Origin of the sequence: Thioalkalivibrio sp. ALJ24 (genome assembly GCF_000377785.1) — a bacterium.
Classification (GTDB): domain Bacteria; phylum Pseudomonadota; class Gammaproteobacteria; order Ectothiorhodospirales; family Ectothiorhodospiraceae; genus Thioalkalivibrio.
In genome coordinates, this window is record NZ_KB898732.1 from 1 (window position 1) to 113,283 (window position 113,283).

Genomic DNA, 113,283 nt, shown 5'->3' on the forward strand with positions numbered 1-113,283 from the left:
CGGTTCTCCTCCTCCAGCTCCTTGAGGCGCTTGAGGTCCGAGGCGGCCATGCCGCCGTACTTCGACTTCCAGTTGTAGAACGTCGGCTGGCTGATCCCGTGCTTGCGGCAGATCTCCTTAACGGACTGCCCGGCATCCGCCTCCTTCAGGATCGACAGGATCTGGTTCTCGCTGAAGCGTGACTTCCGCATGGCTCCCCTCCCGGCGGCTCGACCTCGATTGTGCCAGAGCACTCTAATAACCACTGGTCCTCGTGGATGGGAAGCTTACGTTTTCAGCGCTGACACTCTGGCGTTTTCTGCTAATACTGGTTTTCCGGGGTGGGTCAGCAGTGACCTTCAATGCTGGAGACCTTGCAGATAACATGGCGGTGCTTCCCGTTGGGCTCGGGGGATATGACGTCCACCTCGTTCACATCGATCTCGACCGCCCCGCCCAGTGCCTCGGCGAAGCCCTGGCGCAGGTGTCGTTCAACATCGGCTGGCAAGGGCGCGGCGAGACTCAACAGGAGCTCCACCCGCTGGCGGTCGTGCTGGATGATCTTGTAGGCACGCAGGCCGTTCAGGTCGCGCAACATGTAGTTGAACCGACTGCCGTGAACCCAGGATCCATCAGCAGCAATCAACCCGTCGTTTGCCCGGCCCTCGATGTCGCGCAGTAGCGGAAGCCCACGCCCGCAGGGGCAGATCCCGGGATCCAGTGCTCCGCGATCGCCGGTGCGATAGCGAAGAAAGGGGAACTCCGGCCCCGCGAGGTTGGTGACGACAATGTTGCCAGTCGTTCCGTCCGGCACCGGCTGGTCGTTGTCGTCGAGGATCTCCACGATGAGTTCCTCCGCCGTAATGTGCAGCCCTCCCTCGGGGCACTCTCGCGCGATGAACCCGGCATCGCGGGCTCCATACTCGTTGGATACCCCGCACGCCATGACCTCGCCAATCACCTCGCGCCACTCCGGCCGCAACACCTCCGAAGTGGTGAACGCCACCCGGATTCCCAGGTCATCGAGGCGCTGGCCATTGTCCCGTGCGTGCCAGGCCAGACGCGCGATCGCGGACGGGTAACCGAACAGCATTCTCGGGCGGATCACACGCAGGCGCGCGATGATCTGGTCCAGCCGTTCCGGGTTCAGGTCACTGGCCGGGACCAGCGACGACCGGAACAGGCGATCGCGCCACGCCCGCGCGCGGTTCTGGTTCGCGGTCTCTACCGGGGATCCCCACAGCACGACTTCGGGATCCCCGATATCCACACTCCACCACCGGGTCGCACGCCACTTGGCAGCGATATCCATGCCAATGCGGTCTGCTCCCAGCCAGAAGGTCAGCGGCTCGCCAGACGACCCACTGGTGCGGTGTTCGGTCAGGCCAGCCGCGTCGTCCGCACGCCAGGATGTGCCCTGATTGCGGATCAATGACTTGTCGGTGACCGGCAAGTGGCGTAGATCCTCGATCCGGGAGAAATCGCTGATATGAAATCCGTGCTGCGCAAACCAGTCACGATAAAAGGGCACCTGAGCGGTCACGCGTTCGAGAAGCCGGCTCAGGCGTTCCTCCTGCAGCGTTCGCAGGGCCTCCGGCGCCCACCACTGGCTGGTTTCCAGCGCGCGCCGATACCGCACGGTCGGGTGTCCCTTGAGCCGCTCCTGCAAGGGAAACAGACCGCGCGACACCCACTGCGTATACAGACTCACCGCTCAGTCCGGAGGAGGGGAGCGGGGCGATGGTTCGGACTGTGCGGCCATGATCGCCTCGAATTCCGCGACGAGCCGGGGAATGCGCGCCTCCCAGGCATTGGCGCGGGCATGGGCCAGAATGGCGTCGTGGTCCCAGTCCCGCCGCAGGGCTTCGAGGAGCGCATCGCGCAACGCGTCGTGGTCCCCGAACGGTACCACCAGCCCGACCTGTTCCGAGTTGACCACTTCCGCATTACCCCCCACGCGGGTCGTGACGATCGGCAGGCCACAGGCAGATGCCTCGAGGAACACGTTTGCCCACCCTTCGAAGCTTGTCGCCAGCACGAAAAGATCGCCGGCCGAATAGACGAGGCGCAGTTCGTCCGGTGCGACTTGCCCCAGAAACCAGACCCTTCCTTCCAGTCCCAGCTCCTGCACCTGCTTGCGCAACTCGTGTTCGTTATTGCCTTCCGGTGTGGCGCCCCCCGCGATCACGAAGTGCAGGTCGGGGTGCTGCTGCAATAGCTGCGGCAATGTCGCAATCACGCGATGGAAGCCCTTGCGTTCGGTCAGCCCCCCCACCGAGATCAGCAGACGTGCCTGTTCGGGCAACCCCAGACGGCGGCGCGCCTGCGTCCGGTCTTCGGGGTAAAAGCGCGCGAGATCCGCCCCATTACCGATTACCTGAACATGATCGGGTGGCTGCCCCCACGCCGTTGCCTCCTGACGCAGTGCGTCCGCGACCGAAAACACCCGTGCCGCGTCATTCAGCGCCCGGTCGATCTGTCGTCGATGCAGGCGGCTGTCCGCAAACCGGGACAGCCCTCCGCGTAGGGTGATCGTGTACGGACGCCCCAGCCAGCGCGACAGCCAGCGAGCCGCCACACCATCCGGGTAGATGAAATGGGCATCGATCAGATCGAATCCGAATTCGCGCTTCAGGCGCCGCAGCAGGGGCAGGCTGCCGAGGGCCTGAAAGAAGCCATCGGTCCACTTGAGAACGCCGGGAAAACAGAAAAAGCGCGGGTGATAGACCGCGATACCGTCCTGTTCCTCGAATCGCGGAGGCATCGGGCGCGAATGAGGGCGCAGACGCCCCAGAAGTCCCTGTAACGGGAACCAGGGCGCGGGCGCGACCACCACCAGATCCAGATGCTCGGCCACGCGACGCATACGTTCACGCACGAACAGCCCGAGATTGGGTTGCGCGGCATTCGGGTACACCCGGGTAAACACGACCAGCCGTGGGCGGTGACTATCCGGCACGGGCCACCTCCGGGATCCCCTTCAGTCCCTCGTAAATTGGCCGATAACGGGCGACGCTGCGGACCCAGGTGCGTTCTTCTTCGACGAAGTGGCGTCCGGCGGCCCGCACCTGCGGCCATTCGGACTCGCGGGCCAGGGTGTCGAGAACCGTGCGGGCCAGCGATTCCACATCGTCGGCCCGGAACAGCCAGCCGGTTTCGCCATGGCGAATCAGCTCCCGGTGACCACCAACGTCGGACGCGACGAGAAGGCGCCCCTGAGCCATCGCCTCCAGCGGTTTGAGCGGCGTGACCAGCTCGGTCAGACGCATTGAATGGCGCGGGTACACAAGCAGATCGACCAGATCGTAGTAGCGTTGCACCCGGTCATGCGCAACCCGACCGGTGAACACGACCCGACCGGCCACGCCGAGACGTCGCGCCTGCTCCTCCAGGCGTTCGGCCTGAGGGCCGCCTCCCACGAGCAGGATGCGAACATTCGGGGCCTGCTCGAGGATGTGCGGGAAGGCTTCCAGCAGCAGATCGAGGCCCTCGTAGGCGTAGAACGATCCGATGAATCCGAGCACCCGTGCGTCGTCCAGTCCCAGCTCGGTCTTGAGATCGGCATCCGGCTCCCCGCCAAGCCGGAACGCCTCGGCATCGACCGCATTCGGGATGACCGTGACACGGTCGCCCGGAATACCCCGAGCAATGATGTCTTCGCGCAGCCCGTTGCAGATCGTCGTGACGTGATCCACCCGCCGCAGGATGTATGACTCGAAGGCGCGTGTCGCACGGTAGCGCAGCCCGTTCTCACGGCTCGTACCGTGATCCACCGCCGCGTCTTCCCAGAACGCACGAACCTCGTAGACCACCGGAATCCCCAGTCGGCGCCCCACCCGCAGTGCGGGCAGCGCGTTCAGGGCCGGGGAGTGGGCATGCAGCACGTCCGGCCTCAGCTCCCGCGCAACTGCCTCCAGGCGCCGCGTGAGGGCCTGCATCAGCCCCCACTCTCCCAGCCCGGGGCTTTTGCGGGGTCGGTAGCGCGTGCGATGGAAATGCAGACCATCGACATCCTCTTCGTCGCCCTCAACCTCGCCCTGTTTGGGGCTGGTCAGGTGAAATGTCTCCCAGCCCAGGCGGTGCTGCTCGCGCAGGATGGCCGCGGTGCGGAAGGTGTACCCGCTGTGCAGCGGTATGGAGTGGTCGAGGATGTGCAGGATCTTCATCATCGCTCCCGCATCAGTTGGCGGATCGGGCCAGAAAGCCCTCGAACATCAGGAGAGACCACAGCGCCGGGCTGTGATCGCGGGCGCCACTGACATGCTGCTTCACCAGGGTATTCAGGTAGTCCATGTTGAAGATGCCGGAGTCGGCCATGCGGGGACCGAGGACCTGGGCTTGCATGCGTTCGCGCAGGGGGCCGCGGAACCATTCGGCCACCGGTATGGAAAAGCCTTTCTTGCGGCGGTACAGGATTTCGTCCGGCAGGTAGGGCTCCATGGCCTTTTTGAATACATATTTGCCTTCGCTGCCGCGCAGTTTGAGATCCGGTGGCAGCCCCGAGATCCACTCGACCAGCTTGTGGTCGAGGATGGGGACGCGCACTTCCAGCGCGTGCGCCATGCTCGCCCGGTCGACCTTGGTCAGGATGTCGCCCGGCAGGTAGGTCTTCATGTCGAGGTACTGGACCAGCGACAGCGGGTGGTCGGTGGGGGCCCGTTCCGCATGCCCGCGCAGCACCTCGACCGCACCGTAGCCCTGCAGCGAGCGGCGGAACTCGGGCGAGAACAGATGGGCGCGCAGGTCGTCACGCAGGATCGACACGCCCTGGAAATAGCCTTCGATCGAATCCCGCGCCAGGGCCTGGAACGTGGCCTTGGCGCGCAACGGGCGCGGGGCCCAGTCGGCCTTGGGGTAGAGGCGTGCCAGGGCCCCGAACAGCCCGCGCCGCAGGCTCAGTGGCAGCGGACTCCGCAGGCGTTCTTCCGAGAGGTGATGACGGTAGCGCCGGTAGCCGGCGAGGTTTTCGTCGCCGCCGTCGCCCGACAGTGCGACAACCACCTGCTCACGCGCCTGCTCGCAGACCCGGTAGGTCGGCAGGGCGGAGCTGTCGGCAAAGGGTTCGTCGTAGATTCCCGCGAGCCGGTCCAGCAGCGAGAAGTCGTTCGGGTCGACCTCGCGCACGCTGTGACGGGTGTGGTAGCGGTCGGCCACCATTTGCGCATAGCGGGATTCGTCGAACGCGGCGTCGGCAAAGCCGATGGCGGAGGTCCGCACCGGGTCATCGGACAGCCCCGCCATCATGGCGACCACGGCGCTGGAGTCCACACCGCCGGAGAGGAAGGCGCCCAGCGGGACCTCGGCGACCATGCGAATGTCCACGGCCTCGTTCAGACGCGCGGTCAGCTCTTCGGCCGCGGTGGCGACATCCGCGACCCCGCTGTCGGCAAACGGGACATCCCAGTACTCCCGTGGCTCGCCGGGCGTGCCCTGGCCCCGTCGGACGGTGAGCGTGTGCCCGGGGGGCAGCTTGTGGACGCCCTGGAAGATACTGCGCGGTTCGGGTACATAGCCGAAGGCGAAGTAGTCCTCGACCGCAAACGCGTCCATGCGCCGCGGCAGGTCGGGATGCGCCGTCAGGGCCTTGAGTTCGGAGCCGAAGATCAGGTGGCCGTCCGGCAGCGTGCTGTAATAAAGCGGCTTGATGCCCATCCGGTCACGGGCCATGAACAGGGTGTCGCGATTGCGATCCCAGACGGCGAACGCGAACATCCCGCGAAAGCGTTCCACGCAGGCCTCGCCCCATTCCTCCCAGGCATGCACGATGACTTCGGTGTCGCTGTGCGTGCGGAACTGATGTCCTGCCCGCTGCAGCTCGGTGGTGAGCTCCGGGAAGTTGTAGATCTCGCCGTTGTAGGTGACGACGACGGTCTCGTCCTCGTTGAACAGCGGCTGCTGTCCGCTGGAGAGGTCGATGATGGAAAGGCGTCGGTGGGCGAGCCCCACACCCGGTTCCAGATGCGTTCCCCCTTCATCCGGCCCGCGGTGAAACTGCGTTGCGTTCATCGTTTCCAGCAACGAGCGGTTGATGGGGCGCTGCTCTCTGAGGTCGAAGATGCCGGTGATGCCGCACATGTCAGGATTCCAGGCTCCGTCCGGGGACAGGTTAGGGGGCTGCCGCGTCGCTGCGCGGATCCATTGTGACGGAACTGCATGGCCCCGCGCCACGTGGGGGTGTGGCTCGTTCAGCGCCGGTCCTGCAGCACCCGGTCATAGACATCGAGGTAGCCGGCGACCATCGCCTCCATGCTGAACGCTTGTTCGGCGCGGGCGCGGGCACCGGCCCCCTCGCGGGCCCGTCGCTGCGGGTCCTCCGCATAAGCGGCGATGGCGTCGGCGAGGTCCGGTGGCTGCCCTGCCGGTACCAGGATGCCGCTCTTCCCGGGCTCGACCAGATCGGGATTGCCGCCCACATCCGTGGCAATCACCGGGAGGCCGCTGGCCATGGCCTCCAGAACGGTGTTGCACACGCCCTCCGCGAGCGAGGGCAGGACGAACACGTCCATCGCCCGCATGCAGTCCGCCACGTCGTTACGCGCGCCCGCGAGCCATGCCTGCTCCGCCACGCCCGCCTGTTCGAGGGCCGAACGTGCGGACTCCAGCAGGGGGCCGTCGCCGACCAGTACCAGACGCAGGCGCGGGAAGGTCTCCGGCATGCGTTCGCGCAGCAGCACGAAGGCCTCGACCAGATCGAGCGGGGCCTTGACCGCCTGCATGCGCATGACGCCGCCGATCACGAGGCTTTGCGCGTCGACGAACCCGGGGGGCAGCGGGGAGTGGGTCTCGCCCGTGGCGGGGGCGAAGTGTCCGGTATCCACCCCGTTGTAGATATGTGACAGCCGGTGTTCCGGGACGCCGATCGCCTGTTGCAGATAGTCGCGCTGGTGCCGGGACAGGGCGATGTAATGGCCGACCAGCGGACGGGCGGCCCGGCGCAGCCGGCGGTTCTTGACCCGGGAGCCGTCGAGGTCACCGACATCCCAGCCGTGTTCTCCGTGGACGCGGGCACGCACCCCGGCGAGCCACGCGGTGACCTGCGCCTCCAGCGTGCCCAGGTTGCGGGTGTGGACGATATCCGGGCGCAGTCTGCGCAGTTCCCGCCACAGTCGAACGTGGACGCCGAGGTCCTTGCCCTCGCGCTTGTTCAGGGCGTGCAGCGTGACGTCCGACCGGCGAATGCGCTGGCGGAAGTCCGTGAAGTCGGCCATGCAGATGATCGAGTGGCGGAAACGCTCCGCCGGCATGTGGTTGATGAGATTGACCAGGCCGTTTTCCATGCCGCCCACGTCCAGGCGGTGGATGATGTGCGCGATGCGCGGACGCGGGTCGCCATCGCGGGTTGCCATCGGCGTCTCGCTCACCTCTGGTTCACTTCGGCAAGCCGGTCCAGGACGTCGGGCAGGACCGCCTCTGCATAGTCGCGCAGCCGCTCCTCCGCGGGATCGGGATCAAAGCCGTACGGCGCATACAGAACGATCAGCGCGGCGTCGTCGCGCTGGCCCAGCAGGCGATTGAGGGCCTCGCGCGCCTTGACCTCATGCGGCGAGGTCGTCAGGCGGCCATCGACCCAGTACCAGCGCCAGACCACCAGCTGCTGCTGCCCGGGGCCTTCCAGCAGGAACCGCTGGGCATCGGGGAACTCGTCGAATGCGGTGCGGCCCCGCCGGGTTTGCGACCAGTCCTCGGCGCGATCGCGACCGGCCAGGGTGTTGGCCCAGCCGACCATGCTCCCGTGCCGGGCCTGACCGCGGTAGAACAGCACGTGCGCGCCCACCGGGTCGTTGCCCCCCTCCGGCTGTACGAGGCCGCCGCGTCCGTCCCTGGCAAACCGGTATCCGGGCGTCCAGGCGAGGTCCTGCTCCTCGGCGGCATGCCAGCCGTCGGGGGCCAGCGGGCCCTCGCCCAGTCCGGTGACCGGCCCCAGGTCGCGCTGATTCATCCAGGCCGCGTAGAGCGGCGCCGCGCTTGCCAGGGCGCCGGCGAATACCGCGGCGGTCACGAACCGGCGGATCGCGGGGTGCGTCCGGGCGGCGGGCCGGGCCGGTTTCCGTTGCGTTTGGTCGTCGAGGTGGTCTTCTCGCCAGATCGCTCCAATGAGGAACATCAGGAAGATGATCACGCCAAAAAACACCCATCCGTACACCAGATGGTCGACACCGGCCGCCAGCCGCATGTCGCTCAGGTGGCCGATCATCACGATGCCGTAGGCGCGCATCCAGTTGGCGACAATGGGCACCAGGATGGCGACCCCGACGAACGCCACCCGGCGCCAGGGGCTGCGATAGATCAGGAATGCATACAGGGTTCCCACCGCTACCGAGGCCATCAGGTAGCGGACCCCGGAGCAGGCCTCCACGACCGACCATCTGCCCGTTGGCAGCTCGAAGTTCAGGCCATCGCGATAGATGGGGATGCCCGACCACTGCACCGCCGCAACCGTGAAATCGGCGGTCCAGATCATCATGGGTTCGACCATGAATTCGCCGAAGGGGACCGCGAACAGCAGGTAGGCCAGCGGGAACTGCAGTCGCCAGGTGATCGCGCTGCCCAGCACCAGCCAGAAGAGCGCGGGAATCATCAGCACCGCCGCGAACTGGCGCACCGAGATCACGTCCACCAGCTCGCCGGCGACCCAGACCAGCGAAAGCCCCAGCAGCGGCACCATGGCCCACCAGGTCGGCTCCGGTGCCAGGTGCCGGACCTCGTCGCGCTTGAGGTAGAGCAGAAACAGAACGATCGGGACGATCAGGAAGCCGTGCGCGAAGGTATCGGAGCGCTGCCAGATGGCGACCATGGAGGCGAACGTCGGGTAGTACGCGACGCCCAGGATGACCAGGCCCAGCCCGAGTGCGGCGGCTGCCAGCCACCAGCGCATCTGCAGTGCGTCCGGCATGGATTGGGTGCGGGATTCAGAGGCCATCGGCTGACTCCGATACGACGCCCGCGTCGTGCGCGGGGGACAGGGGTTTCGCCTGGAGCATCTCCTCCAGGCGGGACAGGTTGCGCTCCCAGTCATAATCCCGGAGGACCCTTTCCCGGGCGGCGGCGCCCAGTTCCGGGGTGGGGTCGTGCAGCTCCCCGGAAACCGCCGCGAGGAACGCATCCGGCGTTGCGGGCGCGCGGATCACCTCGGTGTCCGGCTCGGCCGTCAGTCCCTCGAGGGCCTGGGGGGTGGCGACAACCGGCCGGGCCAGGGCCATCGCCTCCAGCACCTTGTTCTGTACACCCCGGGCAATCCGTAGCGGTGCCACCGCGAGGCGGGCATGCGCGATCCAGACCCGGATGTCGTCCACGAACCCGGTCACGGTCACCCCGGGGCGCTCCGCCAGCGCGAGTACCTCCGCGGCCGGTCGACTGCCCACGATGAAGAACTCCACATCCGGACAGGACTCGCGCAGGGAGGGCAGCACGTGATCGGCAAACCAGAGCACGGCATCCACGTTCGGCCAGTAGTCCATGGCCCCGGTAAAAACGATGGGCCGGCAACCGTCGGGGTACGGGCTTGCGCCCGCCACGGCCGCGGGCGAAAAGTAATCGGCGTCGACCCCGTTATTCAGGGCATGTACGCGGCTTGCGACGCCCGGGGCGCGCTCGCGAAAGGCCCGGGCCTCATCGGGCGAGACGAACACACTGGCATGCGCGGATTCGGCCATGCGGCGCTCGCTGGCCAGAAGGCGCTGTCCCTCGCGGCGGTAGACGGCGCTCATCGGCCAGTTCCTGGTTGGGGCGTACTGGGTCCACTTGTCGGAGTCGACGTCGACGAAATCGATGACGCGCGTGAGGTCTCCGCTGGTCGGCAGGTACTGCGCCATCGCGGAGGAAAAGGCCAGCGCGCGGGAGATGTCGTGGCTTCGAAGGGTGTGGTCAACCCAGCGCTGCAGGGTGCGGTCCCGGTACCAGGGCAGGGTCAGGGGTTCGCCGGTGATCAGGCCGCTCAGGGCGCGCAGCTGCGCCCGGCGCCGTGGCAGGGGGCGGGCGCAGACGCTGGTGCATATTTCCTCGAGTTCGGCGACGTACGCGTGATCGGCGGGGTCATCGATGAACGTCCCCAGGTGGACCCGATAGCGCTGCGTCAGGTAGCGGAGGATGTGGTGTGAGCGGATCTTGTCGCCCTTGTTCGGCGGCCATGGGATCCGGTGGACGAGATAAAGAAGGTCTTCCATCGCTCTGCACCCGTTAGCCAAGTGAACGCGAAAGTTTGGGGCCGAGCCAGTTGGCGACCGGCAGCGGCAGCCGCTGCCACGCAGCGATGAAATAGCGGTATTTCGGGTTGAGCGGATTGACGTTGGGGATCTCGCTCGCCCGCACGAGATGGTATTCGTAGTACAGCGGCTGAGGCTCGAAGCCCCAGTTTTTCTTGAAGCTGAACGAGCCTGTGTCGCGCTTGCTGCGGCCGAAGTCAAACACGCGATAGCCATCCTCGCAGGCGCGGCGCATCAGCTCCCAGTAGAGGAAATCGTAGCCCGCCACCTGACGTGCCTCGGGCGTGCCGGCACCGTAATAGGGCAGCACCTCGTCGCGGAAGTAGAAGGTCACCACGCTGGCCACGGGCTGCCCGTCCTGCGCGGCCGTCAGCACCCGGCAGTCGTCCCCGAAGACCTCGATCAGCGTCTCGAAGTAGCGACGGCTGAAGACGGGGGTGCCCAGACGGCGCACGTTGGCGGCGAAGATCGGATAAAAGCGCTCGATATCCGGCTCGAATTCGCTGGCAAGACCGGCCTTGATCCCCTTGCGCACCATCCGGCGCTGCTTGCGGGGGATCGCGTTCATGTTGGCCTCGACCTCCGGTTCCAGGGTCTTGCGGAAGGTCACGTACAGGTCCTTGGTGGGCCTCCCGGGGTGCTGTTGCCGCAGATTGCGATACTCGAGATGGTCCACCTGCAGGTCTTCGGCCAGTTTGCAGGCCGCGTTGTCGAGCGCCGCACGGGCGGCGGGGGTGTCGGCAAGAATGCCGCCATAAACCCCGAACGGGATGGACATCAGGGCATTGCCGAACAGCCGGGACCGGATGTGCACCAGTGGCAGCACGCCCTGAATCGTGCCGCCGGCTTCGGCCAGCAGGTAATGCGTGGGGTGCCCGAACGCGCGCTGCATCACGGTACTCCACCCGGCGCGGTGGAAGAACGTGGCTTCGGGGTGTCCGTCGACGTAGGTGTCCCAGCGTTCATGCGAGTCCCCGTCGAGGACGCGCACCTGCAGTTCGTTTTCCATGCCTCAGGTCACCGGGATTCGGCTGCTTTCCCCGCTACGGGCCGCCGGCATGCCTGTCGGACCCAGATGATCGGCAAACACCGTGTCCATGCGGCCCCACGAGAAATCCTGCAGCAGGCGTTCCAGACGGCTTTCCATCCGGTGCAGGTTCACGTAGTGACGGAATCGGGATTTGGCGCTGATGCCGGGTACGCGCGGCTGGTCCGGATCGATTTCCCACGGGTGGAAATAGAACACGGCGGGCATCCGGTCGACCTGTTCGATGCGACGCAGCGCGCGCCGTGACATGGCGTAAGGCAGCAGCCGGAAATAGCCCCCGCCGGCGGCCGGCAGGTTCCGGCCCCGCAGCCGCAAAGTGGCGGGGGGGAGTTCGAGGATCCCGCCTTCCAGCGGGTAATGGGGCTCCCGCGGGGCCTCGTGCATGCCGTAGTGGTCATGCCGGATGGGGTAGATGCTGGAGCTGTACTGGTGGCCGGTTTCGGCCAGGATCTCCAGGGCCCAAAGGTTGCTGCGACCGATCGAGAAACTTGGCGCCCGGTATCCGCGAATCGGCTGACCCGACAGGTCTTCCAGCAGGGAACGGGCGCGTTCCACATCGGCACGAAACGCCTTCGCGTCCAGCTCGGTGACACGCTGGTGTCCGTAACCGTGGCTGGCCAGCTCGTGTCCGGCTTCGACGATGCGGCGCACCGCGTGCGGGTAACGCTCGGCAATCCACCCCAGGGTAAAGAACGTGGCGGAAACACCAAAGCGGTCGAACAGCGCGAGAATCCGGTCGAGGTTGCGCTCGATCCGGCACTCGCGCGAGTCCCAGGTGTCGCGCGGGATCTGCGGGGCCAGTGCCGCAACCTGAAAATAATCCTCGACGTCGACCGTCAGGGCATTTCTCACCGAGTGTGTTCCGTGGCTGGCCATGGTCGCTCCTGTTCAGCGTGGCTCCTTGCCGGTTTCCGTCGAACGCTCGCAGGCAAACTCTTCGTGCAGGATTTTCAGCACCTTCTGCGACAGGCCGAAGTTGATCGAGGTGTTTTGTTCGAGCCGCCGCAGGCGCTCGTGCAGCCCCTCGATTTCCAGCTCGATACGCGCCAGGGCCAGGTGATTCGCGGGCCCGGTCTCGACTGAATCATCCGCGAATTCCGGCTCGGGGCCTTGTGCGAGTGTCGGCGCCTCGGCCGGTGCGCTTTCTTCCGTCGAGTCCTGCCCGAGGTCTTCGGTGATCTCGTCGATGACCACCTGGGCGTGGGCGGCATCCAGCCACGTGCGTTCTTCCAGATAGCCCATCAGCAGCAGCCGGTCGCAGAACGTATTGACCTGGCGCGGGATACCCCCGGTATAGGAGTGAATGCGTTCCCAGATGTCATCGGAGAACTGGGGACGGCCTTGCCAGCCGGCGCGTTTCAGGCGGTGTTCGATGTATGCCCGGGTGTCGTCCGTATCCATCGGCCCGAGGTGGTAGGTGGCGATCACCCGCTGGCGCAGCTGCTGCATGTTTTCACTGCGAAGAAGCTTGCGGAACTCGGGCTGACCCAGCAGGAAGCTCTGCAGCAGCGGGCCTTCGGCCCCCTGAAAGTTCGAGAGCATTCGGAGTTCTTCGACCGCCTGGGGCCCGAGGTTCTGGGCTTCGTCGACCACCAGCAGGGCCCGCTGACCGCGCGCCCGCGTGTCGTGGAGGAAGCGTTCAAGCCGGCGCAGCTGACCGGCCTTGTGGCTGGGGGCGTCTTCCAGCCCGAAGGCGAGACATACGGAGCGCAGAAGATCCGCAGCGTCCAGCTGGGTGCTCACCAGCTGGGCGGCCACCAGCGGCTTGTCGTCCAGCATCTGGAACAGGCTGCGGACCAGGGTGGTCTTGCCGGCGCCGACTTCCCCGGTGATGACGATGAAGCCCTCTTCGAGCTGCACGCCGTATTCGAGGTAGGCCATGGCACGGCTGTGGCCCTTGCTCGCGTAGTAGAAGCGCGGATCCGGACTCAGCGCGAAGGGGCGCGATTCCAGGCCGTAGAACTCTTCGTACATGACTCAGAATTCCTTGGTCAGGGTGCCCATGATCGAGTTTTCCCGGTACTCGTTCTCCGGAGCATCGGCGCCGCGCCGCTGATGACGATAGGACAGCCCGGCCGTCAGATCCGGTGTCAGATCCCGCGTGACGCCTGCGCGCAGGAACCAGCGGTCGTCCTCGCGCTCGTCGTCCAGGTACTCGGTCAGGGAATACCCGACCGCCAGCTCCGTGGTGGTGCCCGGCCCGTATCGCCACTGCCAGGAGGCGTTGACGCCGGTGTTGCGGCGGTTGTCCTCGAACAGCCCGATGCCGGACCGGGTCTCGGATTCGCGCTCGGTCTGGAAGGCGTTGACGTTGAAGACGCTGCGGCCGGTGTCGTAGCTCCACCCTGCGCGCCAGGTCTGCGTGAAGAAATAGTCCTCGACCAGCGCCTCCTCGGTGAGACCGGAAAGCGCAAGGAGCACCGAGATTTGGTCCAGCGTGAACTCATCAAACAGCTCGTCGACCGAGCGGTTAAGCTGGGTGGCCAGTTCGTCGAACTGCGCGCCGCGCCGCTGGCGGGTCGAATTGATGCCCTCGCTGAAACTCAGGCGGTACGTTGCGTTCCGGCTGCGGTGGTCCACCGACAACGAGCGGGTCTTGCCGAAAAAGCGTTCGCCGTAGCGTGCCTCGATATTGGTGACGCGCGTCGGCGCCCAGCCCGCACCCACTTCCCAGAAGCTTCCGTCATCGTCGTCGCGGGTGGTGGCGAAATCGTTGAATTCTCGTCCGATCACCCCGAAGAGTCGGGCGGACCGTCCGAATTCATAGCCGAGGGTTCCGCTGACTTCGCCGAATTCGCCGTCCACGTCATCTTCGAAATTCTCGCGTTCGTGAAACGCCGCGATCTGCCAGAACGGGCGGTTGAACGCAGGGCCGCTGTCCAGGGTGAAGTCGATCCGGTGGGCGTCGTTGTTGGGACGGTCGCTGCGGTGGTAGCGGATCTCGTCGTAGGTGTAGCGGATCTCCTGGCTGGCAAAACTGCCGTACCGCGTGCGCAGTACCGGGGAGATGCTGTAGCGCGTGGTTTCCTGCAGATTGTCCCGGGGCGTGCTGCCGCCGATGCCGATCGGATCGAGCAGCGATGCGGCCTCCTCGGTCCGGGTCGCCCGGGTTTCGAGGAAAAAGGTATCCTCGACGATCTCCCAGTCGTTGCGGGCCCGCAGTGAGTGCGTGGTCCGGTCCTCGCGCGATTCGCTGGCGTGAAACCGAGCGTTCAGGTTGTAGTCGATCTGCGTGTCCATGCGCGGCCCTTCCTGACGGAAGGAGATGCCCGGACGCAGGGTCCCGATGAAATCGGACGTCTCCTCGCCGCGCGGGGCGAGGGTGACGTTGTCGGTCCATTCGAGCGAGGTCGAGACCCGCGGAGTGATGTCCCAGTCGCTTGCCGCAAGCGGGCCGGCGGCCAGCGCGACTATGCCCGCCAGACCCCAGTGCAGGCTGCCCCGGCCGGGCGATCCTCGACGTGTCCCGTCAGGAGGGTTCACGCGCGTCTTCCCCATAGGTTCGCCCCCCGGAGTAGTAACCGCCCCCGTAACCCAGACCGGGGGCCGGCGCCGCGCGGTTGAGCATGGAAAGGACGACATCACAGGACTGCAGCTGCTCCATCGCGCGCTCAACCGAGGAGGCCGGCGTGGTGTCGGCGTCCACCACCATCACCACCTGCCCCATGTGATGCGCCAGCACGCCCGGTTCGCTGGTCGCCAGAAGCGGCGGCGAATCGAACAGGATGACCCGGTCGTCATAGCGCTCGTAGAGGTCGTCGAGCAGTTGCATCATGGCCTGGCTGGCCAGGAGCTCGGTCGAGCGCCCGTGCGGCCGACCCGCCGGAAGCACGCTCAACCCTTCGACGTTGGTTCGCAGCAGCACGTCGGGGATATCGAGATCCGGCTCGGTGAGGACGTCCATCAGGCCGCGGTCGGCCTGGAACCCGAGGGTGTCCGGAACCGCCGGCCGCGCCACATCCGCATCCACCAGCAGAACGGTTCGATCCACCTCCATCGCGATGCTGAGGGCGAGGTTGGTGGTGGTGAAGGTCTTGCCTTCCCTCGGCAGCGAGCTGGTCACCATGATCAGCCGACCCCGCCGGACCTGCATCGCGGAGTGCCGGCCAAAGGCGTTGTTCAGCAGCGGGCGCTTCATCATGCGGAACTCTTCCGCGACCGAGGAGCGCGCTTCGCCCGGAACCACGATGCCCTGCTTGCGCAGCCAGCCGAAGTCGATCTGCACCTCGCGTGAGCGTACGGGCGCCTGCGCAGCGGCCGGAGCGGGCGTCGCTTCGGCCGCATCCTCGGCCGGCGTCTCCTGGGTCTCCGGCGGCGCCGGCTTGCGTGTCCGGTTCTTGTCGAGGGCCTTCTCGATAATGCTCATTCGCCGCGTCTCCGGCCGGGCCGCGGCGTGTATCCCCCGCAGCCGGTGAAATGTAGGCAGTGGAGCGCCGTCTGCTCGGCATCCCGCCGCGACGACGGTTTTGTCTGGCCCGGAATGGCGGTCATGTCACCAACCGGAGCAGTTCATCCAGTACCCCGGCGGAGCCGGTCAGGTAGAGGGCCATGACGACGAGGAAGACCGCCAGCAGTGTACCCAGGCCCAGCACGAAGAAGACCAGTTCCGAGAACCTGCGACGCTTGTGCATGGGGGTCCGCACCCGCGAAACGCTGCCCAGCACCGGACGCCCGGTGATCTCCGCCAGCTGCCGGCTGTCGCCGACCGTACGTCGCATCTGAGACAGCAGGAAGGCGAATCCGGTGCCGGCCCCGAGCCCCAGGATCAGCACGGCGGTGGCCAGCATCGGGCGGTCCGGCGAGGCCGGTGAGGTCGGGCGTTGCGGCGGCTCCAGCACGCGGAAGTCCACCGAGTCGGTCTGCATCTCCACCTCGCCGGACATGACCGCCTGTTCGCGGCGATCCTGCAGCTGACGGAAGGATTCCCGCAATACGTCGTAATTCCGGGTCAGCGAGGTCAGTTCGGATTCGACCGCCGGGGCCCGGTCGACGTCGCCCTCGAGCGTGTCCACGCGCTCCTCGAAATCCTCGATTCGGGTCCGAAGGGAAGCCAGCTCGCTCTCGGTTTCGGCGATGGCCGCCTGCAGCGGATCGTTGCTGTCGAAGGAAGCGAAGGTCTGCGGATCGCGAGCGTGTTCCTCGGCTTCGCGTTCACGTCGCTCCTCGAGATCGGTCAGCGTCCGCTGCGCCGCGACGACGTCCGGGTGCTCGTCGGTGAAGCGCTGGCGCAGGTTGTCGATGTTTTCCTGAAGCTCGTTGATTCGCCGATCCAGCTCCGGGTTCTGGTACCCGGAGCCTGCGTGTGCGGAACGTTCCTGGGCGGTTTGCCGCAGGGTCTCGAGTCGGCTCTGGGCCTCGCGTTCCTGCAGCCGCGCTTGCCTCAGCTGCTCGCGGGCGCGCTCCAGCCGGCTGTAGAAGTTGCCGTCCCCGCTGAGGAAGCGGGCGTTTTCGCGCCTGAACTGTTCGATCTCCTGTTCCTTTTCCTGCAGCTGCTCTTCGTAGCTTTCCAGCTGCCGCTCGATGAACTGCTGGGAGGTGGTCAGGTCCAGGCGGGAATCGCCCATGCCCCTCTCCATGAAGAGGTCGACGGTTTCGCGCACCACGCGATGGGCAACCTCGGGATCGTTGTGGCGGAAGCTTACGCTGTAGATGTTGTCGCGCTGTCCCCCTGACAGATCGATCCCCGAGCGCAGCATCGAGACTTGGGCATCCAGGCTGGAGGTGCCGGTCAGCACGTCGAGCTCGCTCTCGCGCGCGATCTGTTCGAGGTTTTCGCGGCTGAGCAGGGTGCTGGTGACCATGCGCAGGCGCTGCTCGGTGTCGGGCCGCACGGTCATGCCGCTCAGAAGGGGGTCAAGAACCGACTGGGTATTGACGAACACACGCGAGTCGGACTCATAGACATCCGGGAGGCTGTGCACGTAAGCCCAGCCAACCAGGCAGACCAGCCATGCAATCGGCAGGATCCACCAGCGCCGACGCCAGGTGGCGCGTGTGTGTTGCAGAAGCTCGTGTACGATCTTTTCCATACTGCCCGGATTCCAGTCAACCGCCTGTGTGCGGCATCGATACGTCGCCTCTGGCCGATCGAATCGGGAGTCCCATCGCGAGACGGCCTGTCATCAAGATTGACGACAAGTCCATTGAAAAGCCTTTTCGCAGTGGTGTCCAGAATTGTCGAGGGTCTTTACGGTACCCGCAACAGGGTTGCCCGGCGTGAAGGGCGCGTCCGTCAACGGAGATGACGCCAGTCCTTCAGTTGTTCGACTAGCGGCCGAGGGTCCTCGGAGCCGCGGCGCAGGTGTTCTTCCAGGGCCTGCTGGGAGCCGAATCGCTCCGAGGCAAAACGGTGCACCGGTGCCTGCGGCGCGACAGTCGGGCGCGACTCGGCGATGCCGGCACCCAGCGGGGGCGGTGTCGGTTCCTCGTGCAGAGGGGGCTGGTCCAGAGGGGGCTGGTCGGTGTCTTCGACCCGGCTCGCTGTTTCCCTGGTGTCGAGAAGGCGGCGGATTCCGCGCAGGGCCGAGGCCGAAGTCTCGGGGTGCTCCAGTAACCACTCGACGGTCGTCTCGGGATCAACCGCCGGTATCCCGAAACGTTCGCGATAATCCGCCTCCAGTGCCTGGATCCATTCGGCGATCCGGCACGGGTCACCGGAATCCGCCACCCGCTGGAACGATTCGCGCAGATCCGCGAGGGCATCGTCCCCGGGGGGCGGAACGGGCTCGGACTCCGGCTCCCGGGTCTGGAGGATGTCTGCTTCGACATCATCATCCGGTGGCTCTTCGGCTTCTTCCCGGGAGACCGCTGCGTCTCCGACCAGCTGTCTCATCCAGAAACGGCTGAGGCTGTGGCCCCTGGCCGGATTGAAGCTGTCGGTCGCCAGGGAGCGGGCCAGTCGTCGGAAAGGTCGCGCCGACGGATCCTCCTCGCCGAACAGGGCCACCGGGTGCTGCAGGGTCACCGCGGAACGCAGGCTTTCGTCTCTCTGGATGAATCCGAGAAACTGGACCCTGCTCTTCAGGTACTTTTCCACGGCCGCGCTGAACCGCTGGAACACGGTTCGCGCCTCATCGATGCCGCTGACCATGTTCACGACCACCCCGCAGTCGACCTGTTGCCGTCGCAGCAGGAGCTTGAGCAGGGAAAAGGCATCCGTCAGCGAGGTGGGTTCGGGGGTGATGACCAGCAGGATCCGGTCCCCGGCCGCCAGGAAATCCAGGGTCGTGTCTCCGATGCCGGCTGCGGTATCCACGATCAGATCATCGAACCGGCGCTCGATGCGCGCCAGTTCCGTTACCAGGCGTCGCTGGCGTGCCGGCGAAAGCTCCACGAATTCGCGGATCCCGCTGGCGCCCGGAATGATCTTCAGGCCGTGCGGCCCCTCCAGCAGGATCTCCTCGATCGAGCATTCCTCGGCGAGGACTTCGGCGAGCCCCTTTTCCGGTCGCAAGCCGAGCAGGATGTTCACGTTGGCCAGGCCGGTATCGGCATCGAGGACACACACCCGGCGCCCCTGGCGCGCCAGGGTGATGCCGAGGTTCACCGCGATGCTGGACTTGCCCACACCTCCCTTGCCGCTGGCGACAGGCAGCACGCGCGGACGCGATACGGATTCGCGCCGGTCGGGCGATTCCGTGCCTGCGTTCGCGGCAGGGGCCGGCGTGGGGATTCCTGGTTCACGCAACGCTCTGTTTCCCATTACCGGATACACTGGCGCAGGACAATTCCGGGAAGTATAGTAGGAAATCGGGCGCCGAATCGCGACAGATTCCGGATGCGGTCTCGCGCGCGCCGCCGGGGGCGCCCGGCCACCATCAGCAGGGGCCGTTATTCAGGGCTCCGGGGAGCGGCATGGTCAGGGTCAGTGCATCAACGGAAAGTGTTCCCAGCCTGCCTCAGACGCTGGTGGCGATCCTCGATGCATCGGATCCGGCTGACGCCGATTTCGCGGCTCTGGGACACGCCATCCTGCAGGACGGTGGGATGGCGACTCGTCTGGTGGCCGCCGCCAATTCGCCGGCCTTCTACCGCAGCTCGCCCTGCCGCACCGTCGATCGCGCCCTGCTCACCCTCGGCCTCGATACCGTACGCGACCTGGCCCTGACCGCGGCCATTCAGCAGCTGTTTGGTCAGTACCGACCGCGACATCGGGAGTATCTCCGCGAGATCTGGCGACGGGCCTTGACGACCGCCCACATGGGCCAGGTTCTGGCGACCCTCACGCGCTACCCGCGACCGGAGGAGGCCTACCTTGCCGGCCTTCTCGTCGATCTGGGGCGTTTGATTCGCCTGAGCGAGGACGAGGGGCATTACTGGCCCCTCTTGCAGGGGGCCGGCGATGATCATGAGCTTCTGGAGCTCGAGCGTGCGCATTATGATCGCAGTCATGCCGAACTGGCTGCGGATCATCTGGAATCCTGGGGTCTGGGAACGTGGATCGCCGACGCAGTCCGCTACCACCTCGCCCCGGCGGAACAGGTTCGCGATGCCCACCAGCTCGTCAAGCTGGTGAACCTCGCCAGCGCCCTCGGCCCGGTGCCCGGGGGCAGCGAATCATCCGTTACGGATGCCGCTCTGGTTGCGGCGCACACCCTGTTTGATCTCAACGAAGGGCTGACCCGCGAACTGCGTGGGCGGATCGACAAGGATGTGGCGCGCATTGCCGGGTCGCTCGGGATCGAACTCGGCGATGGCCCCGGTCTGGGCGGCGATGAGCACACTGAAGACAGCCTGGAACGCCGGGCCGAGGCCGCTCTGGGCGAGCGCGTGCGGGATCTCACCGAAATCGATCGCCTGAACGGCGTGCTGGCCCGCAGCGACTCGGTGCAGGCGTGCTCCGATGCCGTCCGGCGTTCCCTGTTTCTGACCCTGGGGGTGGAGCAGAGTCTGCTCTTTTTGCGCGACGCGGGGGGCGCGAGTCTGTCCGCATGGATGGAGGACGATGAAGCCCCCGAGTTCACCCTGCCCCTGCTGCCCGGGCGCAGTCTCGTTACCGATACCCTGCTGGACCGTGAAAGCCGGCGCCACGAGCGCACCGCTGACGGGGTGATCCCCGTGGTGGATCAACAGCTCTTCCGCGTGTGTGGCAGCGAGGTTCTCTGGGCCTTTCCGTTGGTCGACGCGAACGAAGAACCGGTCGGCGTGCTGATTCTGGGGCTGGAGCGGAACCAGGCCGACGCCCTGGAGGCCCGTAGCGGCTTTATCCGTGCGCTGTCACGCGAGATCGCCCGCGCGCTGAGTGCCATTCAGCCGGAGCCGCCACGCGCTCCCGCTCCCGCCACCGAACCCGGCGTTTCCGGCGAGATGATTCGCGAGACGCTGCATGAGGCCGGCACCCCCCTCAGCATCATCCAGAACTACCTGGGTGCCCTTCGAATGAAGCTCTCGGAAGATCCTGAAGCGCAACACGAGCTCGGTCTGATACGCGAGGAGATCGATCGTGTCGGGCGGATCCTGATGCGTCTGCGTGACCCCGAATCCGGCGACCGGTCGACCCCGACCGATCTGAATGCCACCGTCCAGCGGGTTGCGCAGGTGTTTGAGGGTTCGCTTGGCGAGGCGCACGACATCCGGTTACAGCTCGAGCTGGCCCCGGAGTCGCCGGTCGTCGACGTGCCTCCGGACCACCTGCGTCAAATCCTGACGAATCTGCTGACGAATGCGGTGGAGGCAATCGAGTCCGGGGGCAGGATCGGGGTCCGGACCATGGTCCCGAACGGGCTTGAGGGCCGCCGTACGGCGCTGCTCAGCATTGAGGACGACGGCCCCGGGATCCCGGCCGAGGTGCTCGACGCAGGTTTCGAGCCGGTGCCCTCGACCAAGGGCGGAGGCCACGCGGGGGTCGGCCTGAGTATCGTGAAACGCCTGGCCGATGAAGCGGGAGCCAGGATCGAGGTGCAAAGCAACGAGCAAGGAACGCGTTTCGAGCTCTGGCTACCCTGTACACCCGACACCTGATCCGACAGGAACAGGGTTGACCGAGCAGCCGCACGAGCTGCAGGGAGAATTCCCGAATGAGCGAAGGGGCCACCCGAGACGATTCAGACCGAGCTCGCCGTCTGCTGCTGGTCGACGACGATCCGGCCCTTCTGCGCAGTCTGGAAAACCTCCTGACGCCGCAGGGTTTCGAGGTGAATACGGCGAACGGCGGAAGGGCTGCGATCGAACGCCTGCGTGAAACGCACTACGACCTTCTGCTGCTCGATCTGGGCATGCCGGATCTGGGCGGTCGCGAGGTCCTGCGTTTCATGCAGACACACGATCGGGTCGTGCCGACCGTAGTGATCAGCGGCAACGCTTCAGCGGATGACGTCGCGGGTGCGATACGCGACGGCGCAGACGACTATCTGAAAAAGCCGTACCAGCCCGAGGAGCTGATCGCGACGGTCCGCAATGTTCTGCACAGGAAGGATCTGGAAGCGGCCAACCGGAACATGCGCCGGCGCCTGGAGCAGTCCGAGCGTCTGCACCGGCTGATCGTGAACAACTCTCCGGACATCGTCTTCGTGCTGGACAGCGCCGGACACTTCCGCTTTGTGAATGCACGGGCTCACGAACTGCTGGGTTACGCCCGTCAGGATCTGCTGGGGCGCTCCGTCCTCGATCTGGTCGGCGCCGAGGACCGGGACAAGGCGGCCTATTTCTTCAATCAGGCCGGGCACGGCGGGACCCATCTGCGCTCGGTGGAACTGGTGTTGAAACCGAAGGAGGGGGGCGACTGGGCCCAGCGTTACTTCGAGGTCGCCGTGTGTCCCACCCCGGTGGAGGGGGGCGATACGGAGAATCTCATCTACGGCACCGCCCGCGATGTCACGGAGCGCAAGGAATCCGAGGCCTTCATCAATTTCCAGGCCTATCATGATCTGCTCACCCGCCTGCCGAACCGGGCCCTCTTCCGTGACCGCGTGGAAGTGGCGATCGCCCATGCCGAACGCTACCAGTCACGCCTGGCGGTGATCTTCATCGACCTCAACCGGTTCAAGGTCATCAACGACTCCCTCGGGCATACGCTCGGTGACCGCCTGCTGCAGGCCGTGGCCCAGCGCCTGCAGGGCTGTATCCGCGAGAGCGATACCCTCTGCCGCTTCGGCGGCGACGAGTTCACCCTTCTGCTCCCGGGGATTGCGGACAGTCAGGCTGCGGTCCAGGTCGGCGAGAAGCTTGTGGAGAGCCTGCAGACGCCGTTTTATCTGGGGGGCGATCAGGAGCTTCACGTGGGCGCCAGCCTCGGGATTGCGGTGTATCCCGAAGGCGGGGATTCGCTGGAGGCGCTGATCCGGCATGCCGACATCGCGATGTACCGGGAAAAAAGCACCGGCAAGAACGGTGTCTGTCTTTTCGAGCCGGAGATGGAGGGCGCAACGCCCAATCGGCTGGAACTCGAGCAGGACCTGCGCAGGGCGCTGGAGCGCGACGAATTCTGCGTGCTGTATCAGCCGCAGGTCAGTGGCGAGGACGGGCGTCTTCTGGGGGTCGAGGCCCTGGTCCGCTGGAGCCACCCGAAGCGGGGCGAGCTGGGCCCCACGGAGTTCATCCCCCTTGCGGAGGAGACGCGCCTGATTGTCGAACTGGATCGGCTTACCCTGCGCCAGGCGATACGCGGTCTCAATAAAGTGAACGGGCAATGCCCGGATTTGCGCCTGTCCGTGAACCTGTCGCCCGCTCTTTTCGAAGGGGACGGCTTTGTTGATGAGCTGCTGGAGTTCCTTCACAGCGAGGGTTTCCCGGCCGAGAGGCTGGAAATCGAGATCACCGAAAGCCTGTTGCTGAATGATGCCGAGGACACCATTGCCAAGCTGAATCGCCTCAGCGCTGCCGGTGTCCGGATTGCGGTGGATGACTTCGGGACCGGCTACTCGTCACTCAGCTATCTGCAGAAATTCCCGCTGCATACCCTCAAGATTGACCGCAGTTTCGTTCGCGCCGTCTGCAACGACGGGGAGGCCTGCATCGTGAACGCCATTGTTTCCATGGCGCGCGGCCTGCAGATGGATATCGTGGCGGAAGGGGTCGAAACCACGGCCGAGCGCGATTATCTCCGCCGTCTGGGCTGTCCGGTGCTGCAGGGCTTCCTGTTCGGGCGGCCCGCGCCGCTGGAGCACGTACTGACCAGCTGCGCCACGCCTGCCCGGTCTGACCGTTTACCCTACGACGCTTGAGGGGTGGTAGTTGCCTTTGGTCGAGCTCGGCAAAGGCATACTTAAACTAGGCGTAAGGATGGCTTGATCCGAGTGTCGTAATATGGCAGGGCCAGACGGGTTGTTCACACGTTTCGTCGCGTGAGGAGGCCGTCGATCTTCTGTCGAGACCTGCATATGTACCAAGACTCTCCGCTTCAGATCTGCCGTGTGCGTTCCGAATCCCTGAAGCGCATCCACTTTCGGATTCGCTATCAGACGTATTGCGTGAAGAAGAATTATGAACCGCGCGATGCGTATCCGGACGGGCTCGAACGCGACGAGCATGATGCCTATGCGGAGCATTTTCTGGTGCGCTCCAACGCATGCAGCAAGCCCGGACAGTGGGTCGGGACCATGCGGCTCATCCCGCCGCGGAAGGAACGATCCTCGACGGCATTGGACGCTTCGACCATCGAGGTGTCCCGGCTGATCGTGAGTGACCCGGAAGCGCGTGGCAGTTCCCGGGTCCTGTATCTTCTGTGCCAGGCAGCGCAGGCGTACGCCGTGGAGCAGGCTTACACGCATCTCTCGTTTCTGGTTCGACCGGGACTTGCCCGTATTCTCAAACGCCACGGATTGCCCATCGAGCAGGCCGGCGAGGCCTGCGACCACCGGGGAGTGCGTATTCCGTACCGGATCCACGCCGAAAAGGCGCGTGAAGGACTTGAACGCTGGCGTGCGCGGCTGGGGTTGCCCGCGTCCGCCAGTTCGTCCGCATTGCACTACACTTCGTGCAGTAGTGCGCATTGTCCGCTCGGCTACTCCGACGGCCATCATCCAGCAGGCAAAAATCCAGAGGCGGAACTGTCCTTGTAGGCGGTACGACGTTTGAGGCCGCCGGGGTTTCGACCATTCGAAGACGAATCCGTAACCAAATCCGCGAGAAGGAGCATGCCTTCGCGCTGATGGGGCCGGCCCTGACCGGCATCCTGCCCGGAGCGGGGGTGCCTGCCACAGGCGGATGTGGCCATGCCATGACCGGGGCAGCCCCGGGTCGAAGCACTTCGCGACATGGCCCCGGACTGCTCCATTTTGCCCCCGAGGGCATGAGTTTTGACCGGTATTTCGACCTGCACGAGGTGAACACATGATCCGAGCCATCCCGCCGCTCGCTCTCACCGGACTGCTGGCCTTCGGGCTTGCAGCCCCCGTGATGGCCAGCGGGTACTCCGACGGTGAGGCCCTGGCCGAGGCCATCTACGAACGTCCGGACGGGAATGACGCCGTCACTCGCGGCCAGATGACCCTGACCGGCGAGGGGCGCAGACGCGATCGAGTGCGCGAGAGCTACCAATACCGGCTTGACGGCGACGAGGGGGAAAGCTGGAACCTGATCCGTTTCACTTCGCCGAGCAATATTGCGGAAACCGCCCTTCTGGTGCACAACCATCCCGGCGGCGATGTGGATCAGTGGCTGTTCCTTCCGGCGGTCCAGCGCGAGCGCCGTATCAGCAGCGAAAACCGTGGCGGAAGTTTCGTTCAGTCCGAGCTCTACTTCGAAGATCTCGAGGATCGCGAACCGCACAAGGACGACCACCGGATCGTCGGGACCGACACCTTCGAGGATGTTGAAGTGACCCTGCTCGAAAGTACTCCGGTGGATCCGGACAATTCGGTGTACAGCAAGCGGCTGAGCTGGGTGCACGAAGAGACCCTGATCCCCTTGCGTATGGACCTCTTCGAAGGCGGGGAGGAGCCGTCCAGGCGCATGGAAGTCCAGGAGATTCAGGAGGTCCAGGGATACTGGACCATCATGCGCAGCACCATGACCGATCTGGAGAGCGGCCGCCAGACCGTGCTCAATGTCGACGAGGTCGTCTACGACACCGACCTGCCCCGCGACCTCTTTTCCACCCGCAGTCTGTCGGACCCCGAGCGTGCACGCCCCCATCGTCCATGAGCCGTCCCGGGCCGGAGGCCTGAAACCGTCGGCCGTGGCGCTGGTGGTGGTCTGTGCGTTCGGGGTTGCCGGCACCGCCCATGCAGGTGAGGCCGACGCCGAGTCCTACACGGTGGGCAGCGAGGACACCCTCTGGAGCATCGCCGAACGTCTGCGGCCCGACTCCGGAACCAGCGTGCAGCAGATGATGCTGGCGCTGTTCGAACGCAACCCGCAGGCCTTTGACGGGGCCATGGATCGCATGCGCAGCGGCGCGACGCTGATGGTCCCGGACGCCGAGCAGGTGCAGAGACATGATGCCAAAGACGCCCGCGATCAGGTCGAAGCGACCGGCCCTGATGTCCGGGTCAATGGTGGCAACGACGGGCATCGCGTGCAGGGCGACGAGACTCTGTGGAGCATCGCCAGGCAGCTGCGCCCCAGTGCGGAAGTCCCGATAGACGCGATGGCGCAGGCATTGTTCGAGCACAACCCTCATGCCTTCGATGGCGCCCGGGACCGCATGCTGGCCGGGGCGTTGCTCCGCATCCCGCCGGAATACGCCTCGGAGGAACGCCGCCAGGCCGACGCGTCCGCGAATGTCCCGGCGGAAGTCGCACAGGCCGCACAGGATGACGACTCTTCCGTCTCCGGCGAGGAACGGGAATCCCCGCGCGGCTTCACGTTTGGCGAAGAGCAGCCCGATGCGGACGACGACGCCGATGAACCGTCCGAATGGGATGTGCGCCTGAGAGACGTCCTGGTTGAGGGCGGCGTCCTCGGCACGTCCGACCGGCCGGTGCACACTACCCAGTACGGGCGAGCGATCCTCACTGCCGCGCGGCCGCTGGGTGAAGGCTGGGAACTGCGGCTCGGCGCCCGTGCCGATCTGCAGGCGCAACACGGCAGAGAAGCGCCCAACGACACCCGGCTACGTGCGGATTACCACGAGAACTACCTGCGCTACCGCGGCGATAACACGCGCCTGACTCTCGGTACCCAGCGCATCCTGTGGGGGCAGGTGGATGAGATCCCCCCGACGGATCGCCTGAGTACCAGGGACCTGACCCGCTTCGGACTGGACCCCTACGCGGAGCGGCGCAGGGCCAACCCCGCGATCCGCGCCGAGTGGTTCCAGGGGCCGTGGCAGGCCGATCTGGTATGGCTGCCCGTTTTCCGGCCGGCCGAGATGCCCGATCGTGACAGTCTGTGGCATCCAGTGGACCGTAACCGTGGCCGCCTGCTGGGACTGCCGGAGGATCCCGCGCTGGCGCCGGTCATCCGCGAGGCCGGTCTGGATGACGATGTCTCCGGGGACGGGGGCGGTGGGGTGCGCCTGAGCCGTTCCGGTCGCGGCGCCGATCTGGCTGTCACGGTCCAGCGCGCGCGCCATTCCGAGCCGTACTACCGGTTCGATGACGAGACGCGCGAGGCCCTCCTTGCGGGAACGCCTCCGCAAGACCCCATGCTGGAGAGTGTCCACCCGCGTACCTGGGTCGTAGGCGGCGATGTGGTCTTCGTGGCCGGGGCATGGACCTGGCGGGCGGAGGCTGCCTGGCTGAGCGACGTACCCGTGACGCAGAGCGAGGATCTCCGTCAGACCACGAAAGAGGGCGTTGACTGGGTGGTGGGTGTTGAGGGGTTCCCCGGGGGCGGAGACTTCCGCATGACCACGCAGCTGGCGGGGCAGCACCTGCTCGACGCGAGCGGTGTGCTGGACGTGCGTGAAAGTTATTTCCTCACCGGTGAACTGGAAGCCCCGTTCTCGGCGCACGAATGGCGGGCGCGCATGCGTTATTCTCTGGGGCTGAACCAGCGCGACGCGTACCTGAATCCGGAGATCGCCTGGGTTGCAAACGAGCCCCACGAGCTGTTTGTGGGGGCGCATTGGCTGGACGGCGCCGAGGATACGCCCGGCGGTTTTTACCGGGATAACCGCATGCTGGTTCTGGGCTGGCGAGGGGAGTTCTGATCCTCCTCGGCCATCCTGCCGCCGTTGCTCACGGCGCTGACGGTGGCCTGACCCCCGTCGCGGTCCACGTTTCCGCTATTAACGGCCGTGCGGGTCCTCGATGCGGACGATGTCATCCTCGCCAAGGTAGCTGCCGGACTGGACCTCGATGACTTCCAGCGGGATGTTGCCGGGGTTTTCAAGGCAGTGTTCCCGCCCGATGGGGATGAACGTCGACTCGTTTTCGGTGACCAGGTAGCTTTGCTCACCGTTGGTCACCCGGGCGGTACCGCGCACCACGACCCAGTGTTCGGCTCGATGATGGTGGAGCTGACGGGAGAGTCGCGCCCCGGGTTTCACGGTGATGCGCTTGACCTGGTAGCGGTGACCGCTGTCGATCGCATCGAAACAGCCCCAGGGGCGGTAGACCTCGCGGTGCTGATCGGATTCCGGGCGCCCGCGCGCCTTGAGCTCGTCCACCAGGCGCCGGATCTCCTGAACACGATTGCGGTCGGCGACCAGCACCGCGTCCGCTGTGGCGACAACGATCAGGTTGTCGACCCCGAGACAGGCGACCAGATGGTGGCCGGCATCGACCAGGGTATTGCTCACCTCGTCCAGCAGCACGTCGCCCCGGGTGACATTGCCGGCGGCGTCGTGTTCGCCCGCCTCCCACAGGGCCGACCATGAACCGACGTCACTCCATCCGGCACCAAGCGGCACCACGGCCGCTCGGTGGGTGTTTTCCATGACGGCATAGTCCACGGAGATGTCCGGGCTTCGTTTGAAGGCCTCGCCATCAAGCCGGATGAACGGGTACAGGGCATCGGCTTCGGGCTCGGCCGGTGAAAGGGCTTCGCGGCAGGCGGTCAGGACATCCGGGGCGTGGCGCTCCAGTTCCTCGAGATAGGCGGATGCGCGGAACAGAAACATGCCGCTGTTCCAGAGGTAGTCTCCGCGCGCCAGATACTCGCTGGCGGTCGTGGCATCCGGCTTTTCGACAAAGCGCCGTACGGCATGGCCAACGAGGCGGTCACCCGCGTCGTTCAGCGGGTCGCCCCGCTGGATGTAGCCGTAGCCCGTCTCCGGTTGCGTAGGGACGATGCCGAAGGTCACCAGGTGCCCGCCTTGCGCGAGGGCCACGGCGTCCATGACGGCCGCCTGGAACGCAGGGGTATCGGCGATGGAGTGATCGGCCGCCTGTACCAGCAGCAGGGGGTCGTCGGCATCGCGACTCGCGTGCAGGGCGGCCAGCGCGATGGCTGGGGCCGTATTGCGCCCCTCGGGTTCCAGAATCAGCGGAGCCGCTTCCAGACCGCACTGGCGCATTTGTTCGGCGGCCAGGAAGCGGTGTTCCTCGTTGCAGATCAGCAGCGGCACGGCGTGGTCCAGCCCGGCAAGGCGCCGAACCGTCTGCTGCAGGAGGCTTTCCTCTCCCAGCAGTGGAAGGAACTGCTTCGGGTGCAGGCGGCGCGAAGCCGGCCACAGACGGGTGCCCGAGCCGCCGGCCATGATCACGGGCTGAAGGCGTTCCGGATTCATTGCGACGACTCCCGGATCAGTTGGCTCAGGTTTTCGGTCAGGGTGTGCAGCATCGCGGGATCGCCACGGGTTTCGACGTTCAGGCGCAGGACCGGCTCGGTGTTGGATCCGCGCAGGTTGAAACGCCAGTCGGCGAATTCGACGCTGACGCCGTCGGTGTAGTCGATTGCCGGGGCTGCGTCTGCCCCGTCGCGATAGACCGCCAGGATCCGTTCGATGGTGCCCCCGACGTCGTTGACCGTGAAATTGATTTCGCCGCTGCACGGGAAGGTGGCGATGCGTTCATCGACCAGGCTGGACAATGGCGCGTTGCTGGCGCTGAGGCGTTCGGCGACCAGCAGCCACGGCAGCATGCCGCTGTCGCAGTAGGCAAAGTCCCGAAAATAATGGTGTGCCGACATCTCGCCCCCGTAGAGAGCATTTTCGGCCCGCATCCGTTCTTTCATGAAGGCGTGGCCGGTCTTGTTCTGGATCGGGGTGCCGCCTGCTTCCCGGGTCATCGTGATGGTGTTCCAGGTCAACCGCGGGTCATGGATGATCTTTTCGCCCGGATGATGTTCCAGCAGCTGGGCGGCCAGCAGGCCTACGATGTAGTAGCCTTCGATGAACCGCCCCTGCTCGTCAAAAAGGAAACAGCGGTCAAAATCGCCGTCCCAGGCGACCCCGAAATCGGCCCCGTGTTTGCGTACGGCCTCCGACGTGATCGAGCGCATTTCCGGCAGCAGCGGATTGGGCACGCCGTGCGGGAAGTTGCCGTCCGGTTCCCCCTGGATGGTGATCCATTCGAACGGCAGCTCGGGCTCCAGGGCATCGAGCACCGGGCCGGCGGCTCCGTTGCCGGGGTTGGCGACGATCTTCAGTGGTCGCAGCCGGGAACGGTCAATCGCCTCAAGGAGGCTGGCGATATACGCGCTTTTGTCGGTGTTCCGGGTGTAACGGCCGGGTGCTGCGCCAGTCGGGGGCCGGCTTTCGGGGTCCACTACGGCATCCCGGATGGTGTGCAGGCCGCTGTCGCCACTGATGGGCTCGCTGCCCCGCCCCACCAGCTTCATGCCGTTCCACCCCTTGGGATTATGACTGGCCGTAATCATGATGCCGCCGTCAGTTTCGTGGTGGACGGTGCCGAAATACACCTCTTCAGTGCCGCACAGGCCGATATCGATGACGTCGGCGCCGGCCTCGGTCAGGCCGTGCGCGAGGGCTTCGGACAGCTCCGGGCTCTCCAGCCTCATGTCATGCCCGATCAGGACCGTGCGAGCGTTCCGGGTGGCGACAAAGGCATGGCCGATCCGGCGGGCCATGCCGGCATTCAGATCCTCCGGCACCCGCCCGCGGATGTCGTAGGCCTTGAATGCGGCGGCAGTGTTCTCGGGGCGGGCCGTCATGGAGGTCAGAAATTCACCGATTCGGCAGCGGGATGTATAACGAAGAATAGCAGCTCGGACGGGGCCTGCGGCATCCCTCCCGGGCCCATCCTGCATCCGCCAGGGGCGGGTGGGTCGTGTCCCGCTCAGGGCCCCTGTTGTAGCGCTGACCGTGTTCACCGATGATGGACCCGGAGACGGTGGCGTACCCGTGCCGGCCCGTGGGTTGCCCGCCTGCCTGCGGGCCGCAGGCCGCCATGGCATCGCATGAGGACTCGTGTTGGAATCGATATCGCTTCGTCCGCTGGCCGACTGGCTCTTGCCCCCGGCCGGTCCGCTTCTGCTGCTCCTGGCGGGCCTGCTCCTGGTGCGTTACCGGTTGGGTCGCTGGCTTGCCGTCACCGGCGGGATCCTCCTGTACGCCTTCGCCACTCCGCTGGTCAGTCACGCCATCATCGCGCCTTTGCAGGATCCCTTTGCTCCGCCGTCCGAGGAAGATCTGGAAGCGGCCGAATTCATCGTGGTCCTGGGGGCGGGTTATCGCGCCGGGGCGGTCGAGTTCGGCGGCGAGACGGTCAACGACCTGGCGCTGGAGCGCCTGCGTTATGCCGCGTCCCTGCATCACCGGACCGGGCTCCCGGTGATGGCGACCGGCGGTGCGGCCGAGGATCGGGAGCCCGAAGCCCGATGGATGGCGGAGGTCCTCGAGGAACTGGGCGTGCGTCAGATCGTGCGTGAGTCCCGCGCGCGCGATACGCGGGGGAATGCGCTGTACTCCGCAGAACTTCTGCAGGAGATGGGCGTAGGGGAAGTGTTGCTGGTGACTCATGCCCATCACCTCAGGCGCGCCGTTCCTGCATTCGAGAACACGGGCCTGCGTGTCACGGCCGCCCCCACGGGCGCGTTCGTGCCCTCCAGCGACGGGGTCGGGATCGGTACGCTCCGGCCCACCGCGAGTGCGCTGCGCGTCAGCTGGCTCGCCATGCACGAATACCTCGGTATTTTGTGGTATTTTATGCGGGGCGACCTGGAGCCACCGGGCCACGTGTCGGGGGAGCGGTCGGCCACTTACGACGGAGCGGCTGGAGAATAACGGATGAAGCTCCTGGTGACCGGCGGAGCCGGATATATCGGCAGCCACGCGACGCGCCACCTGGTGGAAGCCGGGCACACCGTGACCGTGTACGACAACCTCAGTACCGGCCATGCCTGGGCGGTCGGTGATGCCGAGCTGGTTGAAGCCGACCTTGCGGACACCCGGACGCTGCGGGCCACGCTGGCGTCCGGCTACGACGGGGTCCTGCATTTTGCCGCGCACACCGTTGTGCCGGAATCCGTGAGCGACCCGCTCAAGTATTACCGCAACAACACCTCCAGTACTCTGGGTCTGCTGCAGGCCTGCGTGGAAACGGGGGTGCGCAATTTCGTGTTCTCCTCCACGGCTGCGGTCTACGGGGTCCCGGCGACGATGTCCGTTGCCGAGGATGCCCCGCTGCAGCCGATCAACCCCTATGGCGCCTCCAAGATGATGTCCGAACGGATGTTGATGGACCTGGGGGCGGCGTCTTCCTTGCGTTACGTCAGCCTGCGTTATTTCAACGTGGCCGGGGCGGCCCCCGACGCGCGGCTGGGGCAGGCGACGCCGGAAGCCACGCACCTGATCAAGGTTGCCTGTCAGGCGGCCACCGGTCAGCGCGACGGGATGGAGGTGTTCGGCACCGATTACGACACCCGCGACGGAACCTGTGAACGGGACTATATTCACGTGGAGGATCTTGCGGCTGCGCACGTCCGTGCAGTGGAACATCTGGCAGGAGCAGGGCGCTCGCAGGTGCTCAACTGTGGTTACGGGCGTGCCTACAGCGTTCTGGAGGTGATCGATGCCGTGAAACGGATCAGCGGCGTGGACTTTCCGGTCACCGTGGGCTCGCGTCGCGAGGGTGACCCGCCGGCTCTGATGGCCGATGCCCGCCGTATCCGCGAGACCCTCTCCTGGGAGCCGCGGTTCGACGATCTCGACGAGATCGTTCGCCACGCACTGGCCTGGGAAGAAAAAGTGGTCGGGGGCCAGCAGGGATGAAGCCTTCCGCACCGCTTGCGGTCGCATGTTTCCGGAATCGTCCGGATCGCGTGGACGCGATGCGCCGTTCAGCGGTACCGTTGCAGGAAAGGGGAAAAGGCCGATGCGGGCGAGAGAGCTTCGTTTCGGGGGCGATCCGCGGTGCAGTCCGGCCTTCTGTCGGTTAACGTATAACGATCTCGACCAGACTCCGGGGGAACCGCGATGTCCTTCTTGTTGCATGCTCCGAAAGCCGGAATCGGCCTGGTGGTGTTCGTCTCCCTGCTGCTGGGAGGCTGCGCCATGACCGATTATCCGGATGCACCTTCCACCGTTGAACGCACGGTTCTCGAGCAATACGTCATCGGCCCGGGCGACTCTCTCCAGGTGGCGGTGCGCAACAATCCGGACTTGTCCACCAGTGTGGGCGTTCGTCCCGACGGGCAGATCACGACACCGCTGGTGGAAGATGTGCAGGCCAGCGGCCTCACCCCGACGGAGCTGGCTCGCGCGATGGAGGAGGAGCTCTCGCGTTATCTGCGTGATCCGATCGTCACGGTCATGGTTACCGGGTTCAGCGGGCCGTACGATCGCCAGGTCCGTGTGATCGGCCAGGCGGCCGAACCCCAGGCCCTGCAGTACCGTGAAGACATGACGGTCATGGATGTGATGATCGCCGTCGGAGGCATTACGGATTTTGCCGCCGGCAACCGCGCCGTGATTGCGCGTCAGGAGGACGGAGAGACCGAGCAGTATCGCGTGCGGCTGGATGACCTGATCAACGGGGGAGATATCTCGGCCAACGTGGATATGCAGCCGGGTGACACGCTGGTGATCCCGGAACGGCGATTCTGACGGCCCGGGCGCGCTGCCATGGTTTTGCAGCTCAGGTGCCGGCCCCGACCATCGAGTAATCGGGGCTGACAGCGCGATGCGACTCTTCGGCCATTACGTGAAGCGGCATGTGCTGCTCGTGGGGTTGACCGAATTGGCCGTCGTTTACCTGTCCCTGAGTCTGCTCCTGCAGTTGCCGCCTTTCCGGCCGGAGGCCTCGAGTGTTCTGGCCTTCGAGCCGGTGGCCGCGTCCGCGGTCTTTCTCCTGGCCCTCCTGCTTGCCGGCCATTACGAGGAAGATCGTCTGGTCACCCGCCATCCCGGGCGGTGTGCGCTCCAGGTGTTCCCGGTGCTGGTGGTCGCGGGGGGTGCCCTCCTGCTCTATGCCATGTTCGTTCCTGCATCCGCATTTACCGTGTTCTATGTGGGGGCCGGAATCCTGACCATCCTGTTGGGGCTGGTGGTCGAACGAACCCTCTGGGCCAGCCTCTCCAGTGCCGATGCGTTCAAGCGCAAGATACTGGTCCTGGGGGTGGGCAGCCGCGCGCGCGAAATCGAACACGTGCATCCCGAGAAAAGCCCCGCGGCGCTGCCGTATCGCCTGCTTGGCTATATCGCCACGCCGGAAGAGAAGGACGACACTTCCGCTAGCCGACTCCCGACACTGCGGCTTGAGGGGGATATCACCCTGCTCGAAATGGCGCGTGACCAGGGTGCGCACGAGATCGTTGTGGCGATCCGCGACAGACGCGGCAACCTGCCGATCAAGCAGTTGCTGGATTGCAAATTGCACGGCATCCGGGTCATGGACCTGACGGCCTTTTTCGAACGGGAGCAGCAGAAGCTTCAGCTCGGTTCCCTGAACGCCAGCTGGCTCGTGTTTGGCGAGGGGTTTCGTCAGGACGGGTTGCGTCAGACGGTGAAACGCAGCTTTGATGTGCTGGCCAGCGGCCTTTTGTTGCTGGTGACGTTGCCGGTGATGCTTCTCACGGCCATTGCCATCAAGCTTGAAAGCCGCGGCCCGGTATTCTACTGGCAGACGCGCGTCGGGCTGGCCAATGAGCCGTTCGAGGTGTGCAAGTTTCGCAGCATGCGCGAGGACGCCGAGGTCGATGGCGTCGCCCGCTGGGCGGCGCAGGACGATGACCGCATTACCCGGGTCGGTCGCATCATCCGGAAGCTGCGCATTGACGAGCTGCCGCAGGTGATCAACGTCTTTCAGGGCACCATGTCGTTCGTCGGCCCCCGACCGGAGCGCCCGATCTTTGTCCGGGAGCTCTCCAGGGAGATTCCGTATTTCGAGGCGCGCCACTCCCTGCGGCCGGGGATCACTGGCTGGGCGCAGGTTCGCTATCCTTACGGTGCGTCCGTCGAGGATGCCCGGGAGAAGCTGCAGTACGACCTGTACTACGTGAAGAACCACACCCTGTTTCTGGACATCGTGATCCTGGTCGAGACCGTCAAGGTCGTGCTGTTTGGTCGTGGGGCCCGATAACACGTTGTTTCCCCTGGCCGCCGCCAGTTACTTCGCCGCGGCCGTTGCCTTCCTGGTGCTCGCGTTTCTTGCCCTGGTGCCCTGGCGCAAGCGGCCGGGCAGCCTGTGGGTGGCGGGTGCATCCACGCTGTCGGTGGCCTGGGCGGTGCACTTCGGCCTGCTTGCGCTGCAGACCGATATCACCCCCATGGCCGGTGGTGCCTTTGAAGTCCTGCGCAATGCGGGCTGGTTCGCACTCCTGCTTGCCCTTCTCGCCGGACGTACCGATTCGGCCGGCCAGTCCTTCGGGCCGTTGCGCACCATCGCCCTGATCACCGCAGCGGTTCTGGTCGTTGCGCTGGTGCTGCTGGTGTTGCCCGAAATGGCGGCACTGGGCCCGTGGCCCGCGATTGCCGTCCTGGCGATGGTGGTTCTGGGACTGGTCCTGGTCGAACAGGTCTACCGCAACACTCCCCCGCAGCGCCGCTGGGAGATCAAGTTCCTGGCTCTGGGGCTGGGGGCGATATTCGCGTTCGATCTGTTCCTGTTTGCGGACCTCGCGCTCTTCCAGGCGGTGGAGAGCCCGGTCTGGCAGGCGCGTGGCCTGGTCAACGCGATCGTGGTTCCGCTGATCGCGATCGCTCTGGCGCGGCGCCCGGTCCGGGATGAGGCACCCACGGTTTCGCGACAGCTGCTGTTTCACGGCGCCGCACTGACCGGTGCCGGCGTGTACCTGCTGGCCGTGGGGGCCGCCGGGTATTACCTGCATAATTTGGGAGGCGAGCTGGGCGCCGTGCTGACCGTGGCATTCCTGTTCGGCGCCGTGGTCCTGCTGGTCGTGATCTTCACCTCGGGCAGTGCCCGCGCAAGGCTGCGCGTGTTCCTGTCCAAGCATTTCTTTCGCGATTCATTCGACTATCGACAGGAGTGGCTGCGTTTCACGGGCACGCTCTCGGCAGAAGACGGCGACATGCCGCTGCGGCAGTGCGCGATCCAGGCGATCGGGGAGCTGGTGGAAAGTCCCGGCGGACTGCTCTGGGTGCGCGAGCGCGACGGGGGATACCGTCTGGACGGTGTGCTCAATCTGGGGGAGCCGGACTATGCGCCGGAAACGGACGAAAGCCCTCTGGTGGAATTTCTCGCCCGGACCGGCTGGGTCATCGATCTCGATGAATTCCGGCGGAATCCGGAAGCCTATCGCTCACTGGAGCTGCCCCGCTGGCTCCGGGACAACCCCCGCCACTGGCTGGTCGTCCCGCTCCTCAAGGGCGATTTGCTGCAGGGCTTCGTGGTGCTGGCGCGCCCTCGCGCGCCGCGCAAGATCGACTGGGAAGAACGGGATCTGCTGAAGACCGCCGGGCGCCAGCTGGCGGTCTATGTGGCACTGGTGCAGACGGACGAGGCGCTGCTCGAGGCGCGCCAGTTCGAGGCGTTCCATCGGCTGTCGGCGTATCTGGTTCATGACCTGAAAAACATCTCGGCCCAGCTGTCGCTGGTGTGTTCCAACGCGGAGCGCCACGCGGACAATCCTGAGTTCGTGCGGGACGCGTTCCGCACCGTGGCCAGCGCCCGCGAGCGCCTGGAGCGGACGCTGCTCCAGCTGCGTCAGCCCCACTCCGCCACGGTCGCCACTCCGCGTACCGTGGATCTGGGACAACTGGCCCGCGAGGTCGTCGATGCCGTGGGTGACCTGAAACCGGAGCCGTCGCTGGAAGTCGAGGGATCCCTGATGGTCCGGGCAGATGAGGAAATCCTGCGCAATGTCTTCATGCATCTGGTCCGGAACGCCCAGGAGGCCACCCCGGATAACGGGCGTATCACGCTGCAGTTGCATGCCGAAGGTCCTTGGGCCAAGGTTCTGGTAGAGGATGACGGTCGCGGGATGGATCAGGATTTTCTGAAGCATCGCCTGTTTCGTCCCTTCCAGACGACCAAGGGCAACGCCGGCATGGGTATCGGACTGTACGAGGCACGCGACCGGATCGTGGCCATGGGTGGTCGCATCGATGTGGAAAGCGAATCGGGCGTGGGGACGCGTTTCACTCTGCGCCTGCCGCTCCAGAGAACCGCGGAGGGGTCGTGAGTTCGTTGCCGAAACTGCTGATCGTGGAAGATGACCCGGGGCTGCGCAGTCAGCTCCGCTGGTGCTTCGATGGTTATGAAGTCCTCGAGGCGGAGGACCGGGCCAGCGCCATTTCTCAGGTCCGTCGCCATGACCCCGGCCTTGTGACGCTGGATCTGGGACTCCCGCCGGATCCGGCAAATGCCTCCGAGGGCCTCGCGCTGCTGGAGGAGATCCTGGTCGAGGCCCCGCAGACCAAGGTCATCGTGGTGACCGGTAACGATGATCGAGACAACGCGCTCAAGGCCGTGTCGCTGGGTGCCTATGACTTCTACATCAAGCCGGTCGATTCGGAACTGCTGCGTCTGATCGTGGACCGGGCGGCCAGGCTCTACGAGCTGGAGGCGGAGAACCGCTCGCTGACCCGCAATTCCCGGAGCCCGCTGGCAGGCCTGATCACCGCCGACCCCGGCATGCTCGAGGTGTGCCGGATGGTGGAACGGGTCGCGCCTTCGGATGCCACGGTGCTCCTGCTGGGTGACAGCGGGACCGGAAAGGAAGTCCTGGCCCGCGCCATCCACGACCTCAGCGACCGATCCGGCGAGCGCTTCGTGGCGATCAACTGCGCGGCCATTCCCGAGAACCTGCTGGAAAGCGAACTGTTCGGTTACGAGAAGGGGGCCTTCACCGGCGCGACCCGACAGACGATCGGCAAGATCGAACACGCCAACAACGGCACCCTGTTCCTGGACGAGATCGGCGACCTGCCGCAAAGCCTGCAGGCCAAACTCCTGCGCTTTCTGCAGGAGCGCAAGATCGAGCGTCTGGGCGGGCGCAGCGAAATCCCGGTGAACGTGCGCATCGTCGGGGCGACCAACCAGGACCTGCAGGCCCGGATCCGCGAGGGCCATTTCCGCGAAGACCTCTACTACCGTATCTCCGAGATCTCGATTGACATCCCGCCCCTGAAAGAGCGCCAGGGTGATCCGAGCCTGATCGCCCACGCCCTGGTGGAGCGGTTTGCGCGCGAGCAGCGCAAGTCTCTGCGCGGGTTCACCCGGGATGCCGCCGACGCGATCGAATCGTATGAATGGCCGGGGAACGTCCGCGAGATGGAGAACGTGATTCGGCGCGCAGTGATCATGGCGGACGGTCCACGCCTCACCGCGCGCGATCTTGGCCTGGAGCGCCTGACCGAGGAGGCGCCTTCTCCTCGCCTGAGGGAGGTACGGGACAACGCCGAACGGGAGGCCGTCCTGCGCGCGATGGCACGCTGCAACCACAACGTTTCACAGGCGGCCGACCTGTTGGGGATTACCCGGCCAACGCTGTACAACCTGATGGACAAGTTTGGGCTTAAATGATTTCGGATGGGTCTGCTACCCGGAGAGGGTGGCAGCCGAGTGAGGTAGACCATGAAACGCTTCAGGGTAAGGAACGGGTTCCCAATTCGGCGCGGAGTGCGGGCTCTGTCCGTGGGCGTTGTCGCGCTGATGGTCGGGGGCTGCGACGGCCTGTTATCCACCGATGAACAGGAGTATATGGCACGCGGCGTCGACTACTACCAAGACGGGCGGCTGAACGAGAGCATCATCGAATTCCGTAATGCGCTGCAGGAAAACCCCGACAATGCCCGGGCCCGCTTTTACCTCGGCATTGCGCGAATCGATGCGGGTGACTACCCGACTGCCCGCCGCGACCTGGAGCGAGCGAAGAGTCTGGGCTACAGCCACGACGAGCTTGCGCTGCCCCTGGCGCAGGCGCGCTGGATGGGAGGGGAGGACGAAGGTGTCCTGGCCATCGAGCTGCCGCAAGAACTTGGTCAGACGGAGACGGCCGAATTGCATGCGCTGCGGGGCCGGGCCGCGCTACGCAAGGGGGATATGGAGCTTGCGCGGGAAGAATACCGCAAGGCACTTGCGGCCGACCCCGGGGCGGCCAATGCCCGGTTTGGCCAGGTGTTGCTGGCCCGCGCGGATAACGACGCCGAGCGCATGCGCGAATGGGTGGAGCGGACGCTATCAGCCGACGAGAACCACGCCGAGGCCTGGCGCACGCGCGCGATGCTCGACCACACGCAGGGGCGAAATGACGATGCCGAGGAGGCGCTCACGCATGCGATCGAGGCATTAGCGACGCCGGCGCCAAGGGACCTTTATCGCCGGGCCATGTTGCGACTGCAGCGCGATGCCGTGGATGAGGCGCGAGAGGATGCTGAGCGCCTGGCCCGTTTGGCGCCCGACTTTGCGGGCGGGCATTACGCCCTCGGGCTGGCGTACATGCACGAAGGCGACGCACGCTCGGCGCAGGCCGCCATGGAAGACGCGGTTGCCCGTGATGACCGCTTCTCGCCCGCGCGGTTGATGCTGGGCGTGATCCACGGCGATGCGGGGCGCCACGACCAGGCGCGCCATCAGCTCGAACGTTACCGCGTGCTGGAGCCGGAGGAGGCTGTCGGCTCACTCATGCTGGCTGTGCTGGAAATGCGAGCCGGCAACCATGACTCCGCTAAAGAAAAGCTGGACGCCCATGTGCCGCGCTTTCCAGCGGATCGCCTTGCGGTTTCTCTCCGTGAGTCCTTGGACCGTGGTGATGAAGCCACACCAGAGATGACTCGCGTCGCCTTCTCCATGATGCGAGATGACGATGGGTCCCCCATGGCCGCCGCGATCAGTGACGAGAGCCTCGTCTTGGAGGCAACTGAACATGATGCCGAGCCGAGCGAAGAGGAACTCGGAGCGGTGCGCTCTGCCTTGGCGGAGGGGCAGTATCATGACGCATTGCAGCTGGCGAAAGCGCTGATCGACGAATATCCCGATTCGGGCGCGCTATACAACCTTAAGGCGGGGGCACATATCGCACTCGGTGATACACGGGACGGGATTCAAGCGCTTGTGCGCGGGATTGATTTGGATCCTGGCTACGTTCCAGCGGTTCATTACCTCGCCCAGCTGCTCATTCGCGAGGGGCGAGAGGACTCCGCCCTGGCTGTGTACCGGCGTGCGCACGATGCCAATCCGGAGGAATTGGGGGTCACCTTGCGACTCGCTCGGCTTGAGGAGAGCGTCGGCAACAGCAGCGAGTCCAGGCGTCTCGTGCGTGAAGCCATGGAGCAACACCCGGACGCGCTCCCGCCGCGGCTAATACATGCACGCCTCATGGTGGCGGAGGGCAATCCGGAGGACGCTCTGGCGACGCTCGAGTCGATACTGGACGCGCATGCCGATAACCCGGATGTGCTCCTCGTCCAGGCCGCGGCGCTTGAATCCTTGGGCGAGCACGCGCAGGCGCGGACACCTTGGGAGAGGCTCGTAGAACTCCAGCCCGACGACGCCCGACTGCGAATGCGGCTCGCAGAGAACCAGGTACGGCTGGAGGATTATGCATCGGCGCGGGAAACCCTGCGCCGCGCATCCGAACTCGAACCTCAGGCGCTTGAACCGCGCATCTTACTGGTGCGCGCCTACCGGCTGGAGCAGGAATATGAGTCCGCCATGGCAGAATACCGCACGCTGCTGGAGGACTTCGAGCCCAGGCGGGACGTGCTCAATGAGGGGGCTAATCTCGCCCTGGCACAAGGGAATCTCGACGACGCCATCGAGCGACTGCGAGAGGCGCAGCGCGTCGACCCCTCGGAGCGCGGCGCACTTGCTCTGGCGGAGGTACACCGGCGCGCCGATAGCGATGCGGATGCCCTTGCAGTACTTGAAGAGTGGTATGGGGGCGCAGATGAGCCCATGAGTTATGCCGGCCGGCACACCTTGGCGGCGCTGCACATCGCTGAAGGCAACGACGCCGAAGCGGTGTCACTGTACGAGCACATGCTCCAAGACAACCCCGATGATGTCTTGATGCTTAACAACCTGGCATGGCTGCTACGGGAGACGAGCCCCAGGCGAGCCGTCAGCCTGGCTGAGCGTGCTCGCGACCAGGCACCTGCCTCCGCGGACGTCCAGCATACGCTGGGTACCGCTCTGGCCAATGCTGGCGAGCACGCCCGAGCCCTGGAGGCCATGGAGAAGGCTGTCGAACTGAATCCCAGGCCGGAGTTTCGTCTCGCGCTCGCCGAGGCGCACATACAGGTAGATCAGACCGAGGAGGCGCGCTCAATCCTGACGGAACTGAGCGATTTGGACGACTTCGTCGACGTCGATCGGGCACGGGGTCTAATGGAGGAATTGTCACAGGAGTAAAGGCCTCTGGTCCCGTCGTTCGTGTACTTGGTTGCGGGCGGACGTGGTCGCGGGTCGGGGCAACGTCGGGAAACTTTACATCGGCAGTCTCGTGACCCAGCGCACAGAAGAATTAACCGTTTGGCCGATACCGCGCCTGTCAGGCCTAGCCAGGCTACTAGGCCTGACAAGCCAGCCCGCGTGATGGACGTTATTTGCCAACTGTCTGCCGCCCTGTCCCCATAAGAAGCCGCTACCTTGGAGCCGGAGGCCAAGCACCGTCATGACCTCCCGGTTAATGCACCGACCCTGCTGCTACCCAGTCTGGGAGCTTGACGCCGCCGAAAACCCTGTATTTGCCGTTGGCGTTGGCCATCGGCGCTGATGTCTCCTCCCGCCCCGTGACCGACGAAGAAGCCGTTGTGGACTGTCAGGGGACTTTACACGTGCGCATCTCCCGACTCGGGGGGGGGCACGGACGGCCGGGGTCTTCTCTCTCCTAGTCAATGGCTTACAACTATTATTGCGGGATTGGCAAGGTGTTTGCTAATCCACTCATACAGGTAGGACGTACAGTCTTCACCCACAGATCTGGGAGGATCAAGAGATGACCAAGAAGATGACAATGGCCGCCACCGGGGTGGCTCTACTTTTGGGGCTTTCTGCATCTAATGCGCTCGCCGGAAGCAAAGAGTTTGACGTGGATGCGAACCTGCTAGGTGAAGATGTTCAGTTCACGGCCGACGAAATCACCGGAAGTTGGAGCACGGACCTCGACCAAACCTTTGATGGCGCGGGCGTTACCACGCAGGGCTCGGGCTGGCTCAACTTCGGCACATTTAAACTCGCCGATACCGAGCTTGATTTTGACGTCACCAAACTCGCGTCTCGGGCCTCAGACACCACCTACGACCTCTGGGTGGAATATAGTTACACTGCATCCGGTGATCTTGACGGTCAAACTATTGATGAGTTGTCGTACTCGATGTGGGGGTTCAATCGGCCAGATGATGGGTCTGGGGAGCGACTGGAAACCACGTCCGCTGACCTTGACAATGGCACGTTGATAGGAGCGACGACCAACTCAGACGACCTCGACTCAGGCCGCCTCTTTGAACTCGCCTTTGGCGGAATTGGTGGGCCTGAAGAGTTCTCTGGCTTTGGGAACCTTTTCGGTGGGTTGGATGATGCGTTTTTGTCGGCAACCGCCGAGTTCATCCTCACCGAGTATGGCGAACAGTTCTTCGTCTCGCCACGCCCGTTCTTCGACTTTGCGTTCGTCACCGAGAGTGCGCAAGACCCGGAGTTTAACGGCGAAATCGGCGAAGATCGGCAGGGTTTCGTCGGTGGCAGTGGTGAGTTCAGCTACACGGCCGTGCCAGAGCCTGCGACTCTGGCGCTGATGGGCTTCGGGCTTCTTGGCCTGGGTCTGATGATCGCGCGTCGCCGCGTGGGCTAGCACTAGCCGACGCCAGGGGTTTAGGACCTCTGGCATCGAGGCACCACAAGGTGGGTCACTGGAACGGACGGTGACCCACCTTTTTTCGTGCCATTCCCCTCTCGCTACCAAAGTACCTTCGAAGACAGCCGCATGACGACGCGTCAAGGCTAGTCAGAGGTCGCTATTCCCAAGGAACACCCCAATCAATAAGCAGCCAACGTCATCAACCACCCTGTTGCGCCCGAGATCAGCGTTCAATTGATCGTTGGCACCACGGACATCCCGGTGAACCGATGGGCACGCCTGATCAAGGCAGGTTATAACGACCTGGCGCAATGAGGTTATCCGGATCAAGTTCATTCTTGAGTTGCCGGATCTTCTGCCAGTAGCCATCGCCCGGATCCACGATCCGGCGCATCATGTCGCTTCGTGCTCGGTAGGGCGAGAGGCGCTCTCCCATGACATCGTCCAGCAGTGCGTCGGCACAGGCATGCGCCCGCTCCACCTCATCGGCGTGAGCCCGGTCAAACAAGAGTCGGCGGCAACCTTCGACGCAATGCGCAACAGCTTGTCCACCGTTTTGGGCAAGGTCGGCTTTTTGTGATCTCGGATGCCCGTCAATTCTGCGCTTGTGTGAGTCTCGCGCGGAACCAAGCCATCCGAAGGCGATCCCAGACAACAAACATCGCGGGCAGCACCAGGAGGTCGAAGACCAGGGCGACCACCAGGCCAAAGGCGGTCAGCCACCCGAATGCGGCTGTCGGGTGGAAATCCGACAGCGTCAGCAGTAAAAACTGGCCGACCAGCACAAGGGTGGTCGCGGTGACGGCACGCCCGGTACGCCTAAAGGTCCGCGCCAATGCCCAGGTCACCGGGCTACCCGCCCGACGGCGGCGCAGATAGTCGTGCAGGATGTGGATGGTGTCATCCACGGCGATGCCGATCGCGACACTCGCGATCATGGCGGTTGCCATGTCCAGCCAGATGCCGAGCACGCCCATCATGGCGAAGATCATCGCCACCGGCGCCACGTTCGGGATAATGCTCAGGGCGGCGACCGGGACCGAACGCCACATCAGCAGCATCAGCACGGACAAGAGCGCTACTACAACCAGCAGGCTGTGGAGCTGGCCCTGAATCAGCAACCGTTCCTGGTCGGCGAAGAGTCGCCCCATCCCCGCGATATCCCACTTCAGGTCGGCGGGGGGCTCCGCCCGCAGGTGCTCCCTCAGGTCGGCCATCAGGGCATTGAGCTCGGCTGCGCCGGTGACGTTCAGGTTGAGTAGCAATCGACTGCGGCTGAAATCCCGATCCACGACGTCCCACAGATCCTGCCCGTCATAGATGAACAGGTATTGCGCGATCAGCGGCTCGCTGTCGGGCAAGGTTCGGTAATCCGGATCCTCCTCGTTGAAGGCCCAGTGCATCTCCGCGACCAGGTCGGGCAACGAAAGGCTGTGGTCCACCTCGGGCCGGGAATCGGCCCAGTCCTGCACCGCGTGGATCGCCTGCAGCCGCTCGGGGGCCGTCAGGCTGTCCCAGTCGGGGCCGTCAAAGACCACCTCCATGGCCATCACGCCGGCGAGGTGCGACTCGACCTGCCGGGTGGCCTGGATGATCTCGTGCTTTTCGTCGAAGAAGGCGTAAAGATCGGTTTCCACTTCGACGTGGCGGATCTGCGGGATGGCCAGGGCGAACAGCAGCACCGCCGCGGCGACCACCCACCCTGCCCGGCGCATCGCCAGGTGGGCGGAGAACCGCAGGGCCCGGTCCAGTTGCCGCATGCCACGGCGCTGGCCCGTCCACGGCCCGCGGTCGTAGTGGGCCAGGAGCGTCGGCAACAACACCAGTACACAGACCGCTGCGAGCAGGACGCCGACTGCGGACACCTGACCAAATGTCTCGATGGGGCGGATCGGGCTGACGCTCAGCGAGGCAAGGCCGGCTGCGGTCGTCAGGGCCATGAACAGGGTGGGGCGCGCCACTGCCTGCAGCGCGGCCTCCACTCGGGCACGCCCGTGGCAACCGCGTTGTGCGGCGTGCAGGACGGCATTGAAGAAATGCATCATCATCGCCACCGTCAGCGCGGTCAGCAGCGGCGGCATGATCGCGGTGACCAGGGTAAACGGCTTGCCGGTGAGCACCAGCAGGGCCAGGGCGGAACCGGTCACGGCACTGATGGTGGCGGCCGCCAGACCCACGACCAGCCAGCGGCGGAACAGCCACCACAGCAGCAACAAGCCAATACCCATGGTGCCCGGCACCAGCAGGGCGAGATCGCCGATCATCGCGCGCAGTTGGGCTACGTCCAGGGCCACGTGCCCGGCCACGGCGGTCAGTTCGCCTTCCAGTCCGTGGTCCGCGATGGAGTGGCGGAGGAGGCGTTCCAGCTCCAGGCGCTGCAGGCTGTCTTCCAGCACATGAGGGCGCACCACCAGCGCGGTGGCGTCTCCGGTCTCGGAGACGATGAGCCCCGGGGCGAAGGTATCGCCCAGGGCCCGCTCCCGCCAGCCCGAGGCGTCCAGCCGCTTGAGGTCGCCGGCGTCGACCAGCGGCTCCACCGCAAAACCGTCGTGCGTGGCGCGGATATGGTCCGTGCTGGTCAGGCCCAGCACCCGCTCCACTCGATCGTCACCCTCCAGGGCCTCGGTCAGCGCGTTGAGCCGGGTCAGAAAGTCGGCCTCGAAGACCTGCTCGCCCTCGAACAAGGCCACCAGCACCTCGTCCTGAGGGAAGGTCTCGCGCAGTTCGTTCTCCAGCAAGACCGCCGGAGCATCCTCGGGTACATAGGTCTCGGGGGCGTTGTCCAGGTTGATCTGGAGCAGTACGGGCCCGGGAAGCAGGATCAGGAGCGCAAGAAGCGCCAGGGCAAGCCGCGGATGCCGCAGCATCCAGCGCATCAGAACTGCCCTCGCCAGCCGAAAACCAGCATGCGCTTGCCCTGATGAAACCCGCCGGGCCTGGTATCGGCGCCATGCACCCAGTGAACGCCCGCGTAGAGTTCATGGGGCTCGCTGGCGATCCAGGCCATTCCGAGATTTAGGTTGCCCACGGGTGGTCTCTGGCCTACAGCGGGCTGTAACGGCCGGGCGCAATGATATTGTCCGGGTCCACCACGCCTTTTATGCTCCGGACGTTATTCCAGTACGGGTCGTCTGCGGATATCAGTTGATTCATCATATCCGCGCGTGCCCGATACGGCGACAAGCCAGCTTGGATCATGTGCTCGAGAAGTGCGTCTGCGCACGCATGCGCCCGCTCAACCTCCTCCGCATTGGTGCGGTCAAACAGTAGATTGATGACAGCCACCATGGATGTCGGTGTTTCAATATTCAGGGTCATGTAAATGACGTGGTCGTATTCGCGGGCGACCGCTTCCATGCCGGCTACCGTTTTGGCTGCCAGCGCACCATCGAGCGGCAGTGCAGGATTCACGAACAGCAGGCCGCAGCGGGATGCATCAAGTTCCTGCGCCCGTCGGTTGGGGTGGCCGAATTTCCACAGCAGATTCTGGATTGGCACGTCGGTCGGCTCGCCCAAAGCCAGACGGTGGAGTGGCCTCATGGCGTGGATTGCAGCCGCGCTCGCGCGAGCCTTTGGGAGGAACCGTAACGGCTTTAGCACTGCCTGCCCGAGGCTTAACATTCCCTCCGTCAGGACGACGAGCCGTGCCAGGCGATTTGTTCTGCGCCGAATCTCCCGCACGGCGGCCCGCACCTGACCCCGGTTGCCGGTCACCGCGGCGAGACTGGACCATTCATAGGGGGCAAGCATGTCCAGGGCGTGTTCCGCTTCCGTCCGCGCCTTCTCGGGTGTCAGGGCACAAGATTCGATCAGATAGTCGGTGATGCCGTGCATCAGTGTCGATTGATTGCGCGCCTTGTTCCCGATATGCGTCACGGAGGTCAGCAGACCGTCGCGCTTCAGACGCGCGAGAACATTGATCAGCTCCCCCAGATCCTCGGTACGGCGAAGAGACAGTGATACCGCGACCTCCCTGGGGCGCCTCGGACGCAACTGAAGACAGGCGCTGGTGACAATGCCCGCATTGCCCTGAAAAAATAATCCGTCGAGTATGGGGCCCAGGCCGTGAGGATGGGCGTGGGCGAGAGGAGATTGTTCCCCGAGCCTGCGGAACCCGGTTTTCAGGACCTCCCCCGTGCCGAGTACCGCTTCCAGGCCGAATACATCCTCGTAGCGCGGGCCAAAATAGCCGACACCACGGTCCAGGGCGCAGCCCAGGAGGCTTGTATCCTTGCCTGACCCTGTGACGTTGAAACTGAGTTCAGGGCAATGCTCCTGCAGAAATCGGAACAGCTGAGCCTGTGTCACGCCCGGCTCGATGACCGCGACGGGATTATCCACTGAAATCTCGTCCGCGTTGAGTATACGGTTCATGCCACTGAGGTCGACGACCCGGTTGTCGTCGGTGACCGGGGCTCGTGAGCCGTATCCCCAGTTCAAACCCGTGGATATGGGGTACAACGGGACGCCATCCCGGCGCGCCTGCAGCACGATGTCGCGGACTTCCTGCACGGAGGTCGGCTTGACCACGCCACGGGTCTGCCGCTGGACGCCGGTTACGTTCGCGGTAATGTCATTGTTCATGATGGTCAAGGTCCTCCGCCTGGCCCGGGATGTCGGTGTCGAAGCCCCTGTGCAGTTGCTGCAGCGCAGCCGGATGAAGCCGGGTCATATGGCGGATTTGTTCGATTGGATCAGGAAGTCATTCAGGGAAACAGTGACTAATGAACACGCCGGTGTTCGGGTCGCCTTAGTGCAGGAACAAGGCGCGGTGACTGATTCATGCCCCGTGTTGTCCGGAACGGTGGCGCCAGTCACGGGCCTGGCGAGGCCGCCGGCGCTGAGGATTCGGTTCCGCCGTCCAGCGAGGATGCCAGGCGTGTGCATAACGGACCGAGGGACTCCGACCGCATCAGACTCGCGTGGGCCTCACCTGAATCGATGTAGAACGCGGCCCGTTCGCCATGATAGTCCACTTTGGACCCGATCTGAGTGAATTCGAGCCCGGTGCGGCGGAGGATCCGCGCGAGTGCGGGCTCCATCATGGCGAAGGCGTGGCGCTTGTTCTCACGGACGCAGACAACGGTCGCCGCAACGAACAGGCTTACCGCCAGAATCGGAAACACGCGAGTCTGTTCGGGCGTCAAATCCAGTGCTGCGGGGTCGCCGATCGGGCTGACCTGTTCACCCGCACGGCGCCGGAACAGGCCATGCACAGCCAGTCGCGAGACCTCACAGATGCTGCCCCGGTCGAGCCGGTCCGGCCGTTGGGGCACGTCGAAAAAGCTATCCCGGCAATTCCGCTCCATTGGAAGGTCCGGGATGGGATCATCGGCATCGACATGGACCACGCGCACGCTACCTGCCGCGAATGCGCTAGGGATATGTCGGAGCAGACAATGCCAGGACTGGTCATCGTAGGCGTCGGCCTCCCGCTGGCCCGGACAATCCTCTTCACGTTCGAACTGGAATTCGCGGCAGTAGACCTCGTAGCGCAGTCGATATGCCGCCTCCCGTTCCTCCGGCGTCCTCGGCTCGGTCAGAGAAAAATACCGATTGAAGCTGTCCGTGATCGGTTCATCGTTCAAGGTCGTTGTTCCTGTCGGCCGTAGTGCAACACCGGATGCTCACAAGCGAAACGCTGAGGAGCGCAGCTTTAACTTCTGCTGGGTCCATACAAGCAGGAGTGTAGTGCGATTCGGGAAGAATTGCCGGCGTAAGCGGGCCCGTCAAGCGGACCATCCATTCCTGGAGTCCTCGGGCGTCCAACGGAGCCCGGCGCAGACCACCGGCGGCAGATCACCGGGTGCGTCATGCGCCCGCTTTCCGTGGGAGTCGAGCACCCACCAGTGGGTGATCTCCTGGATCTCGTCACGCTCACTGGCGTTGAAGCGCCCGATGAGCGCGCTCCGGTTCGGCACACGGTTTCCCGCCTGTCGGTCGGATCATGGCTCCGGATCGATGAGAGTCTTTCTCACCATGCTCTCGAGCGAGGGGTCACTTCAGTGCAGCCTGATATGCCCGCCCCGTGGCGAGCCCGGTGCAGGCTCCGCATCCCCTCGGTACCTTGTGTTTCCGTGTGAGGGCTGCGGGGCCTGTCCGGGGACGGTGGTCCGTCTTTGACGGTTGCCAGGGGCGGGTCTAGCGTCAAAGGCAAGGGGCAGGGAAAGGCTCCGCAAAACCCGTTGCAACCTCGCGGAATCGCGAAGGAGGCACACCATGCGCAGCGCAGACAACATGCCGGTCCTGGACTGGGAGAACGGCAAGAACGCCATGCGGGCGAAGTTCCAGGTGATGCACGAGGAACCGGTGGTGCTGAAGATGCCCGCCGACATGGACTGGTCGGTGAACGGGGGCGAGTTCGGCTGCACGCCGGACGACGGCGGCATGCCGCGTGACTGCGAGGGCGGCAGCCTGCTGCATCGTCTGGCGGAGCTCAATGACATGCCGGCGCTGGAGGACATCGCGAAGGCCTGCGACTACTCCGGTTCCCGCGTGGACATCGACGCCGCCGGCTCCCGCATCATCGTGCACGACTGACGGGGCTCGTGCCGCCGGTCCGGCCGGCTCCCGGCCTGCATCCGGCAGGGGGGCGCGATGTCGGTGATCCGCCACGAGATCGAGATCGATGCTGCTCCGGAGGCGGTGTTCGATCTGATGGCCCGGGTGGAGGCGTTCGCTGAGTACAGCGAGGCCATCGAGTCCATCACCTGCGTCGGGCCCGGGCGCTACCGCTGGCGTGTGCGCGTGGCCGGGGTGCCGCTGTCTTTTGACGTGGAGGTGCTGGTGGCCGTCCCGCCGCGCCTGCTCGGCTGGCGCGCGCTGGCCGGGTTGTCCTGCGAGGGCTGCTACCGGCTGTCGGCGAGCGGGCGCGGCACGCATCTGCAGCTGGCCGTGCGCTGCGGCGGCGAGAATCCCCTGACCGACGGCCTGCTCGGCCTGGCCGCCCACCCGTTGCTGGACGAGCTGGGGGCCGAGGTGGTGCGTAATGCCCGGCCGGCCCTGCATCGGTCGTGAGCCCTATGCTTCTGCGTGGAATTCGCGGTATTCCTCGAGGAAGGCGAGACGGGTGGTGTCGGTCACCCGGTCGATGAACAGGGTGCCGTCGAGGTGGTCGATCTCGTGCTGGAACACGGTGGCCAGGAAGCCTTCGGGTTCCAGACGACGGGCGGTACCGTCGGGCTCGCGGTAGTCAACGGCGATGTGGCGCGGCCGGGCGACTTCGCCGCGCAGGCCGGGTACGGACAGGCAGCCTTCCCAGTAGCATTGCGGCGTCGAATCCAGCACGGTGACCACCGGGTTTACCAGCACCAGTCGGCCGGTGGGTACGGCATCGGGGTAGCGCGTGTTGCCCGGCCGGATCTCGATCACGGCCACGCGCCGCGAGTCACCGATCTGGGCGGCGGCGAGGCCGAGCCCTTCGCTGGCGTGCATGGTGTCGACCAGGTCGTCCACCAGCGCCCGCAGCCCGGGGCTGCCGAAGTCGCCATCGGCCACCGGGTCGCAGACGCGACGCAGGTCGGGGTGGCCCATACGCAGGATACGACGAACGCTCATGGCATTGATGGTGCCACAGCGAAAAAGAACGCTCGCGGCCTGGCGCGTTCGAAGCCGGCCAAAGGAGACCGCATGGGGCAGTGGATCGTGGGGGTGGATCTGTCCGGGCCCGGGAGTGCCGGGCAGACGTCCGTCGCCGTTTTCGCCGAGCGCGGCGGGGCGCTCCGGCTGCAGGAGCTGCTTGCGGGGGCGGATGATCAGGCGATCCTGGACCGTGTGCCGGCTGCGGCGGTGGTGGGGCTGGATGCACCCCTGTCGTATTCGCCCGCCGGGGGGAGCCGCACCTCCGACCGGTCGCTGCGCCAACTGGCGGTGGAATGGGGCCTGCCGGCCGGCACCGTGATGGCGCCTTCCGCGCCGCGGATGAGCTACCTGACGCTCCGCGGTGTTGCGGTCAGCCGCATGCTCGCCACCGAGCGCCCGGATGCACGCGTGGCGGAGGTGCACCCCACGGTCGCCATGGCGCTGGGCGGGGCTTCGGTCGAGACCCTGAAGGCGATGAAGCACGCGGCGGACGCGCGACGGCAACTACTGGCCTGGCTGGATCGACAGGGTCTGGACGGGGTGCGCGATCTCGCCGAGGCCAGCGACCATTCAGTGGCGGCCTGCGCCGCGGCATGGGCCGCCTGGCAGTGGAGCCGGGGCCGCTCCGCCTGGATCCACCCGGCCGAGCCACCGCAACACCCGTACGATTTCGCCTGCTGAACGGCGCGAAGGCGCAGCGGCACCCACCAAGCGGAGGATGTCTCCGAGAGTCGTGTGCGCGATGCGGAACGGGACGGAAATTGTGGCCGGGGGCGTTGTGTGGAGCCGTCAAGGCCTTGATTTTTCATTAAGAATTTTCGTTTTGGTTCGATCAATGTCTGCAGAAAAACCTGAGATGAACCTGTCACGCGCGCCTATCGCGCCCGCGGAGCTGCGTTTTTGACACTTCAACCCGGGGCAGCAGTCGTGCCGTGCTGCTGCACCCGCTGTTTGACCGCCTTATGCATACCGCCGTCGCCGAACGGACAGCCCTTCTCGCTACGCGTTGCGGCTCGCTTGCGATGACTACATAGGCTGCCATCGCACCCACACGGGACTTGCGTAGCAACAAGTGACCGGACGCCGGTAAGGGGGTGCAGGTAGCGCACGCCGCAGCTTACGGCGGGCGGATTTTCAATCCTTTGTGGGGGTCGCCGGGACACGTTCCCCACGGGTCAGTGCGGCAGTGCGCAAAACGGCTAACGCACATGACGGGCGCGTCAACGGCGGAGGAACCGACGCCATACGGCGTGGCCAAGTGGTTCGCGCTGTTCGCTTTCTGACAGGAAGCCGGGCATCCGGGCCCAAAGAAGGAAGGAGTGCCCCTGGATGTCTGCTGTTGGGTCTGGAGGCTCCAGCTCCGGGAGTGAACGGGACGGCGAAGACCAGGGCGGCATCAGGTCCAGATCGTGAATCCACAGCGGAGCGTCCGTTAGCCCGCCCGCCTGGCAGTAGACGAAAAGCCCGGACGGGGCCTCCGGCAAGCCCGGAAATACGCCACGCACCGGCCTTCGACGGCGGATGACCTACCAGTAAAACGGGAGCTTGTGTATCGCGCTCGGCCAGTGGGGGCATCTCGAAGGTCACCTCAAGACGGCGCTCCGCCGTGCTTCAGGTTACGAACAACACGCGCTGTCGATCGAATTTACAGTGCAATCTGCTCCGACGGAAGGACCAGTGCGACACCCGACAAAACATGGCGTAAGTTGCTGGCTGGGAGAGCCATTAAAGAATTTGGCCTGAAGTTTGCTTGAAACGTTACGCTGTGCAAAGCACGTTAATTCGAGGAGGTTGTATGATCGAAAAATACCGATTTGCCCCCATGGTTGCCCGGCTCGCCACCGCGTCGGCTCTCGCCATGTTCTGGATGCACACAGCAGCCGCCGCTCCGATAACCTCTCTGGAAGATGATCCTACATGGTCCGTGGACGGAACCGGAGAGATCGTGGATGACGCACCGGGTGACCGCGGGGCGGCGTTCATCGAGGGCGGATCTACCCTTGTAGGCGATGAGTTTGATATTTCGTCACCGGAGTTGTTCGACGGAGACCCCGTGACGGCGAGCTTCACTGTTTTCGGTCAGGCCGGAGGAGATCTTGATCTGGAGCTAGAGGCTCCGAACGATAGAGTAAGCGGAGATGAAACCTTGTCGACCGATGAGGACGGCTGGACCGATATCACGGCCACTTTTAACATCCCTTGGTTTCTCATTGGATCGGAATCTATCGCTCCAGATTTCGCCAATATCGACTTTCAGGCGGACGACGACATGTACATTGACTCGTTCGCTCTGACGGCTGAGTCATCAGATTTTGAAGGCCGGGAGTTCACTCTTGGCGAAGCGGATTTCGGTGAGGTTGCCGAGGTTCCGGTACCTGCCACATGGATCTTGATGGCTGCCGGGGTCGCTGGCTTGGGTCTGATTCGCCGTAAAAGGTTGCGCGGACAAGCGGCGGAGTAAAGGCAAGGGGCATGGACGCCCCTCCCGGTTGGGAAAGTGCTGTTCAATAGCCCTGTATCCGGCTCCATGTATCCTCCCAAAGCGTCTTGGGGAAGGAAATTGGGGCAATCCGCCTATGTAGGGCATCACCATGCAGGGTGTCTTCCTCGCCGTGAAGCCACTCCGGCACCTGGGAGACACTCGAGACCTTTGCAGCCGTCCCCTTCACGGTGTGACCAGGCCGGTCACGATGTCCACTCGGTGGCGGCCTGTGCCGCGGCATGGGCCGCCTGGCAGTGGAGCCGGGGCCGCTCCGCCTGGATCCACCCGGCCGAGCCACCGCAACACCCGTACGATTTCGCCTGTTGAGTTTGTGACTCAGCGCATTGTGGACGGATGTCGCTGGATTACTACAACAGCCTGATGGAGACCGTGCATCTTCTGCGTTCCCCGGCGAATGCCGAGCATCTCAACAAGTCCATTGCGCAATACAAGGCAGGAAAGGCCACCGAGCGTGAGCTGGTAGGCGGGGATGAGTAGTCGGCTTCTTTGCTGGACCGACGAAGCATGGAACGACTACATCTGCTGGCAAGCCCAGGATCGGAAGCCCCTCGGGCGGATCAACAAGTTGATCGCGGATGTGAAGCGGTCACCACTGGAAGGTATTGGCACGCCGGAACCTCTCAAGGAGAACCTGGCTGGTTTCTGGTCGCACCGTATTGATGACACCCATCGCCTGGTCTGTGCCGTGGACGGTTCGTCCATCACCATCATCTCCCGCCGATACCACCATTGAGCGCGATTGACGGGGCCGCTGGCCCTCGGCGAAAGGGGCCGGACCTCAGGCCGTGAGCATCCGGTACAGCTCATCCTTCAGTGCGAGGCGTTCTTTCTTCTTTTCCTCGAACGTGATGTCGGAGACGGGCACGCCTTCCTTTTCCAGGCGTTCGATTTCCTTGGTGAGGCTGCCGTAGCGTTCGAACTGCTTGCGGAAGTGGTCGTCCTGCGTTTTCAGCTCGTGAATCCGTTCTTTCAGTTCGGGAAATTCATGGGCCAGATCGTGATGTTCGATATCCATGGTCGCGCTCCGTTTGGGGGATTGAAAGGCGTCTGACAGCTGCAACGTAACAGCCGTACGGGGACGTGTTCGAGGGGCATGCCCGGGAGGCGCCTGCAAGGGAGGTTCAGCAGCCTGCGCGGGATGCGGATGCGAGAGGACGACTGCGGAAGGGGAAATGGTGGCCGGGGACGGAATCGAACCGCCGACACGGGGATTTTCAATCCCCTGCTCTACCGACTGAGCTACCCGGCCAGTACTGGCTTGCTGCGAGGTTCGCCGTGAGGCGAAGGGCGATATTAAAGCGGGCCGGGGCGCTCACGTCAAGGGTGGGCCCCGGCGCCGGCTTCAGGACTGGTTGGGGTCGACGAAGCCTTCGGGCTTTTCCGAGCCTTCGCCGAACAGGAACTTCTCCATTTCCTCTTCGAGGAACTTGCGGGCCTTGGGGTCCACCGGGGTCAGGCGATACTCGTTGATGAGCATGGTCTGGTGGCTCAGCCAGGCATTCCAGGCCTCCTTGGAGACGTTGAGGTAGATCTTCTTGCCCATCTCGCCCGGGTAGGGCGGGAAATCCAGGCCTTCGGCCTCTTTGCCGAGTTTTACGCAGTTAACGGTTCGTGCCATGGCCGGAATCCTTTTCGCTTTGCAGTAAGCCTTGTATGGGGGCCGGGATGCCTGCCGGCCGCGACTGGCCCGGTTTATACCAGATCACCCCCGGGGCATCCATGATCCCGCACTCGCCCGACGGGAGGCGGTAGCGCTGCACGCGCAGGTCGAGCTGGTAGTGGCTGAAGCCGTGGCTCAGCGCATCGCCATCCAGCGCCTCGGCGCGCGGCCAGTGGCTGCGCACCCAGGCCTCCAGCCGTTCCGGGTCTTCGGCCTCGGGCAGGGTGTACAGTCCGCCCCAGATCCCGCTGGGCGGGCGCTGTTCGAGGTAGATGCCCTCGGGCGCGTGCAGCAGGGCGGCCCAGCGCGTACGTGTCGGGCGCTCGCGTTTCGGCCGCGGGTGCGGCAGTTCGGCGGTGCGGTCCTGCAGGCGGGCGCCGCAGTCTTCGGCCACCGGGCAGGCGGCGCAGTCGGGGCGGCTGCGGGTGCACACCAGTGCGCCCAGATCCATGATCGCCTGGGTATAGTCGGCGCAGCGGCTGGCGGGGGTGCGGGCCTCGGCCTCGCGCCACAGGGTCTTCTGGCTGGCGGTGCTGCCGGGCCAGCCGTCCACCGCAGCGTGGCGGGCGAGCACGCGTTTGGCGTTGCCGTCGAGGATGGCCTCGGGGGCATCGTGTGCCTGGGCGAGGATGGCGGCGGCGGTGGAGCGCCCGATGCCGGGCAGGGCTTCCAGCGCTGCGCGTTCGCGCGGGAAATGGCCGTCGTGGTCTTCCACCACCACGCGGGCACAGCGGTGCAGGTTGCGGGCGCGGGCGTAGTAGCCGAGGCCCGCCCACAGGGCGAGGACGTCGTCCACGGGGGCGGCGGCCAGGCTCTGCACGTCCGGGAAGCGCGCGGTGAAGCGCTCGAAATACGGGATGACGGTCTCGACCCGGGTCTGCTGCAGCATGATCTCGGACACCCACACGCGGTAAGGGGTGCGCGGGTGCTGCCAGGGGAGGTCGTGGCGGCCGTGGTGGTCGAACCAGTCCAGCAGGCGTTCGGCGAAGGGTTGCATGCAGACAGGGCGGGAAGGCGTGCGCCCCGGGGCATGGGGCCCCGGGGGTGCGGTGGGTCGAGGCGTCAGTTGAAGAGGTCGCGCAGCCGTTCCTCGGCTTCTTCCTCGAGGGTGCGCTCTGCTTCTTCCTCGTCTTCGTCCGTGTCGGGTTCTTCCCCGTTATCGTCCTCTTCCTCCTCCTCGCGGGAGACGCCGAGGCGTTCCAGCAGGCGCCGGCTGGCCTCGTCGCGCAGCTCGTCCTCGTCCACACCCAGTTCCTCAGCGGCGCGTGCGCGGACGATGGATTCGAGATCGAGGCGGAAGCTCGGATCGGAGAAAGTCCCGCGGATGCGAATCGGCAGGCGGACCCCTTCAAGGTCTTCCAGCTTGCGCCCTCCCTGGCCTTCCAGGGTGTCTACCAGCGTGGCGTTCACGCGGTAGTCGAGGGACTCGTCGTTGAGGTCCGCGCTGCCCTCGCCGGTCACGCGCAGCAGGGGCGAGCTGCCCTCGAGGTCGTCATTGGAGACGACGCCGTCGTTGATGCGGAAGCTGCCGGCGATCTCGCTGAAGTCGGTCTCGCGCGGTTCGTCCGATTCGTACTCTTCGCCACGCAGGCGGGCCTCGGCGCGACGGATGATGTCGGCGATGTTGATGCCGCGCACCGCGCCGTCCTCGAAGCGCATGTTGCCGTCGCCATTGAGGTTGGCCTTGAGGTCGGACAGGGCCTCGCCGCGGGTGTTGATGTCCAGGCTCAGGTTGCCGATGCCCAGCAGCCGTGCGTCGTCGTCCTGCAGGTCTTCGAGCAGGGCGCCGATGTCGAGGCGCGTCAGGTCGGCCTGCAGGCCGTAACGTGGTTGGTCTCCGGAGGCGTCGAGCTGGATGCGGCTGGTGATGCGGCCGTCATCGTCGCCGGCGTCGTCGGGCGCGTAGGCATCGCCGCTCAGCGGGTCGATGACCCAGTCGCCTTCACGGGCCCGGACCTCGAGCTCGATGTTGCGCAGCTCCAGACCGAGGAGCTGGAGGCGCTCGTCCAGCATCAGTTGCCCGTCCACGTCCAGCGCGCGCAGGGCCTCCATCGGCAGCTCGATGCGCAGTTCTTCGGCCTCGGCTTCGTCCTCGTCGTTGCGGTCACCCTCGGTCCGCGCTTCTTCCACCTCTGGCGGGAGGTAGCGGTCGAGGTTGATCTGGTTGCCGCGCAGCTCGAAGCCGAAGTGTGGCCGGTCCCCGGTGTTGTTCAGGGTGGCGCTGCCGCTGAGGGTGGTGTCGTCCAGCGTGAACAGGAAGCGGGAGAGTTCCAGTTCGGCCGGCGTGCCCCCGCCTTCGAGCTCGAAGGCGACCCGCTGCATGGCCTCGGGATCGGTGGTGGCCGGTGCCTCCAGACCCAGCTCCTCGAACACGTGGCGCGGGTTGAAGGTGCTGGAGCGCAGTTCGCCGCGCAGTTCCGGGGTGTCGCCGGTCAGGTTGCCGACCTGCGCGCGCCCGGTGACGGTCACGTCGAGCATGCCCAGGATCAGGCGGTCCATGCGCAGGCGGGCGTCGTCTTCGTCGACCTCCACCGCCACGTCACTGTCGAAGCTCATGTCCATGGCCCGCGGCAGCGGCCCGCCCTCGGCGTTCAGCAGCATCGACATGCGGCGCACCGCATAGCGGTTGTTCAGCAGGTCGAGGTTCAGCAGGCCGTCGAGCTGGAGCCGCGTCGACAGGGCCTCTTCCAGCGGGCCGCCGTCCGCCTCCAGCTCGGCGGTGATCTCCAGCGGGGTCTCCATCCCGGGCTGGAACCGGCCGACGTTCAGGTTGAATGGGTCGAGTACCGCCCGCAGCCCGCTCTGGGCGTCGTCCCACACCACCCGGGCCCCGCGCAGGGTGATGCCGGCGATGTCGATGCGCTCCATGGCCAGACGCGATTCGGTGGGGGTGCGTTCCTCTTCGCCGTTGCCGGCCACCGCCTCGTCGCGCGCCTCGTCCGCACGCGCGGCCAGGTCGTCCCAGTTGTTGCGGCCGTCCTCGTCACGCGCGAGGTTCAGGTGCACGCCCTCGCCCACAACCTGACGGACATCCAGCTCGCGCCGCAGCAGCGGCACCACCGCCACCGCCACGTCGACCACGTCCAGGGTGGCAAAGGGTTCGTCGCCGAAGCCCTCGGCGTTGCCGAAGCGCACGTCCTCGAGACGCAGGCCGAGATTGGGGAACAGCGTCAGACTGACGTCCCCGGCCAGCTCGAGTTCGCGGCCGGTCTGCTCGTGCACCTCGGCCTCGATGCGCTCCTTGTAGTCGTTGGCGTCGAACGTCACCAGCAGATACGCGGCGACCACGATCACCACGAGGATCAGGATGCCGATCAGGCCAAACAGGCGCTTGATCCATTTCATGTTCAGGAATCTCCTTGCCGGTCGGGGGCCGTCCACGACCCGCTGCGACCGCCGTGTTTCTCCAGAAGCCGGACCCCTTCCAGCGCCATGCCCCGGTCCACGGCCTTGCACATGTCGTAGATGGTGAGCAGGGCGGTGGAGACGGCGGTCAGGGCCTCCATCTCCACGCCGGTAACGGCGTGCACCTCGCAGGTGGCGCGGGCCACCACGGCGTCATCCTCCAGTTCGAACTCCACCGCCGCGCGGCTGAGTCCGATGGGGTGGCACAACGGGATCAGGTCTCCGGTACGCTTGGCCCCCATGATACCGGCAATGCGGGCAATGCCGAGAACATCCCCTTTGGAATGATTGCCTTCGCGGACCTTCTGCAGGGTCTCCGGCTGCATGCGGATGCGGCCCTCGGCAACGGCCACGCGGTGGCTGACGGCCTTCTCGCCGACATCCACCATGTGGGCATGGCCCCGGGCGTCAAAATGGGTGAATTCGTTCATCCCGAGTATAATGCTTGTTTGGAAGCCATACGTGTAGGGTCTGCATGGCGGTAAAAGTGCTGTATTTCGCGCGTCTGCGCGAGGAACTGGGGCGTGAGGGCGACCAGCCGGAACTTCCCGGCGATGAGGTCACCGTGGCCGGGCTGTGGGAATACCTGCACGGCGAACCGCCGCCTCCGCGCCTGATGAGCGCGGTGAATCAGCACCGCGCCGGTCTGGATGCCCCGGTGCGCGACGGCGACGAGGTCGCCTTCTTCCCGCCGGTCACCGGGGGCTGAACATGACGGTCGCGATCCACCACGAGGACTTCGATCCGTGGGCGCTGCTGCGCGAGGCGGAGCAGGCGATCCCGGCCGAGGCGCGTGGCGCGGCCAGCGTGTTCGTCGGGCGCATGCGCGACTTCAACGAGGACGACGCGGTGACCGGCCTGTTCCTGGAGCACTATCCGGGCATGACCGAGCAGGAACTGGAGCGCATCGTGGAGGCTGCCCGCGCGCGCTGGCCGCTGCTGGGCGTGCATGTCGCGCATCGGGTGGGTGAAGTGAGCCCGGGCGATGCGCTGGTGCTGGTGGCGACCTGGTCGGCGCACCGCGGCGCCGCCCGCGATGCCTGCAGCGAGATCCTGGAACGGCTCAAGCACGAGGCCCCGTTCTGGAAGCGCGAGCGTCTGGCCGACGGCAGCAGCCGGTGGGTGGAACGTAACACCCCGGCCTGACCGGCACTGACCGGCCGTCCGGGCCAGTGCCCGCTCAGCCTTCGAGCAGCTCGCGCGGGTTGAAGCTCGACGACCTGGCCATCTTCTCGTACCACTCGCCGGCCTCGTCCTCCGGCGGGACATGGATCATCAGCCGCAGGTACAGGTCGCCCGGGGTCTTGCCGGGCAGACCCCTGCCCTTGAGCCGCACCTGCTTGCCCGACTGCGAACCCTTCGGCACCTTCAGGTTGACCGGTCCGTGTGGGGTCGGGGCCTCGATGGTGGCGCCCAGTGCGGCCTCCCACGGGGTGATCGGAATGTCGCGGTAGAGATCCCGTCCGTCTACCCGGTAGTGCGGGTCGGGCTTGATGCGGATCTCCAGCAGCAGGTCGCCCGGGGCACCGTTGCCGACGCCGGGGTCGCCCTGGCCGCGTACCCGTACGCGCGAGCCGTCCTTGGCGCCGGCGGGGATGCGCACCCGCTGCGGGCGTCCGCGCGGGTCGGTCACCGACAGCTCCGCGCCGTGCAGGGCCTGGTCGAGGGTGACCTCCACCACGCCCTCGCGGTCCGCCCCGCGCACGTCGAAGCCGCGCCGGCGCCCGCCGGCCGCCCCGCCGCCACCGAAGATCGATTCGAAGAAATCGGAGAAGCCGCCGAAATCGGCGCTGCCGCTGCGCGCACGCCCGCCGGCCCCGGCACCGGCTCCGGTCCAGCCGTCCCAGCCCGGCGGCGGCCGGAAGTCCTGCCCCTGGCGCCAGTTGGCGCCCAGCTGGTCGTAGGCCTTGCGCTTCTCCGGGTCCCCGAGGGCCTCGTAGGCCTCGTTGACCTCCTTGATGCGCGTCTCGGCCTGCGGATCCTTGCTGACGTCGGGGTGGTACTTGCGCGCCAGCTTGCGGTAGGCCTTCTTGATCTCGTCCTGGCTGGCGTTACGGTCCACGCCCAGGATCTTGTAGTAATCCTTGTATTCCATCTCCTGCCTCGAGTCGGAACCCCTTCGGCGGCCGGCAAGGCCGGCGGGTATGCATTCGCGTTCGGGTACCACCCGAATCCCGGGCCATCATACCCGGGATTCGGGTGCCACCGGCACCAACCAAAAGGCGCTGCCCGCTCGCGCCGGCAGCGCCCGCTGGAAGGCCCGCGCCCCGGCCGCGGCCGGGGACGCAGCCGAATGCGGATCAGCTGTCGATCTCGATCCGGCGCGGCTGCACCTTGGCCTGCTTGGGAATGCGCACTTCGAGCACGCCGTTCTGGCTGCGCGCGGAAATGTTCTCCGCATCGGCAGTATCCGGCAGCGAGAACCGACGGAAGAAGGTGCCACGCATGCGCTCCACGCGCTTGTAGCCTTCCTTCTCTTCCTCGTTCTCGTACTTGCGCTCGCCGCGCAGGGTCAGCACGCCGTTTTCCATGTGCAGTTCGATATCCTTCGGGTCCACGCCGGGTACGTCGGCATGCAGCACGTAGGCATCGGCCTCCTCGCGGATATCCACTGCGGGGCTCCAGTCGGCCGCGCTCACCGAGTCATCCCCGCCGGGTACCTCGGGCAGGCGGCCGAGTTCGCGCGAGAGCTGGTTGAGCAGGCTCCAGGGTTCGTAACGCATCATGTTCATGGCAATCCCCTCCTTCTTCGGGTGTCTTGTTGACTCATAAACCGAGATGGGGGGCGGCCCGGAGAATTCAAGGGCCCAGCCGGCGGAAATCCTGCAGGCGGAATTCGCCGTCGGTGATCAGCTCGAACAGGCCGTGGATGCCCTCGTGGGTCATGTACGGGCGCAGCAGCCGCGCCGGGAACTGGACGCTGACGCCGCCCTCGGAGATCGCGAATACGGTGGTGGAGCGCCCGGCGTAGTACTCCTCCATCATGTCCGGGGAGATGTCCAGGCGGATGCGAAAGCGCTGCATGCGGGCGGGTCCGGTGGTTCGGGGCGGTGGGCGCCGCACGGGGTCGGAGCGGGCGGGGCTGGCGCCGCGCCCCCCGGTCTCCCGTATACTGCGCGCCCGACAAATTTAGCAAGGAATCGCCATGCGCCCCAGCGGCCGACAGCCCGACGAGATGCGCCCGGTCCGTTTTACCCGGCACTTCACCCGCCATGCCGAAGGCTCGGTGCTGGTGGAATTCGGCGACACCCGGGTGCTGTGCAACGCCACCATCGAGCCCCGCGTGCCGCCCTGGCTCAAGGGCAAGGGCAAGGGCTGGGTCACCGCCGAGTACAGCATGCTGCCGCGCTCCACCCATGACCGCATGGCGCGCGAGGCGGCACGCGGCAAGCTGGGCGGACGCACCATGGAGATCCAGCGCCTGATCGGACGCGCCCTGCGCGCGGTGGTGGACCAGGAGGCGCTGGGCGAGCGCCAGATCATCGTCGACTGTGACGTGATCCAGGCCGACGGCGGGACCCGCACCGCGTCCATCTCGGGTGCCTGCGTGGCCCTGCGTGACGCGGTAGCCCACGGGCGCGAGATCGGCCTGCTGAAGAAGGATCCGCTGCATGGCCAGCTGGCCGCGGTGTCGGTTGGGATCTTCCACGGCACGCCGGTGCTGGATCTCGACTACGACGAAGACTCCGCCGCCGAGACCGACCTGAACCTGGTGATGAACGAGGCCGGCGGGGTGATCGAGATCCAGGGCACCGCCGAGGGCCACGCGTTCCGCCGCGACGAGCTGGACCGCATGCTGGATCTGGGCGAGAAGGGCATCCGTACCATCATCGACGCGCAGCGCGCGGTCCTGGGCGAGGGCTGAGGGCGTGACGGCGCAGCGCGTGGTCCTGGCGACCGGCAACCCGGGCAAGCGGCGCGAGCTGGCGGCGCTGCTGGAGCCGCTGGGCATGGACGTGGTCACGCAGACCGAACTGGGCGTGCCCGAGGCCGACGAGACCGGCCTGACCTTCGTCGAGAACGCGCTGCTGAAGGCGCGCAACGCGGCCCGGCATACCGGGCTGGCGGCGGTGGCCGACGACTCGGGGCTGGAGGTGGATGCCCTGGGTGGTGCACCGGGGATCTACTCCTCGCGCTATGCCGGGGAGAGCGGCGACGGCGCCGATGCCGCCAACAACGCGAAGCTGCTGGATGCGCTGGCGGACGTGCCGCCGGAGCGTCGCGGCGCCGGCTTCCGCGCGGTGGTGGTGTTCCTGCGCCACGCCGACGACCCCGCCCCGCTGATCGCCGAGGGTGTGTGGCGCGGGCGCATCGCCACGGCACCGTCCGGCGGAGGCGGGTTCGGCTACGATCCGCTGTTCGAGCTGCCGGAACACGGCTGCACCTCGGCCGAGCTGGCGCCGGAGGAGAAGAACCGGCTCAGTCATCGGGCCCGCGCGCTGCAGAAACTGGGCGAGGCCCTGCGGGAACGTGCCGGGAGCTGAGCCGGGGGCTATGCTCCCGGCATGACCCCGAGTTTCGATACCCCGATTCCGCTGGCGCTGTACGTGCACCTGCCGTGGTGCGTGCGCAAGTGCCCGTACTGTGATTTCAACTCCCACGAACCCCGCGGCGGCGAGCCCCCGTTCGATGCCTATGTGGCCGCCCTGCTGCGCGATCTGGAGGCGCAGCTGCCCGAGGTCTGGGGGCGGCGCATCGAGAGCGTGTTCATCGGCGGCGGGACGCCCAGCCTGTTCCCGCCCGAGGCGATGGCGGAGCTGATGTCCGGGCTGCGTGCCCTGCTGCCGCTGCGCCCGGATGTGGAGATTACGCTGGAGGCCAACCCCGGTACCGCCGACCGCGATTTCTTCCGTGGCTACCGCGAGGCGGGGATCAACCGGCTGTCGCTGGGGGTGCAGAGCTTCGACGGCGCGATGCTGCAGCGTCTCGGTCGCATCCACGGGCCCGAAGAGGCGGCCGCGGCGGTGGAACATGCCCGGGCGGCGGGTTTCGAACGGATCAACCTGGATCTGATGTTCGGTCTGCCGGGGCAGTCGGTGGCGCAGGGTATGGCGGATCTGGAAGCGGCGATCGCGCAGCGGCCCGAGCACATCTCCTGGTACCAGCTCACGCTGGAGCCCAACACCCTTTTCGCCGCCCGGCCACCGGAACTCCCGGAGGACGATGCGATTGCGGAATTGTTTGCCGCCGGCAGATCGCGTCTCGTGGAGGCCGACTATACTCGCTACGAGGTGTCCGCTTACGCGAGGGTGGGTGAGACATGCCGGCACAATCTCAATTACTGGACCTTTGGCGACTATCTCGGCATTGGTGCCGGTGCCCACGGCAAGCTTACGCAGATGCACGACGGGGCGATCATCCGCCGCGCGCGGCCGCGCCAGCCGCAGGCCTACATGGCCGATCCGGCCGGAGGGCAGGACACGCCGGTAGCGCCGCGCGAACGGCCGTTCGAGTTCATGCTGAACGCCCTGCGGCTGGTGGAGGGGGTGCCCGAGGCGCTGTTTCGCGAGCGTACCGGGCTGCCCCTGACGGCTCTGGAGCCCGGGCTGGGGCGTGCGCGCCAGCGCGGCCTGATGGATCCCGCCGGAAGCGGTGTGCTGCGTGCCACGGAGGAGGGGCTGCAGTTTCTGAATGATGTGCTGGAAAGCTTTCTGCCGGAGGCGGCCGATACCGCCTGGGAGGTGTCCCGATGACCCGACTGATCGAATTCGTGGCGTTTGTGTGTCCCTGGTGCGGGGAACCGGGCGAGATCACGGTGGATATGGTCAGCGAGGAGCAGTCCTGGGTGGAGGATTGCGGCGTGTGCTGTTCGCCCATCGTGTTCCGCCGCCTGTCCGGAGGCGATGACGAACCACCGGTCGTGGAGGCGCAGCGGGAGAGTTGATGTGATGGCGCCGGACTACGTGCCCATTTCCTGCGAGCGGTACTCCGAGCTGGAGCTGTGCATCATGCACGGGCGGTCGCTGCGGATCCGCTGGCAGTGGCACGGGATGGACCGGGTGGTGCGGGTGCGGCCGCTGGATCTGCGCACCCGGCACGGCGCGGAGTACCTGATCCTGAGCGACGCCGACGGACGGCGTCAGTGGCGGCGGCTCGACCGGTTGCGCGATTTCGAGCCGCTGGACTCCGGGGCGTCCGACTGAAGGCCCCCGCACCCGGACGCGACGTCAGGAGCGCTTCATCTGATCGAAGAACTCGGAGTTGGTCTTGGACGACTGCATGCGGCCGAGCAGGAATTCCATCGCCTCGATGTCGTCCATGCCGTGGAGGAACTTGCGCAGGATCCACAGCTTCTGCAGTTCTTCCGGGTCGGTCAGCAGTTCCTCGCGGCGGGTGCCGGAGCGGTTGACGTTGATCGCCGGGTAGATCCGCTTCTCGGCGATGCGCCGCTCCAGGTGCACCTCCATGTTGCCGGTACCCTTGAATTCCTCGTAGATCACCTCGTCCATCTTGGAGCCGGTCTCGACCAGCGCCGTGGCGAGGATGGTCAGGCTGCCGCCCTCCTCGACGTTGCGCGCGGCGCCGAAGAAGCGCTTCGGGCGGTGCAGGGCGTTGGCGTCCACGCCGCCGGTGAGCACTTTGCCGGAACTGGGCGCCACGGTGTTGTAGGCACGTGCCAGGCGGGTGATGGAGTCCAGCAGGATCACGACGTCGCGCTTGTGCTCGACCAGACGCTTGGCCTTCTCGATGACCATCTCGGCCACCTGAACATGGCGCTGCGCGGGTTCGTCGAAGGTGGAGGAGACCACCTCGCCCTGAACCATGCGGTCCATCTCGGTGACTTCCTCGGGGCGCTCGTCCACCAGCAGGACGATCAGGTAGCACTCGGGGTAGTTGGTCGCGATGCTCTGGGCGATGTTCTGCAGCATCAGCGTCTTGCCTGCCTTGGGCGGCGAGACCACCAGGCCGCGCTGGCCCTTGCCGAACGGCGCGACGATGTCGATGACGCGCGCGGTGATGTCCTCGGTGGAGCCGTTACCGCGCTCCATGCGCATGCGGTGATTGGCATGCAGCGGCGTGAGGTTCTCGAACAGGACCTTGTGCTTGGCGTTTTCCGGCGGCTCGAAGTTGATCTCCGAGACCTTCAGCAGCGCAAAGTAGCGTTCGTTGTCCTTGGGCGGGCGGATCTTGCCGGCGACCGTGTCCCCGGTGCGAAGGCCGAAGCGGCGGATCTGGCTGGGCGAGACGTACACGTCGTCGGGGCCGGCCTGGTACGAGGCATCCGGGCTGCGCAAAAAGCCGAAGCCGTCGGACAGGATCTCGAGTACGCCGTCACCGTAAATGGCCTCGCCGCTTTTTGCATGGGACTTGAGCAGGGCGAAGATGATGTCCTGCTTGCGCGCGCGGGACATGTTCTCGATGCCCTGCTTTTCGGCGAGGCCAACGATGTCGGCGGCGGTCATCCGCTTCAGTTCGGTCAGATTCATGCGTGGGGCGCTGTGCTCAACGTGGATGATCGGCGGCCGGGGGTGGCCGCTGGATTGCAAAGATGGACGGGGCAGGGGACGACTCCGGGAGAGGCCCGGGATCGACGAAACGCTGGAATGTTAAGCGGGGCGGGCGGCGGTTGCAAGCCCGCCCCGCGCGGGACCGGATTTGGCCGTGCGGCCGATCAGGTGTGCTGATCGAGGAAGGCGGTCAGCTGCGACTTGGACAGCGCCCCCACCTTGGTGGCTTCCACGTCGCCGTTCTTGAACAGCATCAGCGTCGGGATTCCGCGGATGCCGAACTTCGGCGGCGTCGACGGGTTGTCGTCGATGTTCAGTTTGGCAACCTTGACCTTGCCGGCGTATTCTTCGGCGATTTCGTCCAGAATCGGCGCGATCATCTTGCAGGGACCGCACCACTCCGCCCAGTAGTCCACCAGGACCGGCTGGTCGGACTTCAGGACATCCTCGTCGAAACTGGCGTCCGATGTATAAATGATCTTGTCGCTCACTCCGCGTCCTCATGACGTTGGTATGGCACGGTCAACCGGAGCAGCGGAACACCGTCTGTCCCGGGACCACGTAAGCCGTACTATCGACGAAGATGACGGGAAAGTTCAAGTAAAACAGTGAAGCCCGCCCGGGAGCCCCATGACTGACGCTGCGCAAGAGTCCGCCGAGCCCGCATTTGACCGTTTCGATCTGCCCGAGGCGGTGCGCGCGGGCCTGCGACGGGCCGGGTTCGACACCTGCACCCCCATCCAGGCGAAGGCGCTGCCGGTGGCTCTCGCGGGCCGGGATGTGGCGGGGCAGGCGCAGACCGGCACCGGCAAGACCGCCGCCTTCCTGATCGCGACCTTTGATCGCCTGCTGCGCCAGGCCCCTGCTGAGCAGCGCCGCCCCACCGACGTGCGCGCCCTGATCCTGGCCCCGACCCGCGAGCTGGCGATCCAGATCCACCGCGACGCCGAGCTGCTGGGCGGCGACACCGGCCTGAAGCTGGCGCTGGCCTACGGCGGTACCGACTACGATCGTCAGCGGGAGGCGCTCGCCGCCGGCGCCGATATCCTGATCGGCACGCCGGGCCGCATCATCGACTACTTCCGGCAGAAGGTCTTCGGCCTCAAGCACACGGAGGTGGTGGTGCTGGACGAGGCCGACCGCATGTTCGATCTGGGCTTCATCAAGGACGTGCGCTTCCTGATGCGCCGCTGTGCCCCGCCGAAGGAGCGGCTGTCCATGCTGTTCTCGGCGACGCTGTCGTTCCGGGTGATGGAGCTGGCCTACGAGCACATGAACAACCCGGAGAAGGTCCAGGTCGAGGCCGAGACCCTGACCGCCGACCGCGTGCGCCAGGTGGTCTACTACCCGGCCAACGAGGAAAAAATCCCGTTGCTGTTGGGGCTGGCCCGCGACCTTGGGCCGGAACGCGCGATCGTGTTCTCCAACACCAAACACGGCGCGGAGAAGGTAGCCGACTGGCTGAATGCCAACGGCCATGCGGCGGCACTGCTGTCGGGCGACGTGCCGCAGAAGAAGCGCCAGAAGCTCCTGCAGGGCTTTGCCGCCGGCGAATACACCTTCCTGGTCGCCACCGACGTGGCCGCCCGCGGGCTGCACATCCCCGAGGTCACGCATGTCTTCAACTTCGACCTGCCGCAGTCCGGGGAGGACTACGTGCACCGCATCGGGCGTACCGCGCGCGCCGGTGCCGAGGGCGATGCGATCAGTTTCGGCTGCGAGGACTCGGCCTTCTACCTGCCGGACATCGAGAGCTATCTCGGCGAACGCATCCCCACCGCCGATATCGATCGCGCTGCCCTGCCGCAGGACCTGACCCGGCCGCAGCCGCGCGAGCGCAAGCCGCGGGGCGGGCCCGGCGGCGGCCGTGGCGGGCCCCGGCGCGGCGGGTCCTCGGGGCGTTCCCGCGGCAACGGCCGCGGCCACTGAGTCCGGCGCGCCACCCGCGATGGAGACCCTTGACCTGCAGGTCGGCGATTCCTTCCGCCTGGGTGCGGATATCGAGGTCGTCGTGGTGCAGGCCGGCTGCGACGGGCAGATCCGCCTGGTCGCCAACGCGCCGGGTCACCGCGTGCAGTGGGTCGACAACGAACTGCTGATCGACCGCCACATCCGCGTGCGCTTCGACGAAAGCCGGCCCGGCCGGGTTGTGGTCGAGTCCGCCACGCCCGTGACCGTGATCCGCGGCGACACGCGCTGAGCGCCCCTTACCCCGCCTGTCGTTTCCTCTCCGGCGCGGCGGTTCCATCAGGGATTCCGGTCCGATGTCCGCGCGCTAGTTGACAACGATTCAATAGTCGTTGAACCATTGAAACATGGACAAGCTCACCGCCACCTCCATGTTCGAGTCGCTGGCCTCCGGTGTCCGTCTGGACATCGTGCGCCTGCTGGTTGGCCACGGACGCGAGGGGCTGGTCGCCGGGGAGATCGCCGAGAAACTGGAGCTGCCACGTAGCAACCTTTCGTTCCACCTCAAGACCCTGACCCGGGCCGGCCTCGTCACCGTGACCCAGGAGGGGCGTTACCAGCGTTACCGGGCGGACCTGGCCGCGATGCAGGATCTCGTGGCCTACCTGACCGCGCACTGCTGTGCGGCCGAGGAGGGCGAGTGCGAGCTTTCCGGGGTGGAGACCTCCTGCTGACATGAACGATCGCAACCAGTCCGCCGAGGAGATCTCGGCGAAAGAAGGCATGGGCCTGTTCGAGCGCTTCCTGAGTGTGTGGGTGGCGCTGTGCATCGTGGCGGGCGTTGCGCTGGGGCAGTTCTTCCCCGCGGTGCCGGAGACGCTGTCGCAATGGGAGTACGCGCAGGTCTCCATCCCGGTGGCCATCCTGATCTGGGCGATGATCTACCCGATGATGGTGCAGATCGATTTCTCCGCCATCCTCGGCGTGCGCCGCGAGCCGAAGGGCCTGACCGTCACCACCTCGGTGAACTGGCTGATCAAGCCGTTCACCATGTTCGCGATCGCCTGGTTCTTCTTCATGGTGGTCTACGCCGCGTGGATCCCGGAGGATCTGGGCCGCGAGTACCTGGCCGGGGCGATCCTGCTGGGGGCTGCGCCGTGTACCGCGATGGTGTTCGTCTGGAGCTATCTCACGCGCGGCGATGCGGCCTACACCCTGGTGCAGGTGGCGGTGAACGACATCATCCTGCTGTTCGCCTTCGCGCCCATCGTGGTCCTGCTGCTGGGGATCTCCGATATCCATGTGCCGTGGGACACGGTCGCGCTGTCGGTGCTGCTGTACATCGTGATCCCGTTCGCGGCCGGCTACCTGTCGCGCATCTGGCTGATCCGCAGAAAGGGCATCGAGTGGTTCGACAACGTCTTCATGAAACGCATCGGCCCGGTCACGCCCATCGGGTTGCTGGTGACGCTGGTCCTGCTGTTCGCGTTCCAGGGCGAGCGCATCCTGGCCAATCCGGGGCATATCCTCCTGATCGCCATCCCGCTGATCATCCAGACCTTTCTGGTGTTCTACATTGCGTATTACTGGGCGAAGGCGTGGCGTGTGCGCCACGCGGTGGCGGCCCCCGGTGCGATGATCGGCGCCAGTAACTTCTTCGAGCTGGCCGTGGCGGCCGCGATCGCGATGTTCGGCCTGCAGTCCGGTGCGGCGCTGGTGACGGTCGTTGGCGTGCTGGTGGAGGTGCCGCTGATGCTGGCGCTGGTGCGCATCGCGAATCGCACGCGCCACTGGTTCCCGACCAACAACGAGGCGCCGGGTACGTGACCACCGTGTCCCTCAGTGACGCGGCACGCGACTGGCTCGGCGGCCGGGGCGGCGAGATGACGCTGAGACTGTCCGCCCGCCACGGCTGCTGCGGTGGCCAGGCGGGCGTGCCGGTGGCCGAGCCGGGCGCGCCGCGCTCAAAGGACGGGTACGCAAGGACGCAGATCCAGGGCATCCACGTGTACGTGGCCGACGACATGGGTCCGGGTCCGTACCGGGTCGACCTCGAGGGCTTCTTCCGCTGGCGGCGTCTGGTGGTGGAAGGCGCGATTGGCCATGCGCATGAGTAGACGATGCTGGAGTGAGCCATGAGTGAAGTGCAGCGCAGCCTGAAGATTCCGGAGCTGGAGCAGGCCTTCATGAACGACGATCACCACGAAGCCGCCCGGTTGCTGGAAGCCGTGGGCCGGGCCCGCGAGGAGGGCGACGACAACGCCGTGCGGGAGGCGTTTGCGGCCTTCGTCGAGTTCAATCGGGAGCATTTCGCGCGCGAGGACGAGCTGATGGAGCGGGTCGGTTTTCCGCAGAAGGACTACAACCGGCAGGCACATGCGGCCCATCTGGCGCATTGGGAAGCCCTGCCGGCGGGAACCCGCTGAACGAAACTGGAACGAAAAAGGGCCGGCACACGCAGTGCCGGCCCTTTTCAATGGTCTGGTGCCGGCGAGAGGAGTCGAACCTCCGACCTATCGATTACGAATCGATTGCTCTACCAACTGAGCTACACCGGCTGAACGCGGCATCATAGCGGAGCCGGGCGAGTCCAACAATCCCCCGGCGGGGCGGCCGGGGTGGCGGGTCAGTGCGCGTCGCCGTCCCGTTCCGAGCCGACGCGGATGATCACGTCGACGCTCAGCACGCTGGTGCCCTCCGGCAGCGCGGGCAGGTCCTGTACGTCCACATGAGTGGGGGCGACGTCCTCGAGTTCGCCGGTTTCCACATGGAACAGGTGGTGGTGCGGCTCGAGGTTGGAGTCGTAGAACAGCCGGGACGGGTCGACCACGACCTCGCGTACCAGGCCCTTCTCGGCGAACAGCTTGAGGGTGTTGTAGACCGTGGCCTTGGAGACCCGGGATTCCTGCCGCGTCAGGCGGGCGAGGATGTGCTCCGCGCTCAGGTGCTGGTTGCGCGCGAACATCAGGCGCGCGATCTCCACCCGCTGCTCGGTCGGGGAGATCCGGTATTCATGGAGCAGCGCCCGCGCGTCGGCGGGGTCCAGCAGCTCGGTCTGGTGGGTTCCGGTCTTCATGATTAAGACGTTACAACAGCGAATTGGACCCAGTCCAGTTCCGGTTCGTGATGCGGGGCTGCGCGGATACCGTAGAATGCGCGACCGCCGGGCTGTTCGGCGGGAGGAACATTCGGCATCCGTGCGGAAAAGATGGAGCGGGTGATGGGAATCGAACCCACGTTCTCAGCTTGGGAAGCTGATGTTCTACCATTGAACTACACCCGCCTGGCCCGAAATTGTATGCGTGCCGGCGCGCCGGCTCAATGCCCGGATCACAACGGGCCCGATTCACAACGACCCCGAATCACCAATGGTGTGCCCCATGCAGATCAAGTTGAATGGAGAAGCCTGTGAAATCCCGGTGCAGCAGGAGCCGCCGACAGTGGCCGACCTGATCGAGCTGCGCGGACTGACCGGCCGCCGCCTGGCCGTCGAGGTCAACGAGACCCTGGTGCCCCGCAGCGAGCATGCCGAGCGGCGTCTGCAGGAGGGGGATCGGGTCGAGGTCGTTCAGGCAATCGGCGGGGGCTGATATTCTTGTGGGCTTGCCGCGGTCGTTGCCGCATCCCGCAATCCATAACCGAGGAGCATGCATGAGCCAGGTGGCCGCCGGATCCGCCGACGATCCGTTTCACGTCGGCGAGCGCCGTTTCCAGTCCCGTCTGCTGGTGGGCACGGGCAAGTACCGTGACCTGGAGCAGACCCGCGAGGCGATCGAGGCCAGCGGGGCCGAGATCGTGACCGTGGCGATCCGCCGCACCAACATCGGCCAGAACCCCGACGAGCCGAACCTGCTGGACGTGGTCCCGCCGGATCGCTACACCCTGCTGCCGAACACCGCCGGCTGCTACTCCGCCGAGGATGCGGTGCGCACCTGCCGGCTGGCGCGCGAGCTGCTCGACGGGCACAACCTGGTCAAGCTGGAGGTGCTGGGCGACGAGAAGACCCTGTACCCCGACGTGTTCGAGACGGTGAAGGCCGCCGAGACCCTGGTGAACGAGGGCTTCGAGGTGATGGTGTACACCACCGACGATCCGCTGCTGGCGAAGCGTCTGGAGGACATCGGTTGCCAGGCCATCATGCCGCTGGCCGCACCCATCGGCTCGGGTCTGGGGATCCAGAACCGCTACAACATCCGCGAGATCGTGGAGAACGCGTCGGTGCCGGTGCTGGTGGATGCCGGGGTGGGCACCGCGTCGGATGCGGCCATCGCGATGGAGCTGGGCTGCGACGGCGTATTGATGAACACCGCCATCGCCGCGGCCGACGATCCGGTGCGCATGGCCCATGCGATGCGTCACGCGATTGTGGCGGGCCGCGAGGCATGGCGCGCCGGGCGCATGCCGGCGCGGCGCTATGCCTCGGCCTCCTCGCCCGAGACCGGGCTGTTCTTCGCCGGCTCATGACGGTCCCGCACGAATCGCATGACAGTCGGCCCGCTGGCGGGGACGGGGGGCGCCCGGCCCACCATCGGCGCGTGCGCTCCTTCGTGCGCCGCGAGGGCCGGCTGACCACCGGTCAGCAGCGGGCGCTGGATGAATTGTGGCCGCGCTTCGGCCTGGATCCGGCGCCGGACGCCGGAGTGCTGGATCTGGCGGCGGTCTTCGGTCGCGAGGCGCCGGTGACCCTGGAGATCGGTTTCGGCGACGGCGACAGCCTCGCCGAACAGGCGGCCGCGGCGCCGGAGCGCGATTTCATCGGCACCGAGGTGCATCGCCCCGGGGTCGGGCACCTGCTGGGCGAGATCGAGCGTCGGGGGCTGACCAACCTGCGGGTCTCGGATCGCGATGCGGTGGAGCTGCTGGAGGCGCATTTCGCGCCGGGCAGCCTCGACACCGTGCAGATCTTCTTCCCCGATCCCTGGCACAAGAAGCGCCATCACAAGCGCCGCCTGGTTCAGCCGGGGTTCGTGCGCGCGCTGGCGGGCTGGATCCGGCCGGGCGGCTGGCTGCATCTGGCCACCGACTGGGCGGAGTACGCCGAGCACATGCAGGAGGTGATGGCCGGGGCGACCGAGTGGTTCGCGCCGGAGGGGCCCGTGCCACGCCCGGAGCGCCCGGCCTGGCGCCCCGAGACCAAGTTCGAGCGGCGCGGCCTGCAGCGCGGGCATGTGGTGGCGGATCTGGTGTATCGCCGTACCGGGGCCGCCGCGCCCGCCGGCTGAAGCCGCGTCGCAGGGAGGAAGGGCGGGTCAGCTCTTCTTCTTGACCACCAGCACCGCGCAGTGCGCCTGGCCGACCACGCGCTCGGAGACGGAGCCCATCAGCAGCCGCCGCAGGCCGGTCCGACCATGGCTGCCGACCACGATCAGGTCGCGGTGCAGGCGCTCCGCGACCTCGACCAGGGTGACTTCGGGACGGCCCTCCTCGAAGACCGCGTCGGTCTCCACGCCGGCCTCGCGTGCCTCGACCTGCAGGCGCTGGATCGCCTGTACGCCCTCCTGGCGGCGCTCCTCACTCTGTCCGGGCACGGCCACCGAGGCCACCGTCAGCGGAAGGCTGCAGTACTGCGCCAGTTCCATGGCCGCGAGTGCCGCGGCATCGCCCCGTTCGGAGCCGTCGGTGCCCACCAGCAGGCCGCGGTGCGGGGCCTCGGTGTCGCGCGGGACCACCATCACGTTGCAGGGCGCCAGCCCGATCACCTTGGCCGTGGCGTCGCCGACCATCAGGCGGGCCATCTCGCCGCGGGTGCGCCGACCGATCACGATCAGGCTGGCGTCGTATTCCTCGGCCACGGAGACGATCTCCTGGTGACGGTCCACGCCGTGGCGCAGGATCGCCGAGACTTCCAGACCCGCCTCGCGGGCGCGTTTTTCCAGTACGTCGAGATCGCCCTGAGCCGCCACGCTGACGTCGTGACTGCGCCGCGGCGAGAGTGCGTCGTGCTGCGTGTCCGTAGGGATGATGCGGACGATCAGCAGTCGTGCCCCGCAGCGCCCGGCGAGCTCCAGCGCCACGTTCTCGGCGGCGGTGCTGTATTCCGAGCCGTCGGTGGCGACAACGATGGTACGGAACTGGGGCTCGATCTCCCCGGACGTCGCTTCGGCCATCACGCGTTACTCCTCCTCGGTCGATCCGATCAGCATACCGGACCGGGCGCTGCCCGCGCACGCCCCGCCTCGCGTCGCGCTCCCGCAGGGTCCGGGGAGGTCCCTTCTTTGCGTCCGGCTCGCCGGGATGGAATAATCGCGCGCTCCTAATGGGTGTAGTCTGCGGGGTTCCGCGTGGCCGTCGAGGCCCGGAGCGCCGCCCCGTGTTCGTGACGCGGCATGCCCGTTCTTTATCTCGTGGCGCCGGCGCAAGGGCTCGCCGGCCTCGCTCCTTCAGGACTGGCGGTTCATGGAAAATCTGACGCTGACCACCGAAATGATCGTGGTGCTGGGGCTGCTCGCCTTCACCATCTTCCTGTTCGTCTCCGAGATCGTGCGGGTCGACATGGCCGCGATCCTGGTCATGGTCCTGATCGGGCTGCTGCCGCTGGTGTTCGGCGTGGTGCCGCTGCTGCCCGAGCTGGGCGAGCTGGTAGCGCAGGACGAGCTGTTCAGCGGTTTTGCCTCCAATGCCGTGATCTCGATCATCGCGGTGATGATCATCGGCGCCGGTCTGGACAAGACCGGGGTGATGCACAAGGTCGCCAGCTTCATCATGCGCGTGGGCGGCACCGGGGAGAAACGCATCATCCCCACGGTGTCCGGTACGGTCGGCGTGATCTCCAGCTTCATGCAGAACATCGGCGCGGCGGCGCTGTTCATGCCGGTGATGAGCCGCATCTCCAGCCGTCTGGGCATCCCGCTTTCGCGCCTGCTGATGCCGATGGGCTTCGCCGCGATCGTCGGCGGCACCATCACCCTGGTCGGTTCCAGTCCGTTGATCCTGCTGAACGACCTGCTGCCGGACGACATGGAGCGTTTCGAGCTGTTCGATGTCACGCCGATCGGTCTGGCCCTGCTGGCCACGGTGATCGTCTATTTCGTGCTGCTGGGGCGCTACGTACTGCCGTCGGCCGGCGCGCAGCCGACCGCGACCGAGGGTACGCGCGACTATTTCCAGCGGGTCTACGGCCTGTCCTACGAGATCCACGAGGTGCGTGTCGCCGAGGATGACCCGCTGGTGGGCCGTACGGTGGCCGATGTCGAGCGCGAGACCGGCGTGGCGATCGTCGGCTCCCACGCGCGCGACGAGCTGCGCATGGCGCCCTGGACCGGCTACGAGATCCAGCCCAATTCGCGTCTGGCGGTGCTGGCCAGCCCGCGCCGGATGGAAGAACTGAGCCAGAATCTGAAGCACCAGCCCTCCAGCGACCTGGAGGTGTTCGCCAGCGCCCTGGATTCCTCCCAGTCCGGGGTCGCCGAGGTCGCGATCTCGCCGGGTTCCAACCTGGCCGGCAAGACGGTCACCGAGGTCGCGATGCGGCAGACCTACGGGCTGTCGGTGATGCGCCTGCAGCGCGGCGGCGAGGTCTACCGCGAGGGTCTGCGCGACATCCCGCTGGAGCCGGGTGACATCCTGGTTGCGCACACCACCTGGACTTCGCTGGCGCGTCTGGAGAAGGACCGCGATTTCGTCGTGATCACCTCCGACTACCCGCGCGAGGAACTGCGTCCGAGCAAGGTCCCGCACGCGCTGACCTTCCTCGCGGTGTCGGTGTCGCTGATCCTGTTCACCGACCTCCAGCTGTCGATCGCGCTGCTGACCGGGGCGATCGGGATGATCCTCACCGGGGTGCTGAGCCTGGATGACGCGTACAACTCCATCAGCTGGAAGACCGTATTCCTGCTGGCCTCGCTGATCCCGCTGGGGATGGCAGTGGAGAACACCGGCACCGCGGCCTGGATCGCACAGAACACCCTGGACATGCTGGGAACCGTGCCACCCTGGGTCCTGCAGGCCACGATCTTTGCGCTGGCCACGTTCTTTACCCTGGTCATGTCCAATGTGGGCGCGACCGTGCTGCTGGTGCCGCTGGCGATCAGTTTCGCGACCGCCGCCCAGGCCGCGGGCATGGACGCCGATCCGCGCGTGTTCGCGATCACCGTGGCCATCGCCACCTCCAACTCCTTCCTGATCCCGACCCACCAGGTGAATGCCCTGATCATGGGCCCCGGCGGCTACCGGGTGAAGGACTTCATGAAGGCCGGTGGCATCATGACCATTCTGTTCGGTGTGGTCGCCATGTTCATGATCAACCTGGTCTTCTGACCCCGATTCGCTGACGTTTAACGCTTGATTGCGTAAGGAGAGACCCTCATGTCCCAGAAACATCCCGTGATCGCCGTCACCGGTTCCTCGGGTGCCGGCACCTCCACCGTGAAGCGCTCGTTCGAGTCGATCTTCCGCCGCGAGCAGATCAACCCCGTGGTGATCGAGGGCGACAGCTTCCATCGCTATGACCGCAAGGCGATGAAGGCGGCCATGCAGAAAGCGGCCGACGAGGGCAACCCGCACTTCTCCCACTTTGGCCCCGAGGCCAACCTGTTCGATCGCATCGAGGATCTGTTCAAGACCTACGGCGAGACCGGTCAGGGCGAGAAGCGCTACTACCTGCACTCGGACGAAGAGGCGGAGCACCACAACCAGCGTCTCGGTACCAGCCTGGGCCCGGGCGAGTTCACCCCGTGGGAAGAGATCGAGCCGGGTTCCGACCTGATGTTCTACGAAGGCCTGCACGGGCTGGTGACGGACGGCAGCATCGATGCCTCCCAGCATGTCGATCTGGGCATCGGCGTGGTGCCGATCGTCAATCTGGAGTGGATCCAGAAGATCTTCCGCGACAACCTCGAGCGCGGTTACTCCGCCGAGGCGACCGTGGACACCATCCTGCGGCGCATGCCGGACTACGTGAACTACATCACCCCGCAGTTCTCGCGTACCGACATCAACTTCCAGCGCGTGCCGACGGTGGACACCTCCAACCCGTTCATCGCCCGCGACATCCCCACCCCGGACGAGAGCATGGTGGTGATCCGCTTCAAGGAACCCGCCCGGTTCGGCGTGGACTTCCCCTACCTGCTGAACATGATCCCGGACTCGTTCATGTCCCGGCGCAACACCATCGTGGTGCCCGGCGGCAAGATGGCCCTCGCGATGGAAGTCATCCTCGGTCCGATCATCCACGACATGCTGGCGCGCCGCGGCTGATCGCCGCGTTCGGCAGGGTCGGGTGGCGGATGACCGCCGCCCGGCGGGCCCGGGTCCACTACGGGCCGCTACGGGGCCACAGCAGGGCCGCGACCTTCGGGTGGCGGCCCTTCTTTTTGGCCGGCGTTTTTTCACTGCCCTGCCGGTTTCGGATAGGATTGCCGGCCTGTTCCCGAGATTACGGAGTCGTCGTGTTCGGATTGTTCGGTCCGCGACCGGCCCAGCAGATGGAGCGCTTCCGGGCCCGCTATACCGGGCGTTCGCTGATCGTGCACGAGGGTTTTTCCGGTGACTGGCTGGAAGAACTGCTCAAGCAGCCCGGGGGCGGCGGGCACTTCCGCATCGACAGCCGGCGCCTGCCGGCCGGGCGTCAGGCGACCCCCGTCGAGTGGCTGGTGCAGACGCACGTCCTGCCGCTCGCGTTGCCGCAGCCGCTGTTCCTCGATGTCCGCGAGGACGCGGTGCTGGCGCGCCATCTGATGCGCGGCGAGCGGGCGGTCCACCCCTCCGAGATCGCCTGGTTCCTGGAGGAGCTGGACTCGCGGCACCATGCCCGTCTGGAATTCGCCGGGAACGAACACATGCGCGTCGAGGTCGGTATCCCGGTCGAGGACAACGAGGCCCTCAGCATGCTGGAGCATCTCGGACTATGAGCGTGACCCAACCGTTTCTCTGTGCCAGCGCCACCGGCGAGGAGCCGCGCGCGCTGGCCGCCGAACTGGCCGAACAGCTGGGGGAACTGGCCCCGGCGGCGGATGGCCGGGTGCGCGTGGGCTTCGTCTACGTCGCCGACGATATCGCCCGCAACGCGCGGTTGCTGCTGCGTGAGCTGGGACGCCTGCGGCCGATCGATCATTTCGTCGGCGGCATGGGCATCGCAGTGATGGGCCGCCAGCACGAGTTCTACGACCAGCCGGCCGTGACCCTGATGGTGGGCGAGTTTCCGGCACATTCCGTGCGCCTGATCCGGAATCCGGTGCGGTCGTTCGAGGAACTGACGCGGGCCCTGGAAGGGTTCGTCGATCCCGACACGCCGGCCCGGCTGATCCTCAGCGCCGATCCACGGCTGGCGGACGTGGAAGCGATCCTCACGCGGATCGACGAGGAGACCTCGTGGTTCGCCACCGGCGGGATCAACTCCGGCGAGGACGACGCGGTGCAGATCGCCGACGGCGTGGTCAGTTCGGGGATCACCGGCATCGCCCTGCGTGACGACGTGCCTCTGGTGGCCCGCCACACCCAGGGTTGCACCCCGCTGCCCGGGCAGCATGAGCTGACCGAGACCTGGCGCAACATCGTGGTGCGTCTGAATGGGGAGCCGGCCCTGCCGGCGTTCCGGCGCATCATCGGCGACGTGCTCTCGCGCGATCTGGAACGCGCCCTGAGGTATATCCAGATCGGGTTCCCGATCCCGGGGTCGGACACAGGGGACTACCGCGTGCGCAACATCATCGGCATCGATCTGGACCAGGAACTGCTGGCGGTGGGCGAGCCCCTGGAGCAGGGTTCGCGGGTATTGTTCGTGCGTCGCGACGGGCAGTCGGCGCACGAGGACCTCGAGCGCATGCTGGCGCAGATCCGCGAGCAGTGCCCGGACGGGATCCGTGGCGCGGTCTACGTGTCCTGTCTGGGCCGCGGGCGCCATCAGTTCGTGCACGAGGACGTGGAGCTGGGGACCGTGCAGCGGGTCCTGGGCGACGTGCCGCTGGTCGGTTTCTTTGCCAATGGCGAGATCTTTTCCAATCGCCTGTACGGTTATACCGGCGTGCTGACGCTGTTCACCTGACGACGCCCCGCCGGGGCAGGGGAGAGGCATGGAATATCGCAAGCTGGGTCGCACCGGCATCGACGTGAGCCTGATCGGCCTGGGCACCATGACCTGGGGCGAACAGAACACCGAGGCCGAGGCCTTCGAGCAGCTGGATTATGCGCTGGAGCGCGGTATCAACCTGATTGATGCGGCGGAGATGTACCCGGTGCCGCCGCGCGCCGAGACCCAGGGGCTGACCGAACGCTACATCGGCAACTGGCTGCGCTCGCGCGGCTGCCGCGACCGCGTGGTGCTGGCCTCCAAGGTCGCCGGGCCGGGTATGGACTATCTGCGCGGCGGCACGCAGCTGACCCGCGAGCACGTCGAACAGGCCGTGGATGCCAGCCTGGAACGCCTGCAGACCGACTGCATCGACCTCTATCAGGTGCACTGGCCGGCACGTTCGACCAACTTCTTCGGCAAGCTGGGCTATAACCACGATCCGGACGACCGCGCCACGCCGATCGAGGAGACCGCCGCCGCGCTGAAGGACGTGGTCGCCAGCGGGCGCGTGCGCTACATCGGCATCTCCAACGAGACGCCCTGGGGCTTCATGGAATGGCTGCGCCAGCACGAGCGCGGGCTGGCCGAGCGCATCGTCTCCATCCAGAATCCCTACAGCCTGCTGAACCGCAGCTTCGAGGCCGGTCTCGCCGAGATGGCGATCCGCGAGGATGCGGGTCTGCTGGCCTATTCGCCGCTGGCCTTCGGCATGCTCTCCGGCAAGTATCGTGACGGACGCAAGCCCGAGGGGGCGCGGCTGACGCTGTACGAGCGCTTCCAGCGCTACAGCAATCCGCAGGCGCTGGCGGCCACCGAAGAATACGCGCGCCTGGCCGAGGACCACGGGCTGACGCCGACGCAGCTGGCGCTGGCCTTCGTCAACCGGCAGCCGTTCGTGACCAGCAACCTGATCGGGGCGACCACCATGGAACAGCTGCGCGAGAACATCGACTCGGTGAACGTGGCGCTGTCGGACGAGATCCTGCAGGCCATCGAGGACATCCACGCCCGCTATACCTACCCCAGCCCGTAACCCGGGGCCGCGACGTGGAGCTGTTCGACACCCACGTCCATCTCGATCTGGATCCGTTCGATCCGGACCGCCCGGCGGTGCTGGATCGCGCCCGCGCCGCCGGGGTCACGCAGATGGTCCTGCCCGGCGTGAACCGCGATCGCTGGGCGGACATGGATGCCCTGGCCCGGCGCGAGCCGGGGCTGTACGTGGCTCGCGGCCTGCATCCGGTGTTTCTCGAACAGCACGCCGACGCGGATCTGGACGCCCTGGACGCCGCCCTGGATGCCGATCCGCAGGCGGTGGCGGTGGGCGAGACCGGGCTCGACGGCTTCGTGGCGGGGCTCGACTTCGATACCCAGTGGCGGTTCTACACCGCGCAGCTGGCGATCGCGCATAACCACGACCTGCCGGTGATCCTGCACTGCCGGCGCGCGGTGGACGCGATCCTCAAGGGGCTGCGCCAGTACCCGGGCGTGACCGCCATCCTGCACAGCTTCTCCGGCAGCGAACAGCAGGCGCGACAGGCGGTGGATCGGGGCTGCGTGCTGGGGTTCGGCGGACCGGTGACCTATGAGCGTGCGCGACGCCTGCAGAGGATCGTGCGCGACCTGCCCGAGGAGGCCCTGGTGCTGGAGACCGACGCCCCGGACCAGCCGCTGGCCGGGCATCGCGGCGAGCGCAACGAACCGGCGATGATCGCCCGGGTCAACGAGGCCGTGGCGCGATTGCGCAACACGGACCCGTCCAGCACCGCTATACTCACAACCCGGAATGCACGCCGGGTCTTCCGGCTGGACATGGTCCGGACCGATGAGCAGCACTGACGATCTGCCACACGACGCCTATACCGAACGCACCGATCTCCTGCTGGGGGCGGATGTCACGGCGGGACTGCGGGACCGGCACGTATGCATTGCCGGGCTGGGCGGGGTGGGCAGTTATGCCGCCGAGGCCATCGCCCGCGCCGGGGTCGGCCGCCTGACCCTGGTCGATCACGACGTGGTCGCGCCTTCCAACCTCAACCGCCAGCTGGTGGCGCTGCGGTCCACCGTGCAGCACCCCAAGACCGACGTGATGGCCGAGCGGATCCGCGACATCGATCCGGCGATCGCGGTCACCGTCCGGCGCGAGTTCCTCAACCCGGATACGGTCGCCGACCTGATCCCGGAGGACACCGACTACGTGCTGGATGCGATCGACTCCATCGCCTGCAAGGCGGCGCTGGTAGCCGGCGCGCAGGCCCGCAGGGTGCCGGTGATCTCGGCCATGGGTGCCGGCGGGCGGATCGATCCGCGGGCGGTCCGGGTCGGGCCGCTGGACGGTACCCGGGTGTGTCCGCTGGCGCGGCAGATGCGCAAGCGCCTGCGGCGGCTGGATGCGCGGCTGGACTATCCCGTGGTGTTCTCCATCGAGAATCCGCGCAAGGGCACCGAGCATCGGCCGGTGGACGGACCACTGGGCGGGCGGCCGCGCTCGGTCAACGGCACCATCTCCTATCTGCCGGCGCTGTTCGGCCTGACCGCGGCCGGCGAGGTGATCCGCAGCCTGATCGACCGCTGAGCCGGCCTCGTTCGCCTGCAAGCAGGCGCCTGTGCGAACCGTCAGGGCCCGGGGCGTTCAGCCCTTGCGCCGCTTGCGGCTCTCCTCGGCGTGCTTGAGCACCAGGGCCAGGTTCTGTTTCTCGATCTCGGTGACCTGCGGGTCCTGATTCACCGCCTGGCGCAGGTGGCCGATCAGCCGATCCAGTTCCTCGCGGCTGATCTGCTGGAAGTTGAAGCCGCCGCCGTAACGGGATTCCAGTTCGTCCCAGTAGTCGGCCAGCGGCGGACGGTAGTCGTCGGTCATGCGTGTCTCCCGGTCGGGCCGGCGTGTGTGTGCGCCGCAGTGTAGCGGCTCGGCGAGCGGCTGTCGGCCCACCGGCGGCCGGCGAGTTTCCCTCCGGCTGCGGGTTGCGGTGTAATGGCGCCCCCGAACCGGACTGTCTGCGAGCCGCATGCCGATTACCGCCATCTATCCCGGCACCTTCGACCCCGTAACCCATGGGCATACCGACATCGTACGTCGCGGGGCCTGCCTGTTCGACCGGGTGGTGGTGGCGGTGGCCGCGAACCCCGGCAAGAGCCCGGCGTTCCCGCTGGAGACCCGCGTGGAGCTGACCCGCGAGGCCCTGAAGGATGTTCCGCGGGTGGAGGTGATCGGCTTCGATTCCCTGCTGGCTCACTTCGTGCGCGACCAGCAGGCCACGGTGATCCTGCGCGGCCTGCGTGCGGTCTCCGACTTCGAGCACGAATTCCAGCTGGCCGCCATGAACCGCCAGCTCGCACCCGAGGTCGAAACCCTGTTCCTGACGCCGGCGGAAGAATACAGCTTTGTCTCGTCCAGTCTGGTACGGGAAATCGCGCGTCTGGGCGGCGATGTCTCAAAATTCGTGAGTCCCGGGGTGGCGCGCATGCTGGCCCGGGATCCCGGGGTGGCCGACTGACCGGTTGCACCCGTTCCTGGCCCGAGGAGGAAAAGCCATGGCCCTGATGATCACCGACGAATGCATCAACTGTGACGTTTGCGAACCGGAGTGCCCGAACGAGGCCATCTACCCGGGCGACGAGATCTACGAGATCGATCCCAACCTGTGCACCGAGTGCGTGGGGCACTACGACGAGCCGCAGTGCCAGCAGGTCTGCCCGGTGGACTGCATCCCCCTGGATCCGGATCACAAGGAGACCCGCGAGCAGCTGATGGCCAAATACGAAGCCCTGATGGCGGCGAAGTAAGCGGGGCGGTCCGTCATGCGCCGCCACCTCCTGACCGTCACGCTGTTCGGCCTGCTCGCGGCCCCGCTTGCCTCCCCGGTCGTGGCCGGGCCCGCCGAGACGCCTGCCGATACGCCCGGCGAACACGCCGTCGCCACCGCCCACCCCGAGGCCACCGCGGCTGGCGAGGCGATCCTCGCCGACGGCGGCAATGCCTTCGACGCGGCGGTGGCGATCACCGCGGCGCTGGGTGTCGCGGAGCCCTACGGCTCCGGGCTGGGCGGCGGGGGCTTCTTTCTGCTGTATGAGGCGGACCGCGACCGCACGCTGATGCTCGATGCGCGCGAGACCGCGCCCGCCGCGGCCGATCGTGACATGTACCTGGACGACGACGGCGAGGTCATCGACGGGCTGTCGCTGGACGGGGTGCTGGCGGCGGGTATCCCGGGGATGCCGGCGGGGATGGATCATCTGGCGACGGAATACGGCGCGCTGTCGCTGGAACGCAGCCTGGCCCCGGCGATCCGCCTGGCGGAGGAAGGCGTGACCGTCGGGCCGCGTTATCAGCAGATGGCCGAGTTCCGGCACCAGGCGCTGCGCGACGGCGCCGATGCCGCTGGGATCTTCCTGCGCGATGGCGGGCCGCCGGAGGCCGGCGCGGAGCTGGTGCAGCCGGATCTGGCCGACACCCTGCGGCGCCTCGCGGACCAGGGCCGTGACGGCTTCTACACCGGCGAGCTGGCGCAGACCCTGGTGGAGGGCGTGCGCGAGGCCGGGGGGATCTGGAGTACCGAAGATCTGGCGGGCTACGAGGTCGTGGAGCGCGATCCGGTGCGCCTGGAGTGGAACGGCGCCGAGATCGTGACCGCCGCGCCGCCGTCCTCCGGGGGCGTGGCCATCGGCCAGATCCTCAATATCCTGTCCTTCCACGACCTGGACGCGATGGAGGAGGATGCCCGCGTCCACCTGATCCTGGAAGCGATGCGCCGGGCCTACCGTGACCGCGCCGAGTACCTGGGCGATCCGGATCATGTCGACATGCCGCTGCAGCGGCTGCTGTCACGCGACTATGCCGCCGGCCTGCGCGCCGGTATCCACCCCGATCAGGCGACCCCCAGCGACAGCCTGCCGCCGGTGGTGGAGCCGGAGAACCGTCCCGGGACCGATGGCGCGGCGGAGAGCCCGCAGACCACGCATTTCTCGGTGATGGACGCCGACGGCAACCGCGTGGCCGCGACCCTGACGCTGAACTATCCGTTCGGCTCCGGCTACGTGGTCCCGGGGACCGGCGTCCTGCTGAACAACGAAATGGACGACTTCTCCGCCAAGCCGGGCGAGCCCAACGCCTACGGCCTGATCGGCTTCGAGGCCAATGCCATCGCCCCGCAGCGGCGGCCGCTGTCGTCCATGAGCCCCACGTTCGTGGACACCGGCGATCGCGTGGCGATCCTCGGCACGCCGGGGGGCAGCCGCATCATCACCATGGTGCTGCACGGCATCCTCGGTGTGGTCGACGGCCAGTCGATCGACGAGGTGGTGGAGGCGCCGCGCTGGCACCACCAGTACCTGCCCGACCGGGTCGAATTCGAGACCGGGGCCTTCGACACCGAGCTGCGCGGCAAGCTGGTGCAGCGCGGCCATCGTCTGACCCCGCAGGTGCGCCCGTTCGGCGACATGCAGGCGGTGCTGTGGGAGCGTGAGGCCGGGCGGCTGGAGGCGGCCTCGGATCCGCGCGGCGAGGGCGAGGCGCGCGTCTTCGGCCGCTAAACGGAAATACGCGTCAGCGCTGGCAGCTCGGGCAGTAGGCGCTGGCCCGCTGACCCACGCTGCGGGTGCGGATCGACGTACCGCAGACCCGGCAGGGTTCCCCGGCGCGCCCGTAGATCCGCAGTTCCTGACGGAAGTAGCCGTGGCTGCCGTCCTCGCGCAGGAAATCGCGCAGGGTCGTGCCGCCGCGTTCGATGGCGGCCGCCAGCACCGTCTTTACGTGCCCGGCCAGGCGGCGGTATTCGGTGCGGGTTACGCGGCCCGCCGCGCGCCCCGGCCGGATGCCCGCGAGGAACAGCGCCTCGGTCGCGTAGATGTTGCCGACGCCGACCACCGTCGCCTGATCCATCAGGAAGGCCTTGACCGGTCCGCGCCGGCCGCGACTGCGCCGGAACAGGTAGTCGCCGTCCATGTCCGCGTCCAGCGGTTCGGGCCCCAGGCGCTCGAGCAGCGGATGGGTGTCGGGGCCGCCGTCGGGCGCGGGGTCCAGTGGCAGACAGCAGCCGAAGCGTCGCGGATCGTGCAGACGGATCTCGTGGCCGTTGTCGAGCATCAGGCGCAGGTGATCGTGGCGCCGCAGCGGCGTATCCGGGGCGCAGTGGCGCAGGCTGCCGGACATCCCCAGATGCAGCAGCAGCCCGGTAGCATCGGTATCCAGCAGCAGGTACTTGGCCCGCCGCCGCAGGCCGCGCACGGTGGCGCCGGCGATCCGCGCCGGGAGGTCCGCCGGGACCGGCCAGCGCAGCCGCGCGTCACGCACCTCCAGGTGCAGTATGCGGCGTTCGCGAAGCAGGGGTTCGAGGCCGCGCCGGGTGGTCTCCACCTCCGGCAGTTCAGGCATGCACGCCCTCGATCTCGATCAGCAGCTCCTGGCGGCAGACGTCACCGCGCACCCATTGCACCGGCGGGGTCCGTTCACCGTAGTGCTCGCGCAGGATCGCCTCCACGGTGTCGCGATGTTCCGGGTGGCGCAGATAGACCCGCAGCCAGCGCAGTCCGGGCAAATCGGCGCCGCCCTCGGCCTGCAGCGTGTCCAGGTTGGCGAGGGTCTCGCGGGCCTGCCCGGCGATATCGCCGGGGTGCCGGCTCTCGTGCCCGGTGATGCTGGCGGTGCCGGAGATCAGCAGCATCGGGCCCCGCGGCGTCTCGATGCGGGTCGCGCGGGCGAAGCTGGGGCTCTTCGGGCTGTAGCGCTCCGGATAGTGGTAGGCGCTGACCTGGCGGGGGTTTTCCACCGGCGCGCCGGGTTCGCGCGCGGCAATCGCATGCACGAACAGTCCGGCGTGGTCGGAACCGATGGCGGTGGCCGCAGGCATGCTGCCGAGCGGGATGTCCAGGGCCTCCAGGGCCTCGGCACGGCCGATGCAGAAGGCCTGATAGCGTTCCAGGCCATCTTCGGGTTCGTGGATCCGACCGAAGAAGTTCCACATGCGCAGCAGGTAGGGGTAGCCGGCTTCGCGGCAGGCGGACACCAGGTCGCGGTACACCGTGCGGGTGCGCGTGCGGAGGTCATCGTCCGGTTCCGCGCGGGCGATGAACAGCACGTCGCCATGGGGCACCCGGTGAAAGCCGCCCTCCGTGGTCGCCGGCGCGGCAGCCGGTCCGGCGAACCACTGCTCCTCCGGGACCGCGGTGCCCAGTGGCGCCAGTCCGGGATCCACTTGCAGGCCCTGTCCGTCGGTTCCGGCCGTCTGAACCCCGGGGGTGCCTGCCGGATGCAGGCGGAGCCCCGGCGGATGCGTGACCGCCCCTGCGGCTGCCTGCCGGGCCCGTGGGTCGTGCAGTCTCGTGTCCAGGTCGACGGTCATGCGCTGCTCTCCCCCTGCATCTCCGCGAGCATGCCCTCCGTCCAGCGAACGGCCTCCAGGTACAGGCGCCCGGCGACCTGGGGCGAGATCGGCGAGACCTCGAACGGGAAGCGCCGGTCCGGATCCTCGAAAGATTCGATGATGCGGGGGACGGCCCCAAGCTCCCCGCTTTGTTCCAGCAGGGCCTCCTCCACCGCCGGGCTCAGGTTCAGCTCGTTGAGGACCCGGTGCAGCGGTATCCCCAGCACCCGGTCCAGCCCGGACAACAGGCCGAGGGTGAAGTAGCGCTCGGCCTCGTTGGGCACACCCGAAGGCGCGGCCAGCAGTGCGGCCATGCGGGCGCGGATCATCACCTGCTCCAGACCCTGGCGTTGCGGGGTGCTGGTGTGCAGGGCCGCGATCATCGCCAGCGAGCGAATCCGGGCGGTCCCCAGGAGCACGATTGCCTCGCGCAGGGTCTCGATCGGGCGCCGCCGCCGCAGCATCGGGCTGTTCGCCTGGCGCAGCACATGGATGGCCAGATCCGGATGGGCGGTGATCTCCTCGGCCAGGGCATCCACGGTTATGTCCGGATCCTGCAGCCGTTCGATCAGATGCAGCAGCCCGACCTCGAGTTGCTCCAGGCGCTGGCCCTCGACCACGTTGGGATAGGACAGGAAAAAGCCCTGGTAATAGAGGAAGCCCAGTTTCCGGCAGGTCTCGTACGTCGCGGAGTCCTCGACCTTCTCCGCGAGGAGTTCCACGTTGAAGGGCCGCAGGCGTTCGATCTCTGCACGCAGGCCGTCGCCGTCGAAGGCCAGCAGGTCCAGTTTCACGATGTCGGCCAGTTCGATCAGCGGCGAATCCTGTTCGCGGAACTGGTAGTCGTCCAGGGCGATGCGAAAGCCGCGTTCCTTCAGGCGCCGGACCGCCGCGATCACCTCGTCGTCAACCACAATGTCCTCGAGGATCTCGAGGACCACCTGCTCGGGTGGCAGGCTCTGCAGGACCTCGTGTTCCAGGAAGCCGCGCGGCAGGTTCACGAACGCCAGGTGTTCCCCCACCAGGTTCTCCATGCCGATGTCGATGAAGGCGCTGTGCAGCAGGTCGGAGGTGGCGAGATCGCCGTCCACCACGTTGGCCCGGCTGTCGCTGGCACCGGCCCGGAACAGCAGTTCGAATCCGATGATGCTTTCATCCCCATCAAAAATGGGTTGCCGTCCGACGAAAATTGGCTGCATTCTTGTGTTCTGCGAACGAAGTGGATCGGTCCTGCCTGCGTGACACGGGCCGGCAACAAGAGGAAACGCGACATGGATTCCATCAACGCGCCGTTCGGGGAAATCGTGGAGCTGCGGCAGATCCTGCACGACTCCGGGGTGCCCCTGCTGCGGGTCATTATCCGCGATGGCGAACGTTACACCAAGATCGAACTGGACCCGGCCACGGCCCATCGCTGGGGCAAGCTGATGACCCGCTGGGCCGAGGACGTCGCGCAGACCCGGGGCAGCGAAGCCTGACCCCGCGGAAGCGTTCCCCGCCCCGGCTCCGGCCACAAAAAAGCCCGGCATCGCCGGGCTTCTTCATGCGAGCGCGACACGACAGGTCGCGCTTACTTGATCTTGGCTTCCTTGTACATCACGTGCTTGCGGATGACGGGATCGAACTTCTTGATCTCCATCTTTTCGGGCATGTTCCGCTTGTTCTTCGTGGTGGTGTAGAAGTGCCCGGTGCCGGCGGAGGACACCAGACGGATCTTGTCGCGTGCGGTCTTGGCAGCCATCGTGACGTCTCCTTAAACCTTTTCGCCGCGGGCCCGGCAGTCGGCGAGGACCGCGTCGATGCCGCGCTTGTCGATGATGCGCATGCCCTTGCTGCTCAGGCGCAGCTTGACGAACCGCTTTTCGCTTTCCACCCAGAAACGATGGGTGTGCAGGTTCGGCAGGAAGCGACGCCGCGTCTTCCGCTGGGAATGCGAGACATTGTTACCGGTAGCCGGGCGCTTGCCCGTCACCTGACATACTCGGGACATCGGGGCTACTCCAGATGTTCGGGTCGGGACGAAAGACCGCGGATCCTAGCCGATTACGGGGGGCGTTGCAAGCGTCTTGACGCTTCGTCATGGCGCGATGGACGGCGAAGGCCGCCCGCCGCGTCTATCTTCCGACACAGCACAAATAATGACAGCCGGTAACGGAGGGGACGGGAATGAGAGCAGTGACGATGACACGCGGCATCGCCGGGATGGTCCTGGCCGGGATGATGGCCGGGCCACTGGCGGCGGACGAGGCGCAGACCGGCGACGGACAGTGGTGGTGGGACGACGACTGGTGGGAAGAGGGGCAGCTGAACCCCGATATCGAAAACCACGAGGTCGAGGTGGAACGCCTGGAATACGAGCGTGATGACGTGTTCGTTCCGGCCATGGTCGCGCGCCCGGCGGACGGAGAGGACTATCCGGCCATCCTGTGGTCGCACGGGCGGCGCGGGCTGGACCATCTGGCCGAATTGCACGTGAAGCGGCTGGCGGCACGCGGATTCGTGGTGCTGGCGCCGGATCTGTATACCGGTCGTTTCATCGAATCCCACCCGCTGGATCACGACTACGAGCTGGAAGGGGATCTCGACCGCGGGCTGGACGTCCTGCTGGAACGCGACGACATCCTCGGAGACCGCGCCTGCCTGGTGTCCATTACCCGCGGCGGATACAAGACCCTCAAGGTCGCGGTGACTTATGAACGCCAGGTTCAAGACGTGGCCTGCTGGGCCGGGTACTACCCGCACGTGCAGGACCCGAACCTGGGCGAACCGCATCAGGTGTATCGCTACGCCAACGAGTTCAATCAGCTGGAGATCCCGGTGATGATCCTGATCGGCGACGAGGAGCAGTACCAGCGCCACCGTACGGCGAAGATGGCCGCCGACGGGCTGAAGGATCGGGGCGGTGATGTCACCTGGATCGAGTACCCCGGCGTGGGTCGGGGGTTCGACTTCCGCAACGGCAACAACCGCACCTTCGCCGATGACCTCGCGGCGCGCGATGCGATGATGCGTGTCACCCGCTTCGCCAACCAGCACCTGCGGGACGACTGAACGCCGCGGCCCTCCGGGGTGTCAGCTTCCGAAGCGGGGACACGTGTGATCGAGGAGACGGTGCAATGAAAAAGAGCGTGGTGTGGGTGGCGGCCACTACGGCAATGCTGGCGGGGCCGGTGCAGGCCGACCCGGCCGGTGTCGCGCACGGTCTGGATGCCCGCGATCGAGCCCTGGTGCATGCCGACGGGATGCGGGCCGAGGATGCGTTCATGGCGCTCGGGGCCCTGGCGGTCAAGGGTCGCCTGATGCGCGACAGTGAACTGAGCCACGAGGCCTACCGCCCTGAGCTGGGGGAGGAGCCGATGCGGCGGGTCGGCGAGACCTGGCTCGGCCTGCTGGAGGCGGTGGATCGTGACCTGCTGGAAGAGGGGCGTCTGCGTGCGCGGGTCGGTGGTGATGCGGAGGCCGAACCGGCGGCCTATGCCGAGGCGGCGTACCTCTACCACATGCATCACAGTGGCGGGCGCTTCGAGCATCTCGATCTGTACGATGCGATCACCCATGACCCGCCGCCGGTGATGGCGGCGCTGACCTCTCACCTGGTGAACGAGCGTTACGCCGACGGCGAGGTGGCCACTGCCGGGGATTCGGAAGCGGATGCCCTGGCCTACGGCCTGGATGCCCTGCACGCACCGGCCTATGCATGGGTGCGCCAGCAAAAACCGGGTGGCGAGGACGACATGGGCCGGCTCGAGCGCGAGACCCTCGCGGGCTGGCTCGGCCACACGCGCGACGACATGGTCGCGATCGCCCGCTCCATGGCGGACACCGCCGAGGCCGCCTGGGACGAAGACGCCGGGATGTTCGTGCGCGACGGCGGCGCGCGCTGGTCGGTGGATCAGATCGGAGCCCTGCTGCGAGGGCTCAAGGGGACCTACGAGACGCTCTACCTGTTCGGGGATGCGGACGACCGGGAACGGGCCGGGGTCCTTGCGGATCGCACCGCGTCGGTGACCCGGGCCCTGGTGGCCGAAGACGGTCCCGTGCGCGACTGGGGCCTGCCGGCCGAGGTGGAATTCGTGGACGGCGAGGCGCGTGCTGCCTCGGATCACGTGGATGTCGCGGCACAATGGCGGTTCGTCCACCAGGTCACCGGTGGATTTTCCCTGCTGCGCGAGCGCGAAGGGACCGCAAGGCTGCTGGGCGAGCGCGCACCGGAGCTGGAAGCCGAGCTGGGCGCGGCCATCGACCGGCTGCTGCAGGGGGCACTGGAACACCAGCCGGATACCGGTATCGTGCCCGCCCGGCTCGCCTACGCGGACGGATCGGTGACCGACCCCTCGGTGACCCTGCCGTCGGTGGCCGGCTTCATGATGGCCGTGGCCAACGGCTACCGCACGGGCGAGGCCTTCGACCACCCGGCGGCGTGGGAGGATGACGCTGCGCTGGCCGAGCGCAGCCGGGCGCTGTACGACACCTTCGTCGAGCACGGAGAGCTCCTGAGTCGCAAGCTGATCATCCGGGAGTGAGTCGCCATGTCGGTAGTCGGTCCGCACCCGAACACCCGGACTTCCACGGCGCCCGTCGCGCTGCTCGCGCCCGCCCTGGCAGTGTCCGCTCTGGCGGTTCCGGCGGGCGCGTCCGGCGACGACACCCCGGTGCTGGATCCGGTGGAGGTCACGGCGCCGCGGCTGACGACACCGCTGGCCGAGCTGCCGGCATCGGTCAGCCGGGTGGACGGGCGTCAGGCCACCGAGGCGCGCCAGGGGCTGCAGCTGGACGAGGCGCTCAACCGGGTGCCCGGGCTGTATGCGCAGAACCGCCACAACTTCGCCCAGGACGTGCGCATCTCCATCCGTGGCTTCGGCTCGCGGGCGCCGTTCGGAGTGCGCGGGCTGCGCATCCTGCAGGACGGCATCCCCGAGACCACGCCCGACGGGCAGTCGCAGGTGGATGCGATCGACCTGCTGAACATCCGTGACATCGAGGTGCTGCGCGGGCCCAGTGCGGCGCTGTACGGAAACGCCTCGGGCGGGGTGATATCGATCCGCACCCGCGACGGCAGCGAGCCCCGCGGGCATGGGGGCGGAGTGCTGGCGGGCTCGCACGGGTTCCGCCGGCTGGAGGCGACCAGCGAGGCGGATCTCGGCGAGCACCGCTACTCGCTGACCGCGCACGACTTCCGCATGGATGGCTACCGTGACCAGTCGCGGGCGGAAAAGCGCTATCTGCGTCTGCATACGGCAAGCGAACTGGGCGCGGGCACGCTGCGCACCCACCTGCGCTACCTCGATGCCCCGCGTACCGACGACCCGGGCGGGCTGACCCGCGACGAGCTGCGCGAGGATCGGCGCCAGGCGGCTCCGAACGCCGAGTTGCTGGACTCGACTCAGGAGGCCGAACAGCTGACCGCCGGGCTGCGCTGGGAACAGCCGGTGGGGGACGCCGAACTGCGCGTCGGCGGATTCTGGACGCAGCGCGACTACGCCCAGCAGCTGCCGTTTCCGGGGGACAGCCGGGTGGCCTACGAGCGCGACTTCTACGGGCTGAATGCGCAGCTGGAGGGCGATCTCGGGCCAACGCGCTGGCTGGCGGGCGTGGATCTGGAGGAGCAGCGCGACGAGCGGACGCGCCGCTGCACTTCGGGCACGTTCGTGCCCGGTCAGGTGGATTGTGACCCGGACGCCGTGATCGGCGATCTCGCTCTGGAGCAGACCGAACGCGCCCGCACTCGCGGCGCCTTCCTGCATACCGACACCCTGCTGGGCGAGGACTGGAACCTGGTGCTGGGGGCGCGTCACGATCGTATCCGTTTCCGCATCGACGATGACTTCGCCGAGTCCGAGGAGATCGACGAGCCGGACCGTTCCGACAGCCGGACCTATCGCGAGGAGAGCCTAATGGCCGGGCTGGTGTGGCATTTCCGCCCGGGACAGCGGGCCTGGGTCAACGTGGCCACCAATTTCGAGACCCCGACCTTCACCGAATTCGCCAATCCCGAAGGGGACGGTTCCAGGGGCGGTTTCAACCCGGACCTGGAACCGCAGAGGGCACGCAGCCTGGAGCTGGGCTGGCGCGGCGAACAGGGTGCGTTCGGCTGGGAGGCGGTGGTCTGGAGTACACGGGTGCGCGATGAGATCACGCCGTTTCAGCTCGAAGACGCGGGCGATCGGGATTTCTACACCAATGCCGGGCGCACCGCGCGCGACGGGCTGGAACTGGCGCTGGACTGGCAGGCGACGCCGCAATGGACCCTGAGCGGGGCCTTCACCCTCAATGATTTCCGCTTTCGCGAATACGAAGACGTCGAAGGCGTGCGCCACGACGGCAATCGGCTGCCCGGACTCCCGCGCGAGCAGCTGTTCCTGGAGGCCGACTGGCGCGAGGCCCCGTGGTTCGTCACCGTGGATGCCCTGCACGCCGGGGCGCGCTACGCCGACGACGCCAACGACGAGCGCGTCGGCTCGCAGACCACGGTCAACCTGCGCGCCGGGCGCGAGTGGAGCCGCAACGGGGCGAACATCGAAACCTTCGTCGGTGCGGACAATCTGCTGGATGCGGACAACATCGACAACGTGCGCATCAATGCCAACTTCGGACGGCATTACGAACCCGCTCCGGGCCTGACCCTGCGCGCGGGCCTGCGGGTGACCTTCGGGGATTAACCCCGGCGGTCGGGCGGATCGTCGGGGCCATCGGGGCCGCCGGGGCCGTGCTCGTCGCGGTGGCGGGGCGGTTCGATCTCGTCGAGGCGACCCTGCTCGATCTTGCGCAGGGTCTCGGCGTCGGTGGGGTCGTCGGGGTCTTCTTCCCATTCGTAGCGGTGCGCCACCGGGAAGGGGTCGCGGCGGTACAGGAACCAGCCGCAGACCGCGCCCACGGTCGCGCCGAACAGATGTGCCTCGAACGAGACCCTCGGTGCGGTCGGAAACACGCCCCACATCATGCTGCCGTAGAGGAACAGCACGATGATCGTCAGGGCGATCGACAGCGCATCGCGGCGGCGGATGCCGATGACCACGGCAAAGAACATCAGGCCATGGGTCAGGCCGCTGGCGCCGATGTGCAGACCTTCGCGGGCGAACAGCCAGACCCCGAGGCCACCCATCACCCAGATCAGCGGGACCGCGGTGCGCGTGGCCTGCGGAAAGCCGTAGAGCGTCAGGATGCCCAGCACCCACAGGGTGGGGGCGTTGGACATCAGGTGTCCCCAGGAACCGTGGATCAGGGGCGAGGTGAAGATCCCCAGCGCGCCGACACCGTCGCGCGGCAGGATGCCCAGGCGCGAGAAGTCCGCGCCCAGCAGTTCCTGCAGGGCGTGGATCAGGACCAGGGCCATCACCCCGAAGAAGGGCCACAGCAGCGCTCGCCGGAAGCGTTCGCGATCGGCCGCGGGGTCCGTCGGGGGTGCCGGACGTCGCAGATTCAGCATCGAACCAGACTGCCACGGGGGCGTGGCGGGGAACAATGCACCGCCCGGGGCGACGGTTTCGTGCCCGCACGGGCAGCCCCGGCGGCGGACCCGGCCGCGGATCTGGCTAATCCGGGGCCGGCGTTCAGAGGCGGAACTGGGCCAGGGCGCGCTGGATCTCGCTTTCCACCTGCTTGAGCTCGTCGGTGGCCGCGCTGACGCGGTCGGCAGTCTCGGCCGACTGGTCGGCCCCGTCGGAGATCTGCACGATGGTGCGGTTGATGTCCTCGACCACCGTGGTCTGCTGGCGCGCCGCGACGGCGATCTGATCCGTCATCTCCGAGATGGTGTCGACCGACTGGCGGATCTGCTGCAGTGCGCCGTTGACCTCCGCGGTGTGCTCCATCGTGGTCTCGGCCTCTTCCTGGCCCTTCTTCATCACCGAGACGGCGTCATTGGTGGCGTTCTGCAGCCGCGAGATCATGCCCTCGATCTCGTCGGTGGACTCCTGGGTGCGGGTGGCGAGCTTGCGCACCTCGTCGGCGACCACCGCGAAGCCGCGGCCATGCTCGCCGGCGCGGGCCGCCTCGATCGCGGCGTTCAGCGCCAGCAGGTTGGTCTGCTCCGCCACCCCGCGGATCACCTCGAGGATGGTGCCGATCTGACGCGAATCCTCGCCCAGGTTCGACACCGTATCGGCGGCCTGTTCCACCGTGCCCAGCAGGGACGACATCGAGGCCACGTTGCGCTCCATCACCTCCATCCCCTGGTGCACCGCGTCGCCGGCCTGCTGGCCCGACTGCGAGGTGGCGTCGGTGTTGCGCGCGATCTCCTCGGCGCTGCTCTGCAGCTCGTTGATGGCGGTGGCCACGCGTTCGGTCTCGTCGCGCTGGCGTGACACCGCCTCGCGCGCCCCGTAGGCCTCCTGGCTGAGGTTGTCGGTTGCCTGGCGCAGGGTCTCGGTGCTGCCGCGCGCCCTGCCCACCGCGCCGGCGATCTTGTCGGTGAAGCGATTGAAGGCGCGGCCCAGCGCGGCGGTCTCCTTCAGCCCGTGTTCCTCCAGCCGGCGGGTCAGGTCGCCGTCGCCGTCGGCGATCTCCTCCAGCGCGGTGGACGAGCGGTTCATCGCCCGGCGAATGGTCACGATGATCACCGTCGCACCCGCCAGGCCGAGGATGATGCCCGCGATCGCCAGCACCATCTGCGCGACCTGGGTCGTGCGCATGGTGGCGGTCAGTTCGCTGGCCTGTTCCTCGGCGCGTCGGGTGATGGTCTCGCTGAGTCCCTGCAGTTCACTGCGGGCTTCCATCAGCAGCGGGCCGATCTCGGTGCGGATCATGTCGGCGTCCTGATAGGCCGCGGGCGAGCCGTGGACCTCGAAGATGTCGTCCAGCGCGCCACGCAGTTGGTCCAGTTCGGCCGAGAAGTCCTCCAGGGCGATCTCCTGTTCGAAATCCAGTGTGGCCGACTGGCCTTCGAGATCGTCGACGATGCGTTCGAGCTGGCGGCGGTAGAGTCCGACGTTCTGTTCGAAGGCGTCGTCGCGGAAGGCGAGGAAACCGCGCAGGTTGGAGGTGACCTGCAGTGCGTTCGTGCGCAGGTCCTGGAACTGCGCCAGGCGGTCCCACGAGCGCTCGATCTCGGTCAGGTTGTTCTCGGCGTCGATCATGGTGGCCGCCTGCTGGGCCATCGCGCGGGTGGCGGGGTTGGCCCGCTGGTTGGCGATCTCCAGCGCCGGCATGTTGGCGGCGTCGTCGGTCGCCAGTTCGGTCAGGCGGTCGACATGGCCGTGGAATTCGTTGACCCGTTCCTGAACCGCCTCGGCGGAGCGGGCCATTTCGTCGTCGGTCGCCACCACCGGGTCGTCGCCGAGCGCCCGCGCGGCACTTTGCAGCGCGTCCATCGATTCCAGCCACGCGTCGTGGTGGTCCTGTTCGTCGCTCATCAGGTAGAAACCGAGGAAGGCCGCGCTTTCCTGCAGCCGCTGCTGGACCTCGTTGACCCGGGCGACCGCCGGATAGTCCTCCTGCGTGAGGCTCTGCACGTCCTGGGCGCCGATCTGCAGTGCACGCAGGGCCATGACCGAGTTGATGACGAGGATCAGGACCACCAGACCGAAGCCGGCCGTCAGCAGTCCGCGGATCGAAAATCTGTCCAGCATGGGTGTGCTCCTCCGCCGGCGTCTCTGCGGACGCCTGTCGCTCCCGTATGCGCGTACACACGGGAAGGTGACCCGCGGGTCAAGTCCAGGTCGTTACACCTGCTGTTACGGCACGCAGGCCCCGGAGTTGAGTGCCGGGCGGAGCGGCACCGGAACCGGCCCGCTGTGCGACCTCCTCAGGAGACGCGGCTTGCCCACTCAGGATTCCAGTTCTTCCCAGCGCTGGTAGGCTTCTTCGAGTTCCTGTTCCACCTCGGTCAGACGCTGCTGCAGTTCGCGTACGCGCTCGCCGTCGCGCTGGGTTTCGGGGTCGCAGAGGGCCTGATTGATCGTGTCCTGCTCCGTCTCCAGCGCCTCGATGCGGCCCGGCAGGGCCTCCAGTTCGCGCGCATCCTTGTACGAGAGCTTGCGCGGACGTTCCGTGTGGCCCGAGGTCGGCGACGGTGTGGAGGGCTCGGGCGCCGGGGCCACGGGGCGCGCGGCGGCCCCGGTATCCGGCGCCGGGTCACCCTCGATCAGGCGCCGGGTCACGCGCTCGGGCAGATCCGACCAGCCGCCGACGAACTCCTCGATGCTGCCATCGCCGGGGACCACCAGGGTGCTGGTGGCCACGTTGTCGAGAAACGCGCGGTCGTGGGTGACCACGATGGCGCTGCCCTTGTATTCAATCAGCAGCGACTCCAGCAGCTCCAGGGTCTCCACGTCGAGGTCGTTGGTGGGTTCGTCGAGCACCAGCAGGTTGGCCGGACGCAGGAACAGTTTCGCCAGCAACAGGCGGTTGCGTTCGCCGCCGGACAGCGCGGATACCGGCTGGCGGGCGCGCGCCGGCGGGAACAGGAAATCGCCCAGATAGCTCAGCACGTGCCGCGTCTCGCCGTTGACCGTTACCTGCTCGCGGCCCTCACCCACGGCATCCTGCACCGTGGTCTGTTCGTCCAGGTGGGCGCGGGTCTGGTCGAAATAGGCGATGGTCAGCTGGGTGCCCAGCTTGACGCTGCCGGCCAGCGGCGGCAGATCGCCCAGCAGGCCGCGCAGCAGGGTGGTCTTGCCGGCGCCGTTGGGGCCGATCACGCCCAGGGTGTCGCCGCGCTGCAGCAGCAGGTTCACGTCGCGCAGCACCGGCTTGCCGGCGTGGCCGAAACTGGCGTTTTCGGCCTCGATCACCCGCTTGCCGGAGCGCTGTTCCGGGCTCAGCTGCATGCGCACCTGCCCCGCGCGTTCGCGGCGTTCGGCGCGTTTCTCGCGCAGCTTCTGCAATGCGCGCACGCGGCCCTCGTTGCGCGTGCGCCGGGCCTTGATGCCCTGGCGGATCCAGGCCTCCTCCTGCGCCAGCTTGCGGTCAAATTCCGCCTGCTGGCGGGCTTCGACCTCCAGCCGCTCGGCCTGACGCTCGCGGAACGCGGCGATGGACGGCGGGTGTTCGTGCAGCTGGCCACGGTCCAGTTCGAGGATGCGGGTGGCCACGTTCTCCATGAACTGGCGGTCGTGGCTGATGAACACCACGGTCATGCGGCTGCCGGTCAGAAAGGCCTCGAGCCAGCGGATCGCGGCCACGTCGAGGTGGTTGGTGGGCTCGTCCAGCAGCAGGATGTCGGGATCGCGCACCAGTTCGCGGGCCAGCCACACCCGGCGTCGCAGGCCGCCGGACAGCGCGGCGAATTCCGCCTCGGGGTCCAGCTCCAGCCGCGACAGGGTGGTTTCCACCCGGTTCTGCAGACTCCAGCCATCGATCGCGTCCAGCTGCGCCTGCACCGGCCCCATCTTTTCCAGCGCCTCGGGGTCGCCACCGGCCGCCGCCTGGCTCAGGTGGTGGAAGCGTTCCAGCAGCCGCCCGGACTCGCCCAGGCCTTCGGCGACCACGTCGAACACGCTGCCCTCGATGCCCGGCGGCAGCTCCTGGGTCAGCCATGCGACGGTCAGCCCGTCGCGGCGGGTGATGTCGCCGGCATCCGGCTCCACCTCGCCGGCGAGGATGCGCAGCAGGGTCGACTTGCCCTCGCCGTTGCGTCCGGCGATCGCCACCCGCTCGCCGGGCTCCAGGCTCAGGCCGGCGCCGTCCAGCAGCGAGGCCATGCCATAGGCCAGGTGGATGTCGCGCAGGGTGATCAGGGCCATGTTCAGACCTCCTTCATGCGCCAGGCGCTCACGGCCCCGGCCAGACTCATCAGCGCCAGCACGAAGATGGCGAATTCGGTGCCGACGATCTGGGCCACCAGGCCGAACAGGCCCCCGACCAGCAGCAGCACGCCGATCACCGTGTTGCTGACCGCGGTGAAGGCCGCGCGGGTCTCCTGTGTGGCCATGTCCACCAGGTAGGTCTTGCGCCCGAGACGCACGCCGGCGTGGCTGATGCCCAGCAGGAAGAACAGCACCGCATGCACCCAGCCCATGTCCAGCAGGCCGGAGGCGGCCGGGGCGAACCAGCTGCCCAGGGCGACCACGAAGCCCAGCAGCGTGGCCAGCCCGCCGGACAGCACCAGCACCCCGCGCGAGGAACGGTCGGACATCCGCCCCCACACCGGCGCGCTGAGCGCGGACGCGAGCCCGCTGGCGAGGATCAGCAGGCCCAGGGTCGCCAGCGCCCCCTCGGTCGCATCCTCGGCCAGCAGCACGTAGAACGGCAGCGCCAGCGCGGTGCTCATCAGCAGTGCGCGGGTCAGCACGAAGTGGCCGAAGGCGCGGTCGGTCCACAAAAGGCGCAGCGAGCGCAGGGCCTCGCCGAATCCGTTGACGCCCCCTTCGGTCGCACCCGGGTCCTCGTGCAGGCGGGCGAATACCGCCGCCGCGATCCACCACGCGCCGGCCGAGGCCGCCAGCAGGGCCACGAACAGGCCGACACCGGCATCGTCCAGGCTCGCCAGCGTCAGGTACCCGCCCAGGGCGAGGGTAAAGAAGCCGGCGGCCGAGGCCGCGTAGCCCATCACCGTGCCGCGGCAGTGTTTGGCAATGGTCTTGCCGAGCACGTCCTTGGAAGCCACCGAGTTGATACCGCGCGACAGGGCGAACACGATCAGCAGGCCGATGATGGCCCAGCCCGCGGCGGCCCCCTCCAGGGTCAGGGCGGCGATCGCCATGCCCGCGACCGCGAACCCGGACAGCGCGCTGCCCAGCACCCAGAACCCCTTGCGGATGGCGTGGCGGCGGATCGAGGCGGCCACGAACAGCTGTGGCAGCAGCGAGCCCGATTCCCGGATGGGCACCAGGAAACCGGTGAACGCGGCCGGGGCCCCCAGGGTGCCCAGCAGCCAGGCCAGGACCAGGCGCGCGGAGGCCAGCTCGTCGCCGATCTTGGACAGGGTATTGGCGACCAGGTGGACGAGGAAGTTGCGCGGCTGCGCGTTGCAGGCCCCCTCGGGGATGTCCTTGCAGGCACGGGCGTCCTCGTCACCGGCGATGGTCTCGTACAGGCTGACGAGGGGGCGCCGGCGTTTGTCGCGATCGGTCTCGGTCATGCAGTTCTTCCGTTGTGTCGCCCGTCATCGCGAGGCGCCGAAGGCGGTCTGGCAATCTTTCTTCCGCGGGCACCCGACCTAGACGCCTCGCCGGTGTCCGGAGGTGGCCACGGCACCTTCGGCGCCTCGCGATGACCGGGGACCGGGCCCGGTGTGAAGTTCTACCGCCGCCCGGCCAGCGGGTCGTCGGGGTCGACGCTGTCGCGGAAGGGCTTGCGACGGTCGAGGTTGGTCAGCTGGTACACGTTGCCCAGCCAGTTGTTGATGACCGCCAGCGCGGTGTCGTGCCAGGTGTTGTCCAGGCGGTCCAGCAGCAGCGCTTCGGGCAGCGGCGGGATTTCGGTGCAGTGCTCCAGCGCCGCCTCCACGTGCTCGCGATGTTCATCGAGGATCGCCGCGGCCTGCGGCATCAGGTAGTTCTCCGGCAGCGGCGGATAGGCCTTGCGGTCGCCCTCGATGTAGCGCACCACTTCGCGCTTGTATTCCTTGAGCAGGCTGATCGAGTCGTACTCCGGATGGCCCTGGAAGAAGACCATGCGGAAACCGTCCGGCGAGGCCCCCAGGTGGATGCCGGCCTCCTCGCTCTCCACCAGGACGCGCAGCCCGTGGCGTTCGAACTGCTCGCGGGTGACCTTGTTGTAGCGCGAGTGCGGCACGTCGAAACGGGTGTTCACTCCGGTAACCAGCGGGTGCCCGCGGTCCACCACCCGGTGCGGGAACACGCCCCACAGCTTCTCGCCCATGTGCTGGCGGTGTTCGTCGTAATGCGACTGCAGCACCGCATGGGTCGCGAGGCAGGAGCACAGCGTGGAGGTCACGTTCTCCCAGGCCCAGTCCACCACCTCGGCCAGCGGCTCCCAGAACGGTTCCAGGGCCAGGTCCGGCTGGGTCACGTTGGCCCCGGTGATGATCAGTGCGTCCAGGCCCTCTTCCTTGAGCTTGTCGAAGTCCTCGTAGTAGTTCTCGACGTGCTCGCGCCCCTTCCGGCCGCGCTTGAGCTGCGGCAGCGTGAACGGGTGGATGTAGAACTGCGCGATCTGGTTGCTCTCGCCGATCAGGCGGAAGAACTGGCGTTCGGTGGCCGCCAGCGCGGCATCCGGCATCATGTTCAACAGCCCGATGTGCAGCGCGCGGATCTCCTGCTGACGGGCGAAGTCGTTCGGCAGGACCGACTCGCCCTCGCTGCGCAGGCGTTCGAAGGTAGGGAGATCGGAGTGTGCAACCAGGGGCATTACAGTCGCCTCTCGCGTTCCAGGGCCATGCAGACCAGCTCGTCGAAGTCGGCGGCGTTCCGCACCCGGGCCACCTCGGTGGTGCTGACGGTGTACCCCCAGGTCTCGGCGATCTGCTCGTAGCGCGGCAGGCGCGCGCGGAACAGGCGCGAGAACACCCAGCGCACAAAGGCGTCAGGGTCGATCTGGGCGACGTAGTCCAGACCTTCGATGCGCATGTATTCGGCCAGCTGCTGGTCGAGGAAGGCCTCGCGGTAATACAGCGGCTTGGGGTTCGCCTCGGCGCGTTCGATCAGTTCGCGCTCGTCCTCGTCGGTGGCCTGGATATACAGGATGATCGTGTGTTCGGCCAGAGTCTCCAGTACGCCCGGGGTGTCCAGCTCGCACACCGACCCCCCCGCGTCGTTGACGAAATGCGGGTAGCCGAACAGGGTGCGCGCCTTCTGGATGAAGTCCGGGACATCCAGCATCGCCTGCACCTCGGCCTCGTGGTGGAGGGCCTGACGGCGCTTGAACTCGGTCAGTGGCAGCCCGCCCTGTTCCGGATTCCCCAGCTTGCCCAGGAAGCTGGAGACCGGGTGCAGGTTGTTGAATGTGATGTTATTGATGATCTGGATGGAATCCGAACGCAGAAGCTCGCGCAGGAACGGCACCTGCATCGCCTGGGACTTGATGTTGTCCAGGATCGGCTCGTTCAGGTAGCGCGTACCGATGCGGTAGTCGCCGGAGTAATGGAACCATTCCTCGTGGCGCAGTATGTTGGCCAGCCGCGTCTTGCCGACACCGGACATCCCCAGCAGGGTGATGCGGCGGCCGTCCAGTTCGCGGTACTCGTCCGGGGTCAGGCGCATGCGATCGGGGTCCCTCTAGCGACGCAGGATGAAGAGCACACCGGCAGCCAGCGCCAGGGCGCTCATGACGTAGTGATCGTACTGGAACTGCAGCCCGAGCAGGCCGCGCAGGCCGTACAGTACGAGCCAGATCCCCAGCAGGATGTTGCCGACAACGCGCATCTCAGACCTCGCGCAGCAGCTGGCTGACCGACTTGAACTCCGCGGCGCGGGCATCGCCCAGCCATTCGAACAGCACCGATTCGTGATTGGTGATGACCGCCCCGGCCGCGCGCAGGCGCTCCAGACCGTTGACCCGCAGCTCGGGGTTGCGCGAGCAGACCGCGTCGGCGACTACGAACACCGTCACCCCCGCATCCAGCAGATCCAGGGCGGTCTGGGTGACGCACACATGGGTCTCGGCGCCGCCGATGACCACGCTCGGGTGCTCGCTCAGGCGCGTCTGCAGGGTTGCCTCGCCGCAGCAGGAAAAGGCGGTCTTGTCGGTGACGGTTGCGACGCTGCCCGCTTCGGCCAGTGCGGAGCGCAGTGGCTCCACGGTATCGCCCAGTCCTCGTGGATACTGGCGCGAGACCTCCACCGCAATGCCCAGCTGGCGGGCCGCCTCGACCATGCGCGCGGTGTTGCGCACCGTGCGCTCGCGGTCAGCCTCCGGCATCGCGGCCATCAGCCGCTCCTGCAGGTCGACCAGCAACAGGGTGTCGCGGTCACGTGCGCAACGCGCGCGACCATGGTCCCGGGCCTCCCCGGTCATGATCAGTCCAGCAGCTGGTCGATGTTCTCGAGGTCTTCCACGGCCAGCTGCCCTGCCGCCCGTTCCAGGCGCAGGGTATTGGTCAGGAAGTCGTAGCGCGCCTGGGCGAAGTCACGCTCGGCACCGAACACCTCGCGCAGGGCCAGCAGCACGTCCACCTGGGTACGGGTGCCAACCTCGAAGCCGGCCTCGGCCGCCTCGAATGCCGCCTGGGTGGACTCCAGCGCACGGTTGAGCGCGCGCACGCGCGAGTCGGCCGCGACGGTGCTGAGGTAGGCATTGCGGGTGTCCTGAGTGGTAAAGCGCTCGACCTGCGTCTGGCCCTGCTGGGCCGCCTGGAAGTCCTCGCGCGCCTGGCGGGTCATCGCTGTGACCCGGCCGCCGGTGTACAGCGGGATCTCCAGGCGGATCCCGATCTGCGCCTCGGTGCCGTCCTCGAACTGGTTGCCGCCGGCGCCGGCCAGGCCTTCCAGCGCCTGCCGGGCCGCCGGGTCCTGCACCTGGCTGAAATCCGCCTCATCGCCGGGGTCGTCGATCCCGTAGTAGCGGTTCTCCGAGACCGAGGCGCTGAGGCCCACGCGCGGCTGTCCCTCGGCCCGCTGGCGCTGGATCTGTTCGCGCGCGGTCTCGGTGGCCAGCCGCTGGGCCGCCAGCTCGAGATTGTTCTCCATCGCCCGTTCCACCCAGGCGTCGGCGTCGCGCGGCTCGGGGATGCTCAGCTCGGCATCGTCGGCGAGGGTGTTCAGTTCGCCCCAGTACTGGTTGGTGATCACCGCCAGCTGTTCATTGGCGACGTCCAGCTCGTTCTCCGCCGCGATGCGCTCGGCCTCGGCCAGATCCCGCTGGGCCTGTGCTTCCTTCACGTCGGTGGAGGCGATCAGGCCGACGTCAAAGCGGCGCTCGGTCTGTTCCAGCTGGCGCTCGATCGCCGCCAGCTCGGCGATGCTGAACTCCAGCGATTCCTGCGCGACGAGCACGTTGAAGTAGGCCTCGGAGACCCGCAGCATCAGGTCCTGGCGGGCGCCGTCGAGTTCGGCCTCGGCCCGGGCGATCTCCAGGTCGGCCTGGCTCAGCTCGATGAAGTTGCGCCGGTCGAAGACGCTCTGCTCCAGACGCAGGGCGAAACTGCTCTGGCGCCCGTCGATGCTGTCGCGCCCGTCGGGGTTGTTGTAGAAGGCTCCGCCCTCGATCTCGCCGGTCAGCTGCGGGAGCAGGGCCGAGCGCGCCATCGGCCGGTTCTGCAGAACGCTGCGGTATTCCGCCTTGGCGATCTGCAGTTCGGCGTCTTCCTGGGCCGCGCGTTCGTAGACCTCCATCAGGCTTGCGCCCTGTGCAGGGGCGGCCGTGAACAGGACGAGACCGGCGGCGGCGAGCAGGGGGTGCAGTCGTTTCATGGCAATCCAATCCGGGCAGGCTAGGTTCTTGATACTAGCAAAGCCCGCCGCCTGTGGCGGGCGGGCGCAGGGCAGGCGGGTTCCGGCGCCCTAGAATGCGAAGGCCGGGCGCGGCTCGAAACCGGCCAGCGGCGGGACGCGCGTCTCGAACAGGTACTCGTGCCGGGTGTGGTCCTCGGTGGTGCGCGTCACCAGGCGCGCCTCCATGATCGGCGGTTTGCCGGTGACCACAAACAGGCGGCCGCCCAGCGCGAGGAATTCCTCGAGGAAGTCGTCGTACTCGGTCATCGCGCCGTTGACGGCGATGACGTCATAGCGTTCGCGCGGCGGGCGCCAGCCCGGGGCCACCGTGCCGGTGCGCGGGGCGGCATGGGTAAGACCCAGATCGTGCAGGCGGTTGCGCGCGGCCAGGCGCAGGTCGTCGTGGCGCTCCACGCTGTCGACATGCGCGGCGAGGCTCGCCAGACAGGCGGTGGCGTAGCCGGAGCCGGTGCCGATCTCCAGCACGGTGTCGGTCGGCTGCGGCGCGACGGCCTGCAGCATGCGCCCGATCACGCGCGGCGGCAGGGTCTCCTCGCCGTGGCCCAGGGGGATCTCGGTGTCGGCATAGGCCAGGGACTGGTAGGGCTCGGGCATGAAGCGCTCGCGCGGCAGCGTCTCCATCACCCCCAGCACGCGCATGTCCAGCACGTCCCAGGGACGTACCTGCTGTTCCACCATGTTCATCCGGGCCTTGGCGAAATCCATTGCGGGATCCTCTGTGCGGCAACGAACCGTGAAGAGTACGGCCGCCGCGCGTTGCAGGCAAGTGGGGCCCGGTTCAGTGTCCTTCCAGGGCTTCGGCGATTGCGCGGATGCGCTCGCGGCGCAGGGCCTCGCCCAGCTGCGGGCCCTGGTATCCGGCCTCGATCAGGGGTTGCGGGCTGACGGCCGCGGCCGCCTCGACCGCGCGGCGCAGGCCGTCGGCCTGGGGGTAGGGGCGGTCTTCCCAGCCGCTGCGGCCGCGGTAGTCGGCCTCCACCGCGAGCAGGAAGGGCTCCACGTTCTCCGGGCGGCGCAGGGCGTCCAGTCCCTCGATCAGTTTCATCACGGTCTTCGGGCGCAGGTCGAAAAGCCGGTGGGCCAGTCCGTGGTAGCGGGCCACGCGAATCCCGAGGTCGCGGTAGCGCCGGGGGATGCGCAGGCGTTCGGCGAGCGCCTTGATATGGGTGACCCCGCGTTCCTCGTGCCCGTGATGTGCGGGCAGGATGTCCGCCGGGGTGTCGCCCTTGCCGAGGTCATGGGTCAGCGCGGCGAAGCGTACCTCGGGCGCCTCGCTCAGGCGGGTGGCCTGCTCCAGCACCATCAGGGTATGCACGCCGGTGTCGATCTCGGGGTGGTATTTCGCCCGCTGCGGGACGCCGAACAGGCGTTCGAGTTCGGGCAGCAGCACCGCCAGGGCCCCGCATTCGCGCAGCACGTCGATGAACCGGCGCGGCGCCGGGCTGGCCAGGGCCTTCTCGAATTCCGCCCAGACTCGTTCCGGTACCAGGGCGTCCACCTCCCCCGAGTCGACCAGATCGCGCAGCAGGGCGCGGGTCTCGTCGGCGATCTCGAACCCCCAGGGGGCCAGCTGGGCGGCGAAGCGTGCCAGACGCAGCAGGCGTACCGGGTCTTCGGCGAAGGCCGGGGAGACGTGCCGCAGGATGCGGTTTTCCAGGTCATCGCGGCCGCCGAACGGGTCGATCAGCTCGCCGCCATCGTCCTCGGCCATGGCATTGATGGTGAGGTCGCGCCGTTCCAGGTCCTGTTCCAGCGGGACATCGGGGGCCGCGTTGAACTGGAAGCCGTGGTAGCCCCGCGCGGTCTTGCGCTCGGTGCGGGCGAGGGCATATTCCTCCTGCGTGCGCGGATGGAGAAACACCGGGAAGTCGCGGCCCACGGCGCGGTAGCCGGCCGCCTCCATGGCCTCGGGCGTGGCGCCGACGACCACGTAATCGCGCTCGCTGACCGGGCGCCCCAGGAGCCGGTCGCGGACCGCGCCGCCGACCAGATAGATGTGCATCCCCGAGGCGGGCGCCTCAGTCGCGCTTGTAGCTGGTACGCAGCTTCTGCATGCGGGCCTCGCGGCCGCCCTTGCCCAGATAGGTGGGGGCGATGCTCTCCAGCCGGGTGGGGCAGGGCAGGGTCTGCCCGGCGCACACGCTGTCGATCGACAGCGAGGCGAGGTTGTCCCGCGAGAGCGGCTTGCCCGGCACGTATTCCAGGATCCCGGCCTGCACCCGACTCGCCCAGTCCGGTAGGGCAATGACCGGACGCCGGCGACCGGAGACCCGGCCGACGTAGCGCACCAGCTCGCCCAGGCTGTATTCCTGCGGGCCGCAAAGCTCGAAGCCCTGACCGAAGGTCTCGGGGTTCTTCAGGGCATCGGCGAAGTGGTCGGCCACGTCGCCCACGAACACCGGGGCGAAGCGCGCTTCGGCACGCGCCAGCGGCATCACGGGAGAGAAGCGCAGCAGGCTGGCGAAGCGGTTGAGGAAGCTGTCTTCCGGGCCGAAGATCACCGACGGGCGGAACACCGTCACCGGGAAGGCCGTGGTCGCGAACACCGCCTGCTCCGCCTCGGCCTTGGTCCGCAGGTAATGGCTGGGCGGATCGGGCATGTCGGCCTTCAGCGCGCTCATCTGCAGGAAGCGGCGGACGCCCTGGCGCTCGGCGGCGGCCAGGGCCTTTTCCGTCAGCTCGACGTGGGCGCGGCGGAAGCCGGAACCGTCGTGGCCGCGCTCGTTGAGGATGCCGACCAGATTGATCACGGCGTCCTGGTCGCGCAGCACGCGGTCGAGGTCCTCGGGGTCGTGGACGTCGCCGGCGATCAGGTCCACCTCCGGATTGACCATAAGCTCGCGGTGACGGTGCGGGTGTCGCGTTACTACGCGCACGTTCAGCCCGCGGTCGATCAGGCGTGCGACGATGTGGTGTCCGACGAAGCCCGTTCCGCCGAGCAGGCAGACGTTGCGAATCGAGAGAGTCGACATGATTGCGAAGGCCCCTGGAGAGTATCTTGATAACGATAGCGGATGCGTGCGTCTTATACTCGGCTGCGGGCGCGTGATCAATCCAGCGGGGCTATGCTGGCCCGGCGAGTACTGACAGATGAGGCCCGAACATGAGTGACCTGACCGCCGTCAATCCCGCCACCGGCAAGGTACTGGCGAACTACCCGCGCATGGACACAGCCGGCGTCGAGGGTGCGCTGCAGGGGGCGGTGGAAGCCCGTGCCGCCTGGGCCCTGAAGCCGGTCCACGAGCGCGCGGTCCTGTTGCGCGAACTGGCCGGCGTGCTGCGCGGGCGCCGGGAGGAGCTGGCGGCGACCGCGACCCGCGAGATGGGCAAGCGGCGGGTCGAGGCCCGCGCCGAAGTGGAGAAATGCGCGGTGGCCTGCGAATACTACGCCGAGCATGGACCGGGCTTCCTGCTGGATGTGCCGGTGGCTACCGAGGCGGCCCGCTCGTATGTGGCCTGGCAGCCGCTGGGCACGGTGCTGCTGGTCATGCCGTGGAATTTTCCTTTCTGGCAGGCCTTCCGCCAGGCCATTCCGGCGACCCTGGCCGGCAACACCGTGCTGCTCAAGCACGCCTCCAATGTGCCGGGCTGTGCGCAGGCACTGGAGGAGGTGTTCCGCGCGGCGGGGTTCCCCGATGGGGTCTTCCGCAACCTGCCGGTGGGCTCCGATGCGGTCGAGGGGCTGATTGCCGATCCGCGGGTGCAGGGCGTGAGCCTGACAGGTTCGGAGCGCGCCGGGCGCGCGGTGGGTGCGGCCGCGGGCAAGGCCCTGAAGGCCTCGGTGCTGGAGCTGGGCGGTTCGGACGCCTTCATCGTGCTGCATGACGCGGACCTGGACACCGTGGTGCGCGAGGCCCTGCGCGGGCGGTTCCAGAACAACGGCGAGACCTGCATCGCGGCGAAGCGCTTCATCGTCGAAGATTCGGTCGCCGAGGCCTTTGCCGAACGCCTGAGCCAGGCGGTGGCTGCCCTGCAGGCGGGCGATCCGATGGAAGACGGGACGGATCTGGGCCCGCTGGCGCGCGGCGATCTGCGCGACGAACTGCACGACCAGGTGCAGCGCAGTGTCGCCGCGGGAGCGGTGTGTCGCACCGGCGGCCATCCGCTGGAGGGCGAAGGTTTCTTCTATGCCCCCACCGTGCTGGATCACGTGGAGCCGGGGATGGCGGCCTTCGACGAGGAGACCTTCGGGCCGGTGGCCGCGATCACGCGGGCCGCGGATGCCGCGGCGGCGGTGGAGCTGGCCAATCGTTCGCGCTTCGGTCTGGGCGGGTCGGTGTGGACCGCCGACAGCGCCCGTGGCGAGGCGCTGGCGCGCCAGCTGGAATGCGGCTGCGCGTTCGTCAACGCGGTGGTGAAGAGCGATCCGCGGCTGCCGTTCGGCGGGGTGAAGGATTCCGGCTACGGCCGCGAACTGGCGGATCTGGGGATCCGCGAGTTCGTGAACGCCAAGACGATCTGGGTGGCCTGACGCGGCCCCGGTCGCATCGGCCTCAGCCGCCGGTCATGGACATGAAGCGCATGATCTTTTCCGGACGCTCGTTGAACTCGTGGCGCTCGGGCTTGAGGGCGATCGCCTCGAGGATGGCCTCTTCCAGTTCGGCATCGCTGCAGCCGTCGCGCAGTCGCGGACGCAGCGCCAGGCTGTGCTCATTGCCCAGGCAGGTGTGGATGGTGCCGTCCACTGACAGCCGTACGCGGTTGCAGGTGTCACAGAAGTGCTGCGAGATCGGGGTGATGAAGCCGATGCGAATGTCGGTGCCCGCAACCTGCGCATAGCGCGCCGGCCCGCCGCCGGGCATCACCCCGGGGATCAGGTCGAAGCGCTGCTCCAGGTCGCGGCGCACCTCCTGCAGGTTCACGTAGTGGCCTTCGTTCGCCTCGCGCCCGGTGTCGCCCATCGGCATGGTCTCGATGAAGCGCAGCGTAAAGCCGTGCTCGATACAGAAGTCGACCATGTCGCCGACCTCGTTATCGTTGATGCCGCCCATCACCACCATGTTGATCTTGATCGGGTCGAATCCGGCGCGTTTCGCCGCCATCAATCCGTCGAGCACCTTCTCCAGCTTGCCGCCGGTGACGCGCTTGAAGACCTCCGGGCGCAGGGTGTCCAGGCTCACGTTGATGCGTTCCACCCCGCCCGCGGCCAGCGCGTCGGCATGCTTCGCGAGGCGCACCGCGTTGGTGGACAGCGAGAGGTCGTCGATCCCCGGCAGGGCGTTCAGGCGCGCGGCCAGCTCCGGGAGGCCGTGGCGTACCAGCGGCTCGCCGCCGGTCAGGCGCACCCGCCGGGTGCCGAGGCGGCCGAATGCCGCCATCACCCGCTCGACCTCGTCGAAGGTCAGCCAGTGCTCGGGCACCTCGAAGTCGCGAAAGCCTTCCGGCATGCAGTAGAAGCAGCGCAGGTCGCAGCGGTCGGTGACCGATACGCGCACGTATTCGATCTTCCGCCCAAAGGGGTCTGTCAGTCCGCGATCATTCATAGAAGCCCCCGGCCTCGGGCGAGGCGTTATGTTTGTTAGGGAATATCGTAGACCATGCCGTGGCCAGCGCCGAAAATGCACAGTCCCGGCGCAAGAATAAATAAATTCTTTTACTGATTACTCTCCTTTATTTGCGGATAAGTACTTCTCGTTGGCCAACGCGGTAGCCGGCGTCCACAATGATCCGTGGACAACTGAACCGACGTAACGAGGTCGCGCCCATGAGTGCCCTGCCCGAATTCGAGAATCACGGCAAGCAGGAGATCAAGTACAGCACCTGCTACATGTGTGCCTGCCGCTGTGGCATCAAGGTCACCGTGGAGGACAACAAGGTCCGCTACATCCAGGGGAACCGGCATCACCCGATCAACAAGGGCGTGCTCTGCGCCAAGGGCAATGCCGGGATCATGAAACAGCAGTCGCCGGCGCGCCTGCACCAGCCGATGCGCCGCAAGCCGGGCACCGAGCGCGGGGCCGGCGAGTTCGAACCGATCTCCTGGGATGAGGCCCTGGACACCCTGTCCGAGCGCCTGCAGAAGATCCGCGAGACCGATCCGCGCAAGCTGGCGTTCTTTACCGGGCGTGACCAGATGCAGGCCCTGACCGGCCTGTGGGCGACCCAGTTCGGCACCTACAACTGGGCGGCCCACGGTGGCTTCTGCTCGGTGAACATGGCCGCCGGCGGCCTGTACACCACCGGCTTCGCCTTCTGGGAATTCGGCGATCCCGACTGGGACCGCACGAAGTACCACGTGCTGTGGGGCGTGGCCGAGGACCATGCCTCCAACCCGATCAAGATCGGGCTGGAGAAGCTCAAGCGCAATGGCGGCAAGTTCGTCGCCATCAACCCGGTGCGTACCGGCTATCAGGCGATCGCCGACGAATGGGTGGGCCTCAAGCCCGGCACCGACGGTCTGTTCGCGCTGTCGATGCTGCACGTGCTGCTGAAGAACAGCCAGTTCGACTGGGACTTCCTGGTGCGCTACACCAACGCCACCCAGCTGGTGGTGCAGACCCCGGGGCAGCAGGGCGACGGCCTGATCCTGCGTGATGACAACGGCAACCCGCTGGTCTGGGAGCTGGAGAAGGAAGACTTCGTCGACGGCAGCCAGGTGGACATCAAGCCGGCCCTGTTCGGCGAGTACACCGCGCCCGACGGCCGCCCGGTCAAGACCGTGATGACCCTGCTGGCCGAGCGCTACCTGAGCGACGAGTACTCCCCGGAGAACACCGCCGAGATCACCGGCGTGCCGGCCGAGCAGACCGAGCGCCTGGCGCTGGAAATGGCCCACGTCGCGTTCAAGGAATCCATCGAGCTCGACATCGAGTGGACCGACTCCTGGGGTCGCAAGCACGACAAGGTCATCGGGCGCCCCGTGTCCATGCACGCGATGCGTGGCATCTCGGCGCACTCCAACGGCTTCCAGACCTGCCGCGCGATCCACTTCCTGCAGATCATGCTGGGCTCGGTGGACTGCCCCGGCGGTCACCTTTCCAAGCCGCCGTATCCCAAGCACGTCCCGCCGGGCATCAAGCCGGCGAAGGAATGCGCGCCGAACACCCCGCTGAAGAGCCCGCCGCTCGGGTTCCCGACCGCGCCGGAAGACCTGGTGATCGACGGCGACGGCAACCCGCTGCGCATCGACAAGGCCTTCTCCTGGGATGCGCCGATCTCCAACCATGGCCTGATGCACATGGTGGTGACGAATGCGGTCAACGGCGATCCCTACCCGATCGACACGCTGATCTTCTTCATGGCGAACATGTCGTGGAATTCCACGATGAACACCGCCGAAGTGATGGACATGCTGCGGGCCAAGGACGACAACGGCGAGTACAAGATCCCGTATCTCGTGGTCTCGGACGCGTTCAACTCCGAGATGGTCAGCTTTGCCGACCTGGTGTTGCCGGATACCACCTATCTGGAGCGTTACGACACCATCTCCATGCTCGACCGTCCGATCTCCGAACCCGCCGCGGCGGCGGATTCCATCCGCCATCCGATCCTGGAGCCGGATCGTGACGTGCGCCCGTGGCAGGAGGTGATGGTCGAGCTGGCCAGCCGTCTGAAGTTCCCGGCGTTCACCAGGGACGACGGCAGCCGCAAGTTCGAGGACTACAAGGACTTCATCATCAACTACGAGAAGGAGCCGGGCATCGGCTTCCTGTCGGGTTATCGCGGCAAGGATGGCCAGAGCCATCTGCGCGGCGAACCGAACCCGAAGCAGTGGGAGGCGTACATCGAGAACCAGGGGTTCTTCATGTATCACCTCGCGCCGAACCAGCAGTTCTACCGCTACGCCAACCAGGACTACCTCGAGCTGGCCAAGCATGCCGGCTGGGTGGGCAAGACCGACCCGATCACCATCGAGCTCTACTCCGAGACCCAGCAGCGCTTCAAGCTGGCCGGCCAGGGCCTGTATGACGGCCCGCAGCCGACCAAACAGGAGCACAAGGATCGTCTGACGCAGTTTTTCGATCCGCTGCCGATCTGGCACAAGCCGCTGGAGCAGACCCGCATCGACGAGGACGAGTACCCGTTCTACGCGATCAACCAGCGCCCGATGTTCATGTACCACTCCTGGGATTCGCAGAACGCCTGGCTGCGCCAGATCTGTGCCCAGAACTACCTGTACATGAACCGCCAGAAGGCCGAGTCCATGGGTATCGAGGATCTGTCCTGGGTGTGGCTCGAGTCGCACAACGGCAAGATCCGCGTGCAGGTCAAGCTGATCGAGGGCTGCGAACCCAATACCGTCTGGACCTGGAACGCCATTGGCAAGCAGAAGGGCGCCTGGGGGCTGAAGGACGACGCCAACGAGTCGCAGAAGGGCTTCCTGATGAATCACCTCATCAGCGAGCTGCTGCCGAAGAAGGGCGATCCGGTGGACAGCATCACCAACTCCGACCCGGTCACCGGCCAGGCCGCGTGGTACGACCTGAAGGTCAAGATCACCCCGGCCGGACCCGAGGAAGAGGGCTCCTGGCCGCAGTTCGACAAGGTCACGGCCACCCCGGGCATGTCCGAATCACCGGACCAGCTGCGCTATCACGCACACAAGCCCGTGCACCTGAACCGCGACATCCGCGACGTGCTGACCCGCGGCTCGCTGGACAAAGACAAGAACTGATCCGGCCGCCCCGTGGCGGCCGCGAGCCGCGACGGGGTCCGCCCGTACGAACGATTTGAAGGAGTACCAACCATGCGACTTGGACTCGTGATCGACATGGACACCTGCGTGGGCTGCCATGCCTGCGCGGTGGCCTGCAAGCAGTGGAACACCAGCGGCACCACTGGCCCGCTGACCGACTACCAGCCTTACGGGGAGGACCCCAGCGGGGTGTGGTTCAACCGCATCCGCCATTACGAGGTCGGGGACTACCCCAACAACAAGACCGTCAACATCCCGATGTCCTGCATGCACTGCGATCATGCCGACTGCGTGACCGTCTGCCCGACCGGCGCCTCCTACAAGCGCCCGGAAGACGGCATCGTGCTGGTCGACCAGGACAAGTGCATGGGTTGCAACTACTGCGCCTGGGCCTGCCCCTACGGTGCCCGCGAGCTGGACCGCGAGGACGGCGTGATGAAGAAGTGCACCCTGTGCGTGGACCGCATCTACGACGACGCACTGCCACCGGAGGAACGGCAGCCGGCCTGCGTGATCACCTGCCCGGCCCACGCCCGCTTCTTCGGTGACTTCGACGATGAAGAGTCCGAGGTCAGCCGTCTGGTGCGCGAGCGTGGCGGCGTGAAGCAGATGCCCGAGCTTGGCTACAAGCCGGTCAACACCTATCTTCCGCCGCGAGTCACCCGCCCCATCCCCACCGACGACGTGCGTGCCAATACGCTGGTCAGCTCGGTAAAGGACTGGGTCAACAAGATGGTGGCGCGCTAACGCGTCGCGTCCCGGGGAGAAACCACCATGCATCCTGCACTTTCCGTCATCCTGTTCACGGTCACTTCGGGCGCCGGCTACGGCCTGTTCGTCCTGCTGGTGATCTTCCACCTGGCGGGCGTCGGCCCGGCCATGAGCCAGGGCGAGGTGATCGCCCATGGCGTGGGCGCGCTCGGCCTGATCACCGTCGGGCTGCTGTTCTCCACCGGCCACCTGGCCAACAAGAAGAACGCCTGGCGTTCGTTCATGCGCTTCAAGACGTCGTGGCTCTCGCGCGAGGCGGTATTCGCCGTACTGTTCTACCCGTTCGCGGCAATCTACGGCCTGAGCGTGCTGCTGCAGGGCCCCGAGATCGGGCTGCTGGGCATGATCGCGGCGCTGATCGCAGCGATCCTCGCCGTGATCGTCCTGTTCTCCACCGGCATGATCTACGGCTGCCTGAAGACCATTCGCCAGTGGAACACCGCGCTGACTCCGGCGAATTACATCATGCTGGGTATTGCCACCGGCTCGGCGGCCTACGCCGCCATCGCCAGCGCCTTCGGCAACGCGACGGCGATGCACGCCGGCGTGGCCATCGTGATGCTGCTGATCGCCGCGGTCCTCAAGGGGATCTATTACTTCTGGATCTCGAAGGTGACCGGCCCGACCATCAACACCGCCACGACCTTCAACCGGGCCACCGTCCGGCTGCTGGATACCGGGCATACGGCCGGCACCTTCCTGACCGACGAGTTCGGCTACGATCCCAGCAAGAAAACGACCAGCATGATGAAAGCGGGTGTGTTCCTGCTGGGCTTCATTATTCCGGCCTTGTTATTGGCTGCGGTCCTGGCCGGCGCCACGGCCGTAACGGCCTGGCTGGCGGTGGCCTCCGCCCTGATCGGTGTGGGCATGGAGCGCTGGCTGTTCTTCGCCGAGGCGAAGCACGTGGTACGCCTATACCACGGCGATCAGCACACCTGAGCCCATCCCGGGCCTGCCTCTGCCGGGGCGGGCCCGCTTTCCGGGCACGAAAAATCCCGCCTCCGTCATCCGGAGGCGGGGCAGCAGGTGCCAAACTCCGCAGGCGTCCGGGATTTATCCCGGTGCCTCGGTTATTCGTTCTTGTCCTGCTCCGCCTTGCGGACGTTTCGCACCACGATGTAGCCCGTCCAGCCGAGGAAAACAAAGATCCCGAGCAGGGTCGCAATGGTCAGGATGCCGATCGGGGACTGAAACAGGATTTCGGTAATCATGGCGCTCTCCCTGTGGTATATGCCGCACCTGCTATAAAAATAGACCTGTTCCGCGCAGGGCTGCCATGACCTGTCTCAATCTTTCGGCGGCTCTTCCTCTCGGGTGCTGCCGTTGACCACCACGCAGTTGCGTCCGCGGGACTTGGCCGCGTAGAGAGCGTCATCGGCCCGCCGCAGCGCATCGTCGGCCCCCCTGTCGTCAGCGCAAAGGATGGTCACGCCGATGCTGGTGGTCACCCCGGCGGTGTCCGGGCGTTCGGTCTGCGGCTCCATTGCCTCCACCCG

Annotated in this window: 106 protein-coding genes, 3 tRNA genes and 4 pseudogenes (1 of these 113 only partly in view); 54 read left to right on the forward strand and 59 right to left on the reverse strand. The window is 66.6% G+C overall.

The annotated features are described in order from the left end of the window. The 15 genes from D571_RS0111645 to D571_RS0111715 form a co-directional block, all read right to left on the reverse strand. On the reverse strand, positions 1-191 hold a 191-nt coding region (locus D571_RS0111645; protein WP_018935035.1), incomplete at its 3' end, for a transposase. A 134-nt stretch (positions 192-325) separates the two neighbouring features. Then, complete coding sequence (locus tag D571_RS0111650) at positions 326-1,690, reverse strand: phenylacetate--CoA ligase family protein (RefSeq protein WP_018936868.1); 1,365 nt, start codon at positions 1,688-1,690, stop codon at positions 326-328. Positions 1,691-1,693: 3 nt separating this feature from the next. Beyond that, positions 1,694-2,938, reverse strand: coding sequence for a glycosyltransferase (locus tag D571_RS0111655; RefSeq protein ID WP_018936869.1), 1,245 nt, complete (start codon positions 2,936-2,938; stop codon positions 1,694-1,696). Beyond that, positions 2,928-4,145 carry a TIGR04063 family PEP-CTERM/XrtA system glycosyltransferase gene (locus D571_RS0111660; RefSeq protein ID WP_018936870.1) on the reverse strand — a complete coding sequence of 406 codons (1,218 nt, stop codon included), beginning with the start codon at positions 4,143-4,145 and terminating at the stop codon, positions 2,928-2,930. The genes D571_RS0111655 and D571_RS0111660 overlap by 11 nt, the downstream gene beginning before the upstream one ends. A 13-nt stretch (positions 4,146-4,158) precedes the next feature. Next, the gene (locus D571_RS0111665) at positions 4,159-6,054 is read right to left on the reverse strand and encodes an XrtA/PEP-CTERM system amidotransferase (protein ID WP_018936871.1); all 1,896 of its coding nucleotides are present in this window, start codon (positions 6,052-6,054) and stop codon (positions 4,159-4,161) included. A gap of 110 nt (positions 6,055-6,164) precedes the next feature. Continuing rightward, positions 6,165-7,325 carry a TIGR03088 family PEP-CTERM/XrtA system glycosyltransferase gene (locus D571_RS0111670; protein WP_018936872.1) on the reverse strand — a complete coding sequence of 387 codons (1,161 nt, stop codon included), beginning with the start codon at positions 7,323-7,325 and terminating at the stop codon, positions 6,165-6,167. Between the two features lie 11 nt (positions 7,326-7,336). Beyond that, the gene (gene xrtA / locus D571_RS0111675; protein ID WP_018936873.1) at positions 7,337-8,899 is read right to left on the reverse strand and encodes an exosortase A; all 1,563 of its coding nucleotides are present in this window, start codon (positions 8,897-8,899) and stop codon (positions 7,337-7,339) included. Then, positions 8,889-10,142 carry a TIGR03087 family PEP-CTERM/XrtA system glycosyltransferase gene (locus D571_RS0111680; RefSeq protein ID WP_018936874.1) on the reverse strand — a complete coding sequence of 418 codons (1,254 nt, stop codon included), beginning with the start codon at positions 10,140-10,142 and terminating at the stop codon, positions 8,889-8,891. Before D571_RS0111680 ends, xrtA begins: the two co-directional genes overlap by 11 nt. 13 nt (positions 10,143-10,155) lie before the next feature. Then, positions 10,156-11,190, reverse strand: a complete 1,035-nt coding sequence (locus D571_RS0111685) for a FemAB family XrtA/PEP-CTERM system-associated protein (protein WP_018936875.1) — start codon at positions 11,188-11,190, stop codon at positions 10,156-10,158. Positions 11,191-11,193: 3 nt separating this feature from the next. After that, complete coding sequence (locus D571_RS0111690; RefSeq protein WP_018936876.1) at positions 11,194-12,105, reverse strand: XrtA system polysaccharide deacetylase; 912 nt, start codon at positions 12,103-12,105, stop codon at positions 11,194-11,196. Between the two features lie 12 nt (positions 12,106-12,117). Continuing rightward, complete coding sequence (locus D571_RS0111695) at positions 12,118-13,203, reverse strand: XrtA/PEP-CTERM system-associated ATPase (RefSeq protein WP_018936877.1); 1,086 nt, start codon at positions 13,201-13,203, stop codon at positions 12,118-12,120. Between the two features lie 3 nt (positions 13,204-13,206). Next, positions 13,207-14,727, reverse strand: coding sequence for a TIGR03016 family PEP-CTERM system-associated outer membrane protein (locus tag D571_RS0111700; protein ID WP_018936878.1), 1,521 nt, complete (start codon positions 14,725-14,727; stop codon positions 13,207-13,209). Then, positions 14,699-15,595: an XrtA-associated tyrosine autokinase gene (locus D571_RS0111705; protein WP_018936879.1), complete on the reverse strand. Its 897-nt coding sequence runs from the start codon at positions 15,593-15,595 to the stop codon at positions 14,699-14,701. The genes D571_RS0111700 and D571_RS0111705 overlap by 29 nt, the downstream gene beginning before the upstream one ends. A gap of 121 nt (positions 15,596-15,716) precedes the next feature. Next, entirely contained in the window at positions 15,717-17,258 is a 1,542-nt protein-coding gene (locus D571_RS0111710; protein ID WP_018936880.1) for an XrtA system polysaccharide chain length determinant, read from the reverse strand. 203 nt (positions 17,259-17,461) lie between these two features. Beyond that, positions 17,462-18,931, reverse strand: a complete 1,470-nt coding sequence (locus D571_RS0111715; protein ID WP_083916900.1) for a MinD/ParA family protein — start codon at positions 18,929-18,931, stop codon at positions 17,462-17,464. Positions 18,932-19,083: 152 nt separating this feature from the next. On the opposite strand from D571_RS0111715, the gene D571_RS0111720 reads away from it, so the two are divergent. The 5 genes from D571_RS0111720 to D571_RS0111740 all read left to right on the forward strand — a co-directional run bounded on the left by D571_RS0111720 (position 19,084) and on the right by D571_RS0111740 (position 27,262). After that, positions 19,084-21,189: an HDOD domain-containing protein gene (locus tag D571_RS0111720; RefSeq protein WP_026287820.1), complete on the forward strand. Its 2,106-nt coding sequence runs from the start codon at positions 19,084-19,086 to the stop codon at positions 21,187-21,189. Positions 21,190-21,245: 56 nt separating this feature from the next. After that, on the forward strand, positions 21,246-23,390 hold the full coding sequence (locus D571_RS0111725; RefSeq protein ID WP_018936883.1) for an EAL domain-containing protein: 2,145 nt from the start codon (positions 21,246-21,248) through the stop codon (positions 23,388-23,390). 156 nt (positions 23,391-23,546) lie between these two features. After that, complete coding sequence (locus D571_RS13765; RefSeq protein ID WP_018936884.1) at positions 23,547-24,227, forward strand: GNAT family N-acyltransferase; 681 nt, start codon at positions 23,547-23,549, stop codon at positions 24,225-24,227. 271 nt (positions 24,228-24,498) lie between these two features. Beyond that, a complete protein-coding gene (locus tag D571_RS0111735; protein WP_018936885.1) occupies positions 24,499-25,311 on the forward strand; it encodes an outer membrane lipoprotein-sorting protein in 813 nt (270 codons plus the stop codon). Between the two features lie 46 nt (positions 25,312-25,357). Further along, positions 25,358-27,262 (forward strand): FimV/HubP family polar landmark protein, encoded by a 1,905-nt coding sequence (locus D571_RS0111740; RefSeq protein ID WP_051076187.1) that lies wholly within the window; start codon positions 25,358-25,360, stop codon positions 27,260-27,262. Between the two features lie 78 nt (positions 27,263-27,340). Here the strand turns inward: D571_RS0111740 and D571_RS0111745 are convergent, their stop codons facing one another. Then, a complete protein-coding gene (locus tag D571_RS0111745; RefSeq protein ID WP_018936887.1) occupies positions 27,341-28,783 on the reverse strand; it encodes a mannose-1-phosphate guanylyltransferase/mannose-6-phosphate isomerase in 1,443 nt (480 codons plus the stop codon). After that, on the reverse strand, positions 28,780-30,168 hold the full coding sequence (locus D571_RS0111750; protein ID WP_018936888.1) for a phosphomannomutase/phosphoglucomutase: 1,389 nt from the start codon (positions 30,166-30,168) through the stop codon (positions 28,780-28,782). The genes D571_RS0111745 and D571_RS0111750 overlap by 4 nt, the downstream gene beginning before the upstream one ends. 259 nt (positions 30,169-30,427) lie before the next feature. On the opposite strand from D571_RS0111750, the gene D571_RS0111755 reads away from it, so the two are divergent. From D571_RS0111755 to pepA, 8 genes are all read left to right on the forward strand, one after another. Then, positions 30,428-31,240: a YdcF family protein gene (locus tag D571_RS0111755; protein WP_018936889.1), complete on the forward strand. Its 813-nt coding sequence runs from the start codon at positions 30,428-30,430 to the stop codon at positions 31,238-31,240. 3 nt (positions 31,241-31,243) lie between these two features. Then, positions 31,244-32,227: a UDP-glucose 4-epimerase GalE gene (gene galE / locus D571_RS0111760; protein WP_018936890.1), complete on the forward strand. Its 984-nt coding sequence runs from the start codon at positions 31,244-31,246 to the stop codon at positions 32,225-32,227. Between the two features lie 204 nt (positions 32,228-32,431). Next, positions 32,432-33,061: an XrtA/PEP-CTERM system exopolysaccharide export protein gene (locus D571_RS0111765; RefSeq protein ID WP_018936891.1), complete on the forward strand. Its 630-nt coding sequence runs from the start codon at positions 32,432-32,434 to the stop codon at positions 33,059-33,061. Positions 33,062-33,137: 76 nt separating this feature from the next. Continuing rightward, entirely contained in the window at positions 33,138-34,535 is a 1,398-nt protein-coding gene (locus D571_RS0111770) for a TIGR03013 family XrtA/PEP-CTERM system glycosyltransferase (protein ID WP_018936892.1), read from the forward strand. A 4-nt stretch (positions 34,536-34,539) separates the two neighbouring features. Next, positions 34,540-36,597 carry an XrtA/PEP-CTERM system histidine kinase PrsK gene (gene prsK / locus D571_RS0111775; protein WP_018936893.1) on the forward strand — a complete coding sequence of 686 codons (2,058 nt, stop codon included), beginning with the start codon at positions 34,540-34,542 and terminating at the stop codon, positions 36,595-36,597. Positions 36,598-36,602: 5 nt separating this feature from the next. Next, on the forward strand, positions 36,603-37,940 hold the full coding sequence (prsR, locus tag D571_RS0111780) for a PEP-CTERM-box response regulator transcription factor (RefSeq protein WP_026287821.1): 1,338 nt from the start codon (positions 36,603-36,605) through the stop codon (positions 37,938-37,940). A gap of 51 nt (positions 37,941-37,991) precedes the next feature. Then, positions 37,992-40,769, forward strand: coding sequence for a tetratricopeptide repeat protein (locus D571_RS0111785; RefSeq protein ID WP_083916902.1), 2,778 nt, complete (start codon positions 37,992-37,994; stop codon positions 40,767-40,769). A gap of 586 nt (positions 40,770-41,355) precedes the next feature. Beyond that, positions 41,356-42,207, forward strand: a complete 852-nt coding sequence (pepA, locus tag D571_RS0111790) for a flocculation-associated PEP-CTERM protein PepA (protein WP_018936896.1) — start codon at positions 41,356-41,358, stop codon at positions 42,205-42,207. Positions 42,208-42,496: 289 nt separating this feature from the next. On the opposite strand, the gene D571_RS14325 is transcribed toward pepA, so the two are convergent. The 4 genes from D571_RS14325 to D571_RS0111815 all read right to left on the reverse strand — a co-directional run bounded on the left by D571_RS14325 (position 42,497) and on the right by D571_RS0111815 (position 47,801). Next, positions 42,497-42,721: a hypothetical protein gene (locus tag D571_RS14325; protein ID WP_156815787.1), complete on the reverse strand. Its 225-nt coding sequence runs from the start codon at positions 42,719-42,721 to the stop codon at positions 42,497-42,499. 85 nt (positions 42,722-42,806) lie between these two features. Next, entirely contained in the window at positions 42,807-45,089 is a 2,283-nt protein-coding gene (locus D571_RS0111800) for an RND family transporter (RefSeq protein WP_018936898.1), read from the reverse strand. A 166-nt stretch (positions 45,090-45,255) separates the two neighbouring features. After that, positions 45,256-46,797 (reverse strand): FAD-binding oxidoreductase, encoded by a 1,542-nt coding sequence (locus tag D571_RS0111810; protein WP_018936900.1) that lies wholly within the window; start codon positions 46,795-46,797, stop codon positions 45,256-45,258. Between the two features lie 230 nt (positions 46,798-47,027). After that, positions 47,028-47,801, reverse strand: a complete 774-nt coding sequence (locus D571_RS0111815; protein WP_018936901.1) for a PEP-CTERM/exosortase system-associated acyltransferase — start codon at positions 47,799-47,801, stop codon at positions 47,028-47,030. A 631-nt stretch (positions 47,802-48,432) separates the two neighbouring features. Between D571_RS0111815 and D571_RS0111825 the strand changes: the two genes are divergently transcribed. Then, positions 48,433-48,753 carry a hypothetical protein gene (locus D571_RS0111825; RefSeq protein ID WP_018936903.1) on the forward strand — a complete coding sequence of 107 codons (321 nt, stop codon included), beginning with the start codon at positions 48,433-48,435 and terminating at the stop codon, positions 48,751-48,753. Between the two features lie 57 nt (positions 48,754-48,810). Then, a complete protein-coding gene (locus tag D571_RS0111830; protein WP_018936904.1) occupies positions 48,811-49,230 on the forward strand; it encodes an SRPBCC family protein in 420 nt (139 codons plus the stop codon). 3 nt (positions 49,231-49,233) lie between these two features. Here the strand turns inward: D571_RS0111830 and def are convergent, their stop codons facing one another. After that, positions 49,234-49,770 carry a peptide deformylase gene (def, locus tag D571_RS0111835; RefSeq protein WP_026287823.1) on the reverse strand — a complete coding sequence of 179 codons (537 nt, stop codon included), beginning with the start codon at positions 49,768-49,770 and terminating at the stop codon, positions 49,234-49,236. A gap of 72 nt (positions 49,771-49,842) precedes the next feature. Here def and D571_RS0111840 point away from each other — a divergent pair, with 72 nt between their 5' ends. Continuing rightward, positions 49,843-50,475 (forward strand): DUF429 domain-containing protein, encoded by a 633-nt coding sequence (locus D571_RS0111840; RefSeq protein WP_018936906.1) that lies wholly within the window; start codon positions 49,843-49,845, stop codon positions 50,473-50,475. 1,114 nt (positions 50,476-51,589) lie between these two features. Continuing rightward, the gene (locus D571_RS0111845; protein ID WP_018936907.1) at positions 51,590-52,255 is read left to right on the forward strand and encodes a PEP-CTERM sorting domain-containing protein; all 666 of its coding nucleotides are present in this window, start codon (positions 51,590-51,592) and stop codon (positions 52,253-52,255) included. 121 nt (positions 52,256-52,376) lie between these two features. Here D571_RS0111845 and D571_RS14480 read toward each other — a convergent pair. Beyond that, positions 52,377-52,489 (reverse strand): annotated as a pseudogene (locus tag D571_RS14480) (IS5/IS1182 family transposase); the annotation flags it as partial. Between D571_RS14480 and D571_RS14330 the strand changes: the two are divergent. The 3 genes and pseudogenes from D571_RS14330 to D571_RS14160 all read left to right on the forward strand — a co-directional run. After that, positions 52,487-52,603: pseudogene (locus D571_RS14330) on the forward strand (DUF429 domain-containing protein); the annotation flags it as partial. The pseudogenes D571_RS14480 and D571_RS14330 sit on opposite strands and share 3 nt — an antisense overlap. Before the next feature lie 24 nt (positions 52,604-52,627). After that, positions 52,628-52,774, forward strand: a pseudogene (locus D571_RS14155) (type II toxin-antitoxin system Phd/YefM family antitoxin); the annotation flags it as partial. Further along, entirely contained in the window at positions 52,767-53,030 is a 264-nt protein-coding gene (locus tag D571_RS14160; protein ID WP_083916903.1) for a Txe/YoeB family addiction module toxin, read from the forward strand. The pseudogene D571_RS14155 and the gene D571_RS14160, both read left to right, overlap by 8 nt. A 45-nt stretch (positions 53,031-53,075) precedes the next feature. On the opposite strand, the gene D571_RS0111855 is transcribed toward D571_RS14160, so the two are convergent. The 6 genes from D571_RS0111855 to moaC all read right to left on the reverse strand — a co-directional run bounded on the left by D571_RS0111855 (position 53,076) and on the right by moaC (position 57,793). Then, positions 53,076-53,312 carry a YdcH family protein gene (locus D571_RS0111855; protein WP_018936909.1) on the reverse strand — a complete coding sequence of 79 codons (237 nt, stop codon included), beginning with the start codon at positions 53,310-53,312 and terminating at the stop codon, positions 53,076-53,078. Between the two features lie 158 nt (positions 53,313-53,470). Continuing rightward, positions 53,471-53,546: transfer RNA gene (locus D571_RS0111860), tRNA-Phe, on the reverse strand. A 93-nt stretch (positions 53,547-53,639) separates the two neighbouring features. Continuing rightward, positions 53,640-53,915 carry an oxidative damage protection protein gene (locus D571_RS0111865; protein WP_018936910.1) on the reverse strand — a complete coding sequence of 92 codons (276 nt, stop codon included), beginning with the start codon at positions 53,913-53,915 and terminating at the stop codon, positions 53,640-53,642. Then, the gene (mutY, locus tag D571_RS0111870; RefSeq protein ID WP_018936911.1) at positions 53,899-54,954 is read right to left on the reverse strand and encodes an A/G-specific adenine glycosylase; all 1,056 of its coding nucleotides are present in this window, start codon (positions 54,952-54,954) and stop codon (positions 53,899-53,901) included. The genes D571_RS0111865 and mutY overlap by 17 nt, the downstream gene beginning before the upstream one ends. A 65-nt stretch (positions 54,955-55,019) precedes the next feature. Then, positions 55,020-57,302 (reverse strand): AsmA family protein, encoded by a 2,283-nt coding sequence (locus D571_RS0111875; protein WP_018936912.1) that lies wholly within the window; start codon positions 57,300-57,302, stop codon positions 55,020-55,022. A 2-nt stretch (positions 57,303-57,304) separates the two neighbouring features. Further along, on the reverse strand, positions 57,305-57,793 hold the full coding sequence (gene moaC / locus D571_RS0111880; RefSeq protein ID WP_018936913.1) for a cyclic pyranopterin monophosphate synthase MoaC: 489 nt from the start codon (positions 57,791-57,793) through the stop codon (positions 57,305-57,307). 44 nt (positions 57,794-57,837) lie between these two features. On the opposite strand from moaC, the gene D571_RS0111885 reads away from it, so the two are divergent. Then, positions 57,838-58,071, forward strand: coding sequence for a MoaD/ThiS family protein (locus D571_RS0111885; protein WP_018936914.1), 234 nt, complete (start codon positions 57,838-57,840; stop codon positions 58,069-58,071). A 2-nt stretch (positions 58,072-58,073) separates the two neighbouring features. Next, positions 58,074-58,508 carry a molybdenum cofactor biosynthesis protein MoaE gene (locus tag D571_RS0111890; protein WP_018936915.1) on the forward strand — a complete coding sequence of 145 codons (435 nt, stop codon included), beginning with the start codon at positions 58,074-58,076 and terminating at the stop codon, positions 58,506-58,508. 34 nt (positions 58,509-58,542) lie between these two features. Here D571_RS0111890 and D571_RS0111895 read toward each other — a convergent pair whose 3' ends face one another. The 3 genes from D571_RS0111895 to D571_RS0111905 all read right to left on the reverse strand — a co-directional run bounded on the left by D571_RS0111895 (position 58,543) and on the right by D571_RS0111905 (position 60,386). Beyond that, positions 58,543-59,457, reverse strand: coding sequence for a DnaJ C-terminal domain-containing protein (locus D571_RS0111895; protein ID WP_018936916.1), 915 nt, complete (start codon positions 59,455-59,457; stop codon positions 58,543-58,545). 205 nt (positions 59,458-59,662) lie between these two features. Next, positions 59,663-60,094, reverse strand: a complete 432-nt coding sequence (locus tag D571_RS0111900; RefSeq protein WP_018936917.1) for an Hsp20/alpha crystallin family protein — start codon at positions 60,092-60,094, stop codon at positions 59,663-59,665. A gap of 67 nt (positions 60,095-60,161) precedes the next feature. Further along, positions 60,162-60,386: a DUF2835 family protein gene (locus D571_RS0111905; RefSeq protein WP_018936918.1), complete on the reverse strand. Its 225-nt coding sequence runs from the start codon at positions 60,384-60,386 to the stop codon at positions 60,162-60,164. A 121-nt stretch (positions 60,387-60,507) separates the two neighbouring features. On the opposite strand from D571_RS0111905, the gene rph reads away from it, so the two are divergent. The 5 genes from rph to D571_RS0111930 are packed head-to-tail and all read left to right on the forward strand — an operon-like array spanning position 60,508 to position 63,505. After that, the gene (gene rph, locus D571_RS0111910) at positions 60,508-61,227 is read left to right on the forward strand and encodes a ribonuclease PH (RefSeq protein WP_018936919.1); all 720 of its coding nucleotides are present in this window, start codon (positions 60,508-60,510) and stop codon (positions 61,225-61,227) included. A 4-nt stretch (positions 61,228-61,231) separates the two neighbouring features. After that, a complete protein-coding gene (rdgB, locus tag D571_RS0111915) occupies positions 61,232-61,846 on the forward strand; it encodes an RdgB/HAM1 family non-canonical purine NTP pyrophosphatase (protein WP_018936920.1) in 615 nt (204 codons plus the stop codon). Positions 61,847-61,867: 21 nt separating this feature from the next. Beyond that, a complete protein-coding gene (hemW, locus tag D571_RS0111920) occupies positions 61,868-63,055 on the forward strand; it encodes a radical SAM family heme chaperone HemW (RefSeq protein ID WP_018936921.1) in 1,188 nt (395 codons plus the stop codon). After that, complete coding sequence (locus tag D571_RS0111925; protein ID WP_018936922.1) at positions 63,052-63,246, forward strand: CPXCG motif-containing cysteine-rich protein; 195 nt, start codon at positions 63,052-63,054, stop codon at positions 63,244-63,246. Before hemW ends, D571_RS0111925 begins: the two co-directional genes overlap by 4 nt. Before the next feature lie 4 nt (positions 63,247-63,250). Then, positions 63,251-63,505, forward strand: a complete 255-nt coding sequence (locus D571_RS0111930; protein ID WP_018936923.1) for a hypothetical protein — start codon at positions 63,251-63,253, stop codon at positions 63,503-63,505. Between the two features lie 24 nt (positions 63,506-63,529). Here the strand turns inward: D571_RS0111930 and rho are convergent, their stop codons facing one another. Beyond that, complete coding sequence (gene rho, locus D571_RS0111935) at positions 63,530-64,789, reverse strand: transcription termination factor Rho (protein WP_018936924.1); 1,260 nt, start codon at positions 64,787-64,789, stop codon at positions 63,530-63,532. Positions 64,790-64,974: 185 nt separating this feature from the next. Beyond that, entirely contained in the window at positions 64,975-65,301 is a 327-nt protein-coding gene (gene trxA / locus D571_RS0111940) for a thioredoxin TrxA (RefSeq protein WP_018936925.1), read from the reverse strand. Positions 65,302-65,440: 139 nt separating this feature from the next. Here trxA and D571_RS0111945 point away from each other — a divergent pair, with 139 nt between their 5' ends. The 6 genes and pseudogenes from D571_RS0111945 to D571_RS13775 form a co-directional block, all read left to right on the forward strand. Then, positions 65,441-66,739, forward strand: a complete 1,299-nt coding sequence (locus D571_RS0111945) for a DEAD/DEAH box helicase (RefSeq protein WP_018936926.1) — start codon at positions 65,441-65,443, stop codon at positions 66,737-66,739. A gap of 19 nt (positions 66,740-66,758) precedes the next feature. Beyond that, the gene (locus D571_RS0111950; protein WP_018936927.1) at positions 66,759-67,010 is read left to right on the forward strand and encodes a hypothetical protein; all 252 of its coding nucleotides are present in this window, start codon (positions 66,759-66,761) and stop codon (positions 67,008-67,010) included. Positions 67,011-67,125: 115 nt separating this feature from the next. Continuing rightward, entirely contained in the window at positions 67,126-67,452 is a 327-nt protein-coding gene (locus D571_RS0111955; RefSeq protein WP_018936928.1) for a helix-turn-helix transcriptional regulator, read from the forward strand. A 1-nt stretch (position 67,453) separates the two neighbouring features. Continuing rightward, the gene (gene arsB, locus D571_RS0111960) at positions 67,454-68,545 is read left to right on the forward strand and encodes an ACR3 family arsenite efflux transporter (RefSeq protein WP_018936929.1); all 1,092 of its coding nucleotides are present in this window, start codon (positions 67,454-67,456) and stop codon (positions 68,543-68,545) included. Then, positions 68,542-68,835 carry a CC/Se motif family (seleno)protein gene (locus tag D571_RS0111965; protein ID WP_018936930.1) on the forward strand — a complete coding sequence of 98 codons (294 nt, stop codon included), beginning with the start codon at positions 68,542-68,544 and terminating at the stop codon, positions 68,833-68,835. The genes arsB and D571_RS0111965 overlap by 4 nt, the downstream gene beginning before the upstream one ends. Positions 68,836-68,853: 18 nt before the next feature. After that, positions 68,854-69,135: pseudogene (locus D571_RS13775) on the forward strand (hypothetical protein); the annotation flags it as partial. A 65-nt stretch (positions 69,136-69,200) separates the two neighbouring features. Here D571_RS13775 and D571_RS0111975 read toward each other — a convergent pair. The 3 genes from D571_RS0111975 to D571_RS0111985 all read right to left on the reverse strand — a co-directional run bounded on the left by D571_RS0111975 (position 69,201) and on the right by D571_RS0111985 (position 70,001). Then, positions 69,201-69,276 (reverse strand) — tRNA-Thr (locus D571_RS0111975). Positions 69,277-69,344: 68 nt separating this feature from the next. Further along, positions 69,345-69,794: a Fur family transcriptional regulator gene (locus D571_RS0111980; RefSeq protein WP_018936932.1), complete on the reverse strand. Its 450-nt coding sequence runs from the start codon at positions 69,792-69,794 to the stop codon at positions 69,345-69,347. 133 nt (positions 69,795-69,927) lie between these two features. Then, positions 69,928-70,001, reverse strand: a tRNA-Gly gene (locus D571_RS0111985). A gap of 97 nt (positions 70,002-70,098) precedes the next feature. Between D571_RS0111985 and thiS the strand changes: the two genes are divergently transcribed. The 3 genes from thiS (at position 70,099) to trmB (ending at position 71,940) form a co-directional block, all read left to right on the forward strand. Continuing rightward, positions 70,099-70,308 carry a sulfur carrier protein ThiS gene (gene thiS / locus D571_RS0111990; protein WP_026287824.1) on the forward strand — a complete coding sequence of 70 codons (210 nt, stop codon included), beginning with the start codon at positions 70,099-70,101 and terminating at the stop codon, positions 70,306-70,308. A gap of 61 nt (positions 70,309-70,369) precedes the next feature. Beyond that, entirely contained in the window at positions 70,370-71,182 is an 813-nt protein-coding gene (locus D571_RS0111995; RefSeq protein ID WP_018936934.1) for a thiazole synthase, read from the forward strand. Then, positions 71,179-71,940, forward strand: coding sequence for a tRNA (guanosine(46)-N7)-methyltransferase TrmB (gene trmB / locus D571_RS0112000; RefSeq protein ID WP_018936935.1), 762 nt, complete (start codon positions 71,179-71,181; stop codon positions 71,938-71,940). Before D571_RS0111995 ends, trmB begins: the two co-directional genes overlap by 4 nt. Before the next feature lie 27 nt (positions 71,941-71,967). Here trmB and D571_RS0112005 read toward each other — a convergent pair whose 3' ends face one another. Continuing rightward, positions 71,968-72,825, reverse strand: a complete 858-nt coding sequence (locus tag D571_RS0112005) for a universal stress protein (RefSeq protein ID WP_018936936.1) — start codon at positions 72,823-72,825, stop codon at positions 71,968-71,970. A 289-nt stretch (positions 72,826-73,114) separates the two neighbouring features. Between D571_RS0112005 and D571_RS0112010 the strand changes: the two genes are divergently transcribed. From D571_RS0112010 to D571_RS0112040, 7 genes are all read left to right on the forward strand, one after another. Continuing rightward, positions 73,115-74,974: an SLC13 family permease gene (locus D571_RS0112010; protein WP_018936937.1), complete on the forward strand. Its 1,860-nt coding sequence runs from the start codon at positions 73,115-73,117 to the stop codon at positions 74,972-74,974. A gap of 48 nt (positions 74,975-75,022) precedes the next feature. Beyond that, the gene (locus D571_RS0112015) at positions 75,023-75,913 is read left to right on the forward strand and encodes a phosphoribulokinase (protein WP_018936938.1); all 891 of its coding nucleotides are present in this window, start codon (positions 75,023-75,025) and stop codon (positions 75,911-75,913) included. A 191-nt stretch (positions 75,914-76,104) separates the two neighbouring features. Continuing rightward, positions 76,105-76,566, forward strand: coding sequence for a hypothetical protein (locus tag D571_RS0112020; protein WP_018936939.1), 462 nt, complete (start codon positions 76,105-76,107; stop codon positions 76,564-76,566). Continuing rightward, on the forward strand, positions 76,563-77,699 hold the full coding sequence (locus tag D571_RS0112025; RefSeq protein ID WP_018936940.1) for an FIST C-terminal domain-containing protein: 1,137 nt from the start codon (positions 76,563-76,565) through the stop codon (positions 77,697-77,699). The genes D571_RS0112020 and D571_RS0112025 overlap by 4 nt, the downstream gene beginning before the upstream one ends. A 28-nt stretch (positions 77,700-77,727) precedes the next feature. Continuing rightward, positions 77,728-78,759, forward strand: a complete 1,032-nt coding sequence (locus tag D571_RS0112030; RefSeq protein WP_018936941.1) for an NADP(H)-dependent aldo-keto reductase — start codon at positions 77,728-77,730, stop codon at positions 78,757-78,759. Positions 78,760-78,773: 14 nt separating this feature from the next. Next, entirely contained in the window at positions 78,774-79,565 is a 792-nt protein-coding gene (locus tag D571_RS0112035) for a TatD family hydrolase (RefSeq protein WP_018936942.1), read from the forward strand. Further along, a complete protein-coding gene (locus D571_RS0112040) occupies positions 79,552-80,301 on the forward strand; it encodes a ThiF family adenylyltransferase (RefSeq protein ID WP_018936943.1) in 750 nt (249 codons plus the stop codon). The genes D571_RS0112035 and D571_RS0112040 overlap by 14 nt, the downstream gene beginning before the upstream one ends. Positions 80,302-80,358: 57 nt before the next feature. Here D571_RS0112040 and D571_RS0112045 read toward each other — a convergent pair whose 3' ends face one another. After that, on the reverse strand, positions 80,359-80,586 hold the full coding sequence (locus D571_RS0112045; protein WP_018936944.1) for a hypothetical protein: 228 nt from the start codon (positions 80,584-80,586) through the stop codon (positions 80,359-80,361). Positions 80,587-80,734: 148 nt separating this feature from the next. Between D571_RS0112045 and coaD the strand changes: the two genes are divergently transcribed. From coaD to ggt, 3 genes are read left to right on the forward strand one after another with little or no spacing between them, the layout of a single operon-like run. Further along, positions 80,735-81,223, forward strand: a complete 489-nt coding sequence (gene coaD, locus D571_RS0112050; protein ID WP_018936945.1) for a pantetheine-phosphate adenylyltransferase — start codon at positions 80,735-80,737, stop codon at positions 81,221-81,223. 37 nt (positions 81,224-81,260) lie between these two features. Then, complete coding sequence (locus tag D571_RS0112055) at positions 81,261-81,512, forward strand: YfhL family 4Fe-4S dicluster ferredoxin (RefSeq protein ID WP_018936946.1); 252 nt, start codon at positions 81,261-81,263, stop codon at positions 81,510-81,512. A 15-nt stretch (positions 81,513-81,527) separates the two neighbouring features. Next, complete coding sequence (gene ggt, locus D571_RS0112060; RefSeq protein ID WP_018936947.1) at positions 81,528-83,258, forward strand: gamma-glutamyltransferase; 1,731 nt, start codon at positions 81,528-81,530, stop codon at positions 83,256-83,258. Positions 83,259-83,271: 13 nt separating this feature from the next. Here the strand turns inward: ggt and mutM are convergent, their stop codons facing one another. The 3 genes from mutM to D571_RS0112075 are packed head-to-tail and all read right to left on the reverse strand — an operon-like array spanning position 83,272 to position 86,286. Then, a complete protein-coding gene (mutM, locus tag D571_RS0112065) occupies positions 83,272-84,099 on the reverse strand; it encodes a bifunctional DNA-formamidopyrimidine glycosylase/DNA-(apurinic or apyrimidinic site) lyase (RefSeq protein ID WP_018936948.1) in 828 nt (275 codons plus the stop codon). Further along, positions 84,092-85,066 carry a hypothetical protein gene (locus D571_RS0112070; RefSeq protein ID WP_018936949.1) on the reverse strand — a complete coding sequence of 325 codons (975 nt, stop codon included), beginning with the start codon at positions 85,064-85,066 and terminating at the stop codon, positions 84,092-84,094. The genes mutM and D571_RS0112070 overlap by 8 nt, the downstream gene beginning before the upstream one ends. Continuing rightward, on the reverse strand, positions 85,063-86,286 hold the full coding sequence (locus tag D571_RS0112075; RefSeq protein WP_018936950.1) for an EAL and HDOD domain-containing protein: 1,224 nt from the start codon (positions 86,284-86,286) through the stop codon (positions 85,063-85,065). The genes D571_RS0112070 and D571_RS0112075 overlap by 4 nt, the downstream gene beginning before the upstream one ends. Before the next feature lie 72 nt (positions 86,287-86,358). On the opposite strand from D571_RS0112075, the gene D571_RS0112080 reads away from it, so the two are divergent. After that, positions 86,359-86,565, forward strand: a complete 207-nt coding sequence (locus D571_RS0112080) for a hypothetical protein (RefSeq protein WP_018936951.1) — start codon at positions 86,359-86,361, stop codon at positions 86,563-86,565. A 92-nt stretch (positions 86,566-86,657) separates the two neighbouring features. Here the strand turns inward: D571_RS0112080 and rpmG are convergent, their stop codons facing one another. Beyond that, positions 86,658-86,828: a 50S ribosomal protein L33 gene (rpmG, locus tag D571_RS0112085; RefSeq protein WP_018936952.1), complete on the reverse strand. Its 171-nt coding sequence runs from the start codon at positions 86,826-86,828 to the stop codon at positions 86,658-86,660. A gap of 12 nt (positions 86,829-86,840) precedes the next feature. Next, the gene (gene rpmB / locus D571_RS0112090) at positions 86,841-87,077 is read right to left on the reverse strand and encodes a 50S ribosomal protein L28 (protein ID WP_026287826.1); all 237 of its coding nucleotides are present in this window, start codon (positions 87,075-87,077) and stop codon (positions 86,841-86,843) included. Between the two features lie 191 nt (positions 87,078-87,268). On the opposite strand from rpmB, the gene D571_RS0112095 reads away from it, so the two are divergent. From D571_RS0112095 to D571_RS0112105, 3 genes are all read left to right on the forward strand, one after another. Next, positions 87,269-88,138, forward strand: coding sequence for a dienelactone hydrolase family protein (locus D571_RS0112095; RefSeq protein ID WP_018936954.1), 870 nt, complete (start codon positions 87,269-87,271; stop codon positions 88,136-88,138). Between the two features lie 65 nt (positions 88,139-88,203). Continuing rightward, a complete protein-coding gene (locus tag D571_RS0112100) occupies positions 88,204-89,610 on the forward strand; it encodes a hypothetical protein (protein ID WP_018936955.1) in 1,407 nt (468 codons plus the stop codon). Positions 89,611-89,616: 6 nt separating this feature from the next. Next, positions 89,617-91,746 carry a TonB-dependent receptor gene (locus D571_RS0112105; RefSeq protein WP_018936956.1) on the forward strand — a complete coding sequence of 710 codons (2,130 nt, stop codon included), beginning with the start codon at positions 89,617-89,619 and terminating at the stop codon, positions 91,744-91,746. Here the strand turns inward: D571_RS0112105 and D571_RS0112110 are convergent. From D571_RS0112110 to D571_RS0112165, 12 genes are all read right to left on the reverse strand, one after another. Further along, positions 91,743-92,513, reverse strand: coding sequence for a rhomboid family intramembrane serine protease (locus tag D571_RS0112110; RefSeq protein WP_018936957.1), 771 nt, complete (start codon positions 92,511-92,513; stop codon positions 91,743-91,745). The genes D571_RS0112105 and D571_RS0112110 overlap by 4 nt on opposite strands. Before the next feature lie 124 nt (positions 92,514-92,637). Further along, positions 92,638-94,653, reverse strand: coding sequence for a methyl-accepting chemotaxis protein (locus D571_RS0112115; protein ID WP_018936958.1), 2,016 nt, complete (start codon positions 94,651-94,653; stop codon positions 92,638-92,640). A 198-nt stretch (positions 94,654-94,851) separates the two neighbouring features. Further along, positions 94,852-96,768, reverse strand: coding sequence for an ATP-binding cassette domain-containing protein (locus D571_RS0112120; RefSeq protein WP_018936959.1), 1,917 nt, complete (start codon positions 96,766-96,768; stop codon positions 94,852-94,854). Between the two features lie 2 nt (positions 96,769-96,770). Further along, positions 96,771-98,105: an MFS transporter gene (locus tag D571_RS0112125; RefSeq protein ID WP_018936960.1), complete on the reverse strand. Its 1,335-nt coding sequence runs from the start codon at positions 98,103-98,105 to the stop codon at positions 96,771-96,773. Between the two features lie 161 nt (positions 98,106-98,266). Further along, positions 98,267-99,337, reverse strand: coding sequence for a homoserine O-succinyltransferase (locus D571_RS0112130; RefSeq protein ID WP_018936961.1), 1,071 nt, complete (start codon positions 99,335-99,337; stop codon positions 98,267-98,269). Next, entirely contained in the window at positions 99,337-100,188 is an 852-nt protein-coding gene (locus D571_RS0112135) for a hypothetical protein (RefSeq protein WP_018936962.1), read from the reverse strand. The genes D571_RS0112130 and D571_RS0112135 overlap by 1 nt, the downstream gene beginning before the upstream one ends. Positions 100,189-100,203: 15 nt before the next feature. Next, the gene (locus D571_RS14485; RefSeq protein WP_018936963.1) at positions 100,204-100,350 is read right to left on the reverse strand and encodes a hypothetical protein; all 147 of its coding nucleotides are present in this window, start codon (positions 100,348-100,350) and stop codon (positions 100,204-100,206) included. A gap of 1 nt (position 100,351) precedes the next feature. Next, positions 100,352-100,942, reverse strand: coding sequence for an isochorismatase family protein (locus D571_RS0112145; protein ID WP_018936964.1), 591 nt, complete (start codon positions 100,940-100,942; stop codon positions 100,352-100,354). Between the two features lie 2 nt (positions 100,943-100,944). Then, positions 100,945-102,336, reverse strand: a complete 1,392-nt coding sequence (locus tag D571_RS0112150) for a TolC family outer membrane protein (RefSeq protein WP_018936965.1) — start codon at positions 102,334-102,336, stop codon at positions 100,945-100,947. A gap of 90 nt (positions 102,337-102,426) precedes the next feature. Continuing rightward, positions 102,427-103,083, reverse strand: coding sequence for a protein-L-isoaspartate O-methyltransferase (locus D571_RS0112155; protein ID WP_018936966.1), 657 nt, complete (start codon positions 103,081-103,083; stop codon positions 102,427-102,429). 73 nt (positions 103,084-103,156) lie between these two features. Next, positions 103,157-104,380, reverse strand: coding sequence for a multifunctional CCA addition/repair protein (locus D571_RS0112160; protein WP_018936967.1), 1,224 nt, complete (start codon positions 104,378-104,380; stop codon positions 103,157-103,159). A 16-nt stretch (positions 104,381-104,396) separates the two neighbouring features. Beyond that, positions 104,397-105,350, reverse strand: coding sequence for a complex I NDUFA9 subunit family protein (locus D571_RS0112165; protein ID WP_018936968.1), 954 nt, complete (start codon positions 105,348-105,350; stop codon positions 104,397-104,399). A 131-nt stretch (positions 105,351-105,481) separates the two neighbouring features. On the opposite strand from D571_RS0112165, the gene D571_RS0112170 reads away from it, so the two are divergent. Further along, on the forward strand, positions 105,482-106,849 hold the full coding sequence (locus D571_RS0112170; protein WP_018936969.1) for an NAD-dependent succinate-semialdehyde dehydrogenase: 1,368 nt from the start codon (positions 105,482-105,484) through the stop codon (positions 106,847-106,849). A 22-nt stretch (positions 106,850-106,871) separates the two neighbouring features. On the opposite strand, the gene moaA is transcribed toward D571_RS0112170, so the two are convergent. Continuing rightward, positions 106,872-107,861, reverse strand: coding sequence for a GTP 3',8-cyclase MoaA (gene moaA, locus D571_RS0112175; protein WP_018936970.1), 990 nt, complete (start codon positions 107,859-107,861; stop codon positions 106,872-106,874). Between the two features lie 221 nt (positions 107,862-108,082). On the opposite strand from moaA, the gene D571_RS0112180 reads away from it, so the two are divergent. From D571_RS0112180 to D571_RS0112190, 3 genes are all read left to right on the forward strand, one after another. After that, positions 108,083-110,992, forward strand: coding sequence for a molybdopterin oxidoreductase family protein (locus D571_RS0112180; protein WP_018936971.1), 2,910 nt, complete (start codon positions 108,083-108,085; stop codon positions 110,990-110,992). 72 nt (positions 110,993-111,064) lie between these two features. After that, the gene (locus D571_RS0112185) at positions 111,065-111,760 is read left to right on the forward strand and encodes a 4Fe-4S dicluster domain-containing protein (RefSeq protein WP_026287828.1); all 696 of its coding nucleotides are present in this window, start codon (positions 111,065-111,067) and stop codon (positions 111,758-111,760) included. A gap of 27 nt (positions 111,761-111,787) precedes the next feature. Further along, positions 111,788-112,726 carry a DmsC/YnfH family molybdoenzyme membrane anchor subunit gene (locus tag D571_RS0112190; protein WP_018936973.1) on the forward strand — a complete coding sequence of 313 codons (939 nt, stop codon included), beginning with the start codon at positions 111,788-111,790 and terminating at the stop codon, positions 112,724-112,726. A 131-nt stretch (positions 112,727-112,857) separates the two neighbouring features. Here D571_RS0112190 and D571_RS14490 read toward each other — a convergent pair whose 3' ends face one another. Together D571_RS14490 and D571_RS0112200 are read right to left on the reverse strand one after the other, a co-directional pair. Continuing rightward, positions 112,858-112,998, reverse strand: coding sequence for a hypothetical protein (locus D571_RS14490; RefSeq protein WP_018936974.1), 141 nt, complete (start codon positions 112,996-112,998; stop codon positions 112,858-112,860). 75 nt (positions 112,999-113,073) lie between these two features. After that, positions 113,074-113,283: the 3' portion of a diguanylate cyclase domain-containing protein gene (locus tag D571_RS0112200; protein ID WP_018936975.1), read on the reverse strand. 1,644 nt of this gene lie beyond the right edge of the window; only the last 210 of its 1,854 coding nucleotides appear in the window; its start codon lies off the right edge, out of view; its stop codon occupies positions 113,074-113,076.

Bases quoted from the DNA above. Each gene is read 5' to 3' on its own strand.
- rph (WP_018936919.1), top strand. From the start codon at position 60,508: ATGCGCCCCAGCGGCCGACAGCCCGACGAGATGCGCCCGGTCCGTTTT.
- mutM (WP_018936948.1), bottom strand. From the start codon at position 84,099: ATGCCTGAACTGCCGGAGGTGGAGACCACCCGGCGCGGCCTCGAACCC.
- D571_RS0111995 (WP_018936934.1), top strand. From the start codon at position 70,370: ATGAGCCAGGTGGCCGCCGGATCCGCCGACGATCCGTTTCACGTCGGC.
- D571_RS0111845 (WP_018936907.1), top strand. From the start codon at position 51,590: ATGATCGAAAAATACCGATTTGCCCCCATGGTTGCCCGGCTCGCCACC.
- D571_RS0111685 (WP_018936875.1), bottom strand. From the start codon at position 11,190: ATGGAAAACGAACTGCAGGTGCGCGTCCTCGACGGGGACTCGCATGAA.
- D571_RS14160 (WP_083916903.1), top strand. From the start codon at position 52,767: ATGAGTAGTCGGCTTCTTTGCTGGACCGACGAAGCATGGAACGACTAC.
- D571_RS0112080 (WP_018936951.1), top strand. From the start codon at position 86,359: ATGGATTCCATCAACGCGCCGTTCGGGGAAATCGTGGAGCTGCGGCAG.
- D571_RS0112105 (WP_018936956.1), top strand. From the start codon at position 89,617: ATGTCGGTAGTCGGTCCGCACCCGAACACCCGGACTTCCACGGCGCCC.
- D571_RS0112115 (WP_018936958.1), bottom strand. From the start codon at position 94,653: ATGCTGGACAGATTTTCGATCCGCGGACTGCTGACGGCCGGCTTCGGT.
- arsB (WP_018936929.1), top strand. From the start codon at position 67,454: ATGAACGATCGCAACCAGTCCGCCGAGGAGATCTCGGCGAAAGAAGGC.
- rho (WP_018936924.1), bottom strand. From the start codon at position 64,789: ATGAATCTGACCGAACTGAAGCGGATGACCGCCGCCGACATCGTTGGC.
- D571_RS0111720 (WP_026287820.1), top strand. From the start codon at position 19,084: ATGGTCAGGGTCAGTGCATCAACGGAAAGTGTTCCCAGCCTGCCTCAG.
- D571_RS0111955 (WP_018936928.1), top strand. From the start codon at position 67,126: ATGGACAAGCTCACCGCCACCTCCATGTTCGAGTCGCTGGCCTCCGGT.
- def (WP_026287823.1), bottom strand. From the start codon at position 49,770: ATGAGCGTTCGTCGTATCCTGCGTATGGGCCACCCCGACCTGCGTCGC.
- D571_RS0112125 (WP_018936960.1), bottom strand. From the start codon at position 98,105: ATGACCGAGACCGATCGCGACAAACGCCGGCGCCCCCTCGTCAGCCTG.
- D571_RS0111895 (WP_018936916.1), bottom strand. From the start codon at position 59,457: ATGGAATACAAGGATTACTACAAGATCCTGGGCGTGGACCGTAACGCC.
- D571_RS0112190 (WP_018936973.1), top strand. From the start codon at position 111,788: ATGCATCCTGCACTTTCCGTCATCCTGTTCACGGTCACTTCGGGCGCC.
- D571_RS0112095 (WP_018936954.1), top strand. From the start codon at position 87,269: ATGACACGCGGCATCGCCGGGATGGTCCTGGCCGGGATGATGGCCGGG.
- D571_RS0112030 (WP_018936941.1), top strand. From the start codon at position 77,728: ATGGAATATCGCAAGCTGGGTCGCACCGGCATCGACGTGAGCCTGATC.
- D571_RS0111680 (WP_018936874.1), bottom strand. From the start codon at position 10,142: ATGGAAGACCTTCTTTATCTCGTCCACCGGATCCCATGGCCGCCGAAC.
- moaA (WP_018936970.1), bottom strand. From the start codon at position 107,861: ATGAATGATCGCGGACTGACAGACCCCTTTGGGCGGAAGATCGAATAC.
- D571_RS0111855 (WP_018936909.1), bottom strand. From the start codon at position 53,312: ATGGATATCGAACATCACGATCTGGCCCATGAATTTCCCGAACTGAAA.
- D571_RS0111690 (WP_018936876.1), bottom strand. From the start codon at position 12,105: ATGGCCAGCCACGGAACACACTCGGTGAGAAATGCCCTGACGGTCGAC.
- D571_RS0112170 (WP_018936969.1), top strand. From the start codon at position 105,482: ATGAGTGACCTGACCGCCGTCAATCCCGCCACCGGCAAGGTACTGGCG.
- D571_RS0111925 (WP_018936922.1), top strand. From the start codon at position 63,052: ATGACCCGACTGATCGAATTCGTGGCGTTTGTGTGTCCCTGGTGCGGG.
- D571_RS0111670 (WP_018936872.1), bottom strand. From the start codon at position 7,325: ATGGCAACCCGCGATGGCGACCCGCGTCCGCGCATCGCGCACATCATC.
- D571_RS0112160 (WP_018936967.1), bottom strand. From the start codon at position 104,380: ATGCACATCTATCTGGTCGGCGGCGCGGTCCGCGACCGGCTCCTGGGG.
- D571_RS0112070 (WP_018936949.1), bottom strand. From the start codon at position 85,066: ATGACCGTCGACCTGGACACGAGACTGCACGACCCACGGGCCCGGCAG.
- D571_RS14485 (WP_018936963.1), bottom strand. From the start codon at position 100,350: ATGCGCGTTGTCGGCAACATCCTGCTGGGGATCTGGCTCGTACTGTAC.
- ggt (WP_018936947.1), top strand. From the start codon at position 81,528: ATGCGCCGCCACCTCCTGACCGTCACGCTGTTCGGCCTGCTCGCGGCC.
- D571_RS0111705 (WP_018936879.1), bottom strand. From the start codon at position 15,595: ATGAGCATTATCGAGAAGGCCCTCGACAAGAACCGGACACGCAAGCCG.
- D571_RS0111715 (WP_083916900.1), bottom strand. From the start codon at position 18,931: ATGGGAAACAGAGCGTTGCGTGAACCAGGAATCCCCACGCCGGCCCCT.
- D571_RS0112005 (WP_018936936.1), bottom strand. From the start codon at position 72,825: ATGGCCGAAGCGACGTCCGGGGAGATCGAGCCCCAGTTCCGTACCATC.
- D571_RS0111745 (WP_018936887.1), bottom strand. From the start codon at position 28,783: ATGAATCCGGAACGCCTTCAGCCCGTGATCATGGCCGGCGGCTCGGGC.
- D571_RS0112180 (WP_018936971.1), top strand. From the start codon at position 108,083: ATGAGTGCCCTGCCCGAATTCGAGAATCACGGCAAGCAGGAGATCAAG.
- D571_RS0111865 (WP_018936910.1), bottom strand. From the start codon at position 53,915: ATGGCACGAACCGTTAACTGCGTAAAACTCGGCAAAGAGGCCGAAGGC.
- D571_RS0112155 (WP_018936966.1), bottom strand. From the start codon at position 103,083: ATGGATTTCGCCAAGGCCCGGATGAACATGGTGGAACAGCAGGTACGT.
- D571_RS0111905 (WP_018936918.1), bottom strand. From the start codon at position 60,386: ATGCAGCGCTTTCGCATCCGCCTGGACATCTCCCCGGACATGATGGAG.
- galE (WP_018936890.1), top strand. From the start codon at position 31,244: ATGAAGCTCCTGGTGACCGGCGGAGCCGGATATATCGGCAGCCACGCG.
- D571_RS0111840 (WP_018936906.1), top strand. From the start codon at position 49,843: ATGGGGCAGTGGATCGTGGGGGTGGATCTGTCCGGGCCCGGGAGTGCC.
- D571_RS13765 (WP_018936884.1), top strand. From the start codon at position 23,547: ATGTACCAAGACTCTCCGCTTCAGATCTGCCGTGTGCGTTCCGAATCC.
- D571_RS0111930 (WP_018936923.1), top strand. From the start codon at position 63,251: ATGGCGCCGGACTACGTGCCCATTTCCTGCGAGCGGTACTCCGAGCTG.
- rpmB (WP_026287826.1), bottom strand. From the start codon at position 87,077: ATGTCCCGAGTATGTCAGGTGACGGGCAAGCGCCCGGCTACCGGTAAC.
- D571_RS0111890 (WP_018936915.1), top strand. From the start codon at position 58,074: ATGACGGTCGCGATCCACCACGAGGACTTCGATCCGTGGGCGCTGCTG.
- D571_RS0112150 (WP_018936965.1), bottom strand. From the start codon at position 102,336: ATGAAACGACTGCACCCCCTGCTCGCCGCCGCCGGTCTCGTCCTGTTC.
- D571_RS0111695 (WP_018936877.1), bottom strand. From the start codon at position 13,203: ATGTACGAAGAGTTCTACGGCCTGGAATCGCGCCCCTTCGCGCTGAGT.
- D571_RS0111810 (WP_018936900.1), bottom strand. From the start codon at position 46,797: ATGAACAATGACATTACCGCGAACGTAACCGGCGTCCAGCGGCAGACC.
- rpmG (WP_018936952.1), bottom strand. From the start codon at position 86,828: ATGGCTGCCAAGACCGCACGCGACAAGATCCGTCTGGTGTCCTCCGCC.
- D571_RS0111950 (WP_018936927.1), top strand. From the start codon at position 66,759: ATGGAGACCCTTGACCTGCAGGTCGGCGATTCCTTCCGCCTGGGTGCG.
- D571_RS0111800 (WP_018936898.1), bottom strand. From the start codon at position 45,089: ATGCGCTGGATGCTGCGGCATCCGCGGCTTGCCCTGGCGCTTCTTGCG.
- D571_RS0112025 (WP_018936940.1), top strand. From the start codon at position 76,563: ATGAGCGTGACCCAACCGTTTCTCTGTGCCAGCGCCACCGGCGAGGAG.
- D571_RS0112185 (WP_026287828.1), top strand. From the start codon at position 111,065: ATGCGACTTGGACTCGTGATCGACATGGACACCTGCGTGGGCTGCCAT.
- D571_RS0112010 (WP_018936937.1), top strand. From the start codon at position 73,115: ATGGAAAATCTGACGCTGACCACCGAAATGATCGTGGTGCTGGGGCTG.
- D571_RS0112015 (WP_018936938.1), top strand. From the start codon at position 75,023: ATGTCCCAGAAACATCCCGTGATCGCCGTCACCGGTTCCTCGGGTGCC.
- D571_RS0111825 (WP_018936903.1), top strand. From the start codon at position 48,433: ATGCGCAGCGCAGACAACATGCCGGTCCTGGACTGGGAGAACGGCAAG.
- D571_RS0111830 (WP_018936904.1), top strand. From the start codon at position 48,811: ATGTCGGTGATCCGCCACGAGATCGAGATCGATGCTGCTCCGGAGGCG.
- D571_RS0112145 (WP_018936964.1), bottom strand. From the start codon at position 100,942: ATGACCGGGGAGGCCCGGGACCATGGTCGCGCGCGTTGCGCACGTGAC.
- D571_RS0112045 (WP_018936944.1), bottom strand. From the start codon at position 80,586: ATGACCGACGACTACCGTCCGCCGCTGGCCGACTACTGGGACGAACTG.
- D571_RS0112055 (WP_018936946.1), top strand. From the start codon at position 81,261: ATGGCCCTGATGATCACCGACGAATGCATCAACTGTGACGTTTGCGAA.
- thiS (WP_026287824.1), top strand. From the start codon at position 70,099: ATGCAGATCAAGTTGAATGGAGAAGCCTGTGAAATCCCGGTGCAGCAG.
- D571_RS0111665 (WP_018936871.1), bottom strand. From the start codon at position 6,054: ATGTGCGGCATCACCGGCATCTTCGACCTCAGAGAGCAGCGCCCCATC.
- D571_RS0111700 (WP_018936878.1), bottom strand. From the start codon at position 14,727: ATGGGGAAGACGCGCGTGAACCCTCCTGACGGGACACGTCGAGGATCG.
- moaC (WP_018936913.1), bottom strand. From the start codon at position 57,793: ATGAACGAATTCACCCATTTTGACGCCCGGGGCCATGCCCACATGGTG.
- D571_RS0111660 (WP_018936870.1), bottom strand. From the start codon at position 4,145: ATGAAGATCCTGCACATCCTCGACCACTCCATACCGCTGCACAGCGGG.
- D571_RS14490 (WP_018936974.1), bottom strand. From the start codon at position 112,998: ATGATTACCGAAATCCTGTTTCAGTCCCCGATCGGCATCCTGACCATT.
- D571_RS0112100 (WP_018936955.1), top strand. From the start codon at position 88,204: ATGAAAAAGAGCGTGGTGTGGGTGGCGGCCACTACGGCAATGCTGGCG.
- D571_RS0111785 (WP_083916902.1), top strand. From the start codon at position 37,992: ATGAAACGCTTCAGGGTAAGGAACGGGTTCCCAATTCGGCGCGGAGTG.
- D571_RS0111945 (WP_018936926.1), top strand. From the start codon at position 65,441: ATGACTGACGCTGCGCAAGAGTCCGCCGAGCCCGCATTTGACCGTTTC.
- D571_RS0112110 (WP_018936957.1), bottom strand. From the start codon at position 92,513: ATGCTGAATCTGCGACGTCCGGCACCCCCGACGGACCCCGCGGCCGAT.
- D571_RS0112165 (WP_018936968.1), bottom strand. From the start codon at position 105,350: ATGTCGACTCTCTCGATTCGCAACGTCTGCCTGCTCGGCGGAACGGGC.
- D571_RS0111900 (WP_018936917.1), bottom strand. From the start codon at position 60,094: ATGAACATGATGCGTTACGAACCCTGGAGCCTGCTCAACCAGCTCTCG.
- D571_RS0112040 (WP_018936943.1), top strand. From the start codon at position 79,552: ATGAGCAGCACTGACGATCTGCCACACGACGCCTATACCGAACGCACC.
- D571_RS0111725 (WP_018936883.1), top strand. From the start codon at position 21,246: ATGAGCGAAGGGGCCACCCGAGACGATTCAGACCGAGCTCGCCGTCTG.
- D571_RS0112120 (WP_018936959.1), bottom strand. From the start codon at position 96,768: ATGGCCCTGATCACCCTGCGCGACATCCACCTGGCCTATGGCATGGCC.
- D571_RS0111750 (WP_018936888.1), bottom strand. From the start codon at position 30,168: ATGACGGCCCGCCCCGAGAACACTGCCGCCGCATTCAAGGCCTACGAC.
- xrtA (WP_018936873.1), bottom strand. From the start codon at position 8,899: ATGGCCTCTGAATCCCGCACCCAATCCATGCCGGACGCACTGCAGATG.
- D571_RS0111770 (WP_018936892.1), top strand. From the start codon at position 33,138: ATGCGACTCTTCGGCCATTACGTGAAGCGGCATGTGCTGCTCGTGGGG.
- D571_RS0111710 (WP_018936880.1), bottom strand. From the start codon at position 17,258: ATGGAAAAGATCGTACACGAGCTTCTGCAACACACACGCGCCACCTGG.
- D571_RS0111875 (WP_018936912.1), bottom strand. From the start codon at position 57,302: ATGAAATGGATCAAGCGCCTGTTTGGCCTGATCGGCATCCTGATCCTC.
- D571_RS0111735 (WP_018936885.1), top strand. From the start codon at position 24,499: ATGATCCGAGCCATCCCGCCGCTCGCTCTCACCGGACTGCTGGCCTTC.
- D571_RS0112130 (WP_018936961.1), bottom strand. From the start codon at position 99,337: ATGCCCCTGGTTGCACACTCCGATCTCCCTACCTTCGAACGCCTGCGC.
- trmB (WP_018936935.1), top strand. From the start codon at position 71,179: ATGACGGTCCCGCACGAATCGCATGACAGTCGGCCCGCTGGCGGGGAC.
- D571_RS0111885 (WP_018936914.1), top strand. From the start codon at position 57,838: ATGGCGGTAAAAGTGCTGTATTTCGCGCGTCTGCGCGAGGAACTGGGG.
- D571_RS0111765 (WP_018936891.1), top strand. From the start codon at position 32,432: ATGTCCTTCTTGTTGCATGCTCCGAAAGCCGGAATCGGCCTGGTGGTG.
- pepA (WP_018936896.1), top strand. From the start codon at position 41,356: ATGACCAAGAAGATGACAATGGCCGCCACCGGGGTGGCTCTACTTTTG.
- D571_RS0111980 (WP_018936932.1), bottom strand. From the start codon at position 69,794: ATGAAGACCGGAACCCACCAGACCGAGCTGCTGGACCCCGCCGACGCG.
- mutY (WP_018936911.1), bottom strand. From the start codon at position 54,954: ATGCAACCCTTCGCCGAACGCCTGCTGGACTGGTTCGACCACCACGGC.
- hemW (WP_018936921.1), top strand. From the start codon at position 61,868: ATGACCCCGAGTTTCGATACCCCGATTCCGCTGGCGCTGTACGTGCAC.
- coaD (WP_018936945.1), top strand. From the start codon at position 80,735: ATGCCGATTACCGCCATCTATCCCGGCACCTTCGACCCCGTAACCCAT.
- D571_RS0112075 (WP_018936950.1), bottom strand. From the start codon at position 86,286: ATGCAGCCAATTTTCGTCGGACGGCAACCCATTTTTGATGGGGATGAA.
- D571_RS0112135 (WP_018936962.1), bottom strand. From the start codon at position 100,188: ATGCGCCTGACCCCGGACGAGTACCGCGAACTGGACGGCCGCCGCATC.